This window comes from Cupriavidus pauculus (genome assembly GCF_002858765.1).
Classification (GTDB): domain Bacteria; phylum Pseudomonadota; class Gammaproteobacteria; order Burkholderiales; family Burkholderiaceae; genus Cupriavidus; species Cupriavidus pauculus_B.
Map to the genome: position 1 here is coordinate 57672 of NZ_PJRP01000007.1, position 114189 is coordinate 171860.

Below are 114189 nucleotides of genomic sequence, written 5' to 3' on the forward strand. Positions count from 1 at the left end.
GAGTGAATTCCCGCGCGTTCGCAGGGTTGGGCCTTCCCGTTTCAAAGTGATTTGGCACGTTACAGGCAACAGATCGGGGCCGCACGTACGGCAAGAGACTTTCTGGCCGACCAAATACCGAATCTGGCTGATCTTTAGGGCGAAACGCCTACAGCACCCGAGCCATCCCGTCTTCCGTAGCTACGTCCCACATTAAGCACTGCGTGGGTTTTCCATCTTCCCACAGAGTGCTTATGATCCGTCGCCCCAAGTTTCCAAGCAATGGACTGTCCACGGTACTACAGCTGTTTTCCATGCTACCGCTGTCCGCCGCGCATGTAACAGGACGTTTGCTTGGGCGGCTTGTCTACGCCGTTCCAGGCGGATACAGGCGACACCTACAGCGTAACGCCGCTCAGGCTGGCTTCGATGACCCCGTCTTTGCCCGCCAGGCCGCGGGCGAGACCGGTGCCATGATGACTGAGCTTGCGCGCGTGTGGTACCACAGTGAACGCAGTCTGGAGCAGGTCGTCTGCGAGGACTGGGCGGTGATTGAGGATGCGCTGGCCGAAGGCCGCGGCCTCATCATGCTGACACCGCATCTTGGGTGTTTCGAGCTGGCGGCGCGTTACGCCGCCGAGCGCATCTCCCTGACGATCATGTTCCGTCCGCATCGCAAGGCCTACCTCCACGATTTACTCCTGTCCGTACGCTGCAACTCGAAACTGAAGGCGGTTCCGGCCACGGCACAAGGCGTCCGTGCCTTTGTGCGCGCGTTGAGGCAAGGCGAGGCGGTGGGACTGCTGCCCGATCAAGCGCCCAAAGGTGACGGGGTATGGGTACCGTTCTTTGGCCGCATGGCTTACACAATTACGCTGCCAGGAAAGCTGGCCACACAAACCGGTGCGCCGCTGATCGTAGCCGCTGGAGAACGCCTTCCAGGTGGACGTGGTTGGCGCATGCACGTGAAGCGCCTGACGGGGCCGCTGCCTGACACCGTCGAAGCGCAAGCGGCATGGATCAATGTCGAACTGGAGGAAATGATTCGACGATTCCCCTCACAGTATCTGTGGGGTTACAACCGTTTTAAGGTTCCGTCCGGTGTGCCGTTACCAGACGCCACTTCGTAACCGGCTGCGAAGCGGCCGTGCCAAGGAATCAGTAATCGACGCACTTCGCCGGTTCGCGAGTCAGAGACTCCAACACCTAGCAGCGACGGATTGAATCTTCACGCTATGGGCGATCGGTGAAGGAACGATCCGTTGCTTTAGCCCTACCGGTGTGCGGGCGAGTCCGAGGCAAACAGGTTCAGGCCGAGGCGCTCCGACAAAAACCGCATAACCAGTTGCCCTCGCACGCTATTGCCTGCAGTGTCCAGCGGCGGCGAGAAGGTTGCGACTGCGCCTTTGCCGGGGGCGATTGTGAGCATGCCGCCGCTCACACCGCTCTTTCCAGGGAGGCCCACGTCGTAGAGCCAGCTCCCGGAACGCTCGTAGAGCCCTGCCGTCGCCATCACCGCCAGCACGCGCGGGCAAGTCGTCGCACTCACCACCTGCTGACCGGTGAGTGGGTGGACCCCGCCGCCCGCCAGGGTCGCACCCATGAATGCAAGGTCGCGAGCAGTCACCAGCAGCGAGCATTGCCGCGTATAAACCTCGATTGCTTCATCCGGATCGCAGTAGAGACGGCCGTGCCCGCGCAGAAGGTGCGCCAGTCCAGCGTTTCGTTGGTTGGTGCCGGCCTCGGACTGAAACACGCGCTCGTCGCACTCAAGCTCGCGGCCCGCAAAACGGGACAAACTCTGGCGAACGTGTTGCCAACGGTCAGCGGCACCGATGCCGGGTACCAGACTGGTGGTGGCGATGGCGCCGGCGTTCACCATCGGGTTGCTGGTGCCGTCGGCGCGTAATTCCGTCGCCATAATGGAATTGAATGGCAGCCCAGTGGCGTCCACTCCGAGCTGGGCGGCAGCCTCGGCCGCGCCAAGAGCATCGCATACCAGTGCGAATACGAAGGGCTTAGACACGCTCTGGATCGAGAAAGGCAGAGCCGCGTCGCCGATCATGAACGCGTCACCGTGGATATTGGCCACACAGATGCCAAAAGCAGATGCATCGGCTTCGGCCAGCGCCGGGATATAGTCGGCCACTTGGCCGCCTGCTTCCCCACGGATGTGCAAATAGGCCGCTTCAACCAGCGAGCGGATCTCATCCGGCCCTGGCAGGGTGCCAGTGGAGACAAAGCGTGCTGTCGGAATCGGCGGCGGGTTCATGCCTATTTTCCTGTGCTGGCCTCATGCCAGCGCTCTGGTTTCATCGGGTCGATTTTCAGTCGTGTCATGGTTCTGCGCATCGAAGACGATCATGTGTACGAGTTGCAGTTTGGCCACTACGGGTCTGGACATGATGAAGGGATAGAAATCCGGTTGCCCCATGCTGCGCGCCAGCTCGTTGAGGACCATAATCACCTCGATCCATGAGTTCATCAGTGATAGAAAGCTCGACGCGCCGGAATCATCTGGCGCGTACAGGTCTTCAATCGTGAACGGAGTCACCCTGCCATCGAGATCATCGGCTTCCAGCCCAAATCCAAGCGCAGTGCCCATGGTGTCGACTACATGCAAATAATGCGCCCAGGTCTCTGCCCAGTCCTCCCACGGATGCATCGTGGCGTAAGAAGAAATGTAGGAATCGGCCCAGCCTGCAGGTGGCCCGGATTCGTAATTGCGCTTCAGTGCCTCCGCATAGCTGGCACGCTCATCGCCGAAGAGCTGTCGGAACGGCTCAAGCCACTTTGTGTCGCGCACTAACAGATCCCAGTAGTAGTGACCGATCTCATGCCGGAAGTGCCCGAGCAACGTACGATAGGGCTCGTGGAGGTCGTGTTTGATCCTCTCACGCTTGACGTCGTCGGCCTCTTCGACATTCATGGTGATAAGACCGTTCGCATGGCCGGTCATCACTGCCGGCCCCCCTGAGGGCGAGCGCAATAAATCGAACATCACGCCTCGTTCGGGGTCATCCTCGACCTTGGACTTCACCGGAAGTCCAAGCGCGAGCAATTGCGCCACAAGACGCCGCTTCGCTACTTCAATTGCAGCCCAATAACGCGCGTTGTCAACGTCATCGAGATTCGGAATCGTGCGATTGAGACGGCAGGCAATACATAGCGAAGCAGGATCTTGCGCATCCAGCATCCAGTTGCACAGCGCCGGCGTTTCTCGATTGCCGCAGTATTTATAGACGCGATCGCTGCTGTCAGCGCTCAGCGTGTCAGGCTCGGGGCCAGGGTTAAGAGCGACCAGCGACAGGGTATCCGGTAGATAACCAAGCTGAGACTCGCAATTCAGACACTGGGTGTTACGAAAGAAAATTGCCGTGCCGCAGCGGCAGTGGTACGCATGCGAGAGCCGCTCGCCTCTCTTCCGGAACTCCCGCTCCGAGGCCAGCCGGTTGGTGAGCGATTGGAACAGTCCCAGCATGACATCCCCAGTGACGGCGGCCGACGTCGCCAAATTGTGAAGGTCGAGAGCGATATGACTGCACAAGCCGCTTGCGACACTTCGGATGAATCGCACTTAAAGCCAAGTATAGACAACACTCAGGGGTGGGCTTCCTCGGGAACCGCGAATCCTAACCACTATCACGTCCATGGAGACCGCAGTCTCGGAATCGCCGGCCCAGCGGCCGATAAGAGTGCGCTTGATCAAGATGCCCGCCCTCCAATCCTCTGCTGTCACTGAAAGCAAGGGCCGTGGCACGGAAAGTAAAGGTCGATTTCCCCGCAAGGCGTACCTTGAAATTTCCAGCAAGTCCGTCTCAGCGATCCTCTGAGACCATAGGAGCACGAAAATGGCTGCGGCAAGTATGACGATGAGCCGAGCTATCGATTACGGCCAGCGTCACCTAAGCCTGAATGTCCGACGCGGTCTCCTCTTGTTCTTCCTGCTCATCCAGGCGGCATCCATCGGTGCCTACCTGACGCTTGACCGCGCGCGCATCGAGACTGACACCGCGCGCATCCTGCGCAACACCGCCTTACTGAGGGCGGAACAGTTCGATGCCAGGCTACAGGCCATGCGCTACCAGTTGCATGTTGTCGGCGAGGCCGTGCTGCTTAACCGCAGCGTCCCCCTCGCCAACGCCGAGCCTTTCCTCGCGCAGGAACTTGCCCATGGCTGGTTGGACGCGATGCTCATTACGAACGCAGACGGCGACATCGTCGTCTCGAGCGGTGACTTCCCGATCGACAAGGCCCTGGACGGTACCGAACACTCGCTCGACAGTGTTTGGAATACCATGAAAGAGCTTCGCAGACCGGACGTGAATGAGAGACTATTCTTTTGGCGGGGCAATGGAAGCGATTCGCATTTCAGGGGCTTCCTTACCTATAGCGCGGTGCACGACGCGGACGGTCGCTACCTGGGCGGCGTGGTTGGCTATCTCGCCAATTCCACTCTGGAACAGCAGTACCTCCAAATCGGGACCCGGGGTTTTGACCTCGGCACCGGAGGCTTCGTAGCGGTGCTCGACCGAGACAGCGGTTCCGTGCTCGCGCGGATGGGCGGATACCCGCCCCTTCCAGGTCATGCAGACGCGTCCGCCGCAATTGAGGTGGCCCTGGCCGCCGATACAGCCCTGCAAGCCCACCGATTCGTCTCCCCCATCGACGGTGTGCGTCGGCAAGGCGTGTTCCTCAACATCAACCGGGGAAAATGGGTGCTGGTGGTGGCCGCATCGGATAGCGCCTTCCTGCATGGCTGGCGACTGCGCGGGTGGCTGGGCGCTGGTGCGTTTCTCGCCATGGCTTACCTGCAGTGGATGCTGCTGCATTATGCGAATGACAAGTTCCTGCAACGCGAACGCCTGACCCGGCTGGCCCTGCACGATCCCTTGACGGATCTGGCGAATCGTCGTCGCTTCGACGAGTGGGTCCGGGTCGCCCGCAATCAGGCGAATCGCCTTGGTGTACCGCTGTGCGTGTTGTCCTTCGACCTGGACTTCTTCAAGAGGGTGAATGACACGTACGGACATGACGGTGGCGATGCCGTCCTCAAGCACGTGGCCCACCTGCTGCGCAGCTCCCTGCGTGAAGGGGACATTGCCGCTCGCTTTGGGGGCGAAGAATTTGTCGCTGCCCTGGCCCATACTTCCCTGGAGGGAGCCGCGGAGACTGCCGAACGCATTCGCGCCAGCATTGCCGCCGAGCCTGTGAAGTTCAACGGCCAGACCATTGCGATCACCACCAGCGTCGGCGTCGCTCAGATGACGCCGGCTGAACTGGCAGCCAGCGACAGCATAGAGATTGCACTCGCCCGCGCCGACCAGGCGCTGTATCAGTCCAAGAGAAATGGCCGCAACCAGGTCTCTGTGGCCCCCCATGACCAGTGACTGTGAGGAAGCATGGCTGACATCGCACACAATTTCCCTGCGGCACTGAACGTCTCGGAACCACCACTTCCCAGACTACCCAGCGGGCCCTCAGTATGGGTTCAGAACGATCCCTCAAGGCGCCCATCGATGAAGCGCCGAAACAAAGCCGCCGGCGATAGCCGGCGGGTGTCAACAGCTCGATAAATGAATCGGTCCAGGGTACGCCCGATCCATTCGCGACCGCGTGAGTTTTGCCCGTGGTGAAGTTGCGCGATGGCAGGTAGTGCCGCTGCGCCCAGAATACCGGAAAGCACGACAGGTGATAGAACGAAGTGAAGTGACCCTGAGTTCGCTTTATGAGATTGAGCGAATCCTACTGCCTGCGCCCAGGCCCTGGTCCACGCTCTCGGGATGCCGGACAGCTACGGCGAGAACGGATCGCGCGTTGATCGGTCGTGGCGGCGGCACCTAAAGCAGCAGGCATGGCGTAGGCAGTGGGACCGGCAAATCAGCCTGTGATCTTGCCGTGAGCCTACGCGTCGGCCCAGGTGAACAGGGTTCCCGCGTCGATCATTTGGATGGCATAGGCTCGTGCGACAACCATGGCCTCGCCATCTGAACGGAATATGCCAGGCGCAGTAAGGTAGCCCGTTCTCCGATCGAAGATGTTCGCCGGTGAACTGGAACCATATACGCGAACTTCACCAGTCCATCGAGCCTGCACTTTTGATGCCGCGGACACTTCGTAACCAAAGTCCCCATAACGATGGATCGGGCCGATCCTCGCATCGACCCAGCGCATGCCGGCGCTTGTCGCTTTCTGCGACGCCTCTTGCGCTGTCCGATAGACATCCGGGCCAAGATCGATCACGTGATCAACAGCCGAATTGGCACGATGCTCCGTCACAACCAGATGGGGGCTGTACTCGCCGCTGCCAAGCAGTTGCGGATTACAGTTGATCGTGTACCGCCTGTAGGTAGAAGCCACGTGACGCTCCCAAGTTCGTGAAAGCCTAGCATGACGAAAGAACGCTCCATCGTCCTTAGCAGCTCAATGGCACTTGGCATCCTCAACGACTAAAAGACGCAGGCCCGGCGGATCGAACCCTCAGTTGCTGGTTTCCGATTCAGGGAAATTCAGCAGAATTTGATCAAGTCCAACATGCTTCCTGCAGGGGATGACCGTGTGTAAGGGCAACCATCGTGCGAGCCGTGACCGGATTCTTGTCGATTCGAAGCAGCGCTTCGTTCATTGCGTCGCTCGCCGCAAGCTCGCGAGTCGGATAGGCGCTTCCATGGTTGCTGAATGTCGTGCGACCGTCGATGGTATAGGACCAATGCCAGTGCCTATATGTCCTCTCGACAACGTCAAATTTTACATGGCAATCCTTGTACATCAGACTCTCGAACATAGTTCTCGCATTCAAACACAACTTGAGTTAGTAACCCTCAATACTCCAAAAGGCCATCGATTTCGGCCCGTCTTCCTGCGAGCTCCAGCAATGAGATATGCCCGATGTTGCGTGATCGAGTTCACGGCGCACCGTCACCCATCCGCGCCATTCAGGCGCACCCGCACACGGGGCACCCCCACTGTACTCGCTATAGGACAGCGCTAGAGAATTTATTTTTTGGCTGTGAAAAGGAACTGAAAACCCTCCAGCCAACGCCATACATGAGAATGCAGGTTCTCCGAGCACGAGGCACGTTCCCAAATGACGTGCAGTTCGAGATCACCGAACCGGGCCGTTAACGCATTCCATGCGGGATTTGTGCTCGCGGGGAGAATCTCGGCGACTATCACGTTCCGAATCGGTTGGAGTCATCCCCGCATCTTTCGAATCGACAATACGCGCGGATCGTCCGCACCAAGGCCTTCCTGATCCGTCCACCCCGTTGCCGAGATACCGCACATTGCGTCCGGGCCCGGTATGTCCGAGAAGCCGTTGAACGGCAAGCACGTTCCTCGCGAGCCGGTGGAAAGCGGGCACCTAGAAGTGCCCAGTCGTCAGGTGATTCAACCGTGAAGTGCTGAACCACCGCCATGCCAATGGCAGACTGTTACTTTCGTAGATCCACGACAGTGGCTTTGCCATCAACCGTATCGAATGTTGCTGACACCTGGTCTCCTTCCTTCAGCCCTTTGAGCATTGCCGGGTCCTTGACCGGGAATGCCATGGTCATGGCAGACATCCCCAGGTTTCCAATGGGCCCATGCTTGAGGGTCACCTTACCAGTTGCCGCATCAATCTTCCGAACTTCGGCAGGAACCGGCCGGGGGACCTTCATCGCCCCCGCAGGCGATGTCATTTCCATACCGTCCATGGTTGCGGCGATGCTCGGAAGCGCGGTGCCCATAGCCAGCCCAAGCGCCATCGCGGCCAGTGTCACGTTCAGGGTTTTCATGCTTTCTCCTTAAGGTTGAGGGAGTGAGAGATAGGGGAAGCGTTTTTCGTTTGCCGACCACGCATCAACAAATACACTGCGGGAACGACGAACAGCGAGACGATTGGCGCGGTCACCATGCCACCAACCATTGGTGCCGCAATGCGCTGCATGACTTCCGATCCGGTGCCATGGGACCACATGATGGGAAGTAAACCGGCCAGGATGACCGCCACGGTCATCGCTTTGGGCCGCACGCGCTGCACCGCGCCTTCCTGGATGGCAGCGAGCAATGCGGCCACATCACTTTCGCCTCGCGTCTGATGATCTTGCCAAGCATGCTTCAGATAAAGCAGCATGATCACGCCGAACTCGGCAGCCACGCCGGCCAGCGCAATAAAGCCGACCACGCTCGCCACGGAAAGGTTGTAGCCAAGCAGGTAGAGCAACCAGAATCCCCCGATCAGCGCCAGCGGCAGCGTGCCCATGATCAAGACGGCTTCGTCGACTCGACCAAACACCAGGTAGAGCAGCACAAAGATGATCAGTAGCGTGAATGGCACCACGATCTTCAGCTTTGCACTGGCACGCTCCAGGTATTCGAATTGGCCAGACCAACTGAGCGAATAGCCCGCAGGCATCGGCACGGCCTTGCCCACAGCTGTCTGCATGTCGCGCACCGCAGAGCGCAGGTCTCGCCCGCGGATATCGACGTAGATCCAACCGGATAGCCGCGCATTCTCACTTCGCAACATCGGCGGGCCCTGCACTACCTGAATACGCGCCACATCAGACAGCACGATCTGCTGGCCACGGTCCGTTACGATCGGCAAGCTACGCAACCGCTCGACCGAATCACGATACTCCCGCGGATAGCGCAAATTGATCGGAAAGCGCGCCAGTCCATCCACCACCTCGCCAACGTTGTCGCCACCAATCGCCGACGACACAACGCTCTGCACCGCGTCGATATTGAGCCCGTAACGACCAGCGGCAGCGCGATCGATGTCGACGTCAATGTAGCGGCCACCGGTCAGGCGTTCGGCCAACGCCGATGTGACCCCTGGCACGGCTTTCACAGTCTCCTCAATGCGTGTGGCGATCCGGTCAATCTCTTTTAGATCAGTACCCGCAACCTTGATGCCGACCGGGCTCTTGATGCCAGTGGCCAGCATGTCGATACGGTTGCGGATTGGTGGGACCCAGATGTTGGACAGCCCGGGCACCTTCACCACGCGATCGAGTTCCTCCACCAGTTTGTCCGGGGTCATGCCGGCACGCCACTGGTCACGCGGCTTGAACTGGACCGTGGTCTCGAACATCTCGAGCGGCGCCGGGTCGGTAGCGGAGTCTGCCCGGCCAGCCTTGCCATGCACGGTCGCCACCTCGGGCACCGACTTGATCATCCGGTCGGTTTGCTGAAGCAGTTGTGCCGCTTTGCCGACCGACAGACCCGGCAATGCGGATGGCATATAGAGCAAATCGCCCTCATCCAGCGGCGGCATGAATTCTCCACCAGTCCTCAGGATTGGCCAGACGGTTGCAGCCAGCAGGATCGCAGCCACAACCACCGTCGTGCGCGGGTACCGCAGCACCTTCGCAAGCATCGGCTGATAGACCCAAATCAACCAGCGATTGACCGGGTTCGCCTGCTCCGCCGGAATGCGGCCGCGAATGAGGTAGCCCATTAGCACGGGCACCAGCGTGATGGAAAGGCCAGCCGCTGCCGCCATCGAGTAGGTCTTGGTGAATGCCAGAGGCGAGAACAGGCGACCTTCCTGCGCCTCCAGCGTAAACACTGGCACGAAAGACAACGTAATAATCAGCAGCGAGAAGAACAGGGCTGGCCCCACCTCAGCAGCCGAGTCTCCGATCACGCGCCAGCGCGCCTCTCCAGTCAACGACTCGCCTGGATGATCAAACTGCCAGTGTTCTAGATGCTTGTGCGCGTTCTCGATCATCACCACAGCGGCGTCAACCATGGCACCAATCGCGATGGCAATACCACCTAACGACATGATGTTTGCATTGACCCCTTGATAGCGCATCACCAGGAACGCGGCTAGCACGCCTAGTGGCAACGAAACGATCGCCACCAACGCGGAGCGCAAATGGAACAGGAAAGCCAGGCAAACCAGTGCCACCACCACAAATTCCTCGATGAGCTTGTGGCTCAGATTGTCGACTGCACGATGAATCAGCGCCGAGCGGTCGTACGTAGTAACGATCTCCACGCCGGGCGGCAGGCTCTTTCGGAGCACATCCATCTTGACCTTGACGGCATCAATGGTTTCCAGTGCATTCTTGCCCGAACGCATTACGATGACACCGCCGGCAACTTCGCCTTCTCCGTTGAGATCGGCAAGACCGCGTCGCGTCTCCGGACCGAGTTGAATCGTCGCAACATCGCCCAACCGTACTGGAATGCCGGCGTTGCTCGTCTCAATGGGGATCTGCCTGAAGTCGTCGAGCGACTTCAGATAGCCTGACGCACGAACCATATACTCGGCTTCTCCGAGTTCCAGTACCGCCCCTCCTGCCTCCTGGTTGGCACCGCGAATCGCCGACAGTACCTTACCCTGCGACAGGTTGTAGGCCCGCAGTCGATCCGGCATCAGGACGATCTGATACTGCCGCACCATGCCGCCGAGCGATGCAACCTCCGCCACGTTCGGCAACGATTTCAGCTCGAAACGGAGGAACCAGTCCTGCAGGGCCCGCAACTGGCTCAGGTCGTGCTGCCCCGTGCGGTCGACCAGCGCGTACTCATAGATCCAGCCCACTCCAGTGGCATCAGGCCCCAGTGCAGGCCGGGCCGCCGCTGGTAGGCGAGCTTGCACTTGGTTCAGATACTCCAGCACCCGCGAACGTGCCCAATAGGGGTCAGTACCATCCTCGAAGAGCACGTAGACGAAGGAATCGCCGAAGAAGGAATAGCCACGCACCGTTTTCGCACCGGGCACGGACAGCATTGTGGTGGTCAGCGGATAGGTCACCTGGTTTTCGACGAGCTGTGGGGCCTGTCCAGGAAACGGGGTACGAATGATGACCTGCGTGTCCGACAGGTCGGGCAAGGCGTCCAAAGGTATGCTGTGCACCGCCCACAAGCCCCAGACGGTCACCATGACCGTCACCAGCAAGACAAGGAAGCGGTTGCGGATGGACGCGAGAATGACATGCGCAATCATCATTTGCCTCCACCGGCCGTTGCCGGCTTCTCTGCAGGTTGAACCGCCGACAGTGTGGCCACGCCGTCCTGGTCCAGACGGAAATGGAAGCGAATACGATCTCCCGGCTTTACGCCTTTGAGCAGCGCCGGATCATTCGTCCCAAAGTCCATCGTCATCGCGCCCCATTTTGTCGAGGGGATTGGTCCATGAGAGATGGTGAGGCCATCCGGGTTCACCGACTCGACTCGGCCCGTGCCTTCGTGCTCCTGAACGGCGGCGGCAGACGCGGAGACATCGCCGGCTGGCGCCATCCGGCTCAGCGTCCCGCGAAGACTGGCGTCAGAATCGATCAGAAACTGGCCAGATGCCACCACCTTCTGTCCGGGTTTCAGACCAGAAACCACTTCGACCATCCCCTCCGATTCACGTCCGATGCGAATTTCAGTGGGCACGTAGCCTTGCTGACCGGCGTCCATCATGACGAGATTCCGCTGGCCAGCATGGATCACCGCTTCCGACGGGATCTGCAGCACATCTTCCCGATCGTTACTTTCAAATCGGATGCTCGCGAACATGCCCGGCATCAGTCTGCGCTGCTTGTTCGGCAGAATGACGCGCACCTTTACGGTTCGCGTGGCGGCGTTGACGTCCGGCAGGATCGCATCGATCTTGCCGGCCACAGGCTCCGGCACGCCCGTCGCTGAAACCGTGACAGTCTGGCCCGGGGCAACCAGCCTCGTCTGGGCTTCGGGCACCTCGGCAATGACCCATACCTGGCCAAGGTCGGCCAGTCGGAAGAGCGTCGTGCCGGGTGTGACCGTCATGCCCTCGCGTACGCCAATCTCGGTGACTACACCATCGAGCGGGCTGGCAATGCCCTGCCCCGACTGCAATTTGCCTGATCGGACCACGGCATCGGCCTGTGCAGGTGTCATGCCGGACTGCAGCATGCGCGCTCTTGCCGCACTGGCAAGGTCGCCTTGCGTCCCCGACGGTAGGCGAGCGACCGCAAGGTATTCTTCCTGTGCCGCTATCCAGTCCGGCGAATAGAGGTCGACCAGTATCTGCCCCCGCCGCACCGTATCGAGGGTTGCACGCACGCCTACGTGCTGGACAAATCCCGTCGTACGCGCCTGAACGACCTGGATGCTGCGCTCATCGATCGCCACGTTGCCAGGGGCTTCCAGTACAGTGCCCATGCGCGCCGCCTTAACCTCTACCGTTCGAATGCCCAGGTTCTGGGCTACATGGCTGTCAATTGTGACGCCGCTGTTGCCTCCGTCTGGGCCGTCGCCATCCGCATAGACGGGCACCAGTTGCATATCCATAAACGGAGATTTTCCCGGTTTGTCAAAGCGCTGGCCCGGGACCATCGGATCGTGCCAGTACAGAATCTTCTTGCCGGTCTTCGGATCGATATCACCGGCCTTGGCCTGGTTGCCGGCTTCCGACAGTGTCTGGATCTGGTGCAAACTGCCTAGGCGGTAACCGCCGTAGCCAGCCGCTCCGACCATGATCAGGCACGTCACGGCGACTTTCAGTCGGGCGTTCATTGAAAATCCTTGTTGGTCGAGACGGTTTGCGCCGTGGGCATGGGTGCTAGGAACGTCAACTCAACCCAAACCCGGGCTGTTCGCTGCTCAAGGGCCAAGCGCTCCAGCGCAGTGTCGATGGCGCGGTGATTGGCCTCCGCCACAGCGAGCAACGATCCGGTATTGGCGCGATACGCCGTCAGCGCAGCGTCCGCCTGGGCGTTGGCCAGCGGCAGCGTAGCGTCGTCGAAGCGTTTGAGGCGCTCGAGGTTGCGACGCAGTTCGACCAAGCGCGTGCCCACCAAAGCGTCGGTATTGCGCTGGACGATCTCCGCCTTGGCGCGCGCGGCCTCGGCCTGTGCGAGTCGAGCGGCCACCTCCCGATCCTGCCGGTTTGCGCGGTCCCACAGCAGCGGAACGCTGACATTGACCGATGCCATGTTTGAGTAGGCGGACCCGCGCTGGCTGTACATCAACTCGACGGTAACGTCCGGCTTGCGAGACTCGTCGGCCACACGGACTTCGCTTTCTGCAAGCGTGACATCGCGCTGGGCGGCCGCGATCTCCGGCACGCCTTCATACCGGGCGCGCATGAGTTGCTCTGCAAGTGGCGGCACTTTCAGTGTCGGGCGCTCGCCGAGCGGTCGCGATGCGTCGGCACCTATCCAGCGCGATAGATTTACGTTGGCAGCGTCCAGGGCCGCCTGGTTCTCGCTTTCGCGGTCGCGCAGCTTCTGCAGTTCAAGCTGTGCCGCCAACACGTCTGCTCGCGTACCGCGACCGCTGCGATAGGCCGCGTTCGCTGCTTCCAGTGTCAGGCTCAACGGATGACTGTGATGGCCAAGCAAAGTGGCAGCCTGTTCGGCGTACCACCGATCGATCCAGGCCGCAGCGGCGCTACGCTGGACATTGGTGACACCAACCATTCGCTGAGCGTCGGCAGAAGCGGCCTCGGCTTCGAACCGTGCGGAGCGTGCTCGACGCTTATCTGCGCGGGTGAACTCCTGCATGACGCTGATGGAACGCATCGTCATGGAGTCACGGCTTAGCGAGAACTTGTCCGGACCGTCTGCCGGTACGTTATTCAGGCCGAACTTCAGAATCGGATCGGGTAACTGCCCGGCCGCGACAGCCATCTGCACGGCGGATTCGATGGCGCCGCGCGTGTTCTCGGCGTCGCTGGCGCGCGATGTGGCGAGCGCTGCGGCCTCTTCAATGGATAAGGCAGGGGCGGCATGCGATGGCGCGGCAAGCGCCATCGACATGCCAAGCATGGACGCCAATCGTAGCGTCCACCTCAGGCAAGGCGGGAATGACATAAAGCCTCCGGAAACGACGACCACCACTCCCGTGCTAGTGGGAGCGACAAGACTGTGGCGTGGCTTCGGAGGCTACGTGCGGAAACAGCAGTGGAGGATGGTGTGCGGCGGGGGCGGCGCGCGCGGCTGCGCGTTAGCGCGCATCACGAAAAACGATGCACGGCCCTGCACTGGCGGCTCGACCAGGCTGCCGACAAGGACCGGAATGAATGGGGGAATCTGCGGAGCCGGATGATCGGCGTGCTTGGAATCCGCCTGACAATGGCCCATGCAGAACGCCTTCTCGCCGTTAAACTGCGCGGCGCCCTGATCCTCCATATCCGCCATATCGGGACAACACCCCATGCCGTCCATTGCCTCCAGCTGCGTGGGCTCCCCGACCGCACTCGCGCCTGTCGTGCAGGCATAGGCGGCCGTTGCCAGCTGAACTGACAGGAACACAACCAGCAGGAGACCGGCAAACCAAGCGTGCCGGCGGACCAAGGATCGCACGATGAATGATGGTGTTGGAATTGTGACGAGAATAACCGCTTTCGATTCAGTTTTCAAAGGCTGGGCACCGCAACGCGAACGGCTGTCGGTGCCCGCCTTCGTCCTACGCGTCAGGCTCGCTGTGCGTCGTCATGAACGCGCGCGCCGTCCGTGTAGGGATCGCGTGCCCTGGAAGGCGGCGCCGATACTCCTGTACTGTCCATCCCCGCCAGCGACATGTCTACATCAGCAGGGAGGACCGGCGTGACAGTACGGCCGCCATCCAGGTACGGACTGCGCATTTCCTTGACCGACGTCAGCATATTGGTCCAGACCAGGGGCAAACTGTTCCATCCGCTGCCCGTGTTTCTATACGATCCAACGGCGTTGCCTTCCGATAGCGAATCAGGCTTGGACATGGATGACCGATGCAACATTTGAACGCAGGTGACCGCTTCGGGTTGCTGCAGTTGCGCTACCGTTGCTTGGGCGAGATGCGCAGCCAGGCGGGCGCGCTCAATGACAGTCCAGTCTGGGCCCGCAAAAGCGGTGACAGCCGTACCTGCAAATGCCAGTACAACACTGATCTTGATGACATTCATGATGATTTTCCGTTGAAATTCTTGAAATTCGATGAGTTTGCTGAAAGGCGAAACGCACAACGCGATTCGAGCCTTGCCAGCTACGCGACACGACAAAACGAATTTCAATGTCTCAATCGGGCTGTCACCAGATAGATCGGCACAGAAGACCCACCCAACGGCACATCCCGTCGGCCCACCGTCAGGCTCGCCGCGCCATGCCAGGGACATTCGGGCGCGATGGATCGGGCGCGAGAGGGATCACCGCCCATGGGCGGGTCTACCTGTAGGGTGTTGACCGCGCTACCGCGAAAGTATGCCGCGCACAATGCGGGTTGATCGTAGTCCGCACAGTCGGCAGCATGCGCTCTGATGCCGCCAGAGCTGGTTTCAATGGGACAGACATATGCGGCGGACGCCGAGCCCATCAGCAGCATCGCTGCGAACCAGGCCCAGACAATCACGCGACACAGTGCGAAGGTGGACTTCACGATTGCGCGCAGTGGTGATGGAAGTTTGGCTAGCGTAGACGTTCCCACAATGGCAATGTCAAACGTTTTTTCGCCACATTTCGGCACCATGCCGGCGCCTTCTGCCGAATCTTGGCCATCGGCGCCGCCTTCCGTCGGTCTCCTCCAGACATCGGGGCCACCGATCACTATCGCCCTAGACGGGAGTGAGCCTGGCCAACCCGGGGCTTCTCGATAGCGACCTTGCATCCACCATGGCCGGGCTCGTCGCGACCTAAGCTTCGTTCAAGGTCGGGTAATCCGTATACCCTTGCGCAGCACCACCGAAGAAGCCATTGCGGTCTGCGTCGTTCATTGGCGCTCCTTCCTTGAGTCGAATGACGAAGTCAGGGTTCGCCAGAATCATCTGGCCATACGCCTCCAGATCGGCCAGCCCCGTCGCCAGATCGGCACCCACCTGCTCCCTCGAGCGCCCGGGCCGGTTCAAGATCAACGTGCCATGCCAGAGCTTGCCGACGTCGGCCAACAGCGCTTCGTTGCCCTGATGCATGATGTGCAGGTATGCCAGCCCCAGCTTGTCCAGTTCGGCCACCAGGTGGCGGTACAAATCCGGCCCATTAACGCCTTCATCGATACCCCAGAGCGTCGTGCCCGGCGACAGGCGAATTGCCGTACGGTCCGCACCGATCTCCTCGGCAATTGCCGTGGCCACTTCGATGGCAAATCGCGCCCGGCTTTCGATTGAGCCACCGTATTCGTCGGTGCGCGCATTCGCGCTCGGGGCGAAGAACTGCTGGATCAGATAAGCGTTGGCACCGTGGATTTCAACGCCGTCGGCTCCGGCCTCGATTGCGCGGCGCGCGGCATATCGAAAATCCTGGACGGTCTGGCGCACTTCCTCTGTGGTCAGCGCCCGCGGCGCAGGAATGTCCTGCATACCCGTGACCGTGAACATCGGCGCACCCGGTGCGATGGCAGACGGCGCGACCCCCAGCCGGTGATGCGGCGTGTTATCCGGATGCGACATGCGCCCGGCGTGCATCAACTGGATGAAAACGTGGCCGCCCCTGGCATGCACGGCATCGGTGGTTTTCTTCCATCCCGCAACGTGCGCGTCCGTGTAGATGCCTGGCGTGGTCAGATAGCCCTGTCCATCATCCGAAGGCTGCGTGCCTTCAGTGACGATGAGGCCAACGCTGGCACGCTGGGCATAGTACTCGGCGGCGAGTTCGCCCGGGGTGCCATCGCGCTGGGCGCGGCTGCGAGTCATCGGCGCCATGACCAACCGGTTCTGCAGGGTGTAACGGCCAACGCGGACGGGATCGAACAGTTTGCTCACGATGAAATCCTCGATTGAATGGGATGGAGGCCATCATCGCGCGATCCTTGTATGGAATAAATATGGTAATTTGGAGAACATTGATCCATTGATGGAGCAATGCTCATGGAACTGCTTAATGACATGGCCCTATTTGTCGAGGTCGTGAAAGCCAAAGGTTTTCGTCTCGCAGCAGAGGCTATGGGTATGCCAAACTCGACAGTGTCACGACGCATTAGCGGGTTGGAGAAGGCGATCGGACTTCGCCTCCTACATCGCACGACCCGCAAAATCGAACTGACCGAAGCTGGTCAGATCTATTTCGAACGCTGCAGACGCATCGTCGATGAAGCCCGCATAGCACACGAGCAGCTCGGCGACATGCTGGCTCAACCCAGTGGCGTGTTACGCGCCTCCCTGCCGGTAGATTTCGCCGTGACGTACCTGGCGCCGTTGATCGCCGAATTTTCCCGCCTTTACCCCGGCATCACTTTCGATTTTGACCTGACGCCAAGACGGGTCGACCTCGTCAGTGAACCGTTCGACGTCGCCATCCGCATGGGGGAATCCGAAAACTCACAGCTGATAGCGCGCACGCTGGCATCACTCACACCCCACCTCTATGCCTCGCCGGGCTACCTGGCGCGATCGGGCACACCAACCAAACCCACTGACCTGGCACGGCATGAGTGCCTGGGGATCCTGAAAGCGGGATCGTGGACATTGCATGACGCCAAGCGCGCCACTACGGTGACAGTGGGTAGTCGCTTTACGCTCAACAGCGTCGGCATGATCCGTCGCCTTGCGACACTGGACATGGGCATCGTCTTGATGCCCCAAGAGGTCGTCGCCGATGACGTGGCCAGTGGAAAACTGCAGCGCGTTATGCCGGCATGGCACGGTGCGCCGATGTCCGTGTACGCCATCACCGAGACCCGGTTGCTTCCGGCGAAGACCCAACGTTTCATCGAGTTCCTGCAGGAGAGATTAAGGCGATAGCGCCGCCGGCCTCGGAGCCGACGAGCTTTCGGGTTTCGTCGAACCTCATATGGACCGTACTTTCATCTACTGCTACCCGACATCGCTGACAGCCGTCGCTATCAAACCGCGTGACGATGCGTCAGCACGCTGTATGGGAGCTTGCCGACCGAGCCATTGACATAGCCACGGTCGCCCACCCGATTCACGTGGACAGTAGGTCACGTCACCGAACACTGTGAGCACCGTAGCGATCCGCTAGCGCCCGACATACAGCGCACGCCTCCGTTTCCCAAGCCTGGATGACAAGCAAGTACCCGCGACTCGCACGCACAACGCTTGACGTCGGCCCTTGTGCCGTTTTATTCTTTTATGGACATCTCGTTCATTTTTGAACATACACTAATAATACGTCTCACGACAAATCACACCAGTAGAGAGGAGTGCCCCCATGTTTTCAGGAAAGATCGGCATCAACGGTGCCGGCATTGGTGGCCTGGCGGCCGCCATCGCGTTGCGCAAGCTTGGTATGGACGTTGTCGTGTTCGAGCAGGCGGCTCGCTTCGCGCGCGTGGGCGCAGACATCAACCTGACACCGAATGCCGTGCGTGCACTAGACGGCTTGGGTGTGGGGGGCGCGTTACGCGAAACCGCAGCGCGACCCACGCACCGCATCAGCCGCAATTGGGACACCGGCGAGGAAACCTCGCGTCTCGCCATGTCGGACGAGGCCGAACGTCGGTACGGCGCCCCGCAACTCACCATGCACCGAGGCGATCTGATGGCCGCGCTGGAAGCGGCCGTACCCGCGGCCAACGTGAAGCTTGCGCACAAAGCCACGGGTATCGTGCCGCGCGAGCGTGGTGCCACGCTGCAGTTTGCTGATGGAAGCCATCAGGATGTGGACGTGCTGATTGGTGCGGACGGCATTCATTCGGTGGTCCGCTCGGCCATCTTGGGTACGGAACACCCAATCTTTACCGGTGTGGTGGCGTATCGTGCCGTCGTACCCGCCGAGCGGCTTGCAGGCGTGCCAAACGTTGGTGCCTTCACAAAATGGTGGGGACCCGAGTCGACGAGCCAGATCGTGACGTTCCCGCTCAATCGGGGCCGCGAAATCTTCGTGTTTGCCACGGTAGCGCAAGACAGCTGGCGCCACGAATCATGGACGACGGCCGGCCGAGTGGAAGACCTGCGCGCCGCCTATGCCGGCTTTCACCCCGATGCGCGCGCATTGCTTGACGCTTGCGACGACGTGCTGATTTCCGCGCTGTACGTGCGCGATCCATTGCCGTCGTGGTCGACCGGGCATATTGCGCTGATGGGCGATGCCTGCCATCCCATGATGCCGTTCATGGCGCAAGGCGCAGGCATGGCCATCGAGGACGGCGTCGTGCTCGCGCGCTGCCTGGCTGCCGCCACGCCGGACACCGTCCCGATGGCGCTCGGCCGCTACCAGGCCGCGCGGCATGACCGCACGAGTCGCATCCAGATCGGATCACGCGGCAACGAATGGCTCAAGGCCGGTGGCAACGCGGACTGGGTGTACGATTACGACGCTTGGAATGTGCCGCTGCAGTAAACGCCGCGCACAGCAGGCTCCTTTCGTTTCCATCGTCTTATTCAATGCCAAAGCCCGATTCGCTGCGCAATACCGCCGTTCAACCCGTCGTCAACGATGATGTCGATGATGGAAGCGGCCAGCAACTGGTAACGCCTGTCATACGCGGTCTGCGGCTCCTGCGCTATATTGCCGAGGGAAACTCGACGGCCAATCTCAGCGAAGTCGGCCGGCGCATCGACGTGAACCGCGTCACCGTGATGCGTCTGCTCGCCACGCTCGAGCATGAGGGCGTGGTGGAGCGGCTCCCGCAGGGCGGGCATACGGTAGGATTCCCGTTCCTGAAACTGGCGTCGCAAGTACTAGCTTCCAACGATCTCACGTCGCTCGCGAGGCGCGTCCTCGCGCGACTGAGTGAATCGCTGCAGCTTTCGGCCTATCTGGCGGTACCCGACGGCGGCCATGTCCTGTATCTGCTGCGCGAGATGCCCAATGCCGGGCTAGTCAGCAACATTCAGGTCGGCAGCCGCGTGCCCGCCCATCTGACGACTCCAGGTCGCATGTTGATTGCTCATCTGTCGGCCGAGGCGCTGCGCGAACGGCTTGGCGACGATCCGCTACCCACAGTAACCGGACAAAGTCCGGCCACCCACGCACGCCTTGCCGAGATCCTGGCCGCCGATCTCGAGCGCGGCTGCGCGTGGAGTTTCTCCGCGTTCGAGCCAGGCATCGATGCCTGCGCCGCGCCGGTGCATGACGTGGCCGGCGACGTCATCGCGGCCATCAGCGTGGCAGGTCCCCAGCAACGCTTCGAGGCCGACGGCGCATTGCGCGAACGCACTGAACGTGAAGTGAAGCTGGCTGCCAGGGATCTTTCCAAACTTCTTGGTTACCGCAAGCCATAAGCCGCTTGTTAAGACCGAAAGCATCCGGCGGGTTCTCAACGCAGCGATGCCAACCCGGATTGGGCCAGCCCCTGCCTTGTGCGGCGAGGAGCTGGAGACCTATCTATAGCGACTACGCTTCGAGTTTCATCGGCATCGACCGCCGCCGCGACCGTGTCGCCTGATACAGCGCATGCGCCACCGCCGGCGCGACCGGCCCGAGCGAGACTTCCCCACAGCCTTGGGGCGATCGGTCGCTATCGACTATGACCACATCGATCTTCGGCATCTCCGCCAATTGCAGCAACGGGTAGTCATGGAAGTTGCTTTGCTGGACGACCCCGCCCTTGAATGTAACTTCGCTCTTGAGCGTATTGGTCAGCGCAAAGCCGATGCCGCCTTCGATGTTCGCACGGATCAAATTCGGATTGATCGCGCGGCCGCACTCCACCGCGCACACCACGCGCCTAACCTTGAAGGTCTTGCCGTCACGCACCAGTTCGAGCGCCATCGCCACATACGTCTGAAACGCCTCGCCACGTCCCGTATAGAGGTTGAACGTGAAACCGCGCGTGACACCGGGTGCCGGCTTGCGATCCCAGTTGGCAGCCTTGGCAGCCGCGTCCAGCGTGCGCACTGCCAGCGGGCTGTGGGTCAGTAACAGACGACGGTAGCGATACGGGTCCATACCCGCAGCATCGGCCATCTCGTTCACAAAGCTTTCGAGCATGAAGATGCTCGACGTGGAACCCACGCTGCGCATAAAGCTCACCGGAATCGGCTGCTTCACATCGATCATGTCGACCTTGAGATTCGGCACGCGATACACGCAATCGTAGATGGCCTCCAGCATCGTTTCGTCCCAGCCACCGTTTTGCGCCATGCGCTCGGCCTTGATCACGCCATAGAGCGACTGTCCGGTCAAACGCGCGTGCATGGCGCGGGGTAGCCCCTTGTCGTCGAGCACCGCCCGGAAGCGGCCCGACACACCGGGTCGATAGAAACCATGGCGAATATCGTCCTCGCGCGAGCGAATGACCTTGACCGGCTTGCCCACGGCCGCCGAGGCGCGTGCCGCGTGGACCACGAAATCCGGCAGGAACTTGCGCCCGAAACTACCGCCCACGAAGGTGGTGTGGACGATGATCGTTTCCGGCTTGCGTTGATAGATTTTGGCCAGTGCGTTGCGCACGAAATCCTGGCCCTGGATCGGCCCCCAGACCTCGATCGCATCCTCACGGACATGGACGGTGGCATTCACGGACTCCATCGTCGCGTGAACGATGTAGGGCGTGTGATAGTCGGCCTCTACGAACTTTCCGCCCGCCGCCAGCACCGCATCGGGGTCGCCCAGTTTCGTGGCCACCACCGCTTCGACCGCGCCCAGCGCTGCCTTGCGCGCGGCCAGGATGTTGTCACTGTCGAGATCCTTGGCGGCGCCGGGGTCGACGTTGATCTCCAGGGCATCGGCACCTTTCTTCGCCAGCCAGAAGCTGGTGGCGACAACGATAGCCGCGTCCGGCGCGTGTACCACGGCCTGCACGCCTGGCATCGCCTTCACGGCATCGGCATTCCGGATGCCGGTAACCTTGCCCGTAACGGTGGGCGGCATTTTCAGGGCGCCGTAAAGCATGCCCGGCACGCGCACATCGATGCCGAACTCCGCAGATCCGTCGACCTTGGCCGGCGTATCGAGGCGCTGCAGGTCCTTGCCGATCAGCCGGTGTGCGGCCTCGTTCTTCAAGCGTGGCGAAGGATTCAGCGGCAGCTTTGCGGCCTCCTCGGCCAGTTCGCCGTACCCGATAGAACGTCCTGTCCCACCGTGGTACACGCGTCCGTTCTCGGTATAACACTGGCCGGGGCGCACCTTCAGCCGCTTCGCTGCGGTCAGCGTCAACACCTCGCGCGCCTGGGCACCCGCGATGCGCAGGCGCTGGTAAAACAGTGTGGCCGACATCGATGCCCCGACGAACTGCTGCGGCTCCTCATAGGCGGCACCGGTTCGATAGGCATCGCGACCGGTGACGAATGTCACGGTGATGTGCTGCCAGTCCGCGTCGAGCTCGTCAGCGAGCACCTGTGGCATACCCGTGTAGACGCCCTGGCCGCACTCGCACTGCGACAGTCCCAGCGTAATCTTGCCACTCGGCTCGATCCAGATCCAATCCGTGATCTCGTGCGTGCCATGCGGGCCGCTGTCCACCGTGCGATTGGCGAGCACTGGCAGCGGAATGCACAGCGCGCCTGCCAGCGCAGCACTTCCCTTCAGAAACCCGCGACGCGACGGGCTCGACAACGCTTCACTTTGCAGCAGCATGGACGGCCTCCCGGATGCGGTGGTAAGTGGCGCAGCGGCACAGGTTACTGACAGCGGCATCGATATCCTTGTCGGTGGGATGGGGGTTCTGCTTGAGCAGCGCACTGACCGCCATCACCATGCCCGACTGGCAGTAGCCGCATTGCGGCACATCCTTGGCAATCCACGCCTTTTGCACTGTTGAGGATCGGTCCGGCGACAGACCTTCGATAGTTGTCACATTGCGCCCCGCCACGGTCGATACGGGCGTGACACACGACCGCTGGGCGTTGCCATCGACATGCACAGTACAGGCTCCACAGGCACCGATGCCGCAGCCGTACTTGGTACCGGTCAGACCGGCGTCATCGCGAACCACCCACAGCAGCGGCGTATCGCCGTCGCCGTCAAAGCGGGTCGCTTTTCCGTTCAACACAAAATCCATGGTTGCCTCGCTGGTGCAGGAAAATGACGGCCGCACGCCACCCTGCACGGCGCAGGGTGCGGCCAGATACGACTCAGGTAAAGGGTCAGGGAGGGACGCGCCGCCTGGGCGCGGCGACTATTCCGCCGTGATGTGGTACGTGCGGATCAGGGTGGCCCACGCCGCGGTTTCATCGCGGATACGTGCGGCGAGGGCTTCGGGCGTGCTCGCCACGGGTTCCAGTCCCTGGCGTTGCAGATCGCCGCGCACCGTCGGCGTGGTGAAAAGCGCGTGGATATCGGCCGACAGGCCATCGGCGACTGGTTTCGGCGTAGCCGACGGCACCATCAGCGCATACCATGAGCTGACGTCGATACCGGGCATGCCCTGCTCTGCGAGCGAGGGCACATCGGGGGCGGCGGGCGAGCGTTTGGACTGCGTGACCGCAATCGCGCGGAGCGCACCGGACTGGACAAACGGTGCCAGTGTCGGCCACGTACCGAGTAGGACCGGCACCTGACCGCCTACCACATCGTTGACCGCCTGCGTTGTGCCTTTATAGGGGACGTGCAGCATCGCGACACCTGCCCTATGGCGGAAGAGTTCGCCCGCCAGATGCAGGCCGCTACCGACCCCGGGGCTTGCATAGCCCAGGGGCGCCTTATTCTGCTCCGCCTGCTTTGCCAGCACCACAAGTTCGGCCACATTGCGTGCCTTCACGGATGGATGTACGGCCAGTACGTTTGGCGAACTGGCCAGCAGCGAAACCGGGCGGAAATCGCGCGGCACGTTGTAGGAAAGCGCGGGAAACAGGGTGGGATTGATGGTCAGGTTGCCGGCCGGCACCACCAGCCATGTACATCCATCACCAGGCGCGCGGCGCACGGCATCGATGCCGATATTGCCATTGGCACCCGGCTTGTTATCCACCACGATGGTCGCCCCCCTGCGCTGCTGCAGCCCTTGCGACACCGTGCGCGCCAGCTGGTCTGCCGCACCCCCCGCAGGAAATGGCACCACGATGCGCACCGTGGAACAGGTTGTCGTGGCGTGCGCCGCCTGACCCATAAGCAAACCCGCGGCGCTCGCGCAAACCATCACGCTGCGCAGCCATCGGGAGGTGCGGTGCCGGTGGGCATCGGCGCCGCCGGGGGCGCCGGTTTGGGGGCTAGGGTCCTGCATTTCCTCTTCCTGCCAGTTGGGGTTGCGGCTATGTCATCCGCCAGCCACCCTGCCGCTCAGGTCTGGCCGGTAATCCAGTAAGCGCGACAATTCAGCCGCTGCCTCACGCACCTTTTCCACCATCGGATCCAGCAGTGACGGATCAATCCGTGCCGCCGGAATCGTGGCGCCCAGCGCGGCAACGACACGCGCGGTACGGTCACGCACTGGCGCGGCGATCGTCGAAATGCTGGCCTCGAAGAAGCCCTCGTGCAGCACATATCCACGCTGCCGGTCGCGCTGCACCATCTCGTACAACTCTTCCACCGTACGCGGAGTGCTTTCCGAAAACACCTCCAGACGCGGCTCCGGATACAGCACCCGCAGGTCGTTCAGCGACAGATCCTCGAGCAACACCCGACCAAGCACCGTGGCATGCGCGGGGAGTCGCGTCCCGACGTTGACCGTGCTTGCAAACGGGCGGGTCGCCACCGACTTGGCCACGTACACGATCGAGCGCCCGTCGCGCACCACGAGATTGCACGGAAAGTGAATCTCGTCACGCAGGCGGTCCAGCAACGGGCGACCCAGTTCGGTCAATTCCAGCGATGCCAGATAATCGAATCCCAGCCGCAGTACCGCCATGCCGAGCCGGAACTCCCGGCCGCCATCGGTGCGTTCGACAAAACCCATCATCTCCAGCGTGGCGAGCAACCGAAATACCGTCGAGCGCGGCACCTGCAGCCGCCTCGCCAGTTCCGCTGCCGACAACGTCCGGTCCCTGCTGCTGAATTCACCCAGCAGCCGAAGTCCCCGCTCCAGGCCCGGCACGATGTATTTGTCCTGCGTCTCCTCTACGGGAGTGTCTTTGTTCATGGTCTCTCTCTGCCTAACGTTCGGTTTGCCAGTGGACAGCAATGGATCGATATACCATGCTCCCCACCGCCGATGCGCCCAAGGCGCACCATCGCATCCCAAACAGTAGCAGATGTGTTTTATCTATGAAACCTAGATTCAAATCAGGAACAGCTTCAATGTAGGCAAAGCAAGTTGATTCATCAACTTAAGTTAAACCCTCATTGACAAGAACGCGGAGAATTTTGCTCGATCGCACTTCGGCACGAAGTTGCGCACAATAAGCGTTGCGAGCTGATCACTGAGATGTTTCGGGCGAACGGCGCCTTATTACGGCGCGTCGAAGCCGTCGATTTGCGACGAGGCGTACCCTGCCCCCCGCCACTTTTTATCGCACGTCGTCACGACACAAGGCAGCGGGCGGTGCCATGCTTGTTGCAATAGCGACCGCCTCGTCTTACCTCGTCTTACTTGAACGGCGTCTGCAAAATTCCCATCACGGTCCGGATGCCGTCCTGATAGTTGCCGATCCGCATGTTCTCATCGAAGCTATGCTGGTTGTTGTCGGCATTGACCAGGGGCACGATCACGAATGGCGACTTCAGTGCCTGTACGGCGGCGCCCGTCGGCACCGTCCCGCCCATCATGCGAATCTGCACGGGAGGCTTGCCGTAGGTGTCCCGCATAACACCTTGCAGCCATTTGCTGACCGGCGCATCCAGGTCCGTCCGCGCCGCCGAGCTCGATGCCGATACCTCACCAGCGGTCAGCGACGCCAGCTTCGGGTACCGTGCCCGTTCCTGCGCTGTGGGCTCGCCATTAACGAGGTGATAGCCCTGCTTCTCAATATGCTTGCGCAGCAGCGCCACCAGCGTTTCGGGCGGTGTCTCCGGCACCGTACGCAGATCAATGTCGGCAATCGCCACTTCCGGGATGATGGTCCGCGCTTTGGGGCCGACGTCGCCCGCGACGATGCCGCGCACGTTCAGGCTCGGATACTGCATCGCCTCCTGGTAATTCGCACCGACCTTCTCCGCGCTGGCGATGCCCAGCCGACGCTTCAAGGCAGCCTCATCGTCCGGCACGGCCGCCATGATCTTCCTGGCGCGTTCGTCGAATTTGACCGGGGTGTAGTAGCCGGGAATGGTGACGCGGCCATTCTCGTCCTTCATCGATGCCAGCAGACTCGCCATGCGTTGCACCGGATTGGCGGAGTAGTTGCCGTAGTGGCCGCTGTGCAGCCCTTGGCTGGCGCCAAAGACCTTCAGTTGCACCAGTTGAATGCACGGTTGCCGAATACCAACGTAGGCTGATTGCTCTGGTGCATCGGGCCGTCAAAGATGACCATGCCATCATTGCGAAGTAGCGCAAGGTTCTGCGCAATGACCTGACCAAGCGAAGGCGAACCCTTCTCTTCTTCTGAGTCGAGCAGTACCTTGATGTTCACCCCCGGATCCACCCCCGCCGCCTTGAGCGCGTCGAAAGCTGCCAGGAACATCACGATCGGTCCCTTGTCGTCCGATGAAGACCGCGCAAACAGGCGCCACTCGGGGTCAACCTGACCACCGTAAAGTTTGTCCAGCGGCAGCGGCTCCCATTTACCATCGGCCGAGCGCGCCTTGAGCGTGGCTTCCCACGGACTCTTCTGCGCCCATTGGGATGGTGTCACCGACTGGCCGTCCAAATGCATGTAGAACAGCACGGTCTTCCGCGGCGCTGTCGCTGCTGCGCCGGCGGGGGCCGTGTATTCGGCATACATCATGGGCTTGTCGCCATTTGCCAGCGCCCGCGCCTGGAATCCACGGCGGGCAAACGCCTTGACGAGCCAGTCAACGTTCTTTTCGATATCGGCGGGCACCGTGGCATCGTTCGGAATTGCCAACAGTTCGACCCACTCGCGATAGCTGGCGGCTGCCGCGCGGTTCGCCGACTGTTCCAGCTGACTGCGATCGAGCGTGGCAGCGTTTGCCACACCCAGGCAAGCCAGGGCGATCGATGCCATGAGTGGCAGTCTGCGGGAACGATTGGGGGTGCCCGATGGGGTGCGCATGTCTCTCCTCGTTGGTCGTTGTATGACGACATGCATTATGGCCGCAGATCGTGCTAACAAAAAAGCCCCGCCTGCCGGGAAAGTCGGCGGCAGGGCGAACGACGACACCGAGGGCGCCGCTCAGACCTCGAGTTCTTCAAGTACCTGCCCCTTGGTCTCAATGCCGAGGAAATGCACCGTGACCGCCGCCAGTAGTGGCACCACGGCGAGGCCATAGAACGCCACACTCAGGTTACCCGACCCGATCGTCGACGCAATGATGCCGGGTGCGAAGATCGCCGAAACCTTGAGCCACGCGCCGCCCAACCCACAGCCCATCGCCCGCACGCTGGTTGGGTACAGTTCGGGCGTATAGACATAGGCCGTGATGAAACCACTCGCCAGGAAGCCCATCGCCATCGCACAGAACGTGGCCACCACATACACTGACGACGCATGAAACACGCCTGCCAGGACCAGTGACGCGGCGCACAGCACGAACGATACGTTGATGACCGGCTTGCGTCCCACCTTGTCCACCAGCAGTGCGCAGACCAGCGAGCCGACCACCCCGAGCACCGACGCGCCGGCGGCCAGATTCAGCGCAAGCTGCAGCGGCGCGTGGTAGACCGTCTTGTACACTGTGGGCAACCATGTCGACAGCCCGTACTGGATAAAGCCACAGGTCGCCCACAGCATCCACACGGCCAGCGTACGCCCCAGGTAGGCCTTGCCCACAAGGTCACGCACCCGGCGCCGCGTATGGTTGCCCATCGCGTCAAACTTCGATGTGTCCCCAACCGGCGCAAGCGGTTGCTTGGCACGTGCTTCGAATTGGCGCAGCGCCTGGTCAGCCTCCGCCAGTTGACCCTTTTCCGCAAGCCAGCGCGGCGATTCCGGAATCAGCCGACGCAGCACAAAGAACAGCACCAGCGGCACGCCACCCAGGAAGTACATGACCTCCCAGCCATAGCGCGGCACCAGCACGGCGCCCAGCGCGTTCGACACCATCAGGCCGATCGGGAACACGATTTCATACAGCAGCACAAACTTGCCGCGTCCATGGGCCCGGGTCACCTCGTTGATGTAGGTCGCCGCCACGGGCAATTCGCCGCCAAGCCCGAGCCCCTGCACGATGCGCAGCAGCAGAAATATCTCGAACGATGGCGCGAATCCGCAGGCCAGGCTCATCAGGCCGATGATGCCCGCACTCCAGCCAATCGAACGCAGCCGTACAAATCGTTCGGCCAGCGCCGGAAACAGCAGCGCTCCCACCAGTTGACCTACCGAAGGCGCCGCAATGAGCAAACCAATCTGGCCAGGCGACAGCGACCATTTCGCGATCAGGAGCGGCAGCGTCGCGGCAATGGCAATCACGTCAAAGCCATCGAAGAATGTAGCCAACCCGATCAGCAATCGTGCGCGCACGTGCATCAAGTTGCCGGGCATGCGCTCGATGCGGGCGATGATCTGCCCGCGTGTCACCTGCGTGGCAGACTGGGTCTGGGATTGCATCGCGGCATCGCCGGTCGCTGCGCCACCGTAGGCCACGGTGCCCGCCTGCGCGCCCTGCATCGAGGGCGCGGCGTCTTTTCTCTGAATCAACACGGGTATCTCTTTCCGGAATCGTGTAGGGCAGTCACCCGCGTGGTCGCTTCGTCCCTGAACGTGCGGCTCTACCATGGCGGCGGGCAGTCTTCGTTGCCACGCCCCTTGGGGCGCGGCGTGGGTTCGGTCAGAGATCCAGCACCAGGCGCTGGCCCTTGCAACCGGACACACAGACCATCATGGTCTTGTTCGATGCACGCTCGCTAATACTGAGCACGCTGTCGCGATGATCGGGACAACCCTCGATCACCGCCGTTTCGCACGAGCCGCACACGCCCTCGCGGCAGCTGTACTCCACCTGCACGCCCGCCTCCAGCAGGGCGTCGAGCAGCGACTTGCCGGACGGTACGCGCACATTCTTGCCAGAGCGCTGCAGTTGCACGCTGTACTCGCCCTCTTGGACGGATTCGGTCGCGGGGTCTGCGGCGAATCGTTCGATGTGGACGTTGGGGTAGTCGTGCGCTTCGCAGGCTGACTCGAACGCGTTCAGCATCGGGCCCGGGCCGCAGCAATAGAAATGCGTCGTCTTGTCCTGGCCGGCCAGCATGGCCTTCAGATCCGGTGGCACACCCACTTCGTCATCGAAGTGAAAGCGCACGGCATCGCCATAGGCTGACAGTTGTTCGACGAATGCGGCCTCCGCACGGGAACGCGCGCAGTACAGCAACGTGAACGCTCGGCCACGCTCGGCGAGGCGCCGGGCCATGCACACGATCGGGGTCACACCGATACCGCCGGCCACCAGCACCGTGTGTGTGGCCTCCTCTTCCAGCGCAAAGTGGTTACGCGGCGTCGCGACGGTCAGCGTAGTGCCCACGCGCAGTTGCTCATGCACGAAGCGCGAGCCGCCGCGACTGTTGCGATCGTTGAGCACGCCGACGGTATAGCGATCGCGCTGCTCGGGCGCGCCACATAGCGAGTAGCTACGCACCAGGCCGTTGGCCAGATGCAGATCGATATGCGCACCGGGCGCAAACTCAGGCAACTGGGCACCTTCCGGGTCACGCAATTCGATGCTGACGACGCCGCGCGCCTCGAAGCGCATGGCCTGCACGCGCAGTGTCAAAGATTGGCTCGCACTCATGGGGGCTTCCTTCTATCTACTTCCGACCTTCCAGACGCTTAACGCTTTTCCGTCAGGAACTTGCCTTCCGGACCGCCGGCATTCTTCTGCCGGCGGGTATTGCCATCGATACCGCCCTCGATCGCCCATTCGGCGAACATAGTCGGGCCCGGCTCGAATTCGCGCGGCTCCCAATGGGCATCAAGCTGGTCTTCATCGGCGTAGTACTCGATCAGACCGCCCGCCGGATTCTTGAAGTACCAGAAGTACGCCGACGAGATCGGGTGGCGTCCCGGCCCGAGCTGCGTATCCCAGCCGGTGCGCGACATGTGCATGCCGCCGCCAAACACCTCGTGGATATCGCGTACCGTGAACGCCACGTGATTGAGCCCGGCCTTGCCATGCGGCAGTTGCAGCAGGAAGAGGTCGTGGTGCCCCCCCTCTGCCGCGCAACGCAGAAACGCTCCGCGGTCGGGATAGTTATCCGACTGGACGAATCCGAACTTCTCCATATAGAAGCGCTCGGTGGCCTTCACGTCCTTCACAAAGAACACCACATGGCCCACCTCGATGGGAATCGCACGGGTGTAGATCGGGCTGCGTTCGTTCATGCGCGGCTTGTCATTCCACGTATTCATCCGCGCGCATTCCACCTGCACCTCATGCTTGCGCGACACCTGAAAGCGCACCGCCAGGCCGTTCGGATCGGTGCAGCCAATGCGTGCACCGTCCTGCTGCAATACGAACGTCGGCTCGTCGCCAATACGCTCGCGGATCGCCGCCAGCGATGCCTCATTGTCGACGCCCCACACCACTTCGCGCAGCGTCGGACCTTCCTCGATGGCGGGCGGCAGCGCCGCATCGGACGTCTTACGCACCAGCACGCGGCAGCCATTCAGCGTTTCGAAGTCCAGGCCCTGCGCGTCGTCGCGCTTGATGGCGAGGCCCCAGTCACCAAAGAAGCCGCGGCATGCGTCGAAGTCGTCGGCTCCGTAGACGATCTCGTCAATTCCCAATACTTTCATTTCCAGTCTCCGGCCCACGGCAGCGGTTGTTCATTCAGTCCCCAGTACACGCTCTTTTGCTCCATGTACTGCAGGATGCCAAGTCGTCCCTTCTCGCGGCCCAGGCCGCTGTCGCGCCAGCCGCCAAACGGTGTCGAGATCGAGAACTGCTTGTAGGTGTTAATCCAGACGTTACCGGCTTGCACGGATCGTGCCACCCGCCACGCGCGCTTGTAGTCGCGCGTCCAGATGCCGGCCGCCAGCGCGTAGACGCTGTCGTTGGCCTGCTCGATCAGGTCTTCCTCGTCGTCGAACGGCATTGCCACCAGCACCGGCCCGAAGATCTCCTCCTGGCAAATGCGTGCGTTGTTGTCGAGCCCTTCGATGATGGTCGGCGTATAGAAGTAGCCGTTAGGCAGGCCGGCCACATCGGGGCGAATGCCGCCGGTGCGCAACTGGCCGCCGTCTTCCACACCCACCGCCACGTACGACTCGATACTGTCGCGGTGCCGGTCCGTGATCAACGGCCCCATCTGGGTGCGCTCGTCGGCCGGATCACCCACGCGCAGCTTCGCGGCGCCGGCAGCCAGGCGATCAATGAACGCCTCATACTGCGAGCGGGCCACGAAGAGACGCGAGCCGGCAATGCACGACTCGCCCGACGAGCTGAAAATGCCGTACAGCACGCCGTTTACCGCATGGTCCAGGTCCGCATCGTCAAAGACAATCGTCGGCGACTTGCCGCCCAGTTCCAGGGATACCGGCATCATCTTGTCGGCCGCGATATGGGCAATATGTTTGCCCGTGGTGGTGCCGCCCGTGAAGGACACGCGGCGCACCAGCGGGTGCTTGGTAATGGCGTCGCCAATCACGGAACCCTTGCCTGGGAGCACGCTGATCAGGCCTTTGGGCACGCCGGCCTCTTCACAGATGGCTGCCAGTTCGAGCGCCATCAGCGGTGTCACCTCGGCCGGCTTGACGATCACAGCGTTGCCGGCAGCCAGTGCGGGCGCCATCTTCTGCGCTTCGCTGGCGATCGGCGAGTTCCATGGCGTAATGGCCGCCACCACGCCCATCGGCTCGTAGACGCTCATCGTCAGGCAATCACCGCGCTGCGGCGTGATCTGCTCCTCCAGCGTCTCCAGTGCGGCGGCAAAGAACTGGAACGTTGCAGCCGCGCTGGCCACCAACGCGCGCGTCTCGCTGATCGGCTTGCCATTGTCCAGCCGCTGGCGCTGGGCCAGCGCTTCGGACTTGGCACGGATCAGCCCGGCCACGCGATACAGCACGGCGGCGCGCTCGTGCGGCTTGCGCTGTGCCCAGCCGCTGACGCGGAAAGCCTGATGCGCGCCCTGGATGGCTTCCTCGACGTCGGCCAGGCTCGCCGCGTTCAGTTCAGCCACGACTTCGCCCGTGGCGGGATAGCGGGTGGCATAGCGGTCTCCGCCGCCCAGGCGCCACTCACCGGCAATCAGGATAGGAAGGACTTGTTGCGTCGTCATGAGGAATTACTCGCTTCAGATCGACACCGCATGTGCGCGGTTGCCGAGGGCGCGTACAACGCTGAACACGGTCAGCGCGGACGTCTTGGGGTTGGCAGCCAGCGGTTTGCCGCGCATGGTCAGCTCGAAGCCACCAAATGCGCCGCGCGCTTCCACGTGGTGAACGTTCTCTACCGCCGACGGATCGGCCAGCAACTTGACCGCGGTGCGGTCCAGGCCCAGGCCGGCCAACGACACCGTGGCCGCCACGTTGGCATTCTTCGGATAGAGTCGGGCCGCCTCGCGCGCCGTGCCTTCGAAGATGACGGTCGGCTCGGTCAGCGCGTTCAGGTCGAAGAGCTGCTCTGCCGGCGTGCCGGTCCACGCGCGGGCCGGCTTGCGGCCCGTGTAGATCACCTCGTCCAGGCCACCCACGCGGGCAGCCGCCAGGGCGTCGATGGCGCCGATGGCGCCGGACAGCAGTTGCACCTGCGTGTTGCCCCGGCGTGCGGCGGCTTCCAGGCGCTCTGCGAGGCCCGGCTCCGAGAGTGCCCCCACCGACACGACCAGGCACGGAATCCCGCGCTCCAGCGCTGGCACGACGTGCTCTTCCAGCGCCTGGTGGCCCGCGCATTCGACCAGCAGGTCCGGACGCTGATCACCGTCGGCCAGGCGCGTGGCCACACGCACGTTGGGCGCCAGCGTCGACAGCGCTCCGCGCGCCTCGTCCATCGTGCCTTCGGGCACGATCACCACGTCGAACGCAACGTCCGGGTCGGACTTCAGCAGCTCAAGCACGCCACGGCCAATCGCACCGCAACCCACCATCGACACATGCAACATGGACATCTCCCCTCAGGCTGCTGTCGCCGCCGCATTGGCGATCGGGACCTGCTTGTTGACCGGCGGCCCGGCAAACACAGTCTTGAAGCTGCCGATCGACAGCATGTCGATTTCCAGCAGGAATGGACCGGGCTCCACCGTGGCCGCTTCCAACGCGACGCCGATGTCGGCGAGATCGCTCACGCGACGGTGACGCAGCGCCAGCGACTGGCAAAGCTGCGCGTAGTCTGGCGTGTGCAGGTCCACATAGTGGCGCCGTCCGCCGTACTGCGCATCCTGGATATTCTTGATCACGCCGTAGCCCTTGTCGTTCATCAGCACGATGACCATGTCTGCACGTTCCTGCACGGCCGTTGCCAACTCACCCAGGTTCAGAATGAAGCCGCCATCACCGGCCAGCGTGAACGTCTTCTTGCCCGATGCCGTGGCGGCCGCGCCCACGGCGGCGCCAATGCCCATCGCCAGGCCCTGCCCAATGCCGCCGCCCAGTGCATGCACGCCGGCACGCGAATCGAACAGTTGCAGGTGACGGTTGCCCCAGGTGCTGTTCGACACGGTCACGTCACGCACCCAGTTGAAGTTGCGGCCCACGGCCTGCTGCAGCGCCTGCACCAATGCGCTGTACGGACCCAGGCCATCGACCAGCGCGCCCACGGCGGCGTCATGCGCACGGCGCAGGTCCGTGGCGAAGTTGCTGTCGATCTGCATGCGTCCTTCGAGCCGATCCGCAAGACCGTCCAGCGCGAGCGCAGCATCGCCGCTGACAAAGTCGTCGCTCTGGTAGCAGCGGCCTTCTGCGGCCGGATCTGCATCGATGCGCAGCAGCGGACGCGGGAGCTTCAGTTCGTACTTGAGTGTCTCGTTACCGCGCAGGCGCGAACCGACCACGACCATCGCGTCGCAGGTCTGGTAGAACGTTTCCACGGGCTTGTGCAGGTTATAGGCACCCAGCGAGCGCGGATCATCTTCGGCCACGATGCCGCGGCCCTGCGTGGAGGTCACCACGCCAAAGCCCATGTCCATCAGGCGCTTGACCTGCTTGCTGGCGTGGCGGGCACCGCCGCCGAGCCAGAGCATCGGACGCTTTGCCTTCACCAGGCGCTCGGCCAGCGCGTCGAGCGCATGGGCCGACGGCTGGTGCTGGGGCACGGGCAGGGGTTTCAGGTCATTCGGCATCGGAATCAGGGCAGCCTGGATGTCGATGGGGATTTCGACGCTGACCGGGCCGGTGGGTGCGGTCAGCGCAGTCTGCACGGCGAGCTTGATCGTCGAGATCGCGGTATCGGCGCTGCGGATGCGAAAAGCAGCCTTGGAGACGGCTTTGAGCATCGTGAGCTGGTCCGGCGCTTCGTGGATGTAGGCGAGGCTCTGGTCCAGGTAGGGCGTTTCGATCTGGCCCGTGATGTGCAGCATCGGCGTACCCGCCGTCAGGGCTTCCACCATGGCACCGGCGGCATTGCCAGCGGCGGTACCCGTGCTGGTCAGGCACACGCCAAGGCTACCCGTGGTGCGTGCGTAGGCGTCGGCCATGTTCGTGCCGCCGGCTTCGCCGCGCGCCGGGACGAAGCGAATCTTGCCGCGCTCGCCCATGGCATCAAGGATGGGCATGTTGTGGATCGAGATCACACCAAACGCAGCCTTGACGCCGCATTGCTCAAGAAAGGCGGCAATGGCGCAGCCCACGGTGACTTGTTGTTGCTCGTTACGCATGACGGGAGAGTCCTCCGGAAATATCGATATGGCTGCCCGTGGTGTACGAAGACAACGGCGAGGCAAGGAACAGGATGGCGCGCGCGGCTTCCTGCGGCAGGCCGAGACGGCCCAGTTGAATGTGTTTCTGTTTCGCCAGACGCGCGGTCCACGCGGTCCAGTCCAGATGGCGATCTTCCTCCGGACGCGCATCAAAGCGGCGGCGCCATTGGCCGGATTCCACCAAGCCAATCAGGATGCCGTTGACACGTACGCCCTTGGGTGCAAATTCCGTGGCCAGCGAGCGCACAAGGTTGTGGACCCCGGCTCGCGCGGCGGACGTCGCCACCATGTGCGGCTCGGGCTGCGTGGCCAGCAGCGAGTTCACGCAGACGATGGCGCCCGCCTTCGATTGCTCGAGCTGCGGCAGGAACGCACGCGTCGGGTGAATGACCGAGAAGAACTTGAGTTGCAGCTCTTCCAGCCATGCGGCGTCTTCGGTCGTGGCGAACGTCGAGACGCGCCCCTGGCCGGCGTTATTGACAAGCATGTCTACCGGACCCAGTTCGCGCGCGACGTCCGCGGCGAACGCATTGACCTGTTTGGGCTGAAGCACGTCGCACGTCGCGGCGTATAGGCGGCAGCCGACAAAGCGATCGCGCAATGTGGCCTCAGCGGCGCGCAGCCGGGTGGCATCGCGGCCGCACATCGCCACAGCGGCACCCGCTTCCAGCAGCAATTCGACCGTGGCCAGCCCGATGCCGGAGGACCCGCCGGTCACGACGGCTACCTTGCCGTCGAGTTCAATCATGGACATCGAATCCCCTCTCCCCTCATTCGCGATGCATAGCAACCACCTGACCCTGCGCACGTTTGACGTGTCGATGAGGCCGGTAGCCAAGCAGGCGCGACAATTCGCCTGCGGTTTCCCTGACTTTCCCGACCATCCGGTCGAGTTCTTCCTGCTGCAGTCGAGACGCCGGAATCGTCGCACCCAGTGCAGCGACAACCTTGCCGGTACGGTCACGCACCGGCGCGGCAATGGTGGATATGCTTGATTCAAAGAAGCCTTCGAGCAGCACGTAGCCGCGCTGCAGCACCTGCTGCACCAGTTCATGCAACGCTTCCACCGTGCGCGGCGTGTTCTCCGAATACACCTGTAACTGGGCTTCCGGGTACAACTCTCGCAACTGATCCAGCCCCATATCCTCGAGCAGCACGTGGCCCAGTACCGTGGCATGTGCCGGCAGACGTGCGCCTACATTGACGTTGCTGGCGAACGGGCGAGAAGCCGCGGCCTTTGCTACGTACACGACCGACCGGCCATCACGCACGACGAGGTTGCACGGGTACTCGATCTCGTCGCGCAGACGGTTCAGTAGCGGCCCGCCCAGCTCGGTCAGCTCCAGCGAGGCCAGATAGTCGAAGCCGAGTCGCAGCACCGCCAATCCCAGCCGGTACTCGCGACCGCCATCTGCACGCTCGACATAGCCAGTGGATTCCAGCGTGGCCAGCAGACGGAACACCGTCGAGCGCGGCACGTTAAGCCGGCGTGACAGGTCAGCTGCGGACAGCACGCGGTCACGTGCACTGAATTCGGCCAGCAAGCGCAGGCCGCGCTCCAAGCCTGGGACGATGTACTTGTCCAGGCCCTCAGCGTGCAGGGCATCTACGGCGACAGTGTCAGGATTGGCGCTCATGGCTCGACGTCTCGCGTTGGCTTCAGCGCTTGACCTTCGTCAGCGGGTGCTCGGGCGGATACGTCGGCGTGATCGGCTTCTTGGCGCCCAGCATCACGCACATCAGCGCATCTTCCTCGCCGATGTTGATTTCCTCGCGGTAGACGCCGGGTGGCACCGACACCAGGTCACGGTCGGTCAGGATCGTCTCGTAGCGCTCGCCGTCCTTTTCCAGGATCAGTTTGATCTTGCCGCGCAGGATGAAGAACACCTCTTCCACGTCGGTATGCAGGTGCGACGGGCCTTCGTGGCCGGCGGGGATGATCATCGTGGAGAACGTGAAGTGCTCCGACGGTACGGTGTTGGTGTCGGCAGCCACACCGGTGCCGCCCGTGCCCAGGTAGCGCATCTGCGCGCGGCGGTACTTCGGGTCGTAGTCGGCCTGGAACTTCAGCGCGTCCCAGTCATAGCGACGCGTGTTGAAGCGCGCCACGCGCGATTCCATCCACTTGTCGAACGAGGCGCCCTCAGGTTGTTCCCAGCTGCGCTTGATGTTTTCCTGTTGCGACAGATCGCTCATTTCCTTTTCCTATGGAGTTTTTTGTTCAGGGCATGACAAAGCCGCCGTTGACCGCCAGCGTCTGGCCGGTCACGAAACGGGCGAGATCGGACAGCGCGAACAGCACAGCGCCGCAGACATCATCGGGAACCTGTTCGCGTTGGATCGCGCGCTGGTTTCGGTACAAGTCGTGCCGGTGCTGCGGCACGTATTCGGTGGCCTCCACCAGCGTCAGGCCCGGTGCCACGGCGTTGACCGTGACGTTCGCGTCCCCCAGTTCACGGGCCAGCGAACGGGTCATGCCGATGATGGCGCTCTTGCTGGCCACGTAAGCCAGCAGGTTCGGTGCACCCCACAGCGGCGTGTCCGATGCCAGATTGATCACCGCACCACGGCCACTGGCACGCAGTGCGGGCGTGCAGGCGGCGGTCATCAGCCACGTGCCGCGCACGTTCACGTTCATCACGCGGTCCCACGTGGCAACGTCGAGTTCGGTCAGGTTGCGGCCACCGGAATCAGTCACTGCACCGTTATTGACCAGGCCGTCCAGACCGCCGAGCGCCTGCGCAGCGGCGCTGGCGCAGGCCTGCACCGACGCCGGATCGTTCAAATCGAGTTGCAGCGGCACCGCATGGAAGCCACGCGCCTTCAGTGCGGCGGCCGATTCCTCGACGCGGTCGCCCAGGATGTCGGCCATGGCAACGCTCGCGCCGGCTTCGGCAATGGCGGTGGCGAAGGCCAGGCCCAGGCCGCGCGCGGCACCGGTGACTAGCACCTTGCGGCCAGCAAGCAGGTTGGCGTACGGGTGATCAGGCATGGCTGTGGGCTCCGGCCACCGGTTGCAGCATGGCCACCGGCTCGTCCGCCACTTCGGCATCGGCGCGGCGCTTCAGCAGACGGCGTACGCGCGTGATGCCGGCATCATGTGCGTAGAGCATTTCGTGATCGCGCGCGGCCGGCGCCATCGATTCCAGTACCACGCGGTCCTGCTCCAGCACGTCCCAGTGCAGGCCTTCCAGGCGGTTGCGATACAGAAAGCGCCACACGTCGCGCTCCCAGCCCTGTACGTGACGGGTACGCCAGAAGAACACCATGCAGTGCTCTTCATCCACGGGCGTGGCAATGCCGACGATGCCGAATGGGCCGCCGGGACCAACCTTGTCGAGATACGGAATCGACAGGCGCAGCCACAGCGTGCCGGTCTCTCCAAATTCGACCCAGTCAAAGTTCACGCCGCGCTGGCCGGTCTTCTCGAAGACCAGACCATGGTCAGTCTCCACGACCTGCATCACGGCGGACTTCTCGCCGCTGGCCATCGAATGCGAAACGGCATGCAGGTACGCGCCGTGCATCGGGTCCATTACGTTGTCGATGGCATAACGGTAGTTGCAGTCCCAGTGCGCCACGCACAGGAAGTTGCTGTGTTCGTCGCTGACCAGTTCGTCGGGCAGGCGCAGCGCATCGGTTTCGGTCGGCGCGCGGTCGCCGAACCACAGGAAGATGGCGCCGGCCTGTTCTTCCACGGGATAGCTGCGCACGCAGGTGCGGCCTTCCAGCGGGCAGTTGTCGACCGCCGGCACGCTCTTTACCTGGCCGTCGCCGCCCACTTCCACGCCGTGGTACCAGCAGGCCACGCGGTCGCCCAGGTTCCAGCCCATCGACAGGCGCGCGCCACGGTGCGGGCAGCGGTCTTCCAGTGCGTTGAGCTTCCCGGCGTTGTCACGCCACACCACGATGTTCTGGCCCAGGCGCGTGATGCCGATCGGGGCATGCGTGACCTGCCACGATGCAGCCACCGGATACCAGTAGTTGCGCAGGCCGGTGTTCAGACGCGCTTCGGCGCGTGCTTGCTTGTTCGATTCCATGTCTGTCTTCTCGCTTGTCGTCTCGGCCGGCGCTCAGGCGCCCAGGCGGCGCATTTCGGAGAGGAAGCGTTCCTCGGTCCACGACTGCCCGTCAGCGGCCAGGAACCCGGCGTGGTTGAACGCGCGCACGATGTCTTCCGGAGATTTGGCGCCGCCCTCGAAGGCGGCTTCCAGCGCGTCGCCCAGCGCGTTCTCGTAGGCGGTGGGCGCGGCGGCGCGCGTCTGCCAGACGATGTTGGTCACCTGGCCGGGCTTCTCGATATGACCCTTGCCGGCAACGTTGTTGGGCGCGGGGCGCTCCCAGGGAACCAGGTTCGGGTTGTACGCGAGGCTTTCCATTGCGCTTTGCTCCATGGCTTGCTTTGTGGGGGACGGCTGGCTCAATCCGCTGTCGCGCTCCTCGGCCTGACGCTGCTGCGTTTTACCTATGAAACACGAGTTTAAATATTGAACACAGGTACGACTATAGACAACGGCGGTTTAAAGATTGATCGGGGTAAACCCGTGCGGGGAGGGAGTGCTGGCGATGTCCGGCCAAGCACGGCACAGGTGTGAAGTCAGGTCTGCGAAAGCGTGCTACGGATCAGTCGTGCCACGGCCTGCGGCTGCTCGACGTAGCAGGCATGGCCGGCATCGGCGACAGCGTGAAATGGCACGCAGAAGCGTTCGGCCAGCGCAGCAGACGCTGCAGGCGTGGTGACCACGTCCTGCGTGCCGCATCCCACTTCCACCGGACGGGCGCGCGCTTCCAGGTATCGGCCGATGTCGTCGCCGCACAGAAGCGCTACGGCCTGACGATAGCCGTCCGGATTCAGTTTTTGCATGTTCCAACGCACCCATGCCTGCGCATCAGGTGTGGCCGACGGACTGAGCAAGCGCGTGGGGCCCCGTTGCGCCAGCCCTTCCACGCCCTGCGTTTCTAGCGCCGCGATACGCTGCCGGGCCACTTCACGCGATGTCTCTTCCTTGCCGGGCGCTCCGTAGCCAAGCGCGGGACTCAGCAAGAGCAACCGGGCGGGCTGCATCGCCGTCGACGCGTGGGCAGCGTACCCGGCTGCCATCAGTGCGCCCAGCGAATGGCCGACGATCAGGTCGGGGCGCACCTGCAGCGCCGCCAGCATCGCTTCGAGCCGCTTCGCGTAGTCATGCGCATTGGGCGCCGGCATCGGCAACGGTGAAGAATGTCCGTACCCTGGCGCATCCCACGCGATCACACGTGCATGCGCCGCCAACAGGCTGGCACACGGCAGCCAAGAAGCCGCCCCAGAACTGATGCCGTGCAGCAGCACGATGATCGGCCCACGCGTACCGCCGATACGGCAAGCCACTCGGCTGCCGTCGTCGCCGGTCATCACCAGTCGTTCGGCGAAATGACTATCCAGCGCGGCCAGCAAGTCGACGCCAGGTGGGAGTGCAGATTGGGGCGCAGATTGGGGCGCAGATTGTTTCATATATGAAATACATGTTTGCAAATAAAACCTCTCGACTATAGGCGTAGTCCTTCTGTTCGGGGGATCAGGGTAAACAGGGAGAAGATTCGCAGGATTTTGGCGAGGCCCGATACCGGTGCGTAGCGCCCCGAAAGCCGCGTCGATAGGCGCCAGACATCGGCCAACCGCGAAACCCGCATCAAGCTTGGCTCGCGCAAAAAAAGCCCTTGCTCACCGCATGTGGCGTCGCGCCAGGGCGGTGCATCACGCACCACCCCGACATCGCCCGCGCCCCCTCTACGGAGTGGTGTGCAGACAGCACCGCGCTGTCACAGCAAGGCCTCACTAGGGTTCGCCCCTATCTACGCCTTTTCCCGCCGTGCCTATATTCCGCTCAACGTTTCCTATGTAGTTCATTGTTTTACTAATGAAACAAAAGAAACACGGCAGCCCCCATACCGTTGCCGGCGGAAACGTCCACGAGAAGCCCACAAGACAAGAGAAGGAAACGGTAGATGAAGATCGCAAAGTACGCGGCGGGCCTGCTCGCAGCTGCGCCCCTGCTGGCCACCGCCCAGTCCGTCACCATGTATGGCGTGGTGGACACCGGCGTGGAATTCGTGAACAACGTCGGCGCTGCGGGCAATAGCGTCGTCCGCATGAACACGCTGACCGGCACCGTGCCATCGCGCTGGGGCCTGCGCGGCACCGAGGATTTGGGCAACGGCCTGAAGAGCGTGTTCGTGCTTGAAGGCGGCTTCGCGCCCGATTCCGGTACCGCCAACCAGGGCGGTCGCCTGTTCGGCCGCCAGGCACTGGTGGGCCTGTCGTCAAACCAGTGGGGCCAGATCTCGTTTGGCCGCCAGTACACCATGCTGTTCTGGGCCACGCTCGATCCGGACATCCTCGGTCCGAACGCGTTTGGATCCGGCTCGCTGGACAGCTATCTGCCGAACACCCGCGCCGACAATGCGGTCGCCTACAAGGGAACGTTCGGCGGCCTGACCGTCGGCGCCACCTACAGCTTCGGTCGCGATGGCACCAACGCGGGTCCGAGTCCGTCCGGCACCAATTGCGCAGGCGAAAACCCGGCAAACAAGAGCCAGTGCCGCGAATGGTCAGCCATGATCGGTTGGGACCAGAAATGGTGGGGCATCACGGCCGCGTATGACTCGCAGCGCGGCGGTCCGGGCGCGTTCGGTGGACTTACCAGCAGCAGTCTGCGCGACGACCGCGCATCGATTGCCGGCTACGTGCTGCTCGATCGCACCAAGATCGGTGCCGGCGTCATCCGCCGCGAAAACCAAGGCAGCGCGACACCGCTCTCCGAGCTCTACTACATCGGTGCGGCCTACGACATCACCCCCGCCTTCACGCTGGCTGGCCAGGTCTACTACCTGAACTATCAAAGCAGTGATAACAAGGCGATGCTGTACGCCATCCGCGGCATGTACAACTTCAGCAAGCGCACGGCGGTTTACGCGACCGCTGGCTACATCAACAACGACGGCACGCTCGCGATGTCCGTGAGCGGCGCCCAGGCAGGGGCAAACCCCAAACCGGGTGGCCAGCAGTTTGGCGCCATGGTCGGCATCAAGCACGTCTTCTAAGGGTGAAGCCAATATGAAACCGAACTTTGTCCGTCGCGTCATCCTGGGGGCGATCGGCGCCGCCGTCGGCACTGCCGCCCTGCTGAGTACTGCCCCGTCTATCGCCCAAGGCAACTATCCCAGCAAGCCGATCACTATTGTGGTGGCCTATCCCGCCGGCGGCGACACCGACGTGCTGGCCCGGCTGATGGCCGAGAAGCTCGCCGCGCGCCTGAAGCAGTCAGTGGTGGTGGAAAACCGCACCGGTGCCGCCGGCACCATCGGCAGCGCCTATGTAGCACGCGCGGCCGCCGACGGTTACACACTGCTGCTGGCACCCAATACGGTGTCGATCGCGCCGTTGGTGCTGAAGGCTGGCACCGGTGCCAGCTACGATGTGCTAAACGATCTCACACCGATCGCCGAGCTGGGCACCCAGTCGCTGTTCGTCGTCGTGAACAAGACCAGCGGCATCGCCAAAATGAGCGACCTTGTCGCACGCGCCAAGGCCGGCAAGCTCGAGACCTATGCGACACCGGGCAATGGATCGCCGATGCACATCATGGGCGAACTGTTCAACAAGTCGGCCAACGTGAAGATCGCGCAAGTGCCATACCGCGGCACCGCCCCGGCCATCGTCGACGTACTCGGCGGCCAGGTACCGATGACTTACGTCACGTATGGCGCCGTGGCGCAATACGTAGGCAACGGCAGCCTAGTACCGCTGGCCGTTGCGGACCAGAAACGCTCGCCTTTCGCTCCAAACGTGCCGACGCTGGCTGAACTGGGCTACAAGGATGTCGACATCGGCGCATGGCAGGCATTGCTGGGCCCGAAGAACCTACCGCCGGAGATCGTCCGCATGCTGAATAGCCACGTGAACGACATCCTGAAACAACCCGATGTGGTGGCGCGCATGGCCACGATTGCCGTGACCCCCGTGGGCGGTGAACCTGCGGTGCTGCAGAAGCTGATTGCCGCCGACTTCGCGCGCTATACCAAGTTGGTCAAGGAGTTCGCGATCCAAGCGGATTGACTCGCGAACGGCCTCGGAAGAAATGCAGACCTTGTGGCCCGGTGCAATGCCGGGCCTTTTTACTGGTTGGGGGTTCAAAAGGACGCCGTCGCACCGCAGTGCTTGCGGTCCTGCTCGCGCCCTGCGCGTCATGACACAAGGCGCCTCTTTCAATAATGCAATCCGGGAACGACTAGTCGTATCTGGCAATGCGGCACACGGCGATTGCTAGAGACTTCGAGTCAGCAACTGCCGCATTGGCCAAACCGCACACTCCTGGAGCACCGAAATGACGACGGTACGCAACGACCTCATCCTCTCGCAAAGCGCTTTCAGCCATGTTGTCGATGTTGATGTCAGTAAGGTCGATATCGCCGCGTGGCTCTTCGCGCTTCCCGATGCCGAGTATCAACGGTGTGCACCGCCCGACCACATCGCAGCCGGCGCAACGTGGACGGATGACGGGCAGCGCATGTCCATCAACGTCGAGATGATTGGCACCGGTCTGGTCGTCCAGCACTACGTCGGTGAAGTCACCGAGCCACGATACTGCAAGATGGTGTCGATCTCCGATGTCTTTACACCGCATGGACGCACAAAGGTCCAGGTAATTTGGGAACTGCGCGCAAAAGGTCTACCCGGCGGGAAGACCGAGTATACAAACAGCGTGACCTCGCATCCTACGGATGAGTTTCTGGCGTTTCTCGAGAAGAATGGTGTCTCGTTTGAGCAAGCCGCTCTCGACCGACAAACCGCCTCCGGTGATCATAATCGCCGAGAAACCCCGCTTTTCGCGGAAAGCATCGCCTGCGCAGCAAGAAAGAATGTCGGATGACGCGTAGCCGCCGATAAGCAAACGGACGAGAAACACGCGGCACAGTTCAAATTGATGAAGACGCAGCACCAGGGCCGCCGGGGAAGCCGGCCCAAGCCTTATCACGGCTTCATGCGCGCTCTCACTAAGCCTGCGGCCGGATGACCCCATGCATTTCGCTTGAGCGACCACAGGCGTAGACTAACTGGCAGTCACCCGTAGCAGGAGCACGCCATGAGCGTAGCGTTCAATCACACGATTGTCTGGTGCCGCGACAAACGGAAGTCAACGCAGTTTCTTGTGAACATTCTGGGACTGCCAACCCCCCTCGAGTTCGGACAGATGCTGGTCGTCCAGCTTGACAACGGTGTCTCGCTCGACTTCTTCGAAAGCGAGGATGCAATTTCCATGCAGCATTACGCATTCCTCATTACCGAAGACGTATTTGATCAGGTCTTCTCCCGTGTCCGAGACCAAGGGCTTCGCTACTGGGCCGATCCTGGAAAGCAACGAGACGGCGAGACCTATCTGCACAACGGGGGCCGCGGGGTCTATTTCGAGGATCCTGACGGACATTTACTCGAGGTCATGACTCGACCTTATAAGATTGGATAGTAGGGCTCGTTCGGGAAGAGTGAGATTGCAGTCGCTCAGGCATTCTTTATGCAGCGGCTTGCCCAGTAACGTCGCCCGTCCGACGCAATCTAGACCGCACTCGGGACGGCGCCTGTTATTGCGCCCTACCTCGCCGCCCCTTTGACTACCGGATTACGCTCCGCTCCCGATAACGATTTGGTCTCGCCCTGAACAACCTGGGGAAACCGGTCAAAGTAACCGGCGCAAGGGGACTCGTCGAAGTTTGAGCAAGTCAGGGTAAGTACCCACCCCCGGCAGCCGATGTAGGACTCCGGCTGACAGCAGCACGATGCACGTTGGGCCACCATTGGGGAGGCTGTTCGTCGTCGTGTCGCCTATACCCCTGCCATGTCCCTCCCCAATCCTTCCGCGATACACCCTGCCCCCGAACGTCGGGACATTTTTCGTACCCTTGTTGACACGATTGCCGACTACGCGATTTATCTTCTTGATGCAGACGGCTACATAACGAGTTGGAATCGCGGTGCGCGAAGGATCAAAGGCTATGAAGCAGAGGAAATCATCGGATCGCACTTTTCCCGCTTCTACACCGAAGACGCTATAGCACGCGGCTGGCCAAACAAGGAGTTGGAGTTAGCAAGGCGACACGGCCGTCTCGAAGACGAGGGCTGGCGGGTAAGAAAAGACGGCTCGCAATTCTGGGCAAACGTCGTCATCACGGCGCTATACGACGAGAACACGGAAGTCATCGGGTTCGCAAAGGTGACCCGTGACATGACTGAGCAAATGCAGGCGGCTGCCAAGCTGCGGGAGCGCGAGGAGACCTTCCGTCTTCTCGTGCAAAACGTCTACGACTACGCCATCTTCATGCTCGACGAGACGGGGCACGTCATGAGCTGGAATGCTGGCGCGGCCCGAATCAAGGGATACCGGAGCAACGAAATCGTCGGCCAACACTTTTCCACCTTCTACCCTCCGGCAGACATTGCGGACGGCAAGCCGGAAAAGCTTCTTGAGACGGCCCGTCGTGACGGTCGAGTGCAGGACGAGGGGTGGCGTGTGCGCAAGGACGGTTCCTTGTTCTGGGCGAGCGTCACGCTGACCGCCATCTATGACGAACATCGACAGCTCAGAGGGTTCGCCAAGGTGACTCGCGACATGAGCGAGCGCAAGCACCTCGAGGAAGTGGAGGCTTCGGCCCAGCGCATGAACGAATTTTTGGCAACGTTGGCCCATGAACTCAGAAATCCTCTCGCCCCTCTTTATAGCGCCACCTCGATCATGGAGCGTGCACCTGACGACGTGGCTTTGATCAAAGCCAACCTTGGCGTCGTCGGTCGACAACTCAGGCATCTGACTCGGTTGGTCGACGACCTGCTGGACGTTGGCCGTATCGCAGCCGGCAAACTGGAACTCCGCCGGATGGTTGTGCCGGTCCGCGAAGTCATCACCGCCGCTATCGAGGGAAGCCGGCCCGCTTTCGAAGCGAAGTCACAACACCTTGACGGTTTTCAGGTGGATCCCGATTTCCTCGTTCACGGGGATCTCACGCGTCTTTCGCAAGTGCTTCAGAACGTGCTTTTGAACGCGTCGAAATTTTCACCCGAAGGCACGACCGTTACCTTGGGATGCGAAGTGCTCGGCCACATTGGGCACATTTATGTTACCGACCAAGGTTGTGGGATTGAGCCGGAATCCCTCGATGACATCTTCAATCTTTTCGTCCAGGCTGAGCCTCCCGGCCAATCATCGTTAGGGGGATTGGGAATCGGGTTGTCGCTCTGCAGGTCGATCATCGAGTTGCACGCAGGCTCCATCAGTGCCGCCAGCCCTGGGCGAGGCCTCGGCAGCACACTTACCATTCGATTGCCAATCGTGACTGAAAACCAGACCCCGGTCGAAACGATCGCCCCAACACCCGCCACGTCGCTGCGAATCCTCTTGGTCGACGACAACCGCGATGCCGCGGACAGTCTGGGCTTGCTGCTCCAGATGTTCGGTCATGCCGTAGAGATCGTCTATGACGGCGTATCAGCGATACGCAGCATTGCCAGCTTTACGCCTGAAGTCGCCATCATTGATATCGCGATGCCGGACATGGACGGCTTTGAACTGATTACGGAACTCCGAGAGTACGGAAAACTCAGCACGACGCGTTTTTACGCGCTGACAGGCTTCGGTGAACCAGGAATCCGGGAGCAAATAGAGAGCGCCGGCTTTCATGCGCACCTTATCAAACCGATCGACATTGATAAGTTGAACGCGATCCTTTGCGAGAACGCGAACAAGACAGCCTGACATCCGGCGATAACGCCGACTGCCGTCGGTGCGTCAGATCCGGCCGCGAATGGTGTTTTGCATTTGCTGTTGTAATTCCGCAAGGAGTCGTTGCCCTTCCGATGAAGAGGAGGCGGCAGATACATTGGCGATCATGCCGTCGTCCGTCATGATGACAACGAGATGCGGCAGGTCCGGCGAGGGGGGTGTGTATACGGCACCTTTCATCGTTCTCACTCCCAGAATTTCATAAAGTCATGCCCTTCAGCATGCAACTATCTTGCCCGATTCGGGGCCCCCAAATCGTAGTTCCCTAGCGTGCTGGTGCTGCATCGAGCCTTGCACGACACGCGTTCTGCGCCCCGCCGTCGGCCGCGCGATTAGTATGCGCAGTAAAAATCACGTGATGCAAAGCGTGCATCTTCAACTATCCTGTAGTTTGCCCTCGGTCGGCTTGCCAGACACCTGTGACAGGTGAAAGGCCCCGTTCGCCAACTTCCTTTCTAGGGGTGCGAAGTGATCAAGCGCATCACCATTATTGCGGCTTCGATTGCCCTTGGCAGTCTCGCGACGGTCGTGCCTGTCCTGACTAGCCTCTATGTCGCGAAGAAGGATGTTGAGAGACGGGATCGGCTAGAAATACAAGATTTCGCCCGCAAAGCAGTCATGCGCGCGGATGCCGTGACATCTCAAGCGTTCGCCGCCCTCGCGGATCTCGACCGCCAGCCAGGCGCCCCCTGCTCGCCCACAGCTCTCGAACAAGCGGCACGCGTCATCTACAACTATCGATATGTTCAGGATGCGGGGGCCTATGTGGATGGCCGCTATCTTTGCTCGCCTCTACTCGGTGACGTCCGATCGAAGGACTTGACGTTGCCCCCTCCGGATTTCCGGAGCGGTGACGGGTATGTCGTGTGGTTTCGAACAAAAAGTCCGCTCAGCAACGAGCGCAATGACATCCAGATTGGTCGAGACGGCCACTACATTGCTATCGATCGCGGATCCTACGTCGATCTCATTGATCCGGCCAGACGCCCTATTGCGGCAATCCAAACCACGACGGGAACACTCATCGCCTTGTCCACTGGCGCTAACGCAAACGACATGCTTGACGCATGGAGGCACGGCGGGAAGGTGATAAATGAAGAATGGAACTACGCTGTCGCCCAATCTTCGACGGGGCCACTCGCTGTTGTCGTGAAATCCCCTCGGAGCAGCGTCGCAAGGACTTGGCCCAAGCTCTTGGCCGCGTGGCTCTCCATCGGGGTTACCGCGGGCGCGGTGCTTGGATGGTTTGCGTACAAGCGCATCTCGTGGCAGCTGTCATTTCCCGCAACCGTCGAGTGGGCCATTTCGCGACGCAAGATTGAGGTGGTCTATCAACCCGTCATCCGTCTTGCAGACGACGCATGTGTGGGGGTGGAGGTGCTCGCGCGGTTGACCTTGCAAGGTCAACCCGTTTCACCGGACATATTTGTGCGGGTGGCCGAGGAAAACCACCTGATTCAGGCGTTGACGGATCTCGTGCTTGAGAAGGCTCTCGCGCAGCTTGGCAAATTCCTCGTCGCCAATCCTACGTTCTATGTCTCTATCAACGTAAGTGGCGAAGACTTGGCTAGCCTCCGTTTTCTGAACACTCTGACATCCGCGCTTGACGGTACTGGGATCGCGCCCGGGCAGATCCGCATTGAAGCAACCGAACGGAGTTTCTTAAATACTGATGCGATGCGAGAAGTTATTGCCGCGTTCAGGGCGGCTGGCCATCCAATCTATATCGATGACTTTGGCACCGGCTATTCGAGCCTATCCTATTTGCAGACTCTCAAGATTGACTTCCTGAAGATCGACAAATCATTCATCGACACGATTGCGCAGGATACTGCCTCGAGCGTTGTCGCCCCGCATATCATTGCCATGGCCCACGAACTGCGTTTGGAAATCGTCGCGGAGGGCGTGGAGTCTGCATCTCAGGTGGCGTGGCTTCTCGATCAAGGTGTGCAATATGGGCAAGGCTGGCATTACGCGCAAGCGATGTCGCAGGATGCACTGCAGACATGGCTTATCAGCAGAAATCGTGCACCACGCCGAGCCGATGGCCTAGTCGTTATTCAACAACGCGTGGCGGGCCGGCAAGTCGGTTGACGAACGATTGTCAAACCATCTAAGCGATGCTGCATCGAACTAAAGCGGAAAGGAGAATATAGGGGGCACAATGCCTCGTTATGTCGCGTCTTCAGGCTCCAGTGTTCAGCACCGCGGCGGTGGGGGGGGAAACACTGGCGTGGGCAGTCGTTGGGTAGCTCGGGCCCGCGCCTCAGGAGGCTGTCACGAGCGCAGGGCGTTAGCCACGCGAAACGTCAAAGGTAGCCTCAGTGGCTGCCTTTGATCTAGGGAAGAATGCAGTGATGCGCATTGCCGCAAGGGGCTATAGCACTTGGTCCGCCGCGAGCACTCCCGAGGCCGACAATGCGGCGGCAAGCCAGGCAGGCCTCGTCTCCGCTCCGGACTGGATGTTGGCAATACGCCGGCGCTCTGCTTCCAGCTTTTCCGCCGCAAGCTCGAGGATCGTGGCGACCTTCTCGCGCTCAATCACCACCACACCATCTGCATCTCCCACAACCAGATCTCCCGGGTGTACGGTCACCCCGCCGCATTGGACAGGATGATTGATCAGGCCAGGGACGAGCTTGGTCGGACCATTGGAATTCGTCCCGACGGCGTACATTGGGAAGCCCAGTTCGCCGATCTCGTCGCGATCGCGCGCGGCCGCGTCCAGGACAACCCCTGCCACCCCCTTGACCTGGCACTGGTTCGCCATGATTGCTCCCATCAGGGCGCAGGTCTGATCCGCCTTGCCATCGACCACAATGACATCGCCAGGCCTTGCCATCGCAATGGCGGCGTGAATCATTAGATTGTCACCCGGCCGAACCTCAACGGTCAGCGCTGTACCACACACGCGGAATCGACGATCCAGCGGCGCCACTCGACCATGCATGCCGCCACGGCGACCATTGACATCGGCCAACAGTGAGGATGCGAATTGCGCAGCGCGCGCAACGAGTTCGGGCGAAACACGCGCGATATCTGTGACGATGGCGCGAAAATCCAGACTGTCATTCATCGATGGTCCTTAGTTTGCAGTAATGTTGGCGGCCTTAATCACGCCTGCCCACTTCTGCCTGTCGACTTTCAGGAAATCCCGGAACTTCTCGGGCGAGTTCCCCACAATTTCCATACCATCCTGTTGCAGCCGCTGTGCGATATCGGGCTGCCTCAGCACCTGCTGCACCTCCTTCTGCAGCCGTGCTACGACCAGAGCTGGCGTTCCCTTCGGGGCGCATATGCCCGTCCAGGCCACGGGCTCAAAGTCCTTGACGCCCGCTTCGGCAAACGTCGGCACCTCGGGTAAGCCATCCAGCCGATGGGCCGCTGCGACGCCGAGCACCCGCAACTTGCCCGACTTCGCGTATTGCAAGGAACTGATCGGCTGGTCGAAGATGAGCGATACCTGGCCCCCGAGCAGGTCGGCCATGGCCTGACCCGTACCCTTGTAAGGCACATGCACGATATCGACCCCGGTTCGCAGCTTGAGCATCTCCCCTGCCAGATGACCCGCCGTTCCATTGCCAGAGGACGCGTAGTTGAGCTTGCCAGGGTTTGCCTTGGCGTAGGCAATGAGCTCCTTGACGTTGTGGATGGGCAGTGACGCATTGACCAGTGCCACGTATGGCGTATTGGCAATCAGCGAGACCGGCACGATGTCCGTCTGGGCGTCATAGCTCATCTTTTGCAGGCTTGGCTGGATCGACAACATGCCCGTCGTGCAAATCATCAGCGTATGGCCATCGGCCGGGGCCTTGAGCATGGTGTCCGCGGCGATGTTGCCACCGGCCCCCGGCCGGTTGTCGATCAACACCTGCTTTCCCAGCGCTTCGGCAAGCTTTGGCGCAATCAGGCGGGCGACGATATCGTTCGAGCCGCCTGGCGAAAAACCGACAAGAATGCGGATCAGCCGGGTTGGCCAGGCTTCCACCCCAGTGGTGGCGTTGGCACTTGCCGCGGCAAGTGACAGACAGACGGTAACTAGCTTCAGGAAAGCTGGGCGAATCAGGGGGCTGGGCAGGCGGCGCATGATGTTTCGTTTCGTCGTGGTAGAGGAAGGGTTGCGCTGGCGGAACTGTAAGCGGATCTCTTCGGATCTCTGGGTATTTGTGCAGGGTCTTCGGGATGGCGCTATGCAAGCAGGGATTCGGCCGCGTGCGCAATGCGCCGAGTGCCTTCTTCCAGCACCTCCATGCTGGTCGCGAACGAGAGCCGGAAATGCGTGTCGATCCCGTAAGCGGAGCCAGGCAGAAAAGCGATGTTGGCCGCATCGAGCGCAAAGGCCGTCCATTGATCGCTACTCTGGATAGCCAAGCCCTCGCGGGTCCTTCTGCCGAAAATTCCCGTGCATGACGCGAAGAGATAGAAGGCGCCCGCTGGCGGTTCACACGCGATGCCATCGATGCGGCTCAGCGCATCCACCACGAAGTCGCGGCGCTGTCGATACACGTCGCGGTTCGCTGCGATAAAGTCTTGCGGCCCGTCCAGCGCGGCAAGTGCGGCGGCCTGCGCCACTGCATTCCCGCACGATGTGCTTTGCGATTGCAGCTTGGTCATGGCCTTGATCAAAGCGGCCGGTCCGCCGGCATAGCCGATTCGCCAACCAGTCATTGCATAGGCTTTCGATACGCCATTGATCGTCAACGTCCGGTCTGCCAGTTGCGGGCAAACCTGCGCAATGGTGAAAAATCCAGTGCCGTCGTACATCAGGTGCTCATAGATGTCGTCGGTCATGATCCAGACGTGTGGGTGCCGGTTCAAGACTTCGCCCAGCGCGACCAATTCGTCACGGCTATATGCCGCGCCGCTCGGATTGTTCGGCGCGTTCAACATGAGCCAACGGGTACGCGGCGTGATCGCTCGCTCCAGCGCTTGCGGTGTCAGCTTGAAGCCAGTCTCCGGCGTGCCGGCAACGAATACGGGGGTACCGCCAGCGAACAACGTGATGTCCGGGTAGGACACCCAGTATGGTGCGGGAATGATGACCTCATCGCCCGCCTGCACCGTGCACAGTATTGCGTTGAAGATCACTTGCTTCGCGCCAGTGCTGACGATGATCTCGCTGGGCTTGTAGCTCAGTCCGTTTTCGCGCGAAAACTTGCGCGCAACCGCCTCGCGCAACTCGGACGTGCCGCCCACATCCGTGTATCCGGTCTTGCCGGACTGCATCGCCGCCAGGGCTGCCTCACAGATGTGCGACGGCGTGGCGAAGTCCGGCTCCCCGGCCGTCAGGCCGATGACGTCGCGGCCGGCGGCGCGCAATTCGCGCACGCGCTGCCCAGCCATGGAACTGGGAGAAGGTTTGATGCGGTTGAGTCTGTCAGAAAGCGTCAGCATGGCGGTTCACAGGTGGATCGATGGGTGCCAGTATGTGAGCCCCTGCCCCATGCCACAAACGAGTAATAAGACTACTTTGCTATTCCATAACTTCGTGACGTGGTCCATAGTGGTGCTTTATCGCATCCGAAAGCAGAACAAACATGAATGTGACGCTTAAGCAACTAGAAGCGTTCTACTTCAGCGTGACGAGCACGTCGTTCACCGTTGCGGCCGCCAAACTATTCACAACACAATCAGCGGTTTCGAAGCGCGTGATCGAACTGGAACAGGCGCTTGGCGTGCAGCTCGTGCACCGCATGCCCAAAGGCCTGGTGCCTACCCAGGCCGGCGCAAGGCTGATACCGATTGCCGAAGAGTCGATGGCGCTCAGGGAGCGGATCGCGCGAGAAGTCGGCCTCGACAACGAGGTTCGTGGCACGTTTCGCATCGGTGTGACCGAGCTCGTCGCCCTGACCTGGCTCACGCGCCTGCTGCGTGAATTGAAATCGGCGCACCCGGCGCTCGAGATCGAACCAGTCGTCGATGCAGGGATGAACCTGTTCTCCGCGCTGGAAGCCAATACGATTGATCTGACCATCTTGCCAGGGACTTACTGGGGCGATGCGTATCAGTGCGTCGAAGTTGGCCGGGTCGAGGATTTATGGATGGCCAGCCCGAAGCTGGGCATCCCCGATCGCCCCTTGAAGCCCGATGAGCTTGCGGAGTACCCGGTGTTGGAACAAGCGGCCGGATCTGCCAAAAATGCCTTCTATGGTCCGTGGAATCGCGAGCACGGCTTCAGATTCAAGAAGGTGTTTTCCACCAACAGCCTCACGGTGTTGCGGGCGCTAACGATCGAGGGGCTGGGCATTAGTCAACTGGCGGTCGACTACTTCGCCTCGGATATTAATGCCGGTCTGTTGCGCGTGGTACGCACCGATCCGATGCCACCTCCCCTCATCTACTCGGCGGTGTATCGGCCATCCGGTTTTTCAAGAGCCCTCGATGTCATTGCGGAAACAGCTGGCCACGTGTGCAATTTCAAGAGAGGCCCCTTTGACCTCGCGGAGAGCCCGATACGTATGATGCGGTGACCCAGCGCACACGACAATCAACGGACCGCTCTGGAGCCGCCATCCTGAGCACGCCTCGTCTTACATGCGGCAGTTGCTGACTCAGCCTAACGAAACAACTCGGTGTAGGACAAGATGCCACGGCCGACGCCGCCTGCTATGACGACCCTGCCGTCCGCCAGCAAGGTTGCGGTATGTTGTTCACGCATTTGCTCAAGACTGCCGACTTGGGACCAGCTTCCAGTCGCGGGGTCGTACACCTCGCTTACGAACAAGTCGCTGCCGGCTGTACCGCCAGCCACCAGCACTCGCCCGTTGGCCAGAAGTGTGGCGGTGTGGAAGTCTCGTGCCTTCCGCAAGCTGCCTGTCGTTGACCACGTACCCGACGCCAGATCGTAAAGTTCAGCGGTTGCGATCGCCTGGGTGCCATCGAAACCCCCGACTGCGAGTACCCTGCCGTCGGTGAGTCGCGCGATGGCGTAGGCATCGCGGGCCTGGCGCATGCTGCCGGTTGGGGACCAGGTGCCCGTCGCAGGATCGTACAGTTCAGCCGACGCCAACGCGACGCCACCGGGTGCCTCGCCGCCGGCTACCAGGACCCTGCCGTCAGCCAACAGCGTCGCTGTGTGCTGCTCGCGTGCCTGGGCGAGACTGCCGGTCTGCGTCCACGTGCCTGTGGCCGGGTCGTAGAGTTCTGCGGAAGCCAGTCCTCCTTGGCTGCTGCCCTGACTCTCGCCGCCTGCCACCAGTACGCGACCGTCGCGCAACAGTGTGGCGGTGTGACTATCGCGCTGCTGGCCCAGGCTGCCGGTCTGCGACCAACCGCCGGTGGCGGGGTCGTAGAGTTCGGCCGAGTTGAGCGCGTTCCCTCCACCGGTGCCGAATCCCCCCGCCACCAGGACTCGCCCGTCGGGCAGAAGCGTGGCGGAGTGCGCTTGCCGGCTCCGCGCAAGGCTGTCGGTCCGTGTCCAGCCGTTCGTGGACGGGTCGAACAACTCGGAAGAGGACAGAGCCTGCTTCCTGTTTCCACCCGCCACCAGGACTCGCCCGTCGATCAATAGCGTGGCCGTATGCCGGGCGCGCCCCTGGTTCATGGCATCGGCGGGTTGCCAACGACCGATCTGGACTGCGGCCACCGTCAGGGCGATCTGCGCGGTGACGCTGCCGGCACTATTGCTAGCGGTAATGACGAACGTCGTCTGGGCCAGTTCTGCAGTGGGCGTGCCGCTGATGACCCCACTCTGCGTGTTGAGGCTCAATCCAGCCGGTAACGCAGGGGATACCGAAAACTGGGTGACTTCGCCGCCGGAATAGGCGGGCTCGTTGTACGTGATCGGCGCGCCAACAATGTATTCGGGAAGCGGATCCACATAGACGAGGCCAACCGGCGGCACGGCTACCGCAGCCACTTCGATCGTCAGCAGGGCCTGGACACTGTCCACGCTGTTGGTGCCCGTCACCGTATAAACCGCCGATGCGGTCACTGCTGTGGGGGTGCCAGTGATGATGCCGGTCTGAGTGTCAATGGCAAGCCCCGCCGGAAACGCCGGCGACACACTGTACTGTGTGATTTCGCCACCCGTGCTGATGGGCGTATTGGGCGTAATCGAGGCGTTTATCGGGTAAATGATCGATCGGTCCAAGTAGTCCAGGCCATCGGGCGCGATGGGAACGTCCTTGACTTCGATTTCGACCCGGGTGGTCGTACTGCCCGCAGCGTTACTCGCAGTGAGCGTATAAACCATCGCGTGGCTACTGCCAGTAGGCGTACCGCTGATCGTACAATTCTGGGGATTGAGGCTCAGACCTGGCGGTAATGGCGGAGAGACCGTGCATTGCGAAATAGCGCCCCCGCTGTTACTCACGGTCTCAGCGACGATGGGCACGCCTATGGCGTAGATCGGCGATTCGTCGCGCTCGACCAGACCGGCTGGTGGAGTCAGGGCATTGGTCGTGCTGCCTCCACTATCGCTGCCGCCATTGCTACACCCTGTCAAGATGATTGCCAGAGGCATGAGCAGAATTGCCAGCCAGCGCAGTTTCTCCATTTCGAACTCCGGCCGCTACTTCAACGTGATTAGCATAGATCACGATAAGTAAGAGCAGCGAGGAAAAATGAACGGAGGCGAATCTCTGGCTCGCTCGCTCCAAACACGGCGGCACACTCTGTCAGTCGGAGCCCCTCGGCGGCGGAACGGTGACTGCCTCACCGCGGCACGCGTGTGAGCCTCAATGCGCGCGGCATACAATGCGCTACCTGAAGATCGGGGATTGCGTTGGCGAACAGGCGATGCATTGAGTATCGGGCAGGTAGTAGCGTCTGATTGCGAGGCACCTACGACCATCGACCCCGACTTGCCTCGGCTACTTGCAGTGCGCCGGCGCGCAACTAGACTCAAGTAGCACACGCCGCATTCATCTCGGGGCCGCGGCGCGTGCGCACCATGCCAGTTCGTCTCCTGTACAAGCGTCGTTCCGGACGGCTCTTGAAAAGCCTGGTGGGGATCTTTTTCTTGTGCGGGACCCTTGCTTCAGCGCAGCATTCTGTGCCGCCAGATATTGCGCCGAAGGCGCGCACCGCCCAAGCAACCACCCAGCCAGCCAATAAGCCCAGCGCAGCGACGGCGCGCAAATTCAACCTGGCCACCAAGGCGTGGAAGGGCGACTTCGACGCGATGCTGGAACATCGGGTGATCCGTGTACTTGTGCCCTACAGCCGCACCTTGTATTTCGGTGACCGGGGCCACGAACGCGGATTGACCGCGGATCTGGTACGCGAATTCGAGAGATATTTGAACAAGAAGTATGCTGGCAAGCTCGGCAAACGTCCGCTGACCGTCATTATTATCCCGACCACGCGCGAGCGACTGCTTCCTGATCTCGCTGCCGGGCTCGGCGACATCGCCGCCGGCAACCTGACGGAGACGGACGAACGGCTGAAACTGGTCGACTTTGCTGCGCCGCGCGACCAGAAACCCGTGCGCGAACTAGTGGTAACAGGCCCCAGATCGCCCAACTTGAATAGTCTCGACGATCTTGCCGGCCAATCCGTGCATGTGCGCCGCTCCAGCAGCTACTACGAAAGCCTGGCCGCCCTAAACGACAGCCTGCGGCGCTCTGGGAAGACGCCGATAAAACTGGTGCTCTTGCCCGATGCGCTTGAGGATGAAGATGCACTGGAAATGCTCAATGCCGGACTCCTGTCTATTGTGGTCGTGGACGACTGGAAGGCGGCCATGTGGGCGCAAATCCTCCCCAAGATAAAGGTCCGCAACGACCTGATCCTTCGCAAGGAAGGTTATGTGGGTTGGGCCTACCGCAAGAACAGCCCCCGGATGCGGGCGGCACTGGACGACTTCAACATCAACCATGTCAAGAAGCACGGCCTTGCTGCATACAATCTCAAGCAATACATGCGTCGAATCACGCAGATCAAAAACAATGCCAATGACGCGGAGTACAAGCGGTTCGAGCACGCCTTGAGTCTCTTTGATAAGTACGGGAAGGACTACCAGTTTGACCCACTGATGCTTGCGGCACAGGGCTTCCAGGAATCGAAACTCAAACAGGATGCACGAAGCCGTGTCGGCGCGGTTGGCATCATGCAGATCATGCCGGCTACCGGCCGGTGGCTTGACGTTGGCAACATCCGGGAAGCAGAAGCCAATATTCATGCGGGTGCCAAATACATGGACCTGCTCATGACCCGCTACTTCCCCGACTCGCATTTTTCGGATGAGAATCGCGCACTGTTCGCCTTCGCTAGCTACAACGCGGGGCCGGCGAATATTGCCAAGATGCGCAAAGAAGCGACCGCACTCGGACTGGACCCGAACAAGTGGTTCAATAATGTTGAGATTGTGGTGGCCGAGGAAATCGGCATGGAAACTACCACGTACGTTCGCAATATCTACAAGTACTACACTGCCTATCGATTGCTGCAGGAAAGGCGTATTGAGCGCGAACGCGCGGTCAAGGCGCTTGAGACAAGCAATCGCTAAAACCTCTGCAGCCTAGACTACCACTCGGCAATCTGACAGGGGTGCATCGGCCCTCGGATCAATGAGAGCACAGGCCCCGCCCATCCGTGTGTCATAACAGCGCCTTTCCGCGAACGATAGATCCCCCATGGCGTCTGCCTAATCGTTGAGCAGTACTCGCAAACGGCGGCCACTAAGGTCCCGCCGCGGGTTTTCCACAGATTTATCACCGTAGATTGGGAAAAACTTCTTGCTGGTGCAACGGATGTGCGTTGCGTTTTCGGCGCCAAGTCCCTCGCACAGAATGCTGCGTGAGACACGCTGCAGTTCCTTGTGGTTTCGTCTGTAGGACCACGGCGCCCGTCAGCAACTGCGGATCACCAGCAGATCACAGGCATCCGCTCCACGAACCCTCGTGTATTGGCACACCCGGATAGTTGTCGCGTAGCCAGTCATGCGCGGCGGCGTGCGTCGGAAAGCGCAGCTCGGGCACCATGACGTTCCCGTTTTCACACAGCAGTAAGACGTGCCAGCGGCTATTAAACGTCTGCAGAATTACTCGCTTCGCATTGATCGCATGGCTCATGGTTCAAGGGCATCAGCCAAACAAGGGACGGTCCCCGATTCTCCGAAGCACCCGCGTGCCGTCGCAATAGTCTGAATGCAGTAATTTTCGTGCGAAGAGCCAGAGACCGGGACTATTCGTCCGCCATGGTAAGAAACATGAGGCCAGGTGAGGCTGGGGATCTCCCTTATTCACCCGCGTCGACCCCATTTTTCCAATCACCACCCAGTGCCAGCAACAGCGCCACACGCTGATTCAAATGATCGGCCTGCACATTGATGAGATCCATCTCGGCGACCACCAGCGCGAGCCGTTGCTGCAACAGAATCCGCGTGTCCGTAGCACCAATTTCGGCGCGTGCGTGGGCCCGCTGAGCTAGGACTCGGCATTCATCCACTCTGGCTCGCAGTTGGCCGGTGCGCTCAGCATAGCCGAATTCGGCCTGCAGACCTGCTTCTACCTCACCCAGTGCCTGCAAGGCAGTGTTACCGTAGGCGATAAGCGCTGCACGCTCTTCCGCGCTGTAGTAATCCACCTTAGCCTTGAGTTCCCCACCCATAAAGATCGGCGCAAAGAACGATCCATTGAGTCCCTTGATCGGACTGCTGGCCTGATTGAGCAGGAACACATCGCTTCGGATGCCGGTAATGGCAGCGCTAATCGAAATCTGCGGCAGGCGCGCTGCCTCGGCCGACTGACGCATATCGAAGGCCGCGGCAACACGGTGCGCTGATGCCTTCAGGTCGGGCCGACGCTCGACCAGGTTCGCCGGCAAGCCCGCAGCCGGGGCCGGTGGCATGGCCGGCAGCTCTGAACTTGTAGCGATTTCCCCGGCAGGATAGCGACCCAACAACAATTCCAGCGCTTGTGCCGCTTGGCTTCGTGCCAGTTCGGCTTTTCCGATGGCGTCACGTTGGAGACGAAGTGCATTGCGCGCTTCTAGCAGTTCGGTCTCCGGTGCCACCCCGATCTCGACGCGTTGGCCAGTGAGGCGCACCAATTCTTCAAGAATCGTGGCGCTTTGCCGCAGCCGAACCTCCAGTTCAGCGTTCTGAATCAACGTGAACCATGCCTTGGCAGTCGTCGCCGCAACGACGCGCTGGGCCCAGAGATAATCATCCTTCGTTGCCGCATATTGCGATTGCGCAGCGCGCGACTCGGCGCGAATGCGTCCCCAGAGATCGATCTCCCAACTCGCGCCGATCGACAGGATCTGCGTTTCGGAGTTGCCCGCCCTACCCTTGACGCCCGCGCTCGGGAGTAAACCGCTGCGCTGGACGGCAACGAGCGCCTGAGCTTGCTGCACGCGCACTGCGGCCACGCGGAGATTACCGTTGTGCGCCACGGCTTCCCTCACCAGTCTTTGCAACTCGGGATCATCGAAGGCAGCGAGCCAGCCATTGGCATCGACGCCAGTCGCGCCCTCGTTCACCCACATGGCTTGCCCTTCGAGCGCCGGCACTGCCTGGCGTACAAGATTTGCGCCCTCGGGTGCATTCTGCAGCGCGCAGCCGCCAAGCAAGGCGACCGGGAGCGCCAGCAGCAAAGTCTTTCTCAGTTGAAACGACGGCATGGACTTCTCTCTTCCAAATTACTGGAAATCTACGATCGAGCAAACCTAGTGAAGCTTGAGCACCAGGTAGTTAAGCTTGGAACTCACGCGCAGGAAGACCATGCGGATGATGTGAAGCATCTCCATGTGCTTCGTATAGATCGCACCTGCGCCGACTGCGCCCACCGGCAGCATCTGCCCGTTCGATTCACCCCGAAGGTCCAGCTTGACGGCGAAGCGGTTCGGCGCCACATCGGTCGCGCCGGTGTTTGGGATCATGCCGCCTTGCGAAAATTGGCCCTGCGATTGTGCCCAGATGATCGAATTCACTTCCGCCTTGATGATCTCCCCGGGCCGGGTCGGCAGATAGATTTCGGCGCGATCACCAGCCTTGACGTTGTAGAGTTCGTTCTGTCTGTAAAAGGCAACGACCTCCTGCTGATCCTCGATATAGCTGAACGCCGGTGCGAACGGGAAGGGTACGAGCATCGTGCCCGCGCGCACCTGCAGGTTCACAACCGTCCCGTCGGAAGGTGCCCGATAGACGGTCTGCCCGAGCTCCCACCTAGCGTTCTCGAGCATGACTTCCGTTTCCGCCCGCTTTGCGCGAGCGGTCGCAATGGCGGCAAACTCGCCTCGACTTTTGGCGGACAACTTCTGCCGGGCTTCATCCTCGACGGCCTGCGCGCTGACCAGCTCGCCTTCCAGTTCACGTTGGCGCGTCAGCGCATCTTCTCGGTCGAACTTCGACCCTGCCCCTGCGGCAAGCAGCGCGTCAAATTCCTTGACACGTTGCCGGGCAAGCGCCAGTTTGGCCTGTACGGTGCTGACCCGTCCCGCCGCACCGCGCACCGATTCACCAAGCTGGCGCGCCGATGCCTCGGCTTCGGCGAGCCCAGCGTCGTCGGCCATCAGCCTGCCCTCGAGTTGCCTGACCGAGGCTTGATAGGGCGTCGGATCTATCCGCAGCAGGACATCCCCTTTCCTGTAGTGCCGGTTGCCTTCGGCCGCCAGTTCGACAATGCGGCCGCGGACCTGTGGCACGACCTGCAGCACCTTGCCCATCACCCGCACATCATGAGAGGACGGGGCCACCACGTTGAGCGTGAGGACCAACGTTGCCATCGCCACCACGGGAATCGTGAACACGATGACCATGGACGTGGTGTTCCAAGGCAGCCAATTGAACTTGAAGAAGATGAGCCATACGGCCAGCGCGTAGACACCAAGCAGCAGCGCATCCATTTAGATTCGCTCCTTTCCGGCGTGCATACCATCAGCAACGCCCATCATTGGCGATGACGCCGGGGTATCGCGACTCGTTGACTCGCGAGAGATCGGATGCGCCGCTACCTGCGTCGACGCCGCCGTGCCATGGGCAGGCGCGTCATCGTCTTCCGGCGCCAGATCGGTGCCATACGCAGCTCGGTAAAACACGGGCTTCGTGTGCGCCCAGAGCCAAGCCAATGGCCACAGCAGCCCCCCAAAGAACAGTGAAAGCAGGCACAGCGAATGGATAGCCTCCTTCTGTGGATGCCGCTTACGACGGGCGATCTTCTCCGGCCAGATATGCAGCATCCAGAACAGATAGAGCGCTGCCGCAGGTACGAAGATCAGCACCACCCAAGAAATCGCATTGGCGGCGGTCTCCAGGGCTTTGCCATGGAGTACGGATGCGAAAGCAGGGCGACTCAATGCCAGGAGGCCAATGCCCGCCAGCAAATCGGGGCGTAGTTTCATCGGTTTGTCTTAAAAGGAGCGTTGACGCTCGATTGAACAATGCGCCACCCGCTCAGGAGCCAGTTGCCTCGTTGCGCGGACGACCACGGTGGGCCTCGTCGCGAGGGTTTCTGCCGTGTCGGTGGGATGGTGATGCGTCTTCGTCGTCGTAGGCGGGACCATCGTCGGCATACAGAAGGTTGTACTTGCTGCTGGCGGGATGGTCCGCCGCTTCACAGACCGCGGGCTTCGCACTCCCTGCAATTTCCGCGCACGCATCGGCCCGACCTCGCAGACCTTGCGAGTCCATGCCGTGTGAGACTTGTGCGTACGCTTGCCCAGCGCACGCGAACAGCAGCGCAATGCCAAAGGCCCGAACGGCCGGACGGCAGTCGTTGATCATGTTGCAAGTTCCTTCGATTGGATTCGGATGCTATCGAGGCGCGGCAAGGCCATCCCCCGACTGAGCGCACACGTTATGGCATCTCGCCGGCCGCGGCTATCAAAGGACTTCGAAAGTGCCAGTACGCGACATCAATCCGCAAGCGGGTCCGATTTTTCGAAGTTCTTTGATAGCCCCCGTGGCACGACAGCCCTACCCTTTCCCGTTGTCGTTTACCACTCGGGTGTAGTCCAGCTCGCCCGACTTGCAGAACTCAATGAATGTTGTTTCTTCGATCGTCACGCGCCTCGTTGCAGTGGCTGCCGCAAGTGCACTGTCCGCGTGCGCAATCCCCAACGCCGAAACCTTAAGCCCATTCCAGGAACCATGGCCGTGGGCCAGGATCGTTGCCGTCAATCGCACTAGTCAGGACGTGTTAGCAGTGCGCGCCAGCAGTTGCGAGACCGGCCCCGCGCCGCGGCAATCCCAATCCACGCCGTCGTTCTGCTTCCTCGGCAAGAAGCCAGAGCGCCCCATGGCAATCAGTTGGACCAATGACCGCGCTGGCTCGCAACACACCGCCACGGTACCGGTGCCGCCCTTGTGGCCGGAGGAACCCCGCTCCCATGATTTGACGACAGGCTACCTGTGCGTGCTGTTGCGCGACGATTCGCGAGCGAGCCTCGTCGTCACCGCCACTGCGGAAGCCTGCGCTGTTCTTTAATTGCCACAAGTGGCTTGCGGGGGTCCGAAGACTTACGTATCGCGTCAACATGGGCCGCACATTTCTGGGCGGCCCATCTGACAACGCTTATTGCACCGAGGCTTATTGCACTGAGTATCCCCGGCCTGTCATACAGGCACGCCAGGCTTGCCAATACGATGTCATCGCCCAGTCATTATTGGCCTGCGTCTGCGCACTCGCGGCAACGGCCTGTCGGCGCTGCTGGCGATGGGCTACACCACCCGCGATCGTTCCCATCGCCGCGCCTGCGGCGGCGCCCTTGCCCGCGTCGCCGCCGATCGCGCCCACTACGGCGCCCGCCGCAGCGCCGCCCGCCGCGCCACGAACACGCTCGCCTCCGGGAAAGATGACCGGCGCGGGCATGCTCGCAACACTGTACGGATCGGTGCCGGTCTGCCGTGTGGCCCAGCTGTAACACGCACCATCGTCATTGGATTGTTGATACGCCGACTGGCCGCGCGCCGGATAGGCGACAGGCTTGTGGAGCATGACCTGGGCGTGCGCGACTCCGGTCGATCCGGGTACCACGCCTGACATCAGAACGAATGCCGTACACGCAGCAAGCACAACGTCTGGACGATTACTCATGAACTCTCCTGATGAGGTACCAGGATCCGGGCATGCCGGGAGGCCGGTGCCCCGGCCGCCGACGCAGCGCCGCCCGTCCCTGGTCGATGAAGGAATGCCCACTCGGGGAAGCGGGCAAACTGCGGAGTCTTGCTTGGAAATTACCCAAGACGGATGCCTACAAGAGGGTCCGTACCCGTCCCGTCAATGCTGACGGCGCAAGGGCTTCATCACAATCACAGGAATTGGAAAAAAGGCAGATGGGCGTGCCGGCAATACAGCTAGACAGTGGACAGACACATGCGCAACTGCCTGAGGCTTTGTGCGATCAATGCAGACTGAAGTTCGATCTCATCATCCCAGCCCTGCGCACCCTCAACGTATTGCCTCAGGTCTTCGCACAACGCCTCCAGGCCTGACGGTCCAACGACCGCTAGGCCCCCAGCGATGCGGTGTAGCAGTGTGGCCAGCCGGGCGACGTCACGTCCCGCCCGAATTTCGCCATACTCATCGATATCCACCCCAACCTGCATGACAAATGCGTCGGCATACCTGGCGGGAATCTGCGGCAATTCAGGGAGGTCGTCATCAGGTGATGCGACCGCCCGCCCCGCATCATCATGGCTCCCTGCACCGTCGGCGCGCGCAAGGATGGACGTCAGCGCAGCAAGAGATACTGGCTTTGTCAGATAGCCTGTGAAACCTCGCGCGCGTCCTTCGGCGACATCCTCGGGGCGTGCGCTCGCGCTTACAGCATAGACGGGGATGTCGATACCGGATCGCCTCATCTCCCGAAGCAGGTCGAAACCGTTCATGACAGGCATGTCGACATCGGTCAGGACCGTTGTCATGCAATTCGCTTTGAGTGCCTCCATGGCCTCGAAGCCATTGCCAGCGGCCACCACGCTCGCACCCAGCGCGAGAAGCTGGTCACGCAGCAGATTCCGGTTGAGCAAGTTGTCTTCTGCGATGAGAACATTGTGACCTGCAAGCGGTGATTCGGGTCGCCCGGTAGGGCGTTCCGTGTCCGTTTCCAATGGCTCGGCGCCAGTGATGACTGCCAACATAGCACCATGGATCCCCGCGAGGCTAAAGCTCGACACCTCTCGGCTGCCGTCCGGCCGAGTCATCGCAACCAGCGGCCCCAACTGCCTTAGCCAGATCACGGAGTCCGGCTTCGTCCACCAGGCAAGGACGTGCTCTGGATCAAACCCTTCTGTCACGAGCAGGCAGTCATAACTGTGCGCATCCACGGGCGTATCAAGATTCGAGCGCGCCGATGGTGGGTGTGCGCCCCATTCAAAGTGGTTCAGCAATCCCTCGATACACTCGGCTTCACGGGCCAACATCAGCGTCTCGTTCGGCGGCAAAAACGGGCGCCGCGGGGGCATCACCGTGTTGGACACGCCGAGTGGCAGACGGACAGCGACGTGCGTTCCCACGCCCAATGTGCTCTCCAGCAGGATGCGGCCACCCATCCGTTCCACGAGGCGTCGGCAAATTGACAGGCCCAACCCGGTTCCCCGGGCCGGGGCGATCCGATTGTCGGCGACCTGGGAAAACGGTTGGAAAAGTCGGTCCTGGTATGCATCCGGAATGCCGATACCTGTATCGGCGACGACGATCTCCAGATTTCCTTCCCGCCATTGCGCCCGCAGGACAACCTTGCCCACTTGGGTAAATTTGAACGCATTGCCGAGCAGATTGTTGACGATTTGCGCCAGGCGCACTGGATCAAGATCGAGTTCGGCGGGAACTCCGCTATCGTAGACCGTCAGGAAACTCAAACCGCCCTGCGCGGCAATCGGCGCATGCGCGATCGCAATGCGGCCGAGTAGCGCGGTAACGGAAACGGGTTCCGTCTCGATGCTTATTGCCCCCACGTCGATCTTCGAGAAATCGAGCACGTCGTTGACGATCTGCAGCAGCCCCTCTGCCGACACCTGCATGGCGGCCACCCGCATCTGCTGCTCCGGCGCAAGACGTCCCAGCGCGACGAGCTCCATGTTTCCCAGCAGCGAGGCGAGCGGCGTGCGAATCTCGTGGCTCATCGACGCGAAGAAAGCCACTCTGGCCCTAGCGGCCGCCTCGGTCGCGAGTCGGGCTTCGTGCAGCAGACGTTGTGCGCGGGCGGTTTCCGCGTACGTGCCGGTCAGGAAGCGATAGTTCCAGTAGCGGTACACGGCGAACAGCAGCCCAAGCAGCGCGGCAGTGATCGCGCCGATGACAATCAGCTCGCCCGTCATTTCCCGAATCTGATGGCCAATCGGGAGCGCGAAGATCAGATGTCCGAAATCCGTCACCAGCGGTGGGCGGCGCATCGCCCAGCCATAATCCTGGACCCAATGGAACATGCCGTCCGGACGGGCCTCCAACTTGGCATCCAAATGTTGCGCGTTGACCCGTGTGCCGGGCGTGACCAGCGGCGCGCCAAGGCTGTCGAACACGATCGGTTCGGGAATCGACAGGTTGGGCCCCGCAGGCCGCAGTAGCTCATGCAACGGGATGCGCGTCAGCACGATCGCGTAGAGCGTATCGCCCTTCGCGACCAGCGATGCGCCAACCATCTCCGGCACGGAGCCAGTCGCACTCGCCGTTACACCCAGCCATTCGACGCGTTTCTCCCTCGCGGCCCGCAGAACATCCATATCGCGACTTCGGAAACGATTGAGGATCACCCGGGTGATGACTGCAGGTGCCAACGGCGGCGGTACCGGCCACGCCCCCGAACCGGATGCATCAGGCGATTCATACCGGTACGTCGCGCCGCTCGTTATCGAAATCATTTCGATCGACGGCCTCTGGCTCGCAGCGATCAGCGTACCGACCGACTGATCGCAGCTCTGCTGCAGCAGATCGTCGGCCGGCACTGATGGAAATACCTGCGTGCAAAGGCCGACGTGACTAGTCGGCGAGCGCGGAAGCGCACCATTGGCGCCCAACTCCAGGATCAGATTGCTCGCCGCTAACGTGCTCCGACGCTCGAGAATGGCATCGACGACACCCTGCTCGTATAAGCGGGCCACCTGCTCCTGGGCGCGCAGCGAGCCATTGAGCCTCACGACCACGCCAGCTGAGGCGATTGCAACGGCCAGCAGCCCAAGCAACCCGATCACCATTGCGAAGACGCGACGCTCTCGCTGCAGATTCCGCGCAACGGCGTGGAGGTCAGGCGACGGCTCGAACGTGCTCTGAATCATGTCAGCCCGTTTTCGCGGGCGTAGGTAATGAGATCGGCGTTGCTGGCGATGTTCAGCTTTCGCATCGCCGAGCGCTTCTGTGTCGCTACGGTCGCCAGTGTGCGACGGAGGTATCCGGCGATTTCGGTGACGGTGCTTCCCGCGGCGAACATCCGCACCACTTCGATTTCTTTCGGAGACAGCGCGCTGGCGCCTGCGCCTGCCAGCGCGCCAATGCTCGACATACTGGCCGATACTCCCGGCGACAGGCGCGGACCCCGGCCGGCGATCGCATCCATGCAGATCTGCCGCAGGATGCCTGGCGCCTCATTCTTGCCCACGATGCCTGCGATACCCATCTCACGGATGCGCGTAAGGAGACCACCGTTGGTCAGCATTGTAAAGACGACGATCGGCGTATTGGGACTGGATTGTTTGAGTCGTTGGATCAGGCGAAGCCCGTCATCGCTCTCGCCGGATCGACCCATTGTGAAGTCCGTCACAATTAGGTCGGGCGTGTGTTCCTCCAGTGCAGCGAAGAGCTCCGCACCCGAAGCGCACGTTGCGGAAACCTTCATATTCGGGATCTCGCTTAGAGTTGCCTTCACAGCGAGCTGAATCACGGGATGATCGTCCGCGATCACGGCGGACACAGTATGCGGGGGCATGCGGGATAAATTTCTATCCCCAAATCGGCGCCAAGAGGGTATCTCCTTTCACCGACCGTACTGGGATGTCCGACTCTGAGCCGAGATATACCTTCGTCTGGCGGGACATGGCGTTGGCGCCTTCAGGGGGATCAGCCTGTAAGGGCTCCCGATTGTACCGATTGGTCCACGGACCCGTTTTACAATTCGGGACAGTTATTTGACCAATCGTCCCACGGATTTTCCTGCGAACTGGGAATTTCCTTCGTAGCGCTGTGACCGCGGGTGGCAAGCTTGCAGCGCTTCGGCCTGCGGTGTTTCCTTGTGAAGGATGCCAACTGCGCTCGGTCTGTACGATCGCCGGCACGACTCGTTTCGCCCCCCTACAAATATGCTCTATTAGCCACAATTACAGAGGAACTCGAACATTTGGCGACGCGATCTCCATCACTATGGATGCACCGTCCCCCGGGAAGCTCAAACTCGGTTTTGTCGATTCTGCGTTCGGCTTGCGCGGTACGGTAATTGGCGACTACGCGAACGCTAACAACAACGTTACCGTCAGCGGGGCTCGTCGCAGATAGCGCAGATCCGCCGCCCGCCGGCGTTATCGCCAAACTGGCCAGCATGACGCTGGCCTTCCGAATGGACTTGGACGGTATCGCCGGGGAAATCGCGGGCGTGCTGAACCATTCGCGGGAACATGCCGTTGATAGCTGGGTGGCGATCAGCCGGCCGGGCATTGCACCGACTGCCCCCTCATTCCTGCCACATTTGATGAAGCCAAAGACTCATCAGGCCAGCGCGCCCGCGCACGCCGAGTTTGCGGTAAATAGAGGTAATGTAGGAATGCGTGGTTGACGCCGCCAGCCCCAGCCGTTCGGCAATCTGCTTTTCGGCCGCTTCCGTCAGCAGTAAGTTCAGTACCCGGCGTTCATGCGGGGCCAACGCCTCGACGCGTCGTACGTGATCGGACGATTCGCGTCGATGGGTAGGCATTTGCCGCAGGGTCGTGACATCGCGCGCCACGCCAATCCGCAGTTCATGTGCCGGGTGCCATTGCGCCGACCATGAGAGATGCGCGTCGCTACCGTCGCGCTTTCGGTACCGATTCTCGAAACCCCTGCGCTTGCTACCCGCCAGCACCCGCTCGGCCTCCTGCCTAGTCCGGTTGCGGTCGTCGGGCACCACAAGATCTAGCACCAACTGGCCGATCAGGTCGCGCTGGGAAAAGCCCAGGACATCTTCACACGCCGTGTTGACATAGCGAATACGCCCGGTCAGATCCACCAGGAAAACCGTATCTGGCAACGAATCTGCGAGTGCGATCGCACCCGTTTCCTTCAAAATCATCATGTTTTGGTGGCGGAGTTGGCAGCGTTGCGACGAGGCGACAGCCGTGCGCACTGCGTCACGGTCGAGTACCCTGCGGGGCAAGCCAGCCTTTAGTCTTGCGCTCTCGGTCGGCACCCTTTGCCGGGCGAGAAGATAGCGCAATGCCGCGGTACCTCCTATCCGAAATCATTCATCCTGCGAAATGGCCACAATTTCCAGACCTACAGCCGAGCCCCCCAACCACGGCTGGCTGGATGTTTTGACGTCCGATGTCGACGATGCCGCGTGCATCCAACGCCAGTGGATGCAGATGCAATACGACCAGCTCGACCGCGGATCCTTCGCAGGCCGCTTTCGTATGTTGCGCACCGCTCAGTCGCTTGTGGTAGCGGAAATGCAGAATCGGACCGTGCTCAAGCAGCAGCATTCACCACCTGGCTACTGCACAATCAGTTTGGTCCGACGGGTGGCGGGTCGGGGGCGCTGCGGGTTGGACACCTTGTCTGGGCAAAGCATCGGGTTCATGCCGGGCGCCAGGGACTACGAGGTCCAACTTCCGCCCAGTGAGATTCTCTACTTCGGTTTCGACGAGAGTCGTCTGGTCCGCGCCGCCGATGTCATGGGTCACACGCTACCCGGGCACGGCAAGCGCCCGATTTTCCTTGACGGGCTCGATGCCGCGTCCCTCACCAACATGGCCGATACACTCTTGTGGTTACCCAACAACCTGGGCAACGACGCGGCCGCGAACGTCAACCGTGCTTACCTGGACGATGCAGTGCTCGCACGTGCGCTGGACATCCTCGTTCACACGCCATCCGATGGTACACGGCTTCACGCACTCGGCGCGCAACGCATCACGCAACGTGCAAGGGCGCTGATCGACGACAGTCCGCACGAGCCCTGGACCGTATTGACGCTCTGCGAGGCACTGCATGTCAGCCGCCCCACGCTGCAACGCGCATTCTTGCAAATGTACGACATGTCGCCGCTGGCATGGCTGCGGATCCGTCGCCTGAATGGTGCGCGACGCGCGTTACAGGCAGGACGCGGCAGCACCGCAACGGTCTCCGCGATCGCCATGCACTGGGGTTTTTTTCACCTCTCGCGGTTCGCCAAGGACTATCAGAAATTATTTGGCGAGCTACCGTCCAAAACACTGGGCCATCGCTAGCGAGGCGCTACGCCTCTTGATAGCGGGCGTTACACATCGCTTCATAACACGCAAGGCTCGCAAACAGCGCCAACCTCAACCGAAGGAATCTTTTGGAAGAGTGAGTTACGAGAACGACGCATTTCAGCGTCGACTACTGCGATAGCCGCGTAACTTAGCAAGGGCCGAAACGCCCGGATGGAAAGCCTCTGGCGCCGGTGCGATCTAATTGAAATAACTTAGATCAGTCACAAAAAATTTCACTTCCGCAACACGGTCCTAATCGGAAGTATTGCTGTTGGTGAGTACTGCCGGACACGGTATTTTGCGGGCGCCAGGCATCGCGTCGTTAACGCCGCCACGGGCCAGCAGTTGCCTGGAGTGAGTCATGGGAAAGCGCAGCAACGCCAACCGACGGAGCGTTCCCCCGATACCCGTCAGCCCGGTGGCCGGTGTCTCCGTCGGTATGCGGGCGGGCGCGACGTTTGCGCGTGCATCGCGCCAATGGCTTTCGGGCGTTCTCATACTAGGCGTGGCGGCCGGGCTCGGCGCCTTGGCCACCTGGTGATTCCATAGCCCAATGCAGGCTGCCCGCACAGCCGTTATCGAGGCCAACGGTCGCAGCGGGCCCGCGGGCATGGTTAATGTCCCCGACGGAGAATTTTTGCGGGGCAGCAACAGCAAATTGGCGCAACCCAACGAGAAGCCTGCGCACAAGGCACGCGTGCACGGGTTCTGGATGGACAAGCAACACGTGACGAATTCGCAATTCCGCAGCCGCTAATTAGCCACCCCCGCTCTACGGGACTTCGCATTATGCGCCACCCACTCTCTCACATCGCCTGCTCGCCGGAGTCGGCACCGCATTGCCGTTTGCCGCCCTTCCGATTGCCTGCATGGCGGAGGCGACGGACGGGGCGTGTCCACACAACATCGGCCGCGTGGCAGCAAAACTCATGACGTTGTCATCGATCTACGCCCAAGCAATCTGAACATCAGACGGTGCAGCGAGCCAGACAGGGCGTATTCCGGGCCGAAGCAGAAAAACCGCCACAGAATCTTCTACTCTTAGAATAATGCGTGGTCATCTCCTTGCCCCAGGAAAATTTGGTTGGGAGCACGCAAGACAGAGACGCACCCGACGTCCTCAGCACGCCCAATAACAGGAGACGAACCGTGGCAAAGGCAAAAAACAAGAAGCGCAATCGCGCAACAGAGGGGCAGACTTCCGCGTCGACTTATCTAAACCCAGATGAGCGCGCGGCCAAGGGGCGGGCCTTACGGGACAGCGTTCCGCGCTCTTCGCAATCTGGATGGGAACCACCGGACAACCGCCGGGACCCGGTGGAACTACTCGAGGAATCGAACTCGGGCCGCATCCTGGAACTGGTGCCCATTCGATTTGGCCGCATGGCGGCGTCGCCTTTTGCGTTCTATCGAGGCGCGGCAGCCATCATGGCGGCCGACCTGGCAACGACGCCGTCCAGTGGGATTCGCGTCCAGAGTTGCGGCGATGCACACCTGATGAACTTCGGTGGGTTCGCCACACCAGAACGCAATATCATCTTCGACATCAACGATCTCGACGAAACGCTGCCAGCCCCGTTTGAGTGGGACCTGAAGCGACTGACGGCCAGCATCGTGATCGCGGCCGATCATTTGGCGCTCCCCAGGAGCGATGCGGCGCGCGTGGCGACGGACTGCGTGTGCGAGTACCGGGAGCGAGTGCACAACTACGCGGGGATGCGCGCGCTAGATGTCTGGTACGACCGTATTGATCTACAAAAATACGAGGATCGTACCGGAGATCCCAAGGTCGTCGAGGCGACGCGCAAGCGACTGGCTGAACGCATCGAAGCGGAACGCCGCAAGTCGACGCCCGACCATCTCTACCCGAAGTTTGTTGCGGAGGAAGGCCTGCATCCGAGAATTAAGGACGAACCACCGCTGATCTTCCATCCGACTGCGGATCTGGTGGCCGGCCAGCCAGCGGATTACGAAGACGCGATCGCGCGGTACCGTGAAAGCTTGCCGGACCACACCCGGGTACTGTTCGACCGCTTCCATTTCTTTGATATGGCCATCAAGGTGGTCGGTGTCGGCAGTGTCGGCACGATGTGCGCAGTGTGTCTGTTTATGGCAGCGGACGACGACCCGTTGTTCCTGCAAGTGAAGGAAGCCCGGGCGTCGGTGCTGGAACCCTATGCTGGCAAGAGCGTGTACGACAACCACGGCCAGCGGGTCATCGTGGGGCAGCGGCTAATGCAGGCCGCCAGCGATGTCTTCCTCGGCTGGACGCTTGGCAATTTTGGTCGCCACTTCTACATCCGCCAATTGCGTGATATGAAATTGTCCGCCCTCATCGAGGATTGGGATAGCGGCACGCTCAGACAATACGGCCGAATGTGCGCGCACGCCCTCGCTCGTGCGCATGCTAGGTCGGGTGACGCCTCAATGATGGCAGGCTACATGGGCTCCGGCCGCACGTTCGACGACGCGATATGCGAGTTCGCCACCGAATACGCATCCCAAAACCGAAGCGATTATCGGGCTTATCTCGCGGCGATTCGGGAAGGTCGAATCCAAGCCACGATTGAGGAAATCTAGAAGTACCCCCGCCGCACCGGCGATCGAGGCGCTTCGTCTGCGAGCGAAGTGCCTCGCACTGCAGCTTCCCGCGGCAAATGCAAGCGTCTTCCTAGGATCAACCCGGGCGACACAAATTGCCTTAGATCACCATCTCCAGAAAATTCACTTCCCAGGCATGGCAGAAGACGCAAGGATTCCGGCGATGAGCGTTCTGAATTGCCACCCACGTCAGTTAACCTGCGAACACGAAGGTACTCGCAGCTAGCAGCGGCTCGGGGTGGCCCGATCGTGTGATCAGCGAGGGGCATCTATCCACATCGCATTGCTTTGACATTCGAGGAGTTTGCCGTGGCGCGTACTGTTGTCCTTAGTTTTCTCGCAATCTCCCTGGCGGCATGCAGTAGTGCGCCGCCCGTTGCCACCCCAGCGCCGACGCCTGTGCCTGCGCAGTCAAGTGCCCCGCCGCCGCCCGACAAACCCGCGGCCGCCGCGAATGCGGTGGATCCCGCAGCGGTGCAGGCGTTGCGGGATATGGGAAATTATCTCCAGACGCTCAAGCAATACGAGGTCATCGTGGATCTGTATGGCGAACGGGTGCTTGCCGATGGGCAAAAGCTGCTGCACACCGCCACGGCAAAAGTCGACGTGCAACGGCCGAACAAGCTGCGGGCGGAAATGCGCAGCGTGCGCTCCGCGCGCGACTTGATGTACGACGGCAAGACCGCAGTGCTCTACATGCCGGAACAGAAATACTATTCCACGGCACCGTTCTCCCAAGACCTGGGTAGTCTGGTGGATCACTTGAGAGAACGGTTCGGCGTAGAAATCCCCGTGGCGGACCTGTTCCTCTGGGGCACGCCGAAGGCGCCACTTGACAACATGACGTCTGCGATGAACGCAGGCCAGTCGATCGTCGACAACACGCTGTGCGACCACTACGCGTTTCGGCAAGGTGACATCGATTGGCAAATCTGGATCGCTAGTGGACCCAGACCGTTACCACGTAGGCTGGTCATCACCAATCGCGCAGATGACGCACGTCCGCAATCCGTTTCGTCTATCCGCTGGAACCTCAACCCCCGGTTCAGCGCAACGACGTTCACGTTCACGCCGCCCCCTGGTGCGAAGGCTGCAGAGTTCGTGCCACTGAAGAACAGGTAACAGGAGGCCACCATGAGATACGCCAAGAAAAGGGGCACCATCCTGCGGACGGCCATCGCCGTCCTGATGGTCATGACCTACGTCTCACCCTTGCACGCACGCCCCGGTGGTGGTGGTGGCGGACATGGGGGAGGTGGACATGCCGGCGGCGGCAATCGCGCCGCGGCGCACGCGGGCGGTGGTGGCGGAATGCATGGCGGCGCTGGCGCCAGCCGGCAGGTCGACAACCGACATGCCGATGCGCGAACCAATAACGTGCGCAACACCAGCGTGAATAGCGTCCATGCTAACCGCAATGTCAACGTCAATTCGAACCGAAATGTGAACGTCAATGTGGAAGGCGGGGGCTGCTGCCACGGTGGCTGGGACAACGACTACCACCCGGTAGCCACGGCGGCGGCGGTAACGGCAACTGTGGCGGTCACGTCCGCGGTGGTGGGCTCGATGGTGCGATCTGTGCCACCCAACTGCGCGCCGATCAACTATGGCGGCATGGTGTACCAACAGTGCGGCGGGACGTGGTACCAGCCGCAAGGTTCGCAATACGTGGTTGTCAATCCGCCGTATTGACGCGAAGGTCATGCCCCCTGGACACTTCACCCCGAAGTTCCGGGCGCCGAAGGCAACGCTCGCCTTTGCAAGGGCGCCGGCCAAGCGCCATCTCGACGTTCCTTCTTAAGCGTAGCCGCCGTTTTAGTGCATCGGCCCCTTCAGTCCAAACTAGTGCAGCCCCATGCCCGACGACGCCAAGCGACGCCCGGAGACCGTTTCAGTATGTCTATCAGGACTGCGGCTGCAAAATTGCGCCGATCGCCGACAAGGACAGCGTAGACACGTGGATCCGCATGGGACGTGCGCCTTCACAACCCGGCGTCTGGGACAGACACCCGTCACTATTCGCGCACCGGGTCAAAAAAACGGCCCAACGCCGGGGAGAAGTCGGGCCGTACAGCTCTCAAGGCGCGGAAGGGACGGTCCCCCGCCGGAAAAGCTTAGGCAACGGCCTTCTGGCGCGATAGCGACCAGAAGGCGGAGCCACCCCCTCCTCACCTCCACCTCCCGGATGTGTCGAAACTGCCGCCGCGCGGACGATCGTGCCCTATGATTGAAGCGAGCTGCCGCCCCGGTGGCGAGCTTTTAGGGCGACCCGCCACCCCCCTGGGAGGGTGGCGGGCCTTTTTCCGTCCCTGCGGGCCGGCACGTCTCCGGCCCCGCCCCCCTGGCCATGGACATCCTTCTGCTGCGCTGCGGCAACCGCGCGCTGATCCTTCCCCGCAACCAGAATCCGGCCGACTGTCCCCTTCTGGTACGGCTCTGGCTCGGCACGCCCTACTCGGTAGATCACACGGAAATTAGCGCCGACATGCCCCTGCCGGGCATCAGCCCACGGCTCGTCCTGGTAGAACTCCTGGAGACCGGCTACTGCGCTCTGGACGTGAATGGGGGCATGCGGACCTTCGTGGGGCGGGAGGCAGTGGCAGGCGATACCGCAGAGGGCGAGGACGGCAGTCCTACGGATTTGCTACGCCGCAAAGGGGCATCGCCCGGAAAGCCTCGGGTTTAAGTTAAAGTGCCGCTTACCTCTCACTAGTCCGTCAGTGGACGCATTCACTGCCCGCCCGTTGGAGATCTGATTCAGCGCCTTGAATCGGTACCGCGAGGCCGGCATTGAGTCATTCCGCATCGTGCATTCGCAATTGCTCGTATAGCGCGTCCCGCTGAGCGGAATAGAGTCGCTTGAGCCCTCGGGCGCGCCGAATGTTGCGGCACCTCCCGATAAGCTTCTTCAATAACGATCCCGAGAAAACTTTCCCGCCGTTGCACCTGCTGGTTCAATCTGAACGCTCTGCGCTCCCATCGCTCCGCTCCTAGGGGGCCTCATGGCGCCATCCGATGCGAGCCAGCAGCAAAAAACGATTGGCACAAACGCCACTATCTCAAGAGCCACCGAACCAGTTGTAGCCTTGGTCCACCCAATAGCCGCCTGGGAATGTGTTTGTCACGAACAGTTCCATGATGTGCTTGGGATTTTTGTAGCCAAGCTTGGTAGGCATCCGCAGCTTCATCGGGTAGCCGTACTTCGGCGGCAGGCGCTCGCCGTCGTATGTGAAGGTTAGCAAAGTCTGCGGGTGCAGCGCCGTGGCCATGTCGATGCTCTCGTAGTAGTCGTCGGCACACCGGAACCCCACATACTTTGCAGTGGTATCGGCGCCGATGCGCTGCAGGAAACCGGCAAACGGCGTGCCGCCCCACCGTCCGATCGCGCTCCAGCCTTCCACGCAGATATGGCGCGTGATCTGCTCGGCCTTGGGCAGCGCGTAAAGCTCGTCCAGGGTCCAGCTTTTCTTTTGCCGCACCAGCCCGCCCACCTCGAGCCGAAAGTCATCGCCGTTCACCACGGTGACTTCATCGATGCCGTAGAAGGCATTGAATGGGAATGGCCGCGTGATGTCGGCTTCGGTATAGGTTGGCGCGAGCCGGTTCGGGTCGAAGAGCCACGCCTGTACGCGGTCGTTCATGCGTGACACCCGTGAGAGAAATGCCTCGACCGATTTGTCGTCGGTCAGACTGCAGCCGGTCAGCATGGCGAGGCCGCCCAGTGTGAGGATGCGCTTGCCGAACAGACGCCGCGACGGTAGATCCAACTCGCGCCGCACATCGATGGCCAATGACTCACGATCAACAGCCATCGGTCTGGAGGATTCTGGATTCACGATTTATGCTCCAGGTTGGATCAGCGTCCGCGGATCATTGTCAGCAGGCTGCGCGGCACCAGCGCCACCATCAACACGTGCAGCACGACAAAGGCGGCGAGCAGGCACATTGCGCAGAAATGAACCACGCGCGCGGAGTCGTAGCCGCCCATCATCTCGCGCAGCAATGGAAACTGGACGGGTTTCCAGATGGCGATACCCGACAGCACCAGCACGAGCAGCACCACCATGACCAGTAGATAGGCAAGCTTCTGCACAGCGTTGTAGTGGCTGAGGTCGGCGTGGGACAGGTGGCCGCGCAGCGCGGCGATAAGGTCAGCCAGCACGGCGCGCGGCCTCAGCGGAAAGAATTTCCGCGCAAACCGGCCCGTGGCCAGATTCATCGCCAGATAGAAGATCCCGTTGAAAAACAACAGCCACATCGCGGCGAAGTGCCATTGCAGTGCGCCACCCAGCCAGCCGCCTAGCGTGATATCGCCTGGAAATCGGAATGGCGGGAACACTGGCGAGGCGTTGTAGATGCGCCAGCCAGACAGCATCATCACCAGAGCCGCCAGCGCATTGAGCCAGTGTGAGATGCGCACCCAGCCCGGCTGGATCTTGGCTGGGGCAACGCGAGCGTCGACAGCGTCGTGCGAGCGTCCCATTTCGCCCTCCTTCGGAAAGCCAGGCACCGTTGGCGGTCAGACGCCACCGGTACCCGGCCGAGTTTGCCCAGTCCAGCGTTACTTGCTCATGCCACCGGACATGGCATCGCCTTCCTTGCCCATCTTGTCGTGCGGCTTCGACTTGCCCATCTTGTCCTTGGACATGCCGTCCTTGGACATGTTGTCCTTCGCCATACCATCCTTGGACATGGCGTCCTTGGCCATCGCATCCTTCGACATGGCGTCCTTCGACATCGAATCTTTGGACATCGTGTCCTTGGCCATCGATCCACCGGTCTGGGCAAATACGGCGGTACCACCCATCAGGAACATTGTGGCAACCACGGCGACTACGGTCTTGTTCATCTCGATTCCTCTCGTTGCTTTGCGTTGGACCGGGAGCGTCCCGGTTGACGAAACATCGCACCGCGCCGAGACCGGCGGGCACCAGATTCACACCGAATGTGTGCGTCTGATGAGAAATTCGTCGTGCCGGCGTATCCGGTTACAGCGCCCGGAGATTTTCTTCGCAGTCCGATACGCGTTGGCGGCGAAGCGCCTTGCAACACACACCATCGCCGCCTCAGCGTAGAATTCGCGCAAATCAATGTGGCCCGATGTAACCAACGCGATCGATGGAACGAACTGTCGAACAGGATGTGCTGAAAAGGCGGGAGTCTCGCCTGCACGATCTGTTTACCGGCGGGCTGGCGGGCGACCAGGTCGCGTATGCACAATGCCTGACCGAACTGGCCGTGATGCTGCGCGGCTATTTCCGCAACCGGCTCCCACAGCAGGTGGGTGACGTCGAGGACTTGACTCAGGAGGTGCTACTGGCTGTCCACAATGCGCGCCATACCTACCTGCCTGGGCAACCGCTGACGGCATGGGTACACGCCATCGCCCGGTACAAGCTTGCCGATCATTTTCGTGCACATGGGCGACACGATGCGCTGAACGACTCGCTGGATGCCGCACAGGATGTCTCGGCAGCTTCCGACCTGGAGCCGGCGCAAGCAAAGCGCGACCTGAACCTGCTGCTTGACCAACTGCCGGATCGCCAGCGCCTGCCGATCGTGTACGTCAAGCTGGAAGGGCTATCGGTCAGCGAGGCCGCGCAGATGATTGGGATGACCGAGTCGGCAGTCAAGGTGGGCGTACATCGCGGCCTGAAAGCGCTCGCAGCAAAAATTCGAGGAACGCGATGAAAACGGACGACCTGATTTCCATGCTTGCCACCGGCGTCACGCCAGTCGACCAACACGTAGTCAGCCGCCGGTTTGCCATCGCGATCGCCGCAGGCGCGGCGGTGGCAATCCTGCTGATGGCCAGCACGCTGCATTTCCGCGCCGACCTGGCCGACGTCGCCGTCACCCCGCTGTTCTGGGCGAAAGTGGCGTTGCCCCTGTCGTTGCTGCTTGGCGCATTGTGGATGGTGACCCGACTGGCACGTCCCGGCATGGACACCCGTGCCTGCTGGCCGGGCATTTCAGTGCCGTTCGCTGCCGTCTGGCTTGGCGCGGCCTATGTGCTGGCCGGCACTCCAACTGGCGAACGCGCGGCGGCGATACTGGGGCAAACTTGGAACGTTTGCCCGTTCGCCATTGCGATGTTGTCCGTGCCCGCCTTCATCGCAGTCTTCTGGGCACTGCGCGGACTGGCGCCGACACGCTTGCGACTGGCAGGCGCCGTCGGTGGCCTGCTGTCCGGCGCCGTAGCTACGCTTGCGTACTGCCTGCACTGCCCGGAGATGGGCGTGGCCTTCTGGGGCGTGTGGTACGTACTTGGCATGCTGGTGCCCACTGTCATCGGTGCGATGCTCGGTCACCGACTGCTTCAGTGGTAATTGAACACGCCTATGGAGACGCCCCTTCGGGCTTCGGGCCTCGCTCTGCGCAGGCACCGTTCGCTAATCCACTCGCGAATCCGGCGCGCCGCCGTCGAGGCTCGTGATCTCCGCGATACGGCCGGCCGAGGCCGAAATCCAGTCCTCCGTCCGCACTAAGCGCCCAGCTTCGCCTGCCGTACACACAACATGCCGCACCGCAGCATGTTGTGTATCGACGTGGCCGTCTACTCCACGTCCCAGGTTTTGGCGCTCGACTCTCTCGCTTAGAGATACTGCCGCTGTCGATTTCGAACACTGTCAATGATCGACGGTATGTGATCTCGACGCTGCAGGCGACAGGCCGATGGGAAAATTAAGTCGAGTCCGTACTTTCACCGGGTCAGCAACGGTTCTTGGCCAATCTATCGGCGACTCCCGCCAGGCTAAGGGAATTTCCGCAACCCAGACACACAAAACTATAACCAAGTTTCTTTTAGGGAACTACTATTCACTCGTAGTGCTGTATCGGGGATAGGCAGGCAGCGATTTGACCCCCCTAATCCAAACCAAAAGGATATTAACAATGGAACACGGTCTCATTGCCTGGATTATTATTGGTGCAGTTGCCGGATGGCTGGCAGGCGTGCTGGTGAAGGGTGGCGGCTTCGGTCTGTTAGTGGACATCATCGTTGGCATCATCGGCGCCTTCATCGGAGGATGGCTGGCTGGCGTGCTTGGAATTTCGCTTGGCGGCGGCTGGATTGGATCTATCATTACAGCCGTCATTGGTGCTGTCATTCTGCTTTTCGTCGTTCGACTGATCAAACGCGGATAGGGGCAATCCCGGTCGACCATTGAGGAATTCAGCCGCCGCGGCTCGTCCGAACTCACCCGAATTCGTGGCGCCCCCATTCTCGGCGCCTGGCAATCATTTGGGATAGCGGTCCGACTGACCACGATATGGGCAGCACGTAGGGCGTTCGGGCTCGGTCTATCGGCGATTGACCCACGATGGGACCGCCCTCCGACCGTCCGCCGCTTCCCAACAGCGAACGCTATAGATTTCTGCCACGGTGCAGGGCAGAACATCGCCGCGTATCGAAAGCGCGTGAGGCCTTTTTGGCACACTTCGTCGAGCGTGCCGGCGCGCGTCACCTTTCGTTGCTGTGTGTTTGCCTAATCCAAAATTCGTCTCGAGGCCGTGACAACTGGGCTGTTTCCGACCTCTCATCGGTCGGCTTGGCAGGCGCCTTGTGACCCTCTGCCGCAATCCACTTCCGCGATGCGCCAACTCTGCTCTATGTGGCATCTCTCCTGCCTCTAGCTGGATCTGTCTAATCGTTGAGCAACGCCGCCAACCTGCAGCCAGCAACGGCCCGCGCGAGTTTTCCACAGATTTATCACCAGTCATTGGGGGCAACTCCATCGACGTACAACGGTTGCGCGTACGTGCTCTTGGCTCGCGCCCTCAAGCCAAGAGCAGGTTGCGATACAACAGCATTTCCGGCAATTCAACTGGGCTCTACCCTTCAAGGCGATCGCGTTTTCTAGTTGTTCAGTCTGCTTCTGCCATACAAGGCGGAGATGGCCCCCGCCCTTTTGCCACCATCCGCGGACCGATTCCTATATCGCGCTGCCAACCCAAGCCTATATTTGACTGGTGCCAGTCGTACTGCACGACGCACCGCGAGGAATTCGCAAATAGGAGGACAAAATGAACGACATCCAATCCAACTTTTCCATGCACAAGGACACATTGGCACGCGACGTCGATGCGCTCGTAGCTGACGTGCAGGCGCTTCTCAAAGACGTGAAAGCCGAAACCGGTGTAGGGACAGGTCTCGGGCGCCATGCACTAAAGGCCCGGCGGCGCGCGCTGCAGGATCGTCTTGTTTCGCTGCGCGAAGAGAGTCACGCCAGAGCTACGGCGTGGGCGAGAACTACCGATCGCTACGTCCATGAGCATCCGTGGCAGAGCATGGGAACTGTGGCCGCCATCGCCGCAACCACAGGCGCCATTGTCGCGTTGGCAGCCAGCCACCGTTAAGCATGCGTCACCTCGGCGCCAGCAAGCCAACGCCGCGTGATAGTCGCGCATAAGCCACGGGATATCTGCGATGCCGCCAATACTCGTCTTCCAAAGACTCGGCCGAACCTGCTATGCCGTGACTGCCCCGGGCAGCGTGCCATTGACCCAGCGCACACTCGCGGCGGCGTCTACTGGTTAAATCCAAGCGCCCACGATAGGAGAGGCCATCGCGATGACAGCGTTCTAGAGCCTACATAGCGCGACAGTCAAGAGGAGGCATCGATGCCAGGGAGGGATAAGCCCGCCGTGTACATGCTGTGGGGCCGGTGGCTGCTGCCTTGCCTTATCACGCTCGCAGACGCTTGCATGGCCCAGGAACTCGAGCCGCGCGCCTATTCGGCAGCGCCGGTTGGCACGCATTTCCTGCTCGCGACTTATGCAAGGCTGGGCGGCGATGTACTGACCGACCCTTCCCTGCCCATTACAGACGTCAAAGCGAAGATCGACATCTTTGCTTTGGGCTATCTGCAGGTCTTCGACTTGCTTGGCAGGACGGCTTCCGTTGGCGTTGTACTGCCCTATTCGCGCGCCAATGTCGCAGGAAACGTGTTTGACGCGCCAAACAGCGTCTATCGTGCCGGGGTCGGCGATGCCTATCTACGTTTCGCGGTCAACCTTCTGGGGGGTGCCGCAAGGACACCCGCCGAATTTGCGAGGCATCCGCCGGTCCCTGCCCTGGGAACGAGCCTGACAGTAGTCACGCCGAGCGGGCAGTATCATGCGGACAGACTCATCAACATCGGCGCAAACCGTTGGGCATTCAAGCCAGAAGTCGGGGTTTCGGCGCCGTTTGGCAACTGGTTCGCCGAAGGTTCTTTTGGTGTGTGGTTCTTTACCGCCAACAACGAATTCCTCGGTAGTAAGCAACGGCAGCAGAGCCCGCTGGCGGTCGCACAACTGCATGGCGGATACCAATTCCGCCCAGGTCTGTGGCTCGCCGCCGATGCGGGCCTGTATAGCGGAGGCAGTACGACCGTGGACGGCGTGCGCAACGACGATCGTCGCACCAATACGCGGTATGGATTGACGCTATCTGTGCCCTTCGCAGCGAATTGGTCGGGCAAGATCAGTGCGTCCAAGGGTTGGATCACCCGTGCCGGCGGTGACTACAAGGCGATCTCGCTGACCGTGCAATATCGCTGGGTTGAGTAACGGTTCTGCATTCGCAGCGTCATGTCGAACATGATCGCCTCAAGGGCGAAAGGCACCGAAACATCTCGTGTACGAGCGATAGCGGAGAGCCATTTGATCGACCTTCGTTACCTGAGGTGGAGCTGACGGTGAGCGTATTTCTTCGAAAAAAGTGAGGCTTGCAGAGGCGACGATATGCCAGGACGAGCGATACCGAGTTAGAGCGATATAGAAGAATCGATGAGGTTCCGAAGAATCGATGAGGTTCCGCTAACAGGAAGTTCTCCGCGTCCCCGGTTGTGGGACGAACCCACGCAAGTTGCGATCAGCGAATGTCATCAGAAAGCTGGGCGCGAGGGACCCCCATAAGCGGCCATTGGGCTGGCGCATCCAGTTTGGCTATCATCGTGCCTCAATCACGAGACTAAATCATCTTTTTCATTGACGGTGCGGGATGCAGTGCATAGTCTCGGCTCTCATAGAACGAAACGGCTTCTGGTCTCGCATCGAGAAATATGGCATTCATGTCGCGTTCACGGGCGTCGGCTTCGGCATAGTCCATCAAGGCATGCCCTACGCCGCCTCCTCGTGCTTCCGCTAACACCACGAGATCGTCAACGTGCAGATATGCCCCGCGCGCCAACGTGTGGACTGGCCGCATTCCCATAACGCCAATAATTTCGCCGTCTCTGAACGCTCCAACTAACTCGTACCCGCAATACGATTGCCGGCAGGTTCGCCTGAAAAACTCAGCCTCATCGAGCGCACGCAACTGAGAGATAACAGGGAAGGCTTGCGGCCATTCGGCTGGCGAAAGCCGTCGAACGGTTATAGCGGCGCGGGGACTCGCATTCATGGATCAGTTGAGATTGAGTGGACTCGCAATTCTCGCACATAACCGAACATTTCCGATCCCGTCAAATTTCTATTCTTGAGCGGGGCGAGAGGCCGCCATAGGTTGGTCGGATCCTGCCTCTCACTCCGAAGTCATCCGTCAGAAGCGCAAATCTATGAATAGAGGGTTTCACCACGGTTCAGCATGTTGATGAATTCCGCGATTTTACGCGCCCTTTTTTCTGGCTTTTTGGCATTCTGTACGCGAAACAGGATGGCATAGCGGTTACGGCTGTTCGGTGTTGCAAAAAACTGCTTGGCTCCCGGATTTTCGTCCAAAGCCACCTGTAGGTCGGCACTATCGAGTGGCCAGTTATGAAGGCTCTGTGATGGAGCTATGCGAAGTCGAGCACTTCTGCCACAGGGCGGCGCGGCTTCTGTGGCCAATTTTGAGGCAACGCTGACCCCACGGACAACAGCATGACCGGTACTTCATCATCGGCCAGGCCGAACTCACGTGCCAACGCGTCGGCGTCAAAACCAATCATCGGCGACGAACCCAGGCCCTGCGCATGGGCCGCATATATCAATGCCGTTGCGCCGATAGCCCCGGTGCGTACCGCCTCGTCGCGCTGGCGTTGCGGATGCTCGAAATACAGGCCGCGCGCGGCGTCTTCGAATCCCGTGGCGACCTTCGCCGGCATGATGCCCGCCTCCACAGCTGGTGCCAAGCGCTCCGGCAGTACGCTATGGTCGGCCAACTGACCGCAGATGATGAACGTGACGGCCGCATCGGTGATCTTGGGCTGGTCCCAGCCAACTGCCCGCAGCCGCGCCTTGGCTTCAGGTGTACGCACTGCGATGAAGCGCCAGTTCTGCAAGTTGAAGGATGTCGGTGCGGTGGTGGCGATTCGTACCAGTTCGCGGATTTGGTCGTCGCCTAAGACGAAGGCAGGGTCGTACAAACTGATGGTACGACGACTCACAAGGGATTCGATGATAGCGTTGGCATTGGCCATGGTGATTCCTATGGTCGAAGAGGGTGGATGAGGCGCAAGAGAGGTGGTCTTTTTGCGATCGCAGTGGTACGACGCAGAACAAATCGTATGAAATGCGCTGGTCTGGCGGTAGGCCCGGGAAGGGGCTCACAGCGTTGTTCTGGCGGCACCAATCACATTGCACCGGGTGCCGATTACCGACCTGCCGCCTGAGGTTGGCCAACGGAACTCTTTGGGGTTGCGCCACACTACGCACTGCGCCCACTGTCAGCCATGAAGTGAGCCGGCCCGCGGGGGCGCCGGCGTGACGACCCACGGAACGAGACGACTTGCCTGTCTGAGCGCTTTCCTGCCCGGCCGGATTTATGTGCGATCAGGCGCTTGCCGGCCACGCGACAAACGGACTCCTATCCCTCCTCAGCTGCTGAGACACCCTCGCGCGTCGCGCGTTATTCCTCTTTCGCGAGCCATTGCCCTTTGGGGTTCATTGAAGATGGGCAGCCACTAGTGGCCGCCCGTCGCACATCCTCTTTACCTGCCGGCGGGGGTCACAGTTGTGTACCGTTCCGGCGGCTAGCTGTGACTGACGACGCGCCCCTACTGCAGGCGCCTGCCCGCTGCGACGACGTGCTGGTCATTTCGGCCAAAAGGATGTGCGAGCTGGCTCGCGACTTCCGGATTGACCTCTACATCGTAGCAACCATCTGCCAGACGATGCCACGCGAATACCAGACCAAGCCGTGTCAGGCAGTGTGGTCTCGCGAACATTGGGCCCGGGCCCAAGCCAAATGATGCCGGTCGCTGCGATATAGAATTTGCATTCACCGTTTACGTGAATCTCCAAATGACTGAAGCGCGAGAGTCGGATGAAGCGATGGAGCACGTCCACGCCCTCTATGCAGCGCTAGCCTTGTTGCTCAGTGCAGGCCCCACTGACGACGTGCGCAGGATCGCCCAGGAGGCCCTGGACGAAGCGGCCGAATTTCTCGAGAACCGGCCTTTTCCTTCGCCGTAGTCCCCGCCCCCCCTTCAACCCATCCACTGGCCGTCCGACCTCTCGGGCGACCGCGCGACAGCAGCGGCCGTTGCGGCATCATTTCGCCGCAGGTGCGCCTGCAATGCAGCAACGGCAACCCCTGTAAGAAATGCAGCGATGCCGATCAAAATCGACATGACGGGGCTCGCAATTCTTCGAGAAATGGTGCCCATGCATCGCCTCCCATCTGCTGCAGATCACAGCAATAGATGGAGCAAGCATCGCGCCCGGCGGCTCGGCCACGCGGCCCCTCCGGCGCGCCTGTTCTGCCGTGCCGACGCGGCATTGTCCTATAGTCGCGTACCAGGCAGCGGGCTAGGGTGAAAGTGTGTTCCTTCGCGCAAGAAACCGAGGTCGCCATGAACCAGGCACAACTCGACGCGCACTACGAGATAGGCCTGCAACACGCCGCCTCGTGCCGCGCCCATATCCGAATCCAGATCGCGCTGATACGGCAGCTACAGACAAAGGCCTATGACTCGTCCACGGCCGCAGCCCAGTTGTCCGTACTGCTGGGCAACTTGTCGGCGCACCGCGAGCACCTCGCGCTTATCAGGCGGTTGCGTAGCGTCCAGCTCCGGTTTCCAGATGAAGATTGCCTCTGATCCGCACGATTCAGCCAGAATGCGCCACTCGCCTGTCGCCGCATGCGCGACATTTCGCCTGCCGCATGGGCAGAGCCCGCGCTCTGCAGTGAAAATCACCGCCTCAGGAGACTTTCGATGACAACGGGCACCCGGCTTATGATCCATGGCCCCCTCAACGGACGCTGGTTCGTCACCGTCGTGCATATAGATGGCACGACGGGGGCGTCCCAGCCGTTCAATTCGGCAGAGGAGGCGCGGACCTTTGACGCCATCGCACCCCGGAATGCCGCTCAGTGAATCCAAGGGACTAGCATTGGGCGTGCGCCGCAAGCCAGCCCGTTTCTGGGTCGCGCCGTTTCCCGAACATCGCTAGTGCATGGGTTGCCCGATGGCCACAGGGGATTTTTCAGGTCGCCCCCATTGGTGACAAAGACGGCCCGACGCCGTGGGCGTCGGGCCGTCAAGCTCGATTGTGGTAGGCCGCGGGCCGAGTTTGGGGGCCTCACCGGCGAAGCCGCTGAATTTGGGGGCGGACCCACCGTTGCGTAAATCTCAAGCCCCTTTCGCTGCACTCTTGGTCCCCTATCCTGCACCCCTTTCTCGCCTGTTTCCAGATTACCCGGCACAAGTTCGCCGCTGCCAAAGTCGCGGACGGCGGACCGCCCCATAGATAATTTGTTGCATCGCAGCATGATTGGACCTATGCTGGACCTCCGCTTCACAGAGGTGCTTATTACATCGGCGCCCCCTTCCGTAGAGCGGCATCCGGGCACATTTGCGAGTTCCTGCCCTGATGCAACTCCATGCACGCTCACGCCTAGGATTTCCCGATATGCGCTCCACCTCTCAAATCGCCCGACATGTTGACGACGCTTCGACGGATTCGGCGAGCCTCCTTTGCGACATGCTCGACCTGTTCCGGGCAACAATATGTGTTGTCAGCCACCGCACCCACCGTATGGCGATGGCAGGCCCAGCGCCCACGGCACGCGATCAGCACGAGTTCAGCCTTATGGGCATTGAAAAAGGGGAAGCGGCAACCGAATCCCTCCTCGCGATGACGTCAGGATGGCTTGCCCTGACCGCCACCCTGGCAAGCGACACGAGCGAGCACCTCTTGGCCACATCTGCTGCGGCTGCGATGCTGGCATCCAGCCGCTCCCCCTCGCAAGCGCTTGAACATCAAGCCGCGCTTTGGACGTTGGCGGCTCAGAATCCTGTCAATGCGCTACAACTCACCAGACTTTCAACCCGGCTGATGCAGGAGATCCTCGCACCGATTCACGGTCGCGCGATGGCTAATGCAAAGCGGCTGGCCATCCAATGAGTGCGAGCAAGGCCGCAGCGCAGCGATGATGATCCACCGCGAAGACTCAAATCCCTGGGGTCGGCACGCCGATTCGTTGATCTGACCATCGTTCGGACATATCCTGCCTGCGCGGCACCCTAGCAATATTCGGGCGCTTGGGCCACAGACCCTCCGCTATGCCCGGTGTACACGGGGCAGCCCGTCAGGCCACCAGCGCCACGATGACCGTCCCCCAAAGCGCTAACAGTACATTCCCTACGGCATAGGCCACACCATAGCCCAATGTCGGTACCGCGCTCTTCGCCGCCTCCTGCACCGCGGCCAATGCTGGCGTCGCGGTCGAAGCCCCGGCGCACACCCCAAGCATGACGCCCGGGTGCATCTTCAATAGTTTGTGCCCAACGAGTACGCCTACCAGCATTGGAATGCTCACAGTCAGCACACCTGCCAGCAGAAGCGAAAGCCCACTCGACTGCAGACCTTTCACGAAGTCCGGCCCGGCGTTTAGTCCCACGATGGCGACGAAACCGGTCAACCCGATGGATTCGAAGACCCACAGGGTGGGCCCCGGAATACGACCGAACAGGCGCGGTTGCACGGATCGCAGCCATCCACACACCAGCCCGCCCAGAAGTACTCCGACGCTCAGTGACAGGCCAATTTCGACGCCGCCAACGACCAGCGCCGGGACGCCGACGAGCGCACCGACCACAATGCCCAGCGAAACCAGGACCATGTCTGTCGCATTGGTGGCGCGGTCGGGCACACCGAGCGCTTCGACGACGGCGTCCACGTTGGATACACTGCCCACGAGCGTCACGACATCGCCACGATTGAGCACGGTCTCGGGGGAGACCAGCACCGGCGTGCCCGCCCGGGTAACGCGCAGCACGAATACGCCCCGCGCCCCCTGCTCGTGCGCCAAGTCACCAAGCCGACGGCCATCAATGGCCTTGGATGTGATCACCACATCCAGGGTTTCCGCCTCCACGTCCAGCAACTCGCGATCATCTATCTCGCGCACACCGGAACCTGGGCCTTCCATGCGCTCCACCAACAGGGTGCGCCGCGCAGTTACCCCCACGGCATCCCCCGCGCGCAGCACGGTGTCGGGCGTGGCGTTCGTCACGACGCCGTCGCGGCGCACACGCCCAAAGAAAAGTCGCTCCTCGCCCATGGCCGCTTCCAATTCGGCTATCGATGCACCCACCAGCGGCGAACCCTCCTTGATGGCGTATGCCCGAAACTCGAACTCCCGCCGCCCGGGAATGCCCTGTGGGGTGTTGCCTTGCATCTTGTCTTCAAGCTCACGGCATACCGCAGGCAAGTCCACGCCAAGGAGCTTCGGGGCGAGTTGACTAAGAATCCACGCAGCACCGATCACGCCCACCAGATAGGTGACAGCAAAGGCAACAGGGATCTGGTTGGTCAGGAGTTGTCGATCGGCGTCGGATAGCGCCAGCCTCGAGATGGCATCGCTCGCAGTGCCGATGGTGGCCGACTCGGTCAGCGACCCGGCTACCACACCGGCCGCGGTGCCGGCCTGGTAGCCGAAAAGCTTGCTCACAAAGAACGCCACCACGAGACCGGTCGTGGCCACGATGGCGGCCAGGAGCGCCTGTTGCAGGCCGTCGCTACGCAAGCCGCGAAAGAACTGCGGACCAGTGCGGAATCCGATGGAAAACAGGAAGAGCAAGAAGAAGCACTGCTTCACTTCTCCAGAGATCTTGAGCCCGAACTGGCCGACCAAGACCCCCGCGAGCAGCGTGCCGGTGACCGCGCCGAGCGTAAAGGTACCGATCTTGAGCTTTCCCAGCGCGTACCCCAGACCCAACACCAGGAAGAAGGTGACCTCTGGATGCTTATGAAGGACCTGCAGGAACCAGTCGAACGCTGTGCTCATCGGGAACTCCGTCGCATGGCTCAGGGCCGGTGCGCAAAGTAGAGCACAAACATTGCGCGATGTGCAATTTCAGGAAAGCGGGTTGGAGTCCGGAGAGGTCCCATCCGGATGGGCGACAGGGAACGCAACGTTCTTCTATGCCCACCGCACGTCAGTGTTCGTCTGAAAATGCTTAAACGCCCCATAAGTGGACAATAAGCTACTTGACCGTGGCGAGAAATTTCCTATTTTCAAAATCGGAGCACCGCAGCAGGACTCAGCCTTCCAGGCACCGTCTCGCGGTCCGCTCGTGAGTTCACTGCCCCGGGGCCATCTTCGCGTATCGCTACTACCATGAACGTTTTCCTGTTCCGCAAGGGAAACCGCGCGCTAATCGTACCCGCCAACAAAGATCTCATCGATTGCCCGCCAGCGGTGCGCCATTGGCTCGGTCCGCCCGAGTCCAATGTCCAAGGCGAGCTTACCGAGCATATGGCTATGCTCGGCTTGCAAGCGACACAGCTACTGACCCAATTGACGCAATACGGATTCTGCGCCCTCGACCTCGATGGCATAGTAGAGTTCTTTCCGGCCGCGCCGTCCGGCGCGGCAGCCCCCGCACGCGCCCTCGATGACATGCTGCGAAACCATTCCGTTCCTGAGCCAGGGACATAAGGCAGCACGCATCGGCAGCACGAATCCGAAGGAGCATGTACTTGACGTCTTCAACCCAAGCTGCCTTCGCGGCCGAACATCCCGGCGAAAACCAGTCGATTGCGGTGCCATCCTGCCTAAAGGGAGCTGGCGAGGCATGCGCGCTGGCTCGCGCGCTCGACTGGGGCAGAACGTCAATTGGACCGGTCGATGGCTGGTCGCAAGCGCTGCGATCAGCGGCGTCGCTGGTCTTGCACAATCATTCGCCGATGCTGCTTTGGTGGGGCGCCGATTTCGTTCAGATCTATAACGATGCCTACCGGCCTGTGCTGGGCGACAAGCACCCCCGGGCCATGGGCCAGCCTTTTCGCGATTGCTGGAGCGAAGTGTTTCACATCCTGGGACCAATGGCCGAACGGCCCTTCCGGGGTGGCCCAGCCTCTGTCAGCGACGATATTGCCGTGCTCATCGACCGCTCGGTGCCGCATGAGGAGACGCATTTTCGTCTTGCCTATAGCCCAGTTCCCGACGAAACCGTCGAATCGGGCATTGGAGGCGTACTGGCCACGGTGGAAGAAATATCCGAGCAGGTGTTCGCGAATCGGCAAATCCGCACACTGCGCGAGCTTGGGGCGCACAGTCCTGCGGATCTCCAGACCGCGGAGCAAGCTGGCGTCAGCGCGATCGCCGTGCTCAAGAAGAATCCCTGGGACGTCCCCTTCGCCCTACTCTATTTGTTCGATGGCCATGACAATGCTGCGCGCTTGGTGGCCAGTACAGGTCTGGGTGAATCCGCGCTTGCGGAACTGCCACCCGCAACCGCTACACCTGGAAATGCCCAAGGACAGGATCCATGGCAGTTGAAGCGTCTTGTTGCCGACCGGGACGTCCTTGTGATCCCTCAGTGGATGCCAGACGACGCGCTGCTCGCGCGTAGCCCATGGAATGAGCCCGTTCGCTCCGCTATCGTGCTGCCACTGGCCACCTCGGATCAATCCCGGATGTTGGGCGCACTGGTGTGCGGCCTGAGCCCTCACCGTGTTCTTAACGCTGACTATCGGACCTTCTTTGACCTGACGGCATCTCAGGTTGTCGCCGCCATTCGCGGCGCCCGCGCACTCGAGGAGGAGCGCAATCGGGCGGAGGCCCTGGCCACGATCGACCGCGCCAAGACTGTTTTCTTCTCCAACGTCAGCCACGAGTTTCGCACGCCCTTGACCCTTCTGCTCGGGCCGTTAGCAGACGTTTCCACTGATGCCACCCTGCCGGAGGCTGTGCGTGCGCAGCTTGCCCTGGCGCATCGCAATGCACTCAGACTACTGCGCCTCGTCAATACGCTCCTCGACTTCTCCCGCATCGAGGCTGGCCGTGCTCAGGCGACGTTTGAACCTACCGATCTGACGGCGTTGACGCAGGACCTCGCCAGTACGTTCCGCTCCCTCATCGAACGGGGCGGATTGGCCTACCGGGTCGATTGCGCGCCAATCGCCAAGCCCGCCCAGGTCGATCGGCAAATGTGGGAAAAGATTGTTCTCAACCTGCTTTCCAACGCGTTCAAGTATACGCTTCACGGCGAGATAAGCGTGCGCCTGTATGCATCGGAGGACGCGTACGTCATCCTGGAAATCCGGGACACGGGGTCTGGCATCCCCGAGAACGAGCTTCCCCATATCTTCGAGCGATTTCATCGCGTCGAGGGCACGCGCGGTCGCAGTCAGGAAGGCACGGGCATTGGCCTGTCACTGGTACAGGAACTGGTGCGGCTTCACGGCGGCGAGATAAGCGCGACCAGTACGCTCGGTGTTGGCACGACGATCACGGTCCGCATACCCATCCGCGCGGCGCTTGTCGGTGACGGACGTGCGGATTCGGACAGCCAGACCAGATTTGCGACAATCAACGCAGGGGTTTTTGTGGAAGAGGCGCTGCGCTGGATACCCGGGGGCCAGTCCAACACCGCGACGAGTCCTGCCGGTATCCTGCCGGACGCCGTGCCGGTAGTCGACGCCCCAAGGTACCAGCAAACCGACAAGCCACGCGTGTTGGTCGCGGACGATAACGCCGACATGCGAGCCTACCTCCAGAAGCTACTCGCCAGCAGTTTTTCCGTCGAGGTCGCCGAGAATGGCGTGACCGCACTCGAAGCCGCCACGCGGGAGCTGCCCGATCTTGTCGTCGCTGACATCATGATGCCCCGCCTCGATGGCATCGGGCTTGTCCGGGCCATGCGCGCCGACGAGCAACTGCTCGATGTGCCTGTGATTCTGCTGTCCGCACGCGCGGGCGAGGAGGCGCGCGTCGAAGGGCTGCAGTCCGGCGCGGACGACTACATGGTGAAACCATTTTCCGCTCGCGAGCTGATCGCGCGCATGGACTCGCTGCTCGAACTCAGGGCGTTGCGCCGCAGAAGCGATGAACGCTTCCGTGCGCTCATCAACGCATCCTCGGATGCAGTCTACGCGATGAATGCCGACTGGAGCGAAATGCGCTTTCTGGAAGGCAAGGATTTTGTGACCAGCACGGACAACGTCAGTGCGACATGGCTCGACTATTACGTACCACCCGAAGATCGCGACGACGTGCTGGCCCATATTAACGCCGCCATCCGCGACAAGAGCCCTTTCGAACTGGAGCACCACGTTCGACGCGTCGATGGCTCGACGGGTTGGACGCTTTCCCGTGCAATTCCCGTGCTCGACAAGCACGGCGAGATCGTCGAATGGTTCGGGATGGCGGTCGACATGACCGAGAGAAAGCGGGTGGAGGTCGTCCTGAAAGATACCGCTTCGTGGTTGACAGCGCAGAAGGAGGCGTTTCGAACAGCCGTGGACGATGCCCCGCTCACGGTTTCGCTTGGCATCCTATCGCGCGTCGTCACCGCTCAGGTAGATGGCGGGGCCGGGTGTGCATTCTATCTCGCCAATGCGGAGCAGACCGAGCTGCGGCAGGTCGTCGGCACATCCCAGGATGTCCCCAGCGATGCCGCGCGGTATCGCATTTCGGCCGACGCGCCTGCATGTGGACTCGCGGCGTATCAAGGCCGGCCGGTATTCGCAACCGAGCCAGCGGCTGCCCCCCACGAAGTGCGATCTTCCTGGTCCTTCCCCATTGAAACGTCGAGCGGAAAGGTGGTCGGCGCTTTCACCATCTATCCCACGGCATCGCGTGAGCCAGATCACCGTGAACGTGAGTTAGCCGCCCGGCTCGCACATTCGGCGGCCCTCATTATCGCGCGGTACCAACAAAGCGAGGAGCGCGCTCAAGTGACGGAGGCCTTGCGGATTGCCAACCGTCAGAAAGACGAGTTCCTGGCGATGCTGGCTCACGAGCTTCGAAATCCGCTCGCGCCGATCACTAATGCCAGCGAACTACTTGCCCGCACGCTGGCGGGTAGTACCGAGACGCGTCTGATCGACATGATCAAGCGACAGACGGCCCAACTGACCCGCCTCGTTGATGACCTGCTCGACGTTTCCCGTATCACTCAGGGCCACATCACCTTGCAGCGAGAGCCGCTTGATGTTGCAGTCGTCGTCGCGCAGAGCGTTGAAACCGTCGAGCCACGCCTGCGCCAGTTGCGGCACACGCTCACCGTCGAATCCACCAGTGGCGGCGAACGCCTGTATGTCGATGGAGATATGGCGCGCCTGGTGCAATGCGTGTCCAACATTCTCGCCAACGCCGTCAAGTACACAGACCCGGGCGGAACGATACACATCTGGACGCGGCCGGAGGGGGCGAACGTGGTCATCGGCGTCACCGACAACGGCTCCGGCATCGCGCCCGATTTGCTGGCGCATGTCTTCGACTTGTTTGTCCAGAGCGAACGCACGCTCGACCGTGCCCAGGGTGGCCTGGGAATCGGGCTCGCAGTGGTCAAGCGGCTCGTGGAAATGCACGGTGGCATGATTGCTGCCCACAGTGCGGGCGTGGGCCACGGTTCCGCATTCGAGATCAGACTGCCGCGCGTCTCGCCACCTCCCAGTCCGAAGCGAGATGCCGACGCCGACGTCGTTCACACGCGACGCGTGATGGTGGTCGACGATAACAGGGATGCGGCAGACTCACTGTCGACTCTATTGGCGCTGCAGGGCCATACGCTGGAGGTCGCCTACGACGCTGAGGAAGCCATTCGATGTGCCGCGACATTTCTTCCGGAAGTGGTGCTGCTAGATATCGGGTTGCCGGGCATGGATGGCTACGAACTTGCTCAGACGCTACGGAAAATGCCCCGACTGCAAGGTGTTTATCTTGTCGCGATCACCGGTTACGGTCAGCCGGAAGACTATCGACGTACACGAGACGCTGGTTTTGACGAGCATCTGGTCAAACCGGTCAACCCTGAGGCGCTCCAGCGTGCGCTTTCCGCGTCGCGCGCTGCCTAAGACGGTATCAGACATGTGAAGCGTGGGTGGCGAGTGATTGTCGGAGATTTTTATATCGGTCGAGAAATCTTTAACTTCTCGCCACGCCGGAAGATCTCCATGATGAAGTGCTGACCGCAATTTGCGGGCGCACCTGACGCCGTATGCTCGCCACCATGGACCAGATCATCCGTCATCCCGCCGTTCTCTTCGTCCTACTTCTCGTTCTGCTGACCGTGGCAACCGCCATCGGCGCACTGGTGCTACGCCGATTCCGGCCAATTCGCAGCGAGGGCCGTGACGATTTCAACATCATCCAGGGAGCAACTCTGACGCTTCTAGCACTGCTGATCGGATTCACGTTATCCATGGCCGTTGGGCGATACGACCAGCGCAAGAACCTCGAAGAGGAAGAAGCCAACGCCATTGGCACCGAATACCTGCGCGCGGATCTTGTTGAGGGCGCGGACGCCGACAAGGTAAAGGGGTTGCTGGTCCGGTATCTCGACCAACGCCTGCTCTTCTACCGCACACGCGATCGCGAGAAACTGAGCGAGATCGCGACGGCAACCGCCCGGCTCGAGGACGAGATGTGGGCCATCATGCGCGCCCATGCGCGTGATAAGCCCAACCCCATTACCGCCCTCGTGGTGGCCGGCATGAACGACGTCATCAACTCGCAGGGCTACGCCGAAGCCGCCTGGCTGAACAGGATTCCGGTGGCCGCCTGGTGCTTGATGCTCATTATTGCTTTCTTCAGTACCCTGATGCAGGGCTATGGCGCGCGCACGGAAACGTCGAAGGCGTTCTTGCTGTGCATCCTGCCGGTCACCGTCTCCCTGTCGCTAGCGTTGATCGCGGATATCGATAGCCCGCGTGGCGGCGTGATCCGCGTGGTTCCGCAAAATCTGATGAGTTTGGAGGCTTCGTTACGGCGATAGCAAAATAAAACCGAGTCGTCCGATTACTCGCAAGCCAAGCCCGACGCCACAACGAGACGATTTTTGGAACGCCCACGCAAGACATTAAAATTCAGTGCACCGGCCGAACGCTTCCGTAAGCCTTTTGCATTGTGTGCTCGTGCCGTAGCAACACGTCTATGCCTTGACCAAATGGCGGTTTTCGATTGACGTGAATGGACATCCCGTTTGGACAGAAAACGTGAGATCGTCCCAGAAAAGTGGGCTACGTCCGCAAGCGTGCTACAGTGACTGCATACACTCACAGAGCAAACACGCCCTATTGAACGAAGTCTCGCTTTGACGCGACTGAGGCCTGACAGATTAAAAGTGAGCTTGAGGCGTCGCCGGCAGCAAATGTGAGGATATCCGCCCACACGGCGTGTGGCCATTCTGGCTGACAAATACGGGGGCTGGCTGGTTGCTCGAGCAAAACGCCTCATTCGGCAGGGCAATCCCCTCTTGCTCTGCTCGCCCCACACTAAACACCGCGTGGGCTCCCCCATCCTTCCACAGAGTGCCTATGATTCGTCGCCATTCGTCGCCGCAAGTGAAGGTCGAGGAAAGTGTACAGACCAATTCGGCTGGCAACGACTCAGCATCCCCATGAACGAAGTTATCGCCAGGTCAGGCCGACGCAAGTCGAAAGTCAAGGTCCAGTCCGCTTCGACGCCGCTGGACCATGCCGCCGTTGCACGCCAGGACGCGGAGCGACAGCGCCAGATGCGTGCGCTGATTGCGCTTGGCCGAGAACGTGGCTACCTCACCCACGCCGACATCAACGATCACCTGCCTGGCAACTTTGCACAGACGGCGGCGATCGAGACCATCGTCAGTACGTTCAACGATATGGGGGTGTCGGTCTACGAACAAGCGCCGGACGCCGAAAGCTTGCTGTTGAATGACAACCGGCAAACTGTGGCATCCGACGACCACGCCAACGAAGAGGTCGAAGCCGCGCTCTCAACCGTTGACTCCGAGTTCGGCCGCACGACTGACCCGTTGCGCATGTACATGCGGGAGATGGGTGCAAGGACACTTCTGACCCGCGCCGGCGAAGTCGAGATCGCTAAACGCATAGAAAGCGGTCTGCAGGACATGATTCAGGCGATCGCCGCATGCCCTTCAGTCGTATCCATCATTCTTGCCGACGTGGACCGCATCGTTACCGGCGACCTGTGCATCGACGAACTGGTCGATGGCATCACCGATGACCTCGAAGAAAACGAAGTCTCGCCAGATGCTGAGGCAATGAAGGTCGAACCGGACATTGAAGCTTCAGACGAGGATTCGGATGACAAGGACAGCAATGAAACGGAGACTGCCGTTGACACGGAGAAAGCAACCGCTGCCCGCTTGGCGCAACTGACTGCTGACAGTCTCGTGATTTTCGAGCGCGTGCGTGCGCTATTCCAGCGTTTACCGGACATACCCACGACGGAGACGGCCAGTACTGAAGGGATCACTCGCACGCGTGCAGAGATCCAGCGCGAACTCGCGCCAATCCGTTTCACGGCCAAGACCATCGATCGCCTGTGTGCCAGCGTGCACGAACAGGTGACCGAGGTCCGTGCGATCGAGCGCAGCATCCTGGAAATTGCTGTCGAACGTTGCGACATGCCGCGAGAGGCATTTATCAAATCATTCCCGGGCTACGAAACTGACCTGGCATGGACCACACTTGCTGCCGGCGCTTCGCAGCAATATGGTGCGGCGCTCGAGCGGCATCTACCTGCCATCCAGATCAGCCAGCGCAGACTCATCGATATTGAGAAAAAGGCTGCGCTGTCGCTCCTTCAACTCAAACAGATTAACCGCCAGATGGGCGCCGCGGAATCGAAAATGCGCGAGGCCAAGCAGGCCATGATCGAGGCGAATCTCCGCCTCGTGATTTCGATTGCCAAGAAATACATGAACCGCGGCATGCAGTTCCTGGATCTGATCCAGGAAGGCAATATTGGCCTGATGAAGGCGGTGGACAAGTATGAATACCGCCGCGGCTGGAAGTTCTCGACTTATGCCACCTGGTGGGTCCGGCAGGCTGTCACTCGCGCGCTTGCCGATCAGGGCCGGACAATTCGGGTCCCCGTCCACATGTCCGTCGCGATCAACAAGCTGAACCGACTGTCGCATGAAATCTTGCAGCAGACTGGAACGAAGGCGGATACCATCATGCTCGCCCAACGCATGGAGATGTCCGAGCAGAAAGTGCGCGACATACTTGGGTTCGCAAAGCAGCCCATCTCGCTCGAGACACCTGTGGGAGACGAAGCCGACACAACGCTGGGCGACATGATCGAGGACGTGTCCTTGCATTCGCCGTCCGAGGTCGCAATCCACGCGGATTTGCGTGCGGAAATCGACGCCGCACTTAAAGAATTATCGCCGCGCGAGGCCCAAGTGATTCAGATGCGATTCGGAATTGATATGCCCTCTGCGCATACGCTGGAAGAAGTGGGCAAGAAAATTGGCGTCACGCGCGAACGGATCCGACAAATTGAGGCCATCGCCATGCGCAAGCTCAAGCATCCCAGTCGCTCAGCCACCTTGCGACTGTTTCTCGATCGCTGAGCAAGGGCAAGAACCTCAAGCGCATGTAGCGCGGTGACGCACCGTCGCGATATTTTTCGTAGAAGCCACTAGCGCGGAAAGTCCTCGTAATACGTCACAAGCGCGAACAGGCCAGAAAAGGCGTGTTGACACGCCTCGCAGACATATTCCTGGTGAATGGTTGTTGGCCCCACTGCGCAGGCGCCGTACGTAATACGTGTCGACTCACAGCGCGGGCACAGGATGGTTTGGGTAGCCATCACTCTCGCCTTCCATTGGTCTTCGTCGAGCATAGCGGTTTCGCTTAGTCGTGCGCTGAGCCGTGGTGGTGGCCAAGCAGTCGGCCGAGGCCAACTTCGACGTCACGATGGATGAGAATAGCTATCATCCTCGTCGCAAGCCGGCCGAGTCCATGCGGCAGCCGTCGACTGAGCTGGCGACAGCGCCTGATGCGCCAGCGATTGCAGTGTTGCGTCGCCAGCCGGGGCTTGTCTCTCGCCATGTTGCGTCGCATCCATGCCATTCACGCTGTCTTCCTCATCGGCCATTTAGAGAACGATGGTGGTTGCAGTAGGCAAGCCACTGGGTTCAAGCGGCTGAAGAATCTGTCATTGCAGATCCATCATCACGTCAACGACGCGTCTGCCGAAGTCCAGAGCGGCCTGTTCCGCCGCTTCTCGCGTGAAGTAATCATACTTTTCGCGATCGCCGCCACCGTAATCCATCTCCGCTGATGGAAATCGACCCCGGCCGATGCCAACGATATAACTCCATTTCGGTCCGGGCGCGGAGCCAGCAGGTTCTGGCGCGAGCTTGAAAGCGAAGGCATGCACAAACATACCGCGATGACATTGGGACGTCCATCGGACGGCGTCTCTCATTTTTGTCTCCCGCAATGGTCCGTTGTGCAACAGCGGTACTCAGTCCGCGCTCGACGCGAGCTCCGCAGTTTCTTCGCATCATACCGTGATGCAAACGTTCAAATTTCGTCCGAATGGCTACCGATTCGTACATCGGCAAATTCCAACGACCAGACAGTCACTCATTTGAGTTACGTCATCACAGTCCGTTTGGATGATTCCGACACAGGTCGTCGTTCGATATAGTCATTCCACGGACGGGTTAGCCCCGCGCCACCCGTCTAGTTCTGTTCTACCAACCCGCCGCATGGCGGGTTCTTTTTTGCCTTGCTAATGCCCGCCGGCGGCTTGCTGAGTATTGCCACGAGATGCACAGCGGCATCTCTCTCCGATGTGCCTGAATAGCCATTCGGGAGCGAAGTCCATAGAGACGGCCCGGTGACCAGCCGTTTGCGATCGTCGGTTTGTGGCGCGCATGACCGACGGTTCTATCCCCTTTACGACGCCCACGCTGAATGTCGACAGCCCTCCGCTGATTCGCCAGTTCCACACATCGGCAGATAAGACGCGTAGCCTAGTCCTGTTACCTCGGGGCGAGTGGGACGAGGCTTAGCTGGAAACTCGGCGCGCGCACTTTCCTTTCCTTTTCCCTACCGAATCGTTGTGCAATGCCCCGATGAAAAGGCCCCTTCCACAGCGACCGCAGGAACGGGCGTTCAGCAATCGCAGCGGGCCTGGACTCGCTAATCTGCAACGAGCCCTGCATCTGACCAAGGAGGCGACCTGGTCAAATCGCCCCTTCGCCCTGCCCGGCCCGGCTCAGGACAAGCATTCCGCGGTGTCTCGCACATCGCTGCGCGCGCCGTCGGTGAAGCCATCGCGCGAGCTGATGCGACCGCCATCCGTGTAAGGATCGGGCTTGCGCAGCCCGTCTCGGTACGGATCAAAGCCACGGACCGCGCACACAGAACGGCCCTGTTGCGCGACCACGGGCAACATGGTGGCGTCGGTGATCGGGCGATGCGCACCGTCGCTAAAGACGTCGCGCTGACCGTTGTGTCCCGAAGCGCCAACGATCAGCGCGTCAGCAAATGCACCGGCGTGGGCAGTCTGGCTGAGCCCGGGGGCAAATACGACAGCGGCAAGCAGGGTCTTGGCAAGAATCTTAAGCATTGCAATCTCCAACAGGGGTGTCGACGGCGTTGCCGCGACGACCTTCCTCGTGCAGGCGATCAGCTTCTGAACGGCACGAATCGCACGAGATCGCCTCTGCCGTGCAAGCCGTTTGCGCAGGCGCGCGCTGGCTGCCATCCCATCGTGGCCGCAGCATCGCGCCGAACTTCTGGATCAGGGGATAACGGGTACCGATACCCCGTGTTGCTAGCGTGTTAAGTCAGGCCGCTCTGATGTTCTGATTTACGCGGAACAAGTTGGCCGGATCGTATTTGCGCTTGATCTCCGCCAGTCGCCCATAGTTGTCGCGATAGGACGCCTTCACGTTGTCATTGCCCTCATCCATCATCATGTTGATGTAGCCACCGCCAGCAGAGTGCGGATGCAGCGCCAACCAGTAGTCCTTCGCCCACTGCACGATGCGATCATTGTTGGCTGGATCGGGATCTACGCCGACAATCACGCTGGCAAAGTTGGCATCGCGGTAGCTGAAGGCCGTTTCGTCGCATCCGGCGCGATGCGCTGCGCCATTGATCGGATACAGATGCATGGTCGAGTGCATCGAAGGCAATTGCTGCCCGTACTTGATGTGCAGATCAATGGCCTGGTCGCTTAGGTCGCTGACAAAGTCAGCTTTCCAGTACCACTGCAAGCCCGCCGGATACAGCCCATCGAACAGGCTCTGTAAGGCTGGCCAGGGGATTGGCCCGGCAAAGTCCACAGCTGACGGCATGGCCTCGCGAATTGGACGGAAATGCGTTTCGGCCTGATCGAGTGGGCCGGTGTAGCACCACACGACGGCGCACATCTTCTGCAGGTGGACTTCATCCGGGAAGGGCGCTGCGGGCGGTACTGTGACGAAACCAAACCAGCCATTGATGTCCTGCGGCGCGCTCAGGATGAAGTCCCGCCACCATTTCATCAGCTCGCGTGCCTGCTCCATCGGCCAAAGCATCGGTCCGCCATAGACGGTGGAAACGGGATGCGCCTTGAACTCAAACGACGTCACCACGCCGAAGTTGCCACCGCCGCCTCGCAACGCCCAGAACAGATCGGCGTTTTGGTCTTCGCTCGCGGTAACGATGCGCCCGTCCGCCAGCACAACCTCGGCACTGAGCAGATTGTCGATCGTCAGGCCGTAGGCGCGGCTGAGGTAGCCGATGCCGCCGCCGAGGGTCAGTCCGCCCACGCCAGTGGTCGAGATGAAGCCACTCGGTGTCGTCATCCCATAGGCACTGGCAGCGTGGTCCACATCGCCCCAGGTGCAGCCACCGCCAACCCGCAGCGTCTTACGCTGGGCATCGACAAACACACTCTTCATGGGCGACAGGTCGATTACCAGTCCGCCGTCGCATGTGCCGAGCCCGGCCCCATTGTGCGCTCCCCCACGCACGGCCAGCAGCATCCCGCCGTCGCGTGCGGCGTTCACCGCCGCGACGACGTCCGAAACATCGACGCAGCGCGCGATGATCGCGGGGCGCTTGTCGATCATTCCGTTGTACACGGCACGTGCCTGATCGTAAGCCGCGTCGCCCGGCTGAATCAGTTGTCCCCGAAAATGCACTTTCAGTGCGGTTGCGACGGGTTCGCTCAACGAAGCTTCCATGGTTGCCTCCTGTCCGGCTGTATGCAGGAGTTTTAGCAACCTCGGCGTTTCGAAAGCGTTAGGTGAACCGTTACATGGGGGATTCCGCCTCCCTTCAGCGCGCGACGGTCGCGCCTTAACTAACGCGCGAGTAACACCCGCGCCTTAACGATGTCGGGCTGATCGAAGCCCTCAGAGAATCGCGCAAGCGCCGCTTCGACTACCTCATGCGAAGTGGTGTGCCCTTGGGAGGCGCGTAGCGTTGTCCAGGACAGCGTGGCGCGCAATTCCAGCGGGAGCGCGCCTTGGGCTGTGGCGATGTCGATGGCGTTGCGCAGCGATGACTCGGCTTCGGCAAGGTTGGCACTGCTGCGTAGCAGCAATTCACCGCGCAGACGGTGCAACTCAGCGTCCACCCAGTGCTCGCCAGTGCGACCGGCGCATTCGAACGCCTGATCCAAGGCCGCCAAGGCAGCCTCGGTCTCGCCGATGTCGCCCAAGCATTCAGCCAGCAAAGCCAGATAGAGGGGCAGACGCAGGCGTGCACCCGTCGCGTGAAATCCCGCGATCGCCGCCTGCATCGCCATCACGGCGTCGGCGCCTGGCGACCGTTTCGCGTTGCCCCAGGCGAGCAGCACGCTTGCCCAGGCGAGGTAGTACCCCACATGGTACTGATCGGCGATCTCGTGTGCCTGGCGGGCATAGGACAGTGTGAGATCGTATTCATGGCGCAGCGCATGCTGCGTCGCGAGATATGACAGCGCAAGTGCCTGGGAGAACGGGTGCGCCGCCCGGTTCGCCACCGCCAGCGCTTCGTGTCCACGCTGGATGGCCTGATCTGCCAGCCCCCTGAACCACAATGCGTGCGCCGACCACGCGGCAGCCAGCACGCCGAAGTTGGCGCCCATCAGCGACGCATGCTCGGCATGCTGGGCCTCATCATAGGCACGGTGCGCGCGTTGATACGCGGGCTCCGCTGCCGTCCAGTCGCCTTGCTGGGTCAGGCAACCCATGACATTGGTCCAAGCCATCACCGAATACGTACCGGTGTCTAGCGGCCCCAATCCAGCAATCAGTTCCTCACTCAGGCTACGTGCCTGTGCAAGTTCCGCCCTCACTGCCAGGAAGAATGAAAGGCTGACTTGGGCGCGGTGTTGCTGACTGCTGTCACCCGCCACCCGGCTCAGCTCTACCGCGCGACGCAGCGGCGCCTCCAGTTCGGGGGCTGCCCAGCCCCGGGCGATCCGAATCGGTGGCGCAAGCTCGAGTTGCAGGGCGAGCGAATGACTGGCGCGCTCCTGCGGATCGGCAATCCGGTCCGCTTGCCCCTGGCCGCGCGTCAGCAACGCAATGGCGTCGTCGTAGGCATACACACGCTGCGCAACGCCTGCCGCGCGCCGATAAAATGCCGCCGCTTGGGATGGCAGACCTGCGTGCTCATAGTGCGAGGCGATCTGCGCGCTTGCGGCGTCGGGCGCATCGCCTGGCACCTGTTCAAGCGCTTGCCCTACGCGCAAATGCATACGGCGGCGCTGCAACGGGCTCACCTCGGCGTATGCCACGTCGCGGATTTTGTCATGGCTGAAGTCAAACGCGTGGCCTCCACTGTCAGTCTGACGAACGATGCGCCGCCGCCACAGCTCGTCCAGCGCGTTTGCCAATGCACCCTCACCAAGGTCGCTTGCCTGAGCGAGGATATCGGTCGTGAACGCCCGTCCGATGATGGCTGCAACCCCGACGATATCGCGGGCGCCCGGAGCAAGCTGCGACAGCCGGCTCGAAATGACGGTGTAAACCTTGGGTGGTAATTTCGACGCCATATCGCCCTTTGCGTCGCCAACCGACATCGTGTCGGTGCGTGCCCGCATCATTTCGACCGCAAACAGCGGGTTACCCTCGCTCTCCTTGAATAGCTGGGTTGCCTCCGTGTCGGCCAGCGGCTGGCCGAGGACCTGCGCCGCAATTTTCGCCGTTTCGGCGGCGTCGAGTGTCCCTAACGAGATCTCCATGAGTTGATCGTCACGGCGTAGCGCGTCAAGCAGCTGGGTCGCCGCGTGTCGCGGTGTGACTTCCTCCGGACGCGCGGTGGCGACGACCATGAGCCTTGACGCCATGTCGAAACGCATCAGGAAGCGAAGCCATTCGAGCGTCTCGCCGTCGCACCATTGCACGTCATCGAGCAGCAACAGCAACGGTCCACCTTGTACCAGCACCGATCGCGCGAGTGCCTCGAAAAACCGTTGCCGCTGCCAATACTCGGTAAGCGGCGACGGCGGCGACAATCCGGATTGCTGAGTGAGAAGTTCGGGCAGCAGGCGCGTGACCTCGGTTAGCCACAGTTTGTCTAGCTTGCCGATCGCACCACTTAGGGCCGGGCTGCGGAGCCACCCGGTGACCGGCGCAAACGCGAGTTGCCCCTCGGCTGCATAGGCGCGCGAGCGCGCCACGGTGATGCCTTGCTCTTCCAAATGGAGGAGCAATTCTTCCGCCAGCCTCGATTTGCCGATGCCCGCTTCGCCCAGAATCAGGACAAACTGCTTGTCGCCCAGCTGCGTACGGTGCCAGACTTCAAGAAGCCGGCGCCATTCGCCATGTCGACCGATCATTGGGAGCATCGCATCCCGCGGACGTTTGAGCTGCATGGCCGCGGCCTGCGCAGCCAGCCGCGCATAGGCCTCGCGCAAGGGTTCGCTGGGCAAAATTCCCAAATCCCGAGCGAGCGTCTCTACATAACTCCGATAGGCACGGATTGCCGATGCGTGATCGTGGTTCAGCGCATGCAGGCGCATGACCGCCAGGCAAGTAGGTTCACGACACGGGTCGAGCCGCTGCAACTGCTGCGTGTACTTCAACGCCTTGACATAGTCTCGCCGCGCCTCACTCAACTGACCCAGACGTACGAGCGCCTCAATGCACTGTTCGCGCAATCTCTCGCGCTCGGGGTGAATCCACTCGTCATAGCAGTTGGCCAGCAGGTCACCGCGATAGAGATCCGCGGCGTGCGTCAGCTGCTCTTCTTCTGCACCTGCGTCGGCGTGTCTCGCGGCCTTCGCTGCGGCCGCAAGCGCGCACCGAAACTGCCCCACATCTAAGTCCGGCGTCAATTCAGAAAGCCATCGCACCATTTGCGCATCGGCATGGATGAACTGATCCGCATTCGGCCAAGTCTTGCGCAGTTGATGCAGAAGTTGACGCAGGGCATTACGCGCCTGCGCCTGCGAGGAATCTGGCCAGAACAGTAAGGCGAGCTGCTGCCGCGTCTGCGGTGCATCGCGATGCAGGAGAAGGCAGGCGAGCAGCGCCTGCAAGCGAGGGGAGTTTGCATTGAACAGGAGCCCATCAGCGCTGTCGAGCTGGAACTCGCCAAACAATCGCGCGGAGAATCGGACCTGCGAAGTCATGGTGGAGTCCAATACGGCTACGAGGCGATGGACGAACTCCTATTGGCAGCAAGCGGAGCGCACTGCATCAGCGCTTGTGCGGGAACTAACTCCCCACCACGCGCGAGAACCATTTGTGACTATACGCGCGTTGCGGAGTCGCAACCGACCAACATTGAGGCGAGCCGATCACTTCCTTTCCCGCAAACACTCTGCCACATATACGGTTTGTACCAGCTTCGCTCCGCCTCGAGCTTACGTCGACTCTCCATTTTTCGAAAAATCGCCCTGGCAGTGCGTGGCACGGTGACGGCGCAGCGCTGCTACGCGAGCAATGACAGACGGCTTGGAGCGACGGACGGCTTGAGCCCGTCTTGTTGACAAATGCAGAAGCGAGCGGCGCTCGCTCCTGTCTGTCACGATTGGGATGAATCGTTTTACGTCATCAAAGGGGGGATGTGCCAGAGGAGAATTTTTCTCCACATGGCGTCCAATGCAAACGCATCGGCGGATCAGGAAAAGCCATGGCTGCGCACGGCTGCTAATTTGATATGGCGCCTGGCGGCTGTATTCGGGCGACTAGATCGTCAAAGCTGTCATCGCGCGGCGATGATTCATAGTCCGCCTTACGCAGACAAGGCCACGTGCATCTCAATCTAGGTCACCCCACCGAACATGGACACCCTCCTCGCTGCCTGCATAGGAATAGGCACTCCTACCGTCGCAATCGCTTTTAGTCTTATCGGGCTTGCCGTTGGGCTTGCGTTAGGCCGCATTCGTTCTTATACGCACTCAATTCAAAATCATGGAGAGGAGCAGATTTCCCGCGCGTTGCGACACCATTTCATCGCGCCCAACTATCATCTGATGAACCACATCACGTTGCGGATGCGCGATGCCACGACTCAGATTGACCACATCCTCGTTTCAAGGTTCGGCGTCTTTGTCATAGAGACAAAGCACTACAATGGCTGGATCTTCACGAACGGCAAGCGAGCGAAGTGGACTCAGGTTTTGTTCAAGTCTAGCTTTCAGTTTCAGAACCCCATCTATCAGAATGCTCGGCACGTTCGTGCCGTCCGCGAGTTGCTTGACTTTCTGCCGTCCGATTGCATCAAATAAGTTGTGGTCTTTACGGGAGGTGCCAAGTTCAAAACTGACATCCCTTCTGGCGTTTTTGGTCTTCGGCAACTTGTCGATCATCTCTACGGGCAGACCACTGAAGTTATGTCTCTTAATCGTATGCAGTTCTGCGTTGGGCGCATCGAGGCAGCGCGCCTTGCCGTAACTAACGAGACGGATGTCGAACACGTTGAGAACCTCAGACGAAAGCATGGAATTGCAGTCTAATCCCATGACAACTTCCCCGTTAGATACATGGAAACCATGTTGGCGTCGCTCTATGGCCGAACATGAAGCGACGATAGCGGTGAAGGCTTGGTAAAATCGGCTAGCCGTTGAACTGCCAAAGCCTCAGTAATGATCTGGCCAGCAGCTAGACGATGCGCCAACAGATGACAGTGTGAGAGAGTGAACCTAATCGCGGTCGCTCGGTCCATCTGCTTCCTTCACTCACACCATTGCAATGCAGAAGTTATTAGCTACCCTTTTATTGGGAATCGCACCCGCCTTTATTCCCACGATAGCGGGCGCCACCAGCACGGCCGATTTCTCTCAGTGCCGCCAGCTCTTTGTCAATAGCGCGCCTCCGAAGGTGGCAGCCAATCCAGCAATGAAGCTGCGCCCTTTATGCTACGACGCGTTTGCCGTCCTGCATTCTGGCCGCAGCAAGACGCCCGTCTACGTGGCCGAGCGCTTATCACGAGCGCAATTGGTTGACGCCAGGGACGAGAAACGCACCGATCAGTTTTTTGCCGATGCACGCTTGCCGCGCGCTGAGCGTGCGGAACTGGACGACTATAAAGGTAGCGGATACGATCGCGGCCACCTAGCTCCCGCCGGGGACCAGCCTACTGCACAGGCCATGGCCCAATCATTTAGCTTGGCTAACATGACCCCGCAAGCGCCGAAGAACAATCGCGAAGCATGGAATTCGATCGAATCGGCGACGCGCAAGTATGTGATGCGGGCTAAGGGAGATGTCTATGTTATCTCCGGGCCTGTATTCGGCGACCGTCCCGACACCATCGGACAGGGCCGCGTCTGGGTACCCGAGCACTATTTCAAGTTGGTCTACGACCAGACCACAAACCGGGCATGGGCGCACTGGATCGCCAATACCAACGAGGCACACCCCAGCAAGCCGATCAGCTATCGCGAACTGACCAAGCGCACCGGCGTCGAATTTCTTCCCGGTGTGTCACCTGTCGACGAGGCCACCCCAGTAACACCTGAGGTAGGAACGCAAGCATCGTCGCATCGTGGCGGCAATAGTCCTGTTAAGAGGGAAGAAGACCTGGCGCAGCTGTTTAAGTCGTCAGTTCAGTCGGCAGCGCAGAGGATCCAGAAGTCGATGGAGCGGTGATGGCCACGAGCGCGGAGCTTGCGCACGAGGCTTACTAGACGCCGTTCTGGCGCGAACGCATCCGGGCCGAGCTCGGCGTCAGGCAGCGCATTTAGACGCCCGACCTTCGGCCCCGATGCCCCGTCATCCATGATGGGTCTTATCGGCACGCTCCTAAGATCACTTCCCCGCCGCCCCCAATTGGATGACTCGAGAACACACCCAGGCGGATGCCAGAATCCTCATTGGTACACCTGGCCGAAATATTCAAGGTCCGGTCCGTTCCGCCCCTCGACGTGACCAACCCATGCAGTTCAGTGTTGAATAGGTGCCGCATAAGCCACGAATCAACATCCTGATCACCACAAAAAGAAATCCGAAATTGACATTGCCCCTATAGCGCATAGGCTTTTCCCGTACGCACCCCCGGATTAGAACCATGCGTTCCCTATTGCGGGTCCTGATGCTCGGATTGCTTCTTGCCCTGCCGCCTATCGGCCGGGCGCAGGCGCCTGCCGCTCCCACTCTCCAGTCCGACGCGATTCCCGCATTCCAGACGGTCGATTCGATGGAAGCACGCGTACAGGGTTGCGTGACCTGTCACGGTCAGAGCGGCCAGGGCACCAATAACGGATACTATCCGCGCATTGCCGGCAAGCCGGCCGGTTACCTCTACAACCAACTCGTTGCCTTCCGCGACGGTACGCGCCGCTATGCTCCGATGAACTATCTGGTCGCGTACTTGCCGGACCCGTACCTGAAGGAGATTGCCGAGTACTTCGCGAAGCTGCGTCCGCCATTTGTCGCACCCGAGGCGTCCGATGCGCAGCCCGCCGCGGTGGCGCGTGGCCAGGCGCTGGTAACCGCTGGCGATAGCAAGCAAGGCGTACCGGCGTGCATCGCGTGCCATGGTGCGGGGCTCACCGGCATGGAACCAGGCATTCCGGGGCTGACGGGACTGCGGCACGCGTACATCATTGGCCAGCTTACGCGCTGGAAGGTGGGCGAACGGCATGCGACGGAGCCCGATTGCATGAAGCGAATCGCTTCGCGGCTGTCCGACGCCGATATCGCTGCCGTGGCGGCCTTCCTGTCTCAGCAGGTTCCCCCAAAGGATCCGTCTCCGGAATCGTCCAACCTTGTGCGCATGCCACTGGCATGTGGCAGCCAGCGCTGATGGGGTCGCCATGAAAGCGCGCAGGTTACCCGTCCTCATCATCGGCGCTGTGATCGTCGCTGTACTCGTCATACTGGCCCTGCGCCTGATGCCGTCCGGACCGCGGGAGAAGCCGGCGCCCGTCACGACGGCGAGCGCTCCCGCCGCAAAGGGAGCGCGCGGCGCCGCGGCGCTCAGCCCGGCCAGCCAGATCATCGTCAAGGGCGAATACCTTGCGCGCGCCGGCGATTGCGTCGCCTGCCACACCGAGCCCAACAACCCGCCGTTCGCGGGCGGACGCGCGATGGCAACGCCGTTCGGCAGCCTCTTCGTCCCCAACATCACGCCCGACGACGAGACCGGCATCGGCCAATGGACCGCCGACGACTTCTACCGAATGATGCATACGGGCGTCTCGCGCGATGGCAATCTGCTCTACCCCGCCATGCCGTTCGCGTCGTACACCAAGGTGACGCGCGAGGACTCGGACGCGATCTACGCTTACCTGATGTCAGTGCCGCCGGTGAAGCGCAAGAACCATCCACACGAGCTTCGCTTTCCGTTCAACAAGCGCGAACTGCTGATCGGCTGGCGTGCACTCTATTTCAAGGAGGGCGAATTCCAGCCCGATCCGAAACAGTCGGTGCAATGGAATCGAGGCGCCTATCTCGTGCAGGGCCTCGGCCATTGCGCGATGTGTCACACGGCGATCAACGCGCTCGGCGGATCGAGCGAGTCGAAGGAGTTCGAGGGTGGGATGATCCCGAACCAGAACTGGTATGCGCCGTCGCTTACGTCAAACCGGGAAGCTGGCTTGGGCAACTGGCCGCTCCAGGACATCGTCGATCTGTTGCAAGTTGGCGTTTCGCATCGCGCGACGGTCTACGGTCCGATGGCAGAAGTGGTCTACAACAGCTTGCAGTACATGACCGACGAGGACGTGCAAGCGATGGCGGTGTATCTGCAGGCGCTGCCGCAACGCGATACCGAACCACCGCCGTCTAGCCAGGAACATCTGGTGCAGCCTGCCGTGATGGAGAACGGGCGCAAGATCTACCAGCAGCAATGCGTGATGTGCCATGCCGAGGACGGCAAGGGCCATCCGCCATCGTTCCCGCCGCTTGCGGGCAACCAGTCGATCACGATGGCGTCGCCAGTCAATGCGATCCGCATGGTGCTCAATGGCGGCTACGCGCCGGGCACGAAGAAGAACCCACGCCCGCATGGCATGCCGCCGTTCTCGCACGCGCTCGACGACGAACAGGCCGCCGCCGTGGTGACATACATCCGCGTCGCTTGGGGCAACACCGGCACGCCAGTGGCACCGCCACAGGTCAACGCGCTACGCATGCTCTTGCCCGAGTAACCGACATCGCCGACATGACCGACACCGATCCGCACGCGCCAATGCATCACGACGAACCACCGCCAGCGGACCACGACGTACACCGCGTGGTAAGCGACGGTCCGAAGGGAACATTTGCCGTAGCGAGCGTAGCCTCCGCCATCGTCGTGGTGATCTACCTGGCGTTCTACTTCGGCATCTATGCGCAGCGGGGACTGATCCAGTGAGCACGATATCGCCTACGCCTGCCACGCCCGATGGCCACCACGCCGAGGCGGTCGCCGTCGCGGCGGAACGGCGCTGGGCCGTGGTCGTGGGGATCATCATGGGCGTCATCGTGCTCCTGATGATTTTCGCGGGCGTGCATTGGCTATCGATGCCGCCGTCGCGCGTGGAGACGGTGAACGTGCGAACGCTACACCTGCAGGGAGAGTTTGTCGAAGGCAACCTCGGCACGGCAGTCGACGGCGACGGCAAGGTGACCGTGAGGCTGGTCGCGCAGCAGTATTCATTCGAGCCGCAATGCCTTGTGGTGCCACAGGGCATGCCGGTGACGTTCCGGGGCACGAGCGCTGACGCGATTCACGGCTTCATCGTCGGCACCACCAATGCCAATACCATGTTGATCCCCGGCTTCGTGGCGACGTTCACGACGACGTTTCCGCGTGCGGGCGAGCAGTTGATGCCATGCCACGAATATTGCGGCATCGGGCACGAGGCGATGTGGGCGAGAGTGCAGGTGCTCCCACGCGAGGAATTCATGGAGCGTGCGCGACACGCGGAAAGGATGTCCTGTGTTCCTCGCTAGAAAACTCGTCCTCGCGCATTTCTGGGTGGCCTTCGTGGCATTTCTCGGCGCCATCGTCCTCGGCGAATGGCAGATGTTCATTCGCAGTCCACTGTCGACCTGGGTCAACAATCCCGAGCACTACTACCGCTCGGTGACAGCGCACGGCACGGTGATGGCCTATGTGCTGCCCACGCTGGTGGCGATGGGCTTCGGCTATGCCATCTGCGAACTCGGCCTCAAGCGTCCGCTCGTGGGCCTGCGTTGGGCCTGGATCGGCTTCTGGCTGCTGATCGCCGGCACCGTGCTTGCGGCAGTGACAATGGGACTCGGCAAGGCATCGGTCCTCTATACGTTCTATCCGCCGATGATTGGCAGTCCGTTCTACTATCTCGGCGTGGTGCTGGTGGTGGTCGGCTCGTGGGTCTGGGTCGCGCTGATGGCGGTCAACCTGCGTGTGTGGCGGCGCGATAATCCGGGAGCCACCGTACCGCTTGCGGTGTACGGTACGGTGGCTGGCGCTTATCTGTGGGCGTGGACTTCATTGGGCGCCGCGATCGAGGTGCTGGTACTGATCCTGCCCGCATCGCTCGGCCTGACCGATACCATCAACGCCGGACTCGCGCGCGTGTTCTTTTCGTGGACGCTGCACGCCATTGTCTACTTCTGGCTCGTTCCTGCATACGTCGCGTTCTACACGATCGTCCCGCGTGCCATCGGCGGTCGCCTCTATAGCGACACCATGGGTCGCATGGCCTTCGCGCTATTCCTCGTCTTCTCGATGCCGATTGGTATTCACCACCTATTCGCCGATCCGCAGGTCGGCTCGGGCTTCAAGTTCGTCCACGCAGCCATGACTGCGATGGTGACGGTGCCAACCCTGCTGACGGTATTCACCATCGTCGCCTCGGTCGAAATCGCGGCGCGCCTGCGCGGCGGCAGAGGCCCCTTCGGCTGGGTGAAGGCGCTGCCGTGGCACAACCCGATGATGCTCGCGGTAACGTTCTCGTTCATCATGCTCGGCTTCGGCGGCGCAGGCGGCATCATCAACATGAGCTACCAGCTCAACGAGTCGATCCACAATACCCAATGGGTGACCGGGCATTTCCACCTGATTTTCGGCGGCGCGATCGTCATCATGTACATGGCGCTCGCCTACGACCTCTGGCCGCAACTGACCGCCCGCGGTCCGCTGCCGGCCGGCCTGATGCGGCTGCAACTCTGGCTGTGGTTCCTCGGCATGCTGGTTCTCTCGCTGCCCTGGCACTGGGTTGGCCTGCTCGGCATGCCGCGCCGCATGGCGTACTACGACTACAGCCACCCGGACCTTCAATCGCAAGCATGGACCGTGGCGGCCTCGACGTTCGGCGGACTGGCGATGGTCATCTCGGCGATCCTGTTCGTGTACATCCTCGCCAACGCGCATCGTCGTCCGCTCGGCACGCCAACGCCCTACACGTTCAGCGAACCCATCCATGCGGGAGGACGTCCACCGGCGGCGCTCAACGGCTTCGCGCTGTGGGTCGGGATGATGATCGCGCTGACGCTCGTCAACTACGGCTACCCCATCGTGCAGCTCGCCATACTCGAAAACGCCTCGGTGCCCATTGTGCCGATTGGCGGCCGCTAGTCCGCCACAGCCACCGTCACCGGATCCTCCCATGTCCGCGCAACCCAATCCTATCGGCGCCAAAAGCGTACTGGCCTTGGTCGTGCTGACCATCGTCCTGATGTTGGTCGGCTTCATCTGGTTGCCATCGGTGCAAAGCGATTTCAGCGCGCGTGGCGTATGGGACGCCATCTGCCGCGCCGCCGGGGTCCCCACGAACTGGAGCGGCGACGACAAAACGCACACGGGGCGCATCGCCACCAACGTCGTGCTCGACCGCTCGATGGCGCGCGTCGGCTCGGCGGACAGCGTCGGACGCGGCGCCACACTCGCGCTGAACAACTGCACGATGTGCCACGGCGCACGCGGCATGACAGCCTCCAACGCGCCCAACCTTGCTGGCCAGTACCCGGAAGTCGTCATCAAGCAACTGAACGACTACAACGCCGGAAAGCGCGGCAGCGCGATCATGGAAACGCTGGCTCGCAAGCTGTCGGAGCGCGATATCGCCGATGTTGCCGCGTACTACGCCTCGCTACCAAAGGCGCGCACTGCCCCGACGACCTACGATGAATCGCTGCCCGCGCTGGTACGCGTGGGCGATCCGCTGCGCAATATCGCGCCGTGCATTGCATGCCATGGCGGGGTTGATCAGAAGTTCGGCGCCCCTTGGCTCGAAGGCATGCCGCGCGATTACCTTACCACCGAACTAAAGGCATTCCGCAACGGCTCGCGCGCCAATGACGCGGAGGCGCAGATGCGGAACATGGCGAGAGCCATGACCGATCAGGAGATCGAGGAAGTTGCGGTGTTCTACGCCCGAAAGGCGGCACCGGAAGGTCATTAGGACCATGCGCTGAAACTGGCTCTCTGACCCGCTGCTGTGTCGTTGCGACCACTGGTGCGTTTCCCACCGTTTGTAGTCGTGTAATCGCGACCCTCGTCCCATCCTCGCTCAAGGCAGAATTCCTCGCTGACGCCCAGAAGCCACCGCCCAAGCAGAAGCATGTTCCGTAAAAGTGGGGATATCGATTCAAAGCTGGGCATCGCTATCCGTGCCCCGCTTCTTGCGGGGCGCACCTTGTGAGGCCCGCAAGCAACCTAGTGCCACGCCGTCCCTAGCTGGACATAGACCGCATTCTGATCCTTGCTATGCGCGACATCGAGGCCAACTGCCAAACCAAGCCTCTTGGCCAACAGATATCGAAAGCCCATCCCAACGCTGGCCACGTTCTCCGCGTCCGAAAAGCTTTGTCGTCCATACGCTTTGCCCATACCAGTGAAGCCTAGGACGGACCACCGCGGCGTAAAGTCCCAACGCAGTTCCGCCTCTACGGAGATGGCGTTTCTGTCCTGGTATTGCGCCTTTTTTACACCGCGCAGATCAACATACGGCTGGACATAAAAAGGAACGTCGCCTGATGAAAATCGTGTATCCGCACGCAAGCCTAAGATGATTGTCTTGCTGAGGGGCAGCCAGGTGTAACCGCGCGCCGCGTAGATGTCGTAGCTTTGCGTACTGCCGATTCCTTCGCGGGCGAACTGGGCCTCGAACTCGGCATAACTGCCGCGATTCGGGAAGAAGATGTTATCTCGCGAGTCGTAGTCGACAACCAAGCTCGCGGCGCTGATCCGCTGGTTTCGACCTTCGCCCACGAGGCCTGTATTCCCCTGGCCAAATTTGAAGGCAGTATTCGCGTCGAAGTAGATGTAGCGTGGGCCCGCGAACCATTTGCTGTTACCCATTCGCACAAGTAGTTGCTGGATCAGGCCGACCCCATCTAGCTCGTAGGCTCGTGGTTGATTGCCCAGGCCAAAGTAGTCGAGATTTGCATTAACTTTCGCCAGTCCGCCAATGTAGCGATACCGATCACCATCCCAGCTGTGCATGTGGCCGACAAATCCGGCCCATGTCCCGTTTTGGGTATAAGCACCACCTAGGGCGGTGATATTGGGTGGGGCCCTCGCCTCCCCGCGTTCCTTGGCCCTGGCCTCGCTCTCGGCGATCGATTCCGAGAAAAACAGCAACCCTAGGCCACCGCCGTAACCTACGGCTGGCTCGGTGATAACGAACGGGACGGGTAGCGCTCCCCGGTGCTCAAGCAAATAGTTGCTCATGTCAAACGCACCGTCTTCGGGATCGCGAAAACTTGGCGACCGCGATTCTGCGACGGCCGCTACCGGAGACAGCGCGACCACTAGCATCATGCTGGCTAGCCGAAAAGATCCGCTCGTGAGTCGCTCTAGCCACATATGCCCGCCTGGATTGCTGTTCCTCGTGTCGCCAAAATCTGCGTCGACGGCCTCACACCGTCAATTGGCCAAAGGTCCAGTCTATTTGCGAGCGGAGTTTGGTGAATTCAATCTAGCCCGCTCGAACATGCCGTGCACAACAGGCGACGATTCGGACTGATTCTTTCAGAAAACGTCAGGCGAACTTGCGGTATCGCCGCGACGATCGGACACTTTGCCTCGTCGACGTTCTATTCCCGATGAGGCGCGACAATAGAAAAATTCGGCCGCCGGGTGCCGTGGATCATTCCCTGTAAGTTGGTTCCTGTCGTGTGGCCAGTCTTTGCGACGGTAGCTTTTGCTGGTTCATTAGTGCCCAAACAAGCGAGACGGTCCAGCCAAGAAACGTCCAGCCTAAAAGAATGTTCAGTGCGACGATGGCGGCCAAGTGGCGGTGCTGGCGAAGCGTGGCCACCACGGACGGGACGAAGTACACCACCACCAGCACCGCCACCAGAACTTGCCAATTCGCTGCCAACAAATCCCACCAGTAATTCAGTTGTTCCATGATGCGTTCCCTGCGGCCCGGTTCTCTCCGGGAGGTGTCATTCCTCCCACTAGAGCACTAGCAAATCTAGTTGCAATAAACTTGGTTGCCAATTTGCTGGCACGTACGACCGTTGGAGAAGTAGGTCTGGTTTCCGATCTGCTGCGCAGTGGTGCCATTCGAATAGTAGGTCTGATTACCGATTTGCTGTGCTGTCGTGCCGTTCGAATAGTAGGTTTGGTTCCCAATGCGTTGCGACGTCGTACCATCGGAGTAGTACGTCTGGTTACCAATCTGCTGGGCTGACATGCCGTTGCTGCAATACGTCTGGCTTCCGATGCGCTGGCAGATCTGTGCAAGTGCAAGCTGCGGAACAGCGATTAAGGCCGCGAGAGCCAAGACACGAAATTTCATTTTTGACACCTTAACGGAAGTGAGATTAAAAGTCGGTACAGGTAAAAGGACCGACCGTTGGCGCCGCGACGCTACATTCCATCGGTGTTGCGCCCCAATACCAAGGTAGGCGCCGGGGAAAGCGGCAGCTTTGCAAGGTCCGCCGCGACCTTTACATTTGATGCCCCGCTACGGTGGGCGCACTTCACCGCTGCGGCCTATGTCGAGTCAACCGCCCGCCGGTATGCTGTTTCGTCCTACGGAAGTGACGGTCACAGCCCGGAAGCACACACTGGACGCGGGAGGGTTTCGAATGCCACCGACTGCGTAGGCCGAGCTTCAATTGTTCCCAAAGCGGTGTGCGAATGACCGTGAGGGGTTGGCTACCTGTATTTTCCGAAAGGAGGCGAGAACAAGCCCATGACCCTCCAACTCCGACACGAAACGGCGGACGACATTGCTTTCATCGAAGCGGTCACGATTGCCGCCTTCGCAGATTCGCCGCACACCAGCCACACCGAGCAATTCATCGTGCGCGCACTGCGCGCCGCCAACGAACTGACGCGCTCCATCGTGGCCGAGGATCACGGCCAGATTATCGGCCATGTGGCCCTTTCGCCTGTGACCATCACCGATGGTCACGGCAACAAGGCAGAAGGCTGGTACGGTCTGGGACCTATCTCCGTTCTGCCGCAAAGGCAGGGACA

At 61.1% G+C, this 114189-nt stretch carries 94 protein-coding genes and 2 pseudogenes; 40 read left to right on the forward strand and 56 right to left on the reverse strand.

The window, feature by feature from the left end; genetic code table 11:
* Window positions 1-233: 233 nt before the first annotated feature.
* On the forward strand, window positions 234-1109 hold the full coding sequence (locus CYJ10_RS16180; protein WP_101682517.1) for a lysophospholipid acyltransferase family protein: 876 nt from the start codon (window positions 234-236) through the stop codon (window positions 1107-1109).
* A 143-nt stretch (window positions 1110-1252) separates the two neighbouring features.
* On the opposite strand, the gene glsA is transcribed toward CYJ10_RS16180, so the two are convergent.
* A complete protein-coding gene (gene glsA, locus CYJ10_RS16185) occupies window positions 1253-2251 on the reverse strand; it encodes a glutaminase A (RefSeq protein WP_101682518.1) in 999 nt (332 codons plus the stop codon).
* A gap of 21 nt (window positions 2252-2272) precedes the next feature.
* Complete coding sequence (locus tag CYJ10_RS16190; protein WP_101682519.1) at window positions 2273-3460, reverse strand: zinc-binding metallopeptidase family protein; 1188 nt, start codon at window positions 3458-3460, stop codon at window positions 2273-2275.
* 370 nt (window positions 3461-3830) lie between these two features.
* On the opposite strand from CYJ10_RS16190, the gene CYJ10_RS16195 reads away from it, so the two are divergent.
* A complete protein-coding gene (locus tag CYJ10_RS16195) occupies window positions 3831-5369 on the forward strand; it encodes a sensor domain-containing diguanylate cyclase (RefSeq protein ID WP_101682520.1) in 1539 nt (512 codons plus the stop codon).
* 514 nt (window positions 5370-5883) lie between these two features.
* Here CYJ10_RS16195 and CYJ10_RS16200 read toward each other — a convergent pair.
* The 8 genes from CYJ10_RS16200 to CYJ10_RS16245 form a co-directional block, all read right to left on the reverse strand.
* Entirely contained in the window at window positions 5884-6339 is a 456-nt protein-coding gene (locus tag CYJ10_RS16200) for a hypothetical protein (protein WP_101682521.1), read from the reverse strand.
* A 1073-nt stretch (window positions 6340-7412) separates the two neighbouring features.
* Window positions 7413-7757, reverse strand: coding sequence for a copper-binding protein (locus CYJ10_RS16215; protein WP_101682523.1), 345 nt, complete (start codon window positions 7755-7757; stop codon window positions 7413-7415).
* The gene (locus tag CYJ10_RS16220; RefSeq protein WP_101682524.1) at window positions 7754-10924 is read right to left on the reverse strand and encodes an efflux RND transporter permease subunit; all 3171 of its coding nucleotides are present in this window, start codon (window positions 10922-10924) and stop codon (window positions 7754-7756) included. The genes CYJ10_RS16215 and CYJ10_RS16220 overlap by 4 nt, the downstream gene beginning before the upstream one ends.
* A complete protein-coding gene (locus CYJ10_RS16225) occupies window positions 10924-12459 on the reverse strand; it encodes an efflux RND transporter periplasmic adaptor subunit (RefSeq protein ID WP_101682525.1) in 1536 nt (511 codons plus the stop codon). Before CYJ10_RS16225 ends, CYJ10_RS16220 begins: the two co-directional genes overlap by 1 nt.
* Window positions 12456-13757: a TolC family protein gene (locus tag CYJ10_RS16230; RefSeq protein WP_101682526.1), complete on the reverse strand. Its 1302-nt coding sequence runs from the start codon at window positions 13755-13757 to the stop codon at window positions 12456-12458. The genes CYJ10_RS16225 and CYJ10_RS16230 overlap by 4 nt, the downstream gene beginning before the upstream one ends.
* Before the next feature lie 72 nt (window positions 13758-13829).
* On the reverse strand, window positions 13830-14306 hold the full coding sequence (locus tag CYJ10_RS16235; protein WP_257993365.1) for a copper resistance protein: 477 nt from the start codon (window positions 14304-14306) through the stop codon (window positions 13830-13832).
* 53 nt (window positions 14307-14359) lie between these two features.
* The gene (locus CYJ10_RS34145) at window positions 14360-14830 is read right to left on the reverse strand and encodes a hypothetical protein (protein ID WP_180862957.1); all 471 of its coding nucleotides are present in this window, start codon (window positions 14828-14830) and stop codon (window positions 14360-14362) included.
* Window positions 14831-15553: 723 nt separating this feature from the next.
* Complete coding sequence (locus CYJ10_RS16245) at window positions 15554-16618, reverse strand: alkene reductase (RefSeq protein ID WP_101682528.1); 1065 nt, start codon at window positions 16616-16618, stop codon at window positions 15554-15556.
* Window positions 16619-16723: 105 nt separating this feature from the next.
* Here CYJ10_RS16245 and CYJ10_RS16250 point away from each other — a divergent pair, with 105 nt between their 5' ends.
* The 3 genes from CYJ10_RS16250 to CYJ10_RS16260 all read left to right on the forward strand — a co-directional run bounded on the left by CYJ10_RS16250 (window position 16724) and on the right by CYJ10_RS16260 (window position 20041).
* Complete coding sequence (locus CYJ10_RS16250) at window positions 16724-17596, forward strand: LysR family transcriptional regulator (RefSeq protein WP_101682705.1); 873 nt, start codon at window positions 16724-16726, stop codon at window positions 17594-17596.
* Window positions 17597-18026: 430 nt separating this feature from the next.
* Entirely contained in the window at window positions 18027-19157 is a 1131-nt protein-coding gene (locus tag CYJ10_RS16255) for an FAD-dependent monooxygenase (protein WP_101682529.1), read from the forward strand.
* A 44-nt stretch (window positions 19158-19201) separates the two neighbouring features.
* Window positions 19202-20041: an IclR family transcriptional regulator gene (locus CYJ10_RS16260; protein WP_101682530.1), complete on the forward strand. Its 840-nt coding sequence runs from the start codon at window positions 19202-19204 to the stop codon at window positions 20039-20041.
* A 112-nt stretch (window positions 20042-20153) separates the two neighbouring features.
* Here CYJ10_RS16260 and CYJ10_RS16265 read toward each other — a convergent pair whose 3' ends face one another.
* From CYJ10_RS16265 to CYJ10_RS16350, 18 genes and pseudogenes are all read right to left on the reverse strand, one after another.
* Window positions 20154-22337, reverse strand: a complete 2184-nt coding sequence (locus tag CYJ10_RS16265) for a xanthine dehydrogenase family protein molybdopterin-binding subunit (RefSeq protein ID WP_101682531.1) — start codon at window positions 22335-22337, stop codon at window positions 20154-20156.
* Window positions 22321-22761 carry a (2Fe-2S)-binding protein gene (locus CYJ10_RS16270; RefSeq protein WP_101682532.1) on the reverse strand — a complete coding sequence of 147 codons (441 nt, stop codon included), beginning with the start codon at window positions 22759-22761 and terminating at the stop codon, window positions 22321-22323. The genes CYJ10_RS16265 and CYJ10_RS16270 overlap by 17 nt, the downstream gene beginning before the upstream one ends.
* Window positions 22762-22878: 117 nt before the next feature.
* Window positions 22879-23838 (reverse strand): Bug family tripartite tricarboxylate transporter substrate binding protein, encoded by a 960-nt coding sequence (locus tag CYJ10_RS16275; protein ID WP_101682706.1) that lies wholly within the window; start codon window positions 23836-23838, stop codon window positions 22879-22881.
* 117 nt (window positions 23839-23955) lie between these two features.
* Window positions 23956-24777 carry an IclR family transcriptional regulator gene (locus tag CYJ10_RS16280; RefSeq protein WP_101682533.1) on the reverse strand — a complete coding sequence of 274 codons (822 nt, stop codon included), beginning with the start codon at window positions 24775-24777 and terminating at the stop codon, window positions 23956-23958.
* A 446-nt stretch (window positions 24778-25223) separates the two neighbouring features.
* Window positions 25224-26758: pseudogene (locus CYJ10_RS35220) on the reverse strand (M20/M25/M40 family metallo-hydrolase).
* A gap of 168 nt (window positions 26759-26926) precedes the next feature.
* On the reverse strand, window positions 26927-28300 hold the full coding sequence (locus CYJ10_RS16290) for an MFS transporter (RefSeq protein ID WP_101682707.1): 1374 nt from the start codon (window positions 28298-28300) through the stop codon (window positions 26927-26929).
* A 220-nt stretch (window positions 28301-28520) separates the two neighbouring features.
* Window positions 28521-29477, reverse strand: a complete 957-nt coding sequence (locus CYJ10_RS16295) for a PDR/VanB family oxidoreductase (protein ID WP_101682534.1) — start codon at window positions 29475-29477, stop codon at window positions 28521-28523.
* 38 nt (window positions 29478-29515) lie between these two features.
* Window positions 29516-30481 (reverse strand): VOC family protein, encoded by a 966-nt coding sequence (locus CYJ10_RS16300; RefSeq protein WP_101682535.1) that lies wholly within the window; start codon window positions 30479-30481, stop codon window positions 29516-29518.
* Window positions 30478-31962 (reverse strand): aldehyde dehydrogenase, encoded by a 1485-nt coding sequence (locus tag CYJ10_RS16305; RefSeq protein WP_101682536.1) that lies wholly within the window; start codon window positions 31960-31962, stop codon window positions 30478-30480. The genes CYJ10_RS16300 and CYJ10_RS16305 overlap by 4 nt, the downstream gene beginning before the upstream one ends.
* 15 nt (window positions 31963-31977) lie before the next feature.
* Window positions 31978-32784, reverse strand: a complete 807-nt coding sequence (locus CYJ10_RS16310; RefSeq protein ID WP_101682537.1) for an aspartate dehydrogenase — start codon at window positions 32782-32784, stop codon at window positions 31978-31980.
* Window positions 32785-32796: 12 nt separating this feature from the next.
* The gene (locus tag CYJ10_RS16315; RefSeq protein ID WP_101682538.1) at window positions 32797-34494 is read right to left on the reverse strand and encodes a thiamine pyrophosphate-binding protein; all 1698 of its coding nucleotides are present in this window, start codon (window positions 34492-34494) and stop codon (window positions 32797-32799) included.
* On the reverse strand, window positions 34487-35290 hold the full coding sequence (locus tag CYJ10_RS16320) for an SDR family oxidoreductase (RefSeq protein WP_101682539.1): 804 nt from the start codon (window positions 35288-35290) through the stop codon (window positions 34487-34489). The genes CYJ10_RS16315 and CYJ10_RS16320 overlap by 8 nt, the downstream gene beginning before the upstream one ends.
* A 16-nt stretch (window positions 35291-35306) precedes the next feature.
* On the reverse strand, window positions 35307-36173 hold the full coding sequence (locus CYJ10_RS16325) for an IclR family transcriptional regulator (RefSeq protein ID WP_101682540.1): 867 nt from the start codon (window positions 36171-36173) through the stop codon (window positions 35307-35309).
* 22 nt (window positions 36174-36195) lie between these two features.
* Entirely contained in the window at window positions 36196-36732 is a 537-nt protein-coding gene (locus CYJ10_RS16330; RefSeq protein ID WP_101682541.1) for a cupin domain-containing protein, read from the reverse strand.
* A gap of 25 nt (window positions 36733-36757) precedes the next feature.
* The gene (locus CYJ10_RS16335) at window positions 36758-37528 is read right to left on the reverse strand and encodes an SDR family oxidoreductase (RefSeq protein ID WP_101682542.1); all 771 of its coding nucleotides are present in this window, start codon (window positions 37526-37528) and stop codon (window positions 36758-36760) included.
* Window positions 37521-38576, reverse strand: a complete 1056-nt coding sequence (locus CYJ10_RS16340; protein WP_101682543.1) for an aromatic ring-hydroxylating dioxygenase subunit alpha — start codon at window positions 38574-38576, stop codon at window positions 37521-37523. Before CYJ10_RS16340 ends, CYJ10_RS16335 begins: the two co-directional genes overlap by 8 nt.
* Window positions 38577-38609: 33 nt before the next feature.
* A complete protein-coding gene (locus CYJ10_RS16345) occupies window positions 38610-38915 on the reverse strand; it encodes a recombinase-like helix-turn-helix domain-containing protein (RefSeq protein WP_374703274.1) in 306 nt (101 codons plus the stop codon).
* A 218-nt stretch (window positions 38916-39133) separates the two neighbouring features.
* Entirely contained in the window at window positions 39134-40027 is an 894-nt protein-coding gene (locus CYJ10_RS16350) for an alpha/beta fold hydrolase (RefSeq protein ID WP_101682545.1), read from the reverse strand.
* A 494-nt stretch (window positions 40028-40521) separates the two neighbouring features.
* Here CYJ10_RS16350 and CYJ10_RS16355 point away from each other — a divergent pair, with 494 nt between their 5' ends.
* From CYJ10_RS16355 to CYJ10_RS16375, 5 genes are all read left to right on the forward strand, one after another.
* On the forward strand, window positions 40522-41616 hold the full coding sequence (locus CYJ10_RS16355; protein WP_101682546.1) for a porin: 1095 nt from the start codon (window positions 40522-40524) through the stop codon (window positions 41614-41616).
* 13 nt (window positions 41617-41629) lie between these two features.
* Window positions 41630-42631 carry a Bug family tripartite tricarboxylate transporter substrate binding protein gene (locus CYJ10_RS16360; protein WP_101682547.1) on the forward strand — a complete coding sequence of 334 codons (1002 nt, stop codon included), beginning with the start codon at window positions 41630-41632 and terminating at the stop codon, window positions 42629-42631.
* 268 nt (window positions 42632-42899) lie between these two features.
* Entirely contained in the window at window positions 42900-43445 is a 546-nt protein-coding gene (locus tag CYJ10_RS16365) for a hypothetical protein (RefSeq protein ID WP_101682548.1), read from the forward strand.
* A 213-nt stretch (window positions 43446-43658) separates the two neighbouring features.
* Window positions 43659-44039, forward strand: a complete 381-nt coding sequence (locus CYJ10_RS16370; RefSeq protein WP_101682549.1) for a VOC family protein — start codon at window positions 43659-43661, stop codon at window positions 44037-44039.
* 369 nt (window positions 44040-44408) lie between these two features.
* A complete protein-coding gene (locus tag CYJ10_RS16375) occupies window positions 44409-46319 on the forward strand; it encodes a PAS domain-containing hybrid sensor histidine kinase/response regulator (RefSeq protein WP_101682550.1) in 1911 nt (636 codons plus the stop codon).
* A 33-nt stretch (window positions 46320-46352) separates the two neighbouring features.
* Here CYJ10_RS16375 and CYJ10_RS34150 read toward each other — a convergent pair whose 3' ends face one another.
* Entirely contained in the window at window positions 46353-46526 is a 174-nt protein-coding gene (locus CYJ10_RS34150; RefSeq protein ID WP_180862958.1) for a hypothetical protein, read from the reverse strand.
* 288 nt (window positions 46527-46814) lie between these two features.
* Here CYJ10_RS34150 and CYJ10_RS16380 point away from each other — a divergent pair, with 288 nt between their 5' ends.
* A complete protein-coding gene (locus CYJ10_RS16380; RefSeq protein ID WP_101682551.1) occupies window positions 46815-48440 on the forward strand; it encodes an EAL domain-containing protein in 1626 nt (541 codons plus the stop codon).
* A 283-nt stretch (window positions 48441-48723) separates the two neighbouring features.
* Here the strand turns inward: CYJ10_RS16380 and CYJ10_RS16385 are convergent, their stop codons facing one another.
* The 3 genes from CYJ10_RS16385 to CYJ10_RS16395 all read right to left on the reverse strand — a co-directional run bounded on the left by CYJ10_RS16385 (window position 48724) and on the right by CYJ10_RS16395 (window position 51740).
* Window positions 48724-49422, reverse strand: a complete 699-nt coding sequence (locus tag CYJ10_RS16385) for an RraA family protein (protein WP_101682552.1) — start codon at window positions 49420-49422, stop codon at window positions 48724-48726.
* Between the two features lie 9 nt (window positions 49423-49431).
* Window positions 49432-50433 carry a Bug family tripartite tricarboxylate transporter substrate binding protein gene (locus CYJ10_RS16390; RefSeq protein ID WP_101682553.1) on the reverse strand — a complete coding sequence of 334 codons (1002 nt, stop codon included), beginning with the start codon at window positions 50431-50433 and terminating at the stop codon, window positions 49432-49434.
* Window positions 50434-50534: 101 nt separating this feature from the next.
* A complete protein-coding gene (locus tag CYJ10_RS16395; protein WP_101682554.1) occupies window positions 50535-51740 on the reverse strand; it encodes a pyridoxal phosphate-dependent aminotransferase in 1206 nt (401 codons plus the stop codon).
* A gap of 143 nt (window positions 51741-51883) precedes the next feature.
* On the opposite strand from CYJ10_RS16395, the gene CYJ10_RS16400 reads away from it, so the two are divergent.
* Window positions 51884-52816, forward strand: coding sequence for a LysR family transcriptional regulator (locus CYJ10_RS16400; protein WP_101682555.1), 933 nt, complete (start codon window positions 51884-51886; stop codon window positions 52814-52816).
* Window positions 52817-52902: 86 nt separating this feature from the next.
* On the opposite strand, the gene CYJ10_RS16405 is transcribed toward CYJ10_RS16400, so the two are convergent.
* Window positions 52903-54843, reverse strand: a complete 1941-nt coding sequence (locus CYJ10_RS16405) for a kelch repeat-containing protein (protein WP_101682556.1) — start codon at window positions 54841-54843, stop codon at window positions 52903-52905.
* Between the two features lie 396 nt (window positions 54844-55239).
* Between CYJ10_RS16405 and CYJ10_RS16410 the strand changes: the two genes are divergently transcribed.
* Complete coding sequence (locus tag CYJ10_RS16410; protein ID WP_101682557.1) at window positions 55240-56796, forward strand: MltF family protein; 1557 nt, start codon at window positions 55240-55242, stop codon at window positions 56794-56796.
* 731 nt (window positions 56797-57527) lie between these two features.
* Here CYJ10_RS16410 and CYJ10_RS16415 read toward each other — a convergent pair.
* From CYJ10_RS16415 to CYJ10_RS33775, 4 genes are read right to left on the reverse strand one after another with little or no spacing between them, the layout of a single operon-like run.
* Window positions 57528-58913, reverse strand: coding sequence for a TolC family protein (locus CYJ10_RS16415; RefSeq protein ID WP_101682558.1), 1386 nt, complete (start codon window positions 58911-58913; stop codon window positions 57528-57530).
* Window positions 58914-58958: 45 nt separating this feature from the next.
* Window positions 58959-60137 carry an HlyD family secretion protein gene (locus CYJ10_RS16420; RefSeq protein WP_101682559.1) on the reverse strand — a complete coding sequence of 393 codons (1179 nt, stop codon included), beginning with the start codon at window positions 60135-60137 and terminating at the stop codon, window positions 58959-58961.
* Complete coding sequence (locus tag CYJ10_RS16425; RefSeq protein WP_101682560.1) at window positions 60138-60632, reverse strand: DUF3302 domain-containing protein; 495 nt, start codon at window positions 60630-60632, stop codon at window positions 60138-60140.
* A 52-nt stretch (window positions 60633-60684) separates the two neighbouring features.
* Window positions 60685-61014: a hypothetical protein gene (locus CYJ10_RS33775; protein WP_146002055.1), complete on the reverse strand. Its 330-nt coding sequence runs from the start codon at window positions 61012-61014 to the stop codon at window positions 60685-60687.
* Window positions 61015-61270: 256 nt separating this feature from the next.
* Between CYJ10_RS33775 and CYJ10_RS16430 the strand changes: the two genes are divergently transcribed.
* Window positions 61271-61717, forward strand: a complete 447-nt coding sequence (locus CYJ10_RS16430; RefSeq protein WP_101682561.1) for a hypothetical protein — start codon at window positions 61271-61273, stop codon at window positions 61715-61717.
* Between the two features lie 102 nt (window positions 61718-61819).
* Here the strand turns inward: CYJ10_RS16430 and CYJ10_RS16435 are convergent, their stop codons facing one another.
* The 4 genes from CYJ10_RS16435 to CYJ10_RS16450 form a co-directional block, all read right to left on the reverse strand.
* On the reverse strand, window positions 61820-62326 hold the full coding sequence (locus tag CYJ10_RS16435) for a glycine zipper family protein (protein ID WP_101682562.1): 507 nt from the start codon (window positions 62324-62326) through the stop codon (window positions 61820-61822).
* A gap of 260 nt (window positions 62327-62586) precedes the next feature.
* Window positions 62587-65505, reverse strand: a complete 2919-nt coding sequence (locus tag CYJ10_RS16440; RefSeq protein ID WP_101682563.1) for an ATP-binding protein — start codon at window positions 65503-65505, stop codon at window positions 62587-62589.
* A complete protein-coding gene (locus CYJ10_RS16445) occupies window positions 65502-66152 on the reverse strand; it encodes a response regulator transcription factor (RefSeq protein ID WP_101682564.1) in 651 nt (216 codons plus the stop codon). The genes CYJ10_RS16440 and CYJ10_RS16445 overlap by 4 nt, the downstream gene beginning before the upstream one ends.
* 738 nt (window positions 66153-66890) lie before the next feature.
* The gene (locus CYJ10_RS16450) at window positions 66891-67487 is read right to left on the reverse strand and encodes a PAS domain S-box protein (protein WP_101682565.1); all 597 of its coding nucleotides are present in this window, start codon (window positions 67485-67487) and stop codon (window positions 66891-66893) included.
* 181 nt (window positions 67488-67668) lie between these two features.
* Between CYJ10_RS16450 and CYJ10_RS16455 the strand changes: the two genes are divergently transcribed.
* The 6 genes from CYJ10_RS16455 (at window position 67669) to CYJ10_RS16480 (ending at window position 73933) form a co-directional block, all read left to right on the forward strand.
* Window positions 67669-68640 carry a helix-turn-helix domain-containing protein gene (locus tag CYJ10_RS16455; protein WP_101682566.1) on the forward strand — a complete coding sequence of 324 codons (972 nt, stop codon included), beginning with the start codon at window positions 67669-67671 and terminating at the stop codon, window positions 68638-68640.
* A 616-nt stretch (window positions 68641-69256) separates the two neighbouring features.
* Window positions 69257-69403, forward strand: a complete 147-nt coding sequence (locus CYJ10_RS16460) for a formylglycine-generating enzyme family protein (RefSeq protein ID WP_257993382.1) — start codon at window positions 69257-69259, stop codon at window positions 69401-69403.
* A gap of 392 nt (window positions 69404-69795) precedes the next feature.
* Window positions 69796-71226: a DUF2252 domain-containing protein gene (locus tag CYJ10_RS16465; protein ID WP_101682568.1), complete on the forward strand. Its 1431-nt coding sequence runs from the start codon at window positions 69796-69798 to the stop codon at window positions 71224-71226.
* 330 nt (window positions 71227-71556) lie between these two features.
* Window positions 71557-72369 carry a DUF2092 domain-containing protein gene (locus CYJ10_RS16470; RefSeq protein ID WP_101682569.1) on the forward strand — a complete coding sequence of 271 codons (813 nt, stop codon included), beginning with the start codon at window positions 71557-71559 and terminating at the stop codon, window positions 72367-72369.
* Between the two features lie 12 nt (window positions 72370-72381).
* Window positions 72382-72939 (forward strand): hypothetical protein, encoded by a 558-nt coding sequence (locus CYJ10_RS16475; RefSeq protein ID WP_101682570.1) that lies wholly within the window; start codon window positions 72382-72384, stop codon window positions 72937-72939.
* A 655-nt stretch (window positions 72940-73594) separates the two neighbouring features.
* Window positions 73595-73933, forward strand: coding sequence for a hypothetical protein (locus CYJ10_RS16480; RefSeq protein ID WP_101682571.1), 339 nt, complete (start codon window positions 73595-73597; stop codon window positions 73931-73933).
* A gap of 373 nt (window positions 73934-74306) precedes the next feature.
* Here the strand turns inward: CYJ10_RS16480 and CYJ10_RS16485 are convergent, their stop codons facing one another.
* The 3 genes from CYJ10_RS16485 to CYJ10_RS16495 form a co-directional block, all read right to left on the reverse strand.
* Window positions 74307-75059: a molybdopterin-dependent oxidoreductase gene (locus tag CYJ10_RS16485; RefSeq protein ID WP_101682572.1), complete on the reverse strand. Its 753-nt coding sequence runs from the start codon at window positions 75057-75059 to the stop codon at window positions 74307-74309.
* A gap of 44 nt (window positions 75060-75103) precedes the next feature.
* A complete protein-coding gene (locus CYJ10_RS16490; protein WP_101682573.1) occupies window positions 75104-75730 on the reverse strand; it encodes a cytochrome b/b6 domain-containing protein in 627 nt (208 codons plus the stop codon).
* A gap of 78 nt (window positions 75731-75808) precedes the next feature.
* Window positions 75809-76096, reverse strand: coding sequence for a pentapeptide MXKDX repeat protein (locus CYJ10_RS16495; RefSeq protein ID WP_101682574.1), 288 nt, complete (start codon window positions 76094-76096; stop codon window positions 75809-75811).
* Between the two features lie 269 nt (window positions 76097-76365).
* On the opposite strand from CYJ10_RS16495, the gene CYJ10_RS16500 reads away from it, so the two are divergent.
* The 5 genes from CYJ10_RS16500 (at window position 76366) to CYJ10_RS16520 (ending at window position 80799) form a co-directional block, all read left to right on the forward strand.
* Complete coding sequence (locus CYJ10_RS16500) at window positions 76366-76938, forward strand: sigma-70 family RNA polymerase sigma factor (RefSeq protein WP_101682575.1); 573 nt, start codon at window positions 76366-76368, stop codon at window positions 76936-76938.
* Window positions 76935-77576: a DUF1109 domain-containing protein gene (locus CYJ10_RS16505; RefSeq protein WP_101682576.1), complete on the forward strand. Its 642-nt coding sequence runs from the start codon at window positions 76935-76937 to the stop codon at window positions 77574-77576. Before CYJ10_RS16500 ends, CYJ10_RS16505 begins: the two co-directional genes overlap by 4 nt.
* Window positions 77577-78141: 565 nt before the next feature.
* Window positions 78142-78393, forward strand: coding sequence for a GlsB/YeaQ/YmgE family stress response membrane protein (locus CYJ10_RS16510; protein WP_101682577.1), 252 nt, complete (start codon window positions 78142-78144; stop codon window positions 78391-78393).
* An 879-nt stretch (window positions 78394-79272) separates the two neighbouring features.
* Window positions 79273-79605 carry a DUF883 family protein gene (locus CYJ10_RS16515; protein WP_101682578.1) on the forward strand — a complete coding sequence of 111 codons (333 nt, stop codon included), beginning with the start codon at window positions 79273-79275 and terminating at the stop codon, window positions 79603-79605.
* 348 nt (window positions 79606-79953) lie between these two features.
* The gene (locus tag CYJ10_RS16520; RefSeq protein ID WP_257993367.1) at window positions 79954-80799 is read left to right on the forward strand and encodes a transporter; all 846 of its coding nucleotides are present in this window, start codon (window positions 79954-79956) and stop codon (window positions 80797-80799) included.
* A gap of 403 nt (window positions 80800-81202) precedes the next feature.
* Here CYJ10_RS16520 and CYJ10_RS16525 read toward each other — a convergent pair whose 3' ends face one another.
* The 4 genes and pseudogenes from CYJ10_RS16525 to CYJ10_RS33780 form a co-directional block, all read right to left on the reverse strand.
* A complete protein-coding gene (locus CYJ10_RS16525; RefSeq protein WP_101682580.1) occupies window positions 81203-81634 on the reverse strand; it encodes a GNAT family N-acetyltransferase in 432 nt (143 codons plus the stop codon).
* A 152-nt stretch (window positions 81635-81786) separates the two neighbouring features.
* Window positions 81787-81966, reverse strand: a pseudogene (locus CYJ10_RS16530) (YdeI/OmpD-associated family protein); the annotation flags it as partial.
* 41 nt (window positions 81967-82007) lie between these two features.
* Window positions 82008-82631: a nitroreductase family protein gene (locus tag CYJ10_RS16535; RefSeq protein WP_101682581.1), complete on the reverse strand. Its 624-nt coding sequence runs from the start codon at window positions 82629-82631 to the stop codon at window positions 82008-82010.
* A gap of 1008 nt (window positions 82632-83639) precedes the next feature.
* Window positions 83640-83819, reverse strand: coding sequence for a hypothetical protein (locus CYJ10_RS33780; RefSeq protein ID WP_146002056.1), 180 nt, complete (start codon window positions 83817-83819; stop codon window positions 83640-83642).
* Window positions 83820-84005: 186 nt separating this feature from the next.
* Between CYJ10_RS33780 and CYJ10_RS16545 the strand changes: the two genes are divergently transcribed.
* Both CYJ10_RS16545 and CYJ10_RS16550 read left to right on the forward strand, forming a co-directional pair.
* The gene (locus CYJ10_RS16545; RefSeq protein ID WP_101682583.1) at window positions 84006-84251 is read left to right on the forward strand and encodes a hypothetical protein; all 246 of its coding nucleotides are present in this window, start codon (window positions 84006-84008) and stop codon (window positions 84249-84251) included.
* An 814-nt stretch (window positions 84252-85065) separates the two neighbouring features.
* Entirely contained in the window at window positions 85066-85560 is a 495-nt protein-coding gene (locus tag CYJ10_RS16550; RefSeq protein ID WP_257993368.1) for a polyhydroxyalkanoate granule-associated phasin, read from the forward strand.
* Window positions 85561-85744: 184 nt separating this feature from the next.
* On the opposite strand, the gene aspT is transcribed toward CYJ10_RS16550, so the two are convergent.
* Window positions 85745-87445 carry an aspartate-alanine antiporter gene (gene aspT / locus CYJ10_RS16555; protein WP_101682584.1) on the reverse strand — a complete coding sequence of 567 codons (1701 nt, stop codon included), beginning with the start codon at window positions 87443-87445 and terminating at the stop codon, window positions 85745-85747.
* Window positions 87446-87778: 333 nt separating this feature from the next.
* On the opposite strand from aspT, the gene CYJ10_RS33785 reads away from it, so the two are divergent.
* From CYJ10_RS33785 to rpoD, 4 genes are all read left to right on the forward strand, one after another.
* On the forward strand, window positions 87779-88099 hold the full coding sequence (locus CYJ10_RS33785; RefSeq protein ID WP_146002057.1) for a hypothetical protein: 321 nt from the start codon (window positions 87779-87781) through the stop codon (window positions 88097-88099).
* Window positions 88100-88140: 41 nt separating this feature from the next.
* On the forward strand, window positions 88141-92463 hold the full coding sequence (locus tag CYJ10_RS16565; protein WP_180862960.1) for an ATP-binding protein: 4323 nt from the start codon (window positions 88141-88143) through the stop codon (window positions 92461-92463).
* Window positions 92464-92618: 155 nt separating this feature from the next.
* Window positions 92619-93383 carry a bestrophin-like domain gene (locus CYJ10_RS16570; RefSeq protein ID WP_101682709.1) on the forward strand — a complete coding sequence of 255 codons (765 nt, stop codon included), beginning with the start codon at window positions 92619-92621 and terminating at the stop codon, window positions 93381-93383.
* Window positions 93384-94007: 624 nt separating this feature from the next.
* The gene (gene rpoD / locus CYJ10_RS16575; protein ID WP_101682587.1) at window positions 94008-95972 is read left to right on the forward strand and encodes an RNA polymerase sigma factor RpoD; all 1965 of its coding nucleotides are present in this window, start codon (window positions 94008-94010) and stop codon (window positions 95970-95972) included.
* 587 nt (window positions 95973-96559) lie between these two features.
* On the opposite strand, the gene CYJ10_RS33790 is transcribed toward rpoD, so the two are convergent.
* From CYJ10_RS33790 to CYJ10_RS16595, 4 genes are all read right to left on the reverse strand, one after another.
* Window positions 96560-96832 (reverse strand): hypothetical protein, encoded by a 273-nt coding sequence (locus CYJ10_RS33790; RefSeq protein WP_146002058.1) that lies wholly within the window; start codon window positions 96830-96832, stop codon window positions 96560-96562.
* 798 nt (window positions 96833-97630) lie between these two features.
* Window positions 97631-97984, reverse strand: coding sequence for a hypothetical protein (locus CYJ10_RS16585; RefSeq protein WP_101682589.1), 354 nt, complete (start codon window positions 97982-97984; stop codon window positions 97631-97633).
* Between the two features lie 220 nt (window positions 97985-98204).
* Entirely contained in the window at window positions 98205-99590 is a 1386-nt protein-coding gene (locus tag CYJ10_RS16590) for an FAD-binding oxidoreductase (protein WP_101682590.1), read from the reverse strand.
* A gap of 119 nt (window positions 99591-99709) precedes the next feature.
* Window positions 99710-102970 carry an AAA family ATPase gene (locus CYJ10_RS16595; protein ID WP_101682710.1) on the reverse strand — a complete coding sequence of 1087 codons (3261 nt, stop codon included), beginning with the start codon at window positions 102968-102970 and terminating at the stop codon, window positions 99710-99712.
* Between the two features lie 654 nt (window positions 102971-103624).
* Between CYJ10_RS16595 and CYJ10_RS35225 the strand changes: the two genes are divergently transcribed.
* The 8 genes from CYJ10_RS35225 (at window position 103625) to CYJ10_RS16635 (ending at window position 111157) form a co-directional block, all read left to right on the forward strand.
* Window positions 103625-104071: a nuclease-related domain-containing protein gene (locus tag CYJ10_RS35225; RefSeq protein ID WP_101682591.1), complete on the forward strand. Its 447-nt coding sequence runs from the start codon at window positions 103625-103627 to the stop codon at window positions 104069-104071.
* 463 nt (window positions 104072-104534) lie between these two features.
* On the forward strand, window positions 104535-105434 hold the full coding sequence (locus tag CYJ10_RS16605) for a DNA/RNA non-specific endonuclease (protein WP_101682592.1): 900 nt from the start codon (window positions 104535-104537) through the stop codon (window positions 105432-105434).
* Window positions 105435-105852: 418 nt separating this feature from the next.
* Window positions 105853-106590, forward strand: coding sequence for a c-type cytochrome (locus CYJ10_RS16610; protein WP_101682593.1), 738 nt, complete (start codon window positions 105853-105855; stop codon window positions 106588-106590).
* A gap of 88 nt (window positions 106591-106678) precedes the next feature.
* A complete protein-coding gene (locus CYJ10_RS16615) occupies window positions 106679-107935 on the forward strand; it encodes a c-type cytochrome (protein ID WP_257993383.1) in 1257 nt (418 codons plus the stop codon).
* 14 nt (window positions 107936-107949) lie between these two features.
* Window positions 107950-108141: a hypothetical protein gene (locus tag CYJ10_RS16620; RefSeq protein WP_101682595.1), complete on the forward strand. Its 192-nt coding sequence runs from the start codon at window positions 107950-107952 to the stop codon at window positions 108139-108141.
* Window positions 108138-108722, forward strand: coding sequence for a cytochrome C oxidase subunit II (locus CYJ10_RS16625; protein WP_374703275.1), 585 nt, complete (start codon window positions 108138-108140; stop codon window positions 108720-108722). Before CYJ10_RS16620 ends, CYJ10_RS16625 begins: the two co-directional genes overlap by 4 nt.
* Window positions 108709-110331 carry a cbb3-type cytochrome c oxidase subunit I gene (locus tag CYJ10_RS16630; protein ID WP_101682596.1) on the forward strand — a complete coding sequence of 541 codons (1623 nt, stop codon included), beginning with the start codon at window positions 108709-108711 and terminating at the stop codon, window positions 110329-110331. Before CYJ10_RS16625 ends, CYJ10_RS16630 begins: the two co-directional genes overlap by 14 nt.
* A 31-nt stretch (window positions 110332-110362) precedes the next feature.
* Window positions 110363-111157 carry a c-type cytochrome gene (locus CYJ10_RS16635; RefSeq protein ID WP_101682597.1) on the forward strand — a complete coding sequence of 265 codons (795 nt, stop codon included), beginning with the start codon at window positions 110363-110365 and terminating at the stop codon, window positions 111155-111157.
* A gap of 254 nt (window positions 111158-111411) precedes the next feature.
* On the opposite strand, the gene CYJ10_RS16640 is transcribed toward CYJ10_RS16635, so the two are convergent.
* The 3 genes from CYJ10_RS16640 to CYJ10_RS16650 all read right to left on the reverse strand — a co-directional run bounded on the left by CYJ10_RS16640 (window position 111412) and on the right by CYJ10_RS16650 (window position 113503).
* Window positions 111412-112518: a BamA/TamA family outer membrane protein gene (locus tag CYJ10_RS16640; RefSeq protein ID WP_101682712.1), complete on the reverse strand. Its 1107-nt coding sequence runs from the start codon at window positions 112516-112518 to the stop codon at window positions 111412-111414.
* Between the two features lie 328 nt (window positions 112519-112846).
* Window positions 112847-113110, reverse strand: a complete 264-nt coding sequence (locus tag CYJ10_RS16645; protein ID WP_101682598.1) for a superinfection immunity protein — start codon at window positions 113108-113110, stop codon at window positions 112847-112849.
* A 66-nt stretch (window positions 113111-113176) separates the two neighbouring features.
* Complete coding sequence (locus CYJ10_RS16650; protein ID WP_101682599.1) at window positions 113177-113503, reverse strand: hypothetical protein; 327 nt, start codon at window positions 113501-113503, stop codon at window positions 113177-113179.
* Between the two features lie 399 nt (window positions 113504-113902).
* Between CYJ10_RS16650 and CYJ10_RS16655 the strand changes: the two genes are divergently transcribed.
* Window positions 113903-114189 (forward strand): GNAT family N-acetyltransferase (locus tag CYJ10_RS16655; RefSeq protein WP_146002068.1); only part of this gene is annotated, 287 nt, incomplete at its 3' end.

Bases quoted from the DNA above. Each gene is read 5' to 3' on its own strand.
- CYJ10_RS16385 (WP_101682552.1), bottom strand. From the start codon at position 49,422: ATGAATGACAGTCTGGATTTTCGCGCCATCGTCACAGATATCGCGCGT.
- CYJ10_RS16615 (WP_257993383.1), top strand. From the start codon at position 106,679: ATGCCGTCCGGACCGCGGGAGAAGCCGGCGCCCGTCACGACGGCGAGC.
- aspT (WP_101682584.1), bottom strand. From the start codon at position 87,445: ATGAGCACAGCGTTCGACTGGTTCCTGCAGGTCCTTCATAAGCATCCA.
- CYJ10_RS16280 (WP_101682533.1), bottom strand. From the start codon at position 24,777: ATGAACAAAGACACTCCCGTAGAGGAGACGCAGGACAAATACATCGTG.
- CYJ10_RS16325 (WP_101682540.1), bottom strand. From the start codon at position 36,173: ATGAGCGCCAATCCTGACACTGTCGCCGTAGATGCCCTGCACGCTGAG.
- CYJ10_RS16230 (WP_101682526.1), bottom strand. From the start codon at position 13,757: ATGTCATTCCCGCCTTGCCTGAGGTGGACGCTACGATTGGCGTCCATG.
- CYJ10_RS16585 (WP_101682589.1), bottom strand. From the start codon at position 97,984: ATGCTTAAGATTCTTGCCAAGACCCTGCTTGCCGCTGTCGTATTTGCC.
- CYJ10_RS16360 (WP_101682547.1), top strand. From the start codon at position 41,630: ATGAAACCGAACTTTGTCCGTCGCGTCATCCTGGGGGCGATCGGCGCC.
- CYJ10_RS16335 (WP_101682542.1), bottom strand. From the start codon at position 37,528: ATGCCTGATCACCCGTACGCCAACCTGCTTGCTGGCCGCAAGGTGCTA.
- CYJ10_RS16500 (WP_101682575.1), top strand. From the start codon at position 76,366: ATGGAACGAACTGTCGAACAGGATGTGCTGAAAAGGCGGGAGTCTCGC.
- CYJ10_RS16370 (WP_101682549.1), top strand. From the start codon at position 43,659: ATGAGCGTAGCGTTCAATCACACGATTGTCTGGTGCCGCGACAAACGG.
- rpoD (WP_101682587.1), top strand. From the start codon at position 94,008: ATGAACGAAGTTATCGCCAGGTCAGGCCGACGCAAGTCGAAAGTCAAG.
- CYJ10_RS16355 (WP_101682546.1), top strand. From the start codon at position 40,522: ATGAAGATCGCAAAGTACGCGGCGGGCCTGCTCGCAGCTGCGCCCCTG.
- CYJ10_RS16490 (WP_101682573.1), bottom strand. From the start codon at position 75,730: ATGGGACGCTCGCACGACGCTGTCGACGCTCGCGTTGCCCCAGCCAAG.
- CYJ10_RS16525 (WP_101682580.1), bottom strand. From the start codon at position 81,634: ATGAATGCGAGTCCCCGCGCCGCTATAACCGTTCGACGGCTTTCGCCA.
- CYJ10_RS35225 (WP_101682591.1), top strand. From the start codon at position 103,625: ATGGACACCCTCCTCGCTGCCTGCATAGGAATAGGCACTCCTACCGTC.
- CYJ10_RS16430 (WP_101682561.1), top strand. From the start codon at position 61,271: ATGAATGTTGTTTCTTCGATCGTCACGCGCCTCGTTGCAGTGGCTGCC.
- CYJ10_RS16260 (WP_101682530.1), top strand. From the start codon at position 19,202: ATGCCAAAGCCCGATTCGCTGCGCAATACCGCCGTTCAACCCGTCGTC.
- CYJ10_RS16405 (WP_101682556.1), bottom strand. From the start codon at position 54,843: ATGGAGAAACTGCGCTGGCTGGCAATTCTGCTCATGCCTCTGGCAATC.
- CYJ10_RS16390 (WP_101682553.1), bottom strand. From the start codon at position 50,433: ATGCGCCGCCTGCCCAGCCCCCTGATTCGCCCAGCTTTCCTGAAGCTA.
- CYJ10_RS33775 (WP_146002055.1), bottom strand. From the start codon at position 61,014: ATGATCAACGACTGCCGTCCGGCCGTTCGGGCCTTTGGCATTGCGCTG.
- CYJ10_RS34145 (WP_180862957.1), bottom strand. From the start codon at position 14,830: ATGAATGTCATCAAGATCAGTGTTGTACTGGCATTTGCAGGTACGGCT.
- CYJ10_RS16190 (WP_101682519.1), bottom strand. From the start codon at position 3,460: ATGCTGGGACTGTTCCAATCGCTCACCAACCGGCTGGCCTCGGAGCGG.
- CYJ10_RS16195 (WP_101682520.1), top strand. From the start codon at position 3,831: ATGGCTGCGGCAAGTATGACGATGAGCCGAGCTATCGATTACGGCCAG.
- CYJ10_RS16435 (WP_101682562.1), bottom strand. From the start codon at position 62,326: ATGAGTAATCGTCCAGACGTTGTGCTTGCTGCGTGTACGGCATTCGTT.
- CYJ10_RS16340 (WP_101682543.1), bottom strand. From the start codon at position 38,576: ATGGAATCGAACAAGCAAGCACGCGCCGAAGCGCGTCTGAACACCGGC.
- CYJ10_RS16550 (WP_257993368.1), top strand. From the start codon at position 85,066: ATGCGCTCCACCTCTCAAATCGCCCGACATGTTGACGACGCTTCGACG.
- CYJ10_RS16635 (WP_101682597.1), top strand. From the start codon at position 110,363: ATGTCCGCGCAACCCAATCCTATCGGCGCCAAAAGCGTACTGGCCTTG.
- CYJ10_RS16610 (WP_101682593.1), top strand. From the start codon at position 105,853: ATGCGTTCCCTATTGCGGGTCCTGATGCTCGGATTGCTTCTTGCCCTG.
- CYJ10_RS16570 (WP_101682709.1), top strand. From the start codon at position 92,619: ATGGACCAGATCATCCGTCATCCCGCCGTTCTCTTCGTCCTACTTCTC.
- CYJ10_RS16420 (WP_101682559.1), bottom strand. From the start codon at position 60,137: ATGGATGCGCTGCTGCTTGGTGTCTACGCGCTGGCCGTATGGCTCATC.
- CYJ10_RS16485 (WP_101682572.1), bottom strand. From the start codon at position 75,059: ATGGCTGTTGATCGTGAGTCATTGGCCATCGATGTGCGGCGCGAGTTG.
- CYJ10_RS16320 (WP_101682539.1), bottom strand. From the start codon at position 35,290: ATGTCCATGATTGAACTCGACGGCAAGGTAGCCGTCGTGACCGGCGGG.
- CYJ10_RS33780 (WP_146002056.1), bottom strand. From the start codon at position 83,819: ATGGGCACCATTTCTCGAAGAATTGCGAGCCCCGTCATGTCGATTTTG.
- CYJ10_RS16440 (WP_101682563.1), bottom strand. From the start codon at position 65,505: ATGATTCAGAGCACGTTCGAGCCGTCGCCTGACCTCCACGCCGTTGCG.
- CYJ10_RS16295 (WP_101682534.1), bottom strand. From the start codon at position 29,477: ATGAGTGCGAGCCAATCTTTGACACTGCGCGTGCAGGCCATGCGCTTC.
- glsA (WP_101682518.1), bottom strand. From the start codon at position 2,251: ATGAACCCGCCGCCGATTCCGACAGCACGCTTTGTCTCCACTGGCACC.
- CYJ10_RS16305 (WP_101682536.1), bottom strand. From the start codon at position 31,962: ATGACGACGCAACAAGTCCTTCCTATCCTGATTGCCGGTGAGTGGCGC.
- CYJ10_RS16400 (WP_101682555.1), top strand. From the start codon at position 51,884: ATGAATGTGACGCTTAAGCAACTAGAAGCGTTCTACTTCAGCGTGACG.
- CYJ10_RS16620 (WP_101682595.1), top strand. From the start codon at position 107,950: ATGACCGACACCGATCCGCACGCGCCAATGCATCACGACGAACCACCG.
- CYJ10_RS16250 (WP_101682705.1), top strand. From the start codon at position 16,724: ATGGAACTGCTTAATGACATGGCCCTATTTGTCGAGGTCGTGAAAGCC.
- CYJ10_RS16505 (WP_101682576.1), top strand. From the start codon at position 76,935: ATGAAAACGGACGACCTGATTTCCATGCTTGCCACCGGCGTCACGCCA.
- CYJ10_RS16410 (WP_101682557.1), top strand. From the start codon at position 55,240: ATGCCAGTTCGTCTCCTGTACAAGCGTCGTTCCGGACGGCTCTTGAAA.
- CYJ10_RS16350 (WP_101682545.1), bottom strand. From the start codon at position 40,027: ATGAAACAATCTGCGCCCCAATCTGCGCCCCAATCTGCACTCCCACCT.
- CYJ10_RS16225 (WP_101682525.1), bottom strand. From the start codon at position 12,459: ATGAACGCCCGACTGAAAGTCGCCGTGACGTGCCTGATCATGGTCGGA.
- CYJ10_RS16375 (WP_101682550.1), top strand. From the start codon at position 44,409: ATGTCCCTCCCCAATCCTTCCGCGATACACCCTGCCCCCGAACGTCGG.
- CYJ10_RS16300 (WP_101682535.1), bottom strand. From the start codon at position 30,481: ATGAAAGTATTGGGAATTGACGAGATCGTCTACGGAGCCGACGACTTC.
- CYJ10_RS16215 (WP_101682523.1), bottom strand. From the start codon at position 7,757: ATGAAAACCCTGAACGTGACACTGGCCGCGATGGCGCTTGGGCTGGCT.
- CYJ10_RS16650 (WP_101682599.1), bottom strand. From the start codon at position 113,503: ATGAAATTTCGTGTCTTGGCTCTCGCGGCCTTAATCGCTGTTCCGCAG.
- CYJ10_RS16415 (WP_101682558.1), bottom strand. From the start codon at position 58,913: ATGCCGTCGTTTCAACTGAGAAAGACTTTGCTGCTGGCGCTCCCGGTC.
- CYJ10_RS16545 (WP_101682583.1), top strand. From the start codon at position 84,006: ATGAACCAGGCACAACTCGACGCGCACTACGAGATAGGCCTGCAACAC.
- CYJ10_RS16270 (WP_101682532.1), bottom strand. From the start codon at position 22,761: ATGGATTTTGTGTTGAACGGAAAAGCGACCCGCTTTGACGGCGACGGC.
- CYJ10_RS16275 (WP_101682706.1), bottom strand. From the start codon at position 23,838: ATGGTTTGCGCGAGCGCCGCGGGTTTGCTTATGGGTCAGGCGGCGCAC.
- CYJ10_RS16310 (WP_101682537.1), bottom strand. From the start codon at position 32,784: ATGTTGCATGTGTCGATGGTGGGTTGCGGTGCGATTGGCCGTGGCGTG.
- CYJ10_RS16515 (WP_101682578.1), top strand. From the start codon at position 79,273: ATGAACGACATCCAATCCAACTTTTCCATGCACAAGGACACATTGGCA.
- CYJ10_RS16640 (WP_101682712.1), bottom strand. From the start codon at position 112,518: ATGATGCTAGTGGTCGCGCTGTCTCCGGTAGCGGCCGTCGCAGAATCG.
- CYJ10_RS16365 (WP_101682548.1), top strand. From the start codon at position 42,900: ATGACGACGGTACGCAACGACCTCATCCTCTCGCAAAGCGCTTTCAGC.
- CYJ10_RS16395 (WP_101682554.1), bottom strand. From the start codon at position 51,740: ATGCTGACGCTTTCTGACAGACTCAACCGCATCAAACCTTCTCCCAGT.
- CYJ10_RS16425 (WP_101682560.1), bottom strand. From the start codon at position 60,632: ATGAAACTACGCCCCGATTTGCTGGCGGGCATTGGCCTCCTGGCATTG.
- CYJ10_RS16180 (WP_101682517.1), top strand. From the start codon at position 234: ATGATCCGTCGCCCCAAGTTTCCAAGCAATGGACTGTCCACGGTACTA.
- CYJ10_RS34150 (WP_180862958.1), bottom strand. From the start codon at position 46,526: ATGAAAGGTGCCGTATACACACCCCCCTCGCCGGACCTGCCGCATCTC.
- CYJ10_RS16265 (WP_101682531.1), bottom strand. From the start codon at position 22,337: ATGCTGCTGCAAAGTGAAGCGTTGTCGAGCCCGTCGCGTCGCGGGTTT.
- CYJ10_RS33785 (WP_146002057.1), top strand. From the start codon at position 87,779: ATGAACGTTTTCCTGTTCCGCAAGGGAAACCGCGCGCTAATCGTACCC.
- CYJ10_RS16520 (WP_257993367.1), top strand. From the start codon at position 79,954: ATGGCCCAGGAACTCGAGCCGCGCGCCTATTCGGCAGCGCCGGTTGGC.
- CYJ10_RS33790 (WP_146002058.1), bottom strand. From the start codon at position 96,832: ATGAGAGACGCCGTCCGATGGACGTCCCAATGTCATCGCGGTATGTTT.
- CYJ10_RS16645 (WP_101682598.1), bottom strand. From the start codon at position 113,110: ATGGAACAACTGAATTACTGGTGGGATTTGTTGGCAGCGAATTGGCAA.
- CYJ10_RS16445 (WP_101682564.1), bottom strand. From the start codon at position 66,152: ATGCCCCCGCATACTGTGTCCGCCGTGATCGCGGACGATCATCCCGTG.
- CYJ10_RS16590 (WP_101682590.1), bottom strand. From the start codon at position 99,590: ATGGAAGCTTCGTTGAGCGAACCCGTCGCAACCGCACTGAAAGTGCAT.
- CYJ10_RS16475 (WP_101682570.1), top strand. From the start codon at position 72,382: ATGAGATACGCCAAGAAAAGGGGCACCATCCTGCGGACGGCCATCGCC.
- CYJ10_RS16450 (WP_101682565.1), bottom strand. From the start codon at position 67,487: ATGATGATTTTGAAGGAAACGGGTGCGATCGCACTCGCAGATTCGTTG.
- CYJ10_RS16220 (WP_101682524.1), bottom strand. From the start codon at position 10,924: ATGATTGCGCATGTCATTCTCGCGTCCATCCGCAACCGCTTCCTTGTC.
- CYJ10_RS16495 (WP_101682574.1), bottom strand. From the start codon at position 76,096: ATGAACAAGACCGTAGTCGCCGTGGTTGCCACAATGTTCCTGATGGGT.
- CYJ10_RS16605 (WP_101682592.1), top strand. From the start codon at position 104,535: ATGCAGAAGTTATTAGCTACCCTTTTATTGGGAATCGCACCCGCCTTT.
- CYJ10_RS16290 (WP_101682707.1), bottom strand. From the start codon at position 28,300: ATGCAATCCCAGACCCAGTCTGCCACGCAGGTGACACGCGGGCAGATC.
- CYJ10_RS16255 (WP_101682529.1), top strand. From the start codon at position 18,027: ATGTTTTCAGGAAAGATCGGCATCAACGGTGCCGGCATTGGTGGCCTG.
- CYJ10_RS16535 (WP_101682581.1), bottom strand. From the start codon at position 82,631: ATGGCCAATGCCAACGCTATCATCGAATCCCTTGTGAGTCGTCGTACC.
- CYJ10_RS16510 (WP_101682577.1), top strand. From the start codon at position 78,142: ATGGAACACGGTCTCATTGCCTGGATTATTATTGGTGCAGTTGCCGGA.
- CYJ10_RS16315 (WP_101682538.1), bottom strand. From the start codon at position 34,494: ATGCGTAACGAGCAACAACAAGTCACCGTGGGCTGCGCCATTGCCGCC.
- CYJ10_RS16455 (WP_101682566.1), top strand. From the start codon at position 67,669: ATGGCCACAATTTCCAGACCTACAGCCGAGCCCCCCAACCACGGCTGG.
- CYJ10_RS16480 (WP_101682571.1), top strand. From the start codon at position 73,595: ATGGACATCCTTCTGCTGCGCTGCGGCAACCGCGCGCTGATCCTTCCC.
- CYJ10_RS16345 (WP_374703274.1), bottom strand. From the start codon at position 38,915: ATGGAAAGCCTCGCGTACAACCCGAACCTGGTTCCCTGGGAGCGCCCC.
- CYJ10_RS16460 (WP_257993382.1), top strand. From the start codon at position 69,257: ATGGTTAATGTCCCCGACGGAGAATTTTTGCGGGGCAGCAACAGCAAA.
- CYJ10_RS16330 (WP_101682541.1), bottom strand. From the start codon at position 36,732: ATGAGCGATCTGTCGCAACAGGAAAACATCAAGCGCAGCTGGGAACAA.
- CYJ10_RS16595 (WP_101682710.1), bottom strand. From the start codon at position 102,970: ATGACTTCGCAGGTCCGATTCTCCGCGCGATTGTTTGGCGAGTTCCAG.